Raw genomic sequence first — 111,931 nt, 5'->3', positions numbered from 1 at the left:
CGGGTCGCCAAGGCGCTCGCCACCATCGACCGGATCGGCAAGGGACGGCTCGGCCTGCACATCATCTCCGGCGGCAACGACACGGAGCAGGCCCGCGAGGGCGACTACCTCACCAAGGTCCAGCGGTACGCCCGCTCCGAGGAGTTCATCCAGGTGCTGCGCCAGGTGTGGGCGGCGACCGGGCCGATCAGCCACGCGGGCGAGTACTACCGGTTCGAGGGGTTCGCCACGGACATCAAGCCGTACCAGGACGCCATCCCCATCTCGGTCGGCGGCTCCTCACGGGAGGCGTACGAGGTCGGCGGGCGGCAGGGCGACATCTTCGGGCTGTGGGGCGAGCCGCTCAAGGAGACCGCCGAGCAGATCGCCGCCGTCAACGCCGTGGCCGACGCGGCGGGCCGCCCGCACCCGCGGATCTGGGTCTCGTTCCGCCCGATCGTGGCCGCCACCGACGAACTCGCCTGGGAGAAGGCGCACCGCATCCTCGGACAGGTCAAGGAGACGGTGGCGGCGACCCCGAAGGGCGCGCGCTACCCCGCCCCCGGGGACGGCCGCCCCGCGAACGTCGGCTCGCAGCGGCTGCTCGACGTCGCCGCGCGCGGCGAGCTGCACGACCGCGCGCTGTGGACGCCGCTGGTCACCGCGACCAACGCGGCGGGCAGTTCCACGGCACTGGTCGGCAGCTACGAGACGGTGGCCAAGGCGCTGCTGGACTACGTCGACATCGGGTGCGAGCTGCTGTCGATCCGCGGGTACGACCCGCTCAACGACGCGATCGACTACGCGCGGTACGTCCTGCCCCTGGTCCGCCAGGAACTCGCGCACCGGGGTACGCCCGTCGCCGCGTGAGGGGTGCACCGCAGGAGGAACCGCGCGGCGAGGCAGCCCCGATCGGACGAAGGAGTGACCATGGACAGCCCCGACGGCGGCCGGTCAGACGCGGTGGGCCAGCAGGTCGCGGACCGCGCCGGCGGTGGTCCCGGCCAGCCACGGCGGGGCGTCGGCCCGGGTGCGCAGGTGCAGCAGTTCGGGCGGCACTGGCGGCAGGTCGTCACGCCGCTGGAGCCCTTCCGGGGGCGGCCCGACGTCGGCGAGCAGGCCGACGCCGAGGCCGCCGCGGATCGCGTTCATCACGCCCGCGAGGTAGGCCGCCTCCACGACGACCGCCGACGACAGGTCGTGCTCGGCGAGGGTGTCCAGCGCGCGCCGGCGGATCGTACAGGGGTGGTCGATGACGACCACCGGGATGGGCGTGCCGGCCGCCGGCATCCGCCAGTTCGGGGCGGAGAACCACGACAGCGGAAGCGCGCCGGCCGGGACGCTGTCGCTGCCGCGGGCATCGCCGATGAAGACGGCCACGTCGATGCCGCCGCGGTCCAGGCCGTCGTTGAGCTGGGCGCTGCGGTCCAGCCGGAACCGTACGCCGCGGCTGGGGTAGTGCTCCTTGAGCACGCCGGTGATCGCGGGCAGGATGCGGTCGGCGGCGTGCTCGGTGGAGCCGACCACGAGGGTGCCGGCGCCGTTGCCGCCGCGGCCGAGCCTGACCAGCGCCTCGTCGTGGGCGGCGAGGATCTTCCGCGCCTCGGCGAGCAGGGTCTCACCGGACGGGGTGAACCGCGTGACGCGCCCGGCGCGTTCGACCAGCGGCCGCCCCACCGCCTTCTCCAGCCGCCGCACGTGCTGGCTCACCGCGGACTGGGACATCCCGATCGCCGCGGCCGCGCGGTGGAAGCCGCCGCAGTCGGCTATGGAGGTGAAGGTGCGCAGAGCGGCGATGTCCAGTACGTCGGCCATCTCGCGAGCGTATCAACCTGCGGTTTCAGCAACCTTGCAGCGATATGTCCGCGCTCCGAACGGCGGCCCGACCGACCCGGCCCGACCCGACCTGACCCGGCCCGGCGACCCGACCGGCCCGAATTCCGAGCAACCCGTGACCCTGGGAGAAGCATGACCGCCGAGACCGTTGCCGGCACCGCCTCTGGAACCGCCTCCGACACCGCCCCGGGCACCGCTGACGTGCCCTCGATACCCGAGCAGTTCAGGACCGCCTTCCGTGGCCATCCGGCCGGGGTGGTGGTGGTCACCGTGCCCGGCGCCGGCCGGCCCGCGGGCTTCACCGCGACCTCGGTGGCCTCCCTCTCCCTCGACCCCGCGCTGCTCTCCTTCGGCATCTCGGGCACCGCGTCGAGCTGGCCGCACCTGCGGGACAGCGCGACCGCCGTGGTGCACTTCCTGGCCGCCGAACACGAGCACCTGGCCCGGCGGTTCGCGACCAGCGGCATCGACCGGTTCGCCGCGCCGACCCGGTTCAGCACGCTGCCGGGCGGCGAACCCGTGCTCGACGACGTGTCCAACTGGCTGCTGGTCGACATCGAGGCACGGGTCCCGGCGGGCGACCACCGGCTGGTGATCGGCCGGGTGACCCGCGCCCATGTCGGCGTCCAGCAGCGCCCGCTGCTCTATCACGACGGCCGGTACCACACGCTGTGAGCGGGCGGGCCGAGAGGGTCGGGTGCGCCCGGCTCACTCCGACGGCGTCGCCGGGGGCGTCGGGTGCGCCGGGGGCGTCGGCCAAGCGCCGCCGATGGAGAGGTTGTTGACGTCCCGGGCCTGGATGACCGGACTGTTGTACGCCGTGCCGCTGAACGTGTTGTGCACCACGCTGATCGAACCGCTCCCGGCCGGCGATCCGAACTCGTCCAGCAGCGCGCGCAGTTCGGCCGCCGCGGCGGGGTCGGCACGCAGGACCCGCCGCAGCCGGGCACGCCACTCGTCGGCCACGTCCGCCGCCGTGTCGGCGTCCCCGGCCTGCTGAGCGGCCACCAACTCCGCCCGTGAGGAATCCAGTTGGCCGCCGACCGTACCGCCGTCGCCGCCCCGGGCGAAGAAGGCGGCGAGCCGCCCGCGGACCTGCCCCCACGCGTCGGAGACCATCAGCCCCACCAGCGAGGTCGCACCCGAAGCCGCGAGAGCGGTGAGTTCCGCTTCCACCCGTTCCACCCCGTCCCGTCCGGTCCGCCGCCGTGCCGCCCTTCCACGGTAGGACAACGCCGCCCGGGCCGCCGGGGTTCGCCGGGAGTGCCGCGGGCCCGCCGCCGCGCCGGGTTCGCGATACTGCTCCGACAGGCAGGTACGGCGAGGCTGCGGGCGAAGGGCACGGGATCGATGGCGCGGGACACGGAACCCGAGGAGGCGGGCGGCGCGGGCGGCGAAGGCGGCGCCGGCGGGCTGGCGCGGGTGGCCGCCGAGGCGGGCGTGTCCGTGTCCACGGTGTCGAAGGTGCTGCACGGGCGCTCGGATGTCGCCTCGCGCACCCGGGCGCGGGTGCAGCGGCTGCTGGAGCAGCACGGGTACGGGACCGCGCCGCGCGGGCGGGCCGTACCGACCGCGCTGGCGGCCGGCGGGCTGATCGACTTCGTGATCGGGGAACTGGACGGTCCCTGGGCGGTCCAGCTGGTGCGCGGAGCCGAGGAGGCGCTGCACGCGGTCGGCATGGGCCTGGTGGTGTCGGCGGCGCACGAGAGCGAGAGTGGGCAGGCCCGGAACTGGCTGGAGGCACTGGCCAACCGGCCGACCCGCGGCGCGATCCTCGTCGTGCCCGGGCTGACGGACGCGCAGCGGGTCGAACTGGGGCGGCTGGGGCTGCCGTTCGCGCTGATCGCGCCCGCGGAGGAGCCGCCGCCCGGCGTGCCCTGGGTGGGGGCGACCAACTGGCCCGGCGGGCTCGCGGCCACCCGGCACCTGGTCCGGCTCGGGCACCGCAGGATCGCGGTGATCGGCGGGCCCCCGGACCGGCTCGCCTCGCGCGCCCGCGTCGACGGGTACCGCTCCGCGCTCGACGAGGGCGGGCTGCCCTTCGACCCCGAACTGGTCCGCTACGGCGACTTCTCGCACGGGCCCGCGTACGAGCACGCGCTCGACCTGCTGCGCCTTCCGGACCGCCCCACCGCGATCTTCGCCGGCAGCGACCAGCAGGCACTCAGCACCTACCGCGCCGCCGACCGCCTCGGGCTGCGCGTGCCGGCCGACCTGAGCGTGGTCGGCTTCGACGACCTCGACTTCGCGGACTGGGTCACCCCGCGGCTCACCACCGTGCGCACCCCGCTGCCGGAGATGGCCGCGGTCGCCACCCGCATGGTCCTCCAACTCCTCGCGGGCCAGGTCCCCGAGACCACCCGCGTCGAAGTGGCCAGCGAACTCGTCCTCCGCGACAGCACCGCTCCCCCCAGGGTCCCCTGACCCCCCGGGCCGCCTCGCCGCTCACGGGACCGCCCGCCGCTGGGGTGGCCGCTCGCACCGTTTCCCGCGGCCCGGGGGGACGGCGCACCATCACCCGCGTGGCCGGGCGCACCGTGTCCGGAGCCGCCTCAGGCAAGCGCTGCCGGTGGTCGATGTGCGGGTGTGCGCGTGTGCGCGTGTGCGGGGAGAGTCGGCTCACCGATCTCGCGCCGGCGGATCTGACGGGCTCGCCTCGGACCTCAGGCGGCCGGCGCGGCGTCCCGACCGTGAGGTGCGGCGCGCGCTGGTGGCGGCGCGGGCCGACTGGCTCGCCCATACGGCTCCCCGGACCCCGGGCGCATGCGGCGGCGCGCGGTACGCGTTGATCGCGCGGCCCTCCCCGGAGCTTCGCCGGGGGCGCCGGGGGTCAGGGGTGGGGAGGGAGGACGCGGGTGCGGACTTCGGCGAGGGCGAGGCGGGTGCCGGCCGGGCCGGGGGCGGTCGCGGAGAGGACGACCTCGTCGCCGTCGTGGAGGAAGGACCGCTGGGAGCCGTCGGGGAGGCGCAGCGGCTCCTCCCCGTTCCAGGTGAGCTCGATGAGCGCGCCGCGGGTGTCGCGCTCGGGTCCGCTGACGGTGCCCGACCCGAAGAGGTCCCCGGTCCGCAGGCTCGCCCCGTTCACCGTGAGGTGCGCCACCATCTGCGGGTAGGTCCAGTACATCGTGGCGAACGGCGGCCGCGCGACGAGATGCCCGTTCAGCCGTACCTCGATCGCGATGTCGAGGGCCGACGGCCGCGCGGCGCCGTCGTCGAGGTAGGCCGGCGGGCGGGGGTCGCGCGGCGGCGGCAAGGTGCGGGCGTGCCGCAGCGCGTCGAGCGGCGTCACCCACGCGGAGACGGACGTGGCGAAGGACTTCCCGAGCATGGGGCCGAGCGGGACGTACTCCCACGCCTGGATGTCCCGCGCCGACCAGTCGTTGAGCAGGCACAGCCCGAAGACGTGGTCGTCGGCGTCGGCGAGCGCGACCCGCTCGCCCTGCGCGGAGGGCGCGCCGACCACGAAGCCCACCTCGGCCTCGATGTCCAGCCGCAGCGAGGGCCCGTAGGAGGGCACCTGCTCGCCGGGCTCGCGGCGCTGCCCGCAGGGCCGTACGACGTCGGTGCCGGAGACCACCACGGTGCCCGCCCGGCCGTGGTAGCCGATCGGCATGTACTTCCAGTTCGGCGGCAGCGCGTCGGCGCCCGGGCGGAAGATCCGGCCGACGTTGGAGGCGTGGTGCTCCGAGGCGTAGAAGTCGGCGTAGTCCGCGACCTCGAACGGCAGGTACGGGACCGTGTCCGGGAGCGGGACCAGGCAGGGCGCCACGGCGGCGCGGTGCCGCTGCTCGGTCAGCCACGCGGTGACCTCGGCCCGTACCCGCGTCCAGGCCGGCCGGCCTGCGGCCAGCAGCGGGTTCAGCGACGGCGCGGCCAGCAGCTCGGCGAGGTCGGCGGGCGCACCGGTGGCGCGGGCGGCCGCACCCGCGTCGAGTACGTGCTCCCCGTAGCGGACCCCGAGCCGTCGCCGGGGGTCGCCGGCGGTGCTGAAGACGCCGTACGGCAGGTTGTGCACCCCGAACAGCGCGTCGTGCGGGAGGTCGAACGGGTCGGCGGGGCTCAACGGACCTCCACGGGCGGCCGGCGGTGATCACGTGGCGCGCTCGCGCGACGTGATCATGCAAACGCCCCGAGGATACCGCCGGGCCTCGGGCCTCGGGCTCCGGGCGGGCCCGGCCCGGCTCCGGTGCCGTAGGCGGGCACGGCTCGGCACCCGCGCGGTGCGTGCGCCGAGAACGGGTTTGGAGCTGCCCGCACCGCAAACGTAAAGTTCGCCCCAATGACCGGGCGGGGAACGCGGGGCCCGGCACCCACGGGGATCACACGGAGAGCAGCGGTTTCATGACGGCGACCACACAGGACCTGGACCAGACCCCGGACCCGGACCGGTTCCGGGCCCCGGAGCAGTTCCCGGCCCAGGGCGCGGCCCCGGGTACGGCGCCGGGCACCGACCCCTACGCCGCCGAACCCCCGCAGGCCCCCGGTATCGACCCGGCCCGCCTCGCCCAGTGCCTCGCCGTGCTCGCCGAGCTGGACGACCTCCCCGTCGACCACCCCGACGCCGTCGCCGTACGCCGGGCCACCGCCGGGATCTACCGCACGGTGAAGCAGCGCCGCCGCCAGGAGCGCCGGGCCGCCAAGACCGCCAACGACAAGGCCGTCACCGAGGCCACCGCCACCGGCGCCGCCGACCGGATCGACGACGAGACGCTCGGCATCCAGCTCAGCACCTCCGTGACCACCGAGATCGCCGGCATCCTGGAGCGGCCCCGCTCCTGCTACGTCTGCAAGACCCGCTACGTCGAGGTCGACGCGTTCTACCACCAGCTGTGCCCGCCGTGCGCGGCCGAGAACCGGGCCCGTCGCGACGCCCGCACCGACCTGACCGGGCGGCGCGCCCTGCTCACCGGCGGCCGCGCCAAGATCGGCATGTACATCGCGCTGCGGCTGCTGCGCGACGGCGCCCACACCACCATCACCACCCGCTTCCCGAACGACGCGATCCGCCGCTTCAAGGCGATGCCGGACAGCGCCGACTGGCTGCACCGGCTCAAGGTCGTCGGCATCGACCTGCGCGACCCCGCCCAGGTGGTCGCGCTCGCCGACTCGGTGGCCGCCGCGGGCCCGCTGGACATCCTCATCAACAACGCGGCCCAGACCGTACGCCGCTCCCCGCGTGCCTACAGCGAGCTGGTCGCCGCGGAGTCCGCGCCGCTGCCCGCGGGCGAGCTGCCCGCCGCCGAGGTGTTCGGCGAGTTCGGCTCGGGTGCGCGGACCGCGGCCGCGCTGCCCTCGCCGCGCGGCGAACTGCTCACCCCCGACGAGGTCACCGGCCTCGCCCTGGTCAGCGGGTCCGCCTCGCTCGCCCGGATCGAGGCGGGCACCGCGATCGACGCCGGCGGCCTCGTGCCCGACCTCGACCCCACCAACACCTGGGTGCAGACCGTCGGCGAGGTCGACCCGATCGAGCTGCTCGAAGTCCAACTGTGCAACGTCACCGCGCCGTTCGTGCTGATCAGCCGGCTGCGCCCGGCGATGGCGGCGGCCACCGCCCGGCGCAAGTACGTGGTCAACGTCTCCGCCATGGAAGGGCAGTTCAGCCGCGGCTACAAGGGCCCCGGCCACCCGCACACCAACATGGCCAAGGCCGCGCTCAACATGCTCACCCGCACCAGCGCGCAGGAGATGCTGGACACCGACGGCATCCTCATGACCGCCGTGGACACCGGGTGGATCACCGACGAGCGGCCGCACCCCGACAAGGTCCGGCTCGCCGCCGAGGGCTTCCACGCCCCGCTCGACCTGGTCGACGGCGCCGCCCGCGTCTACGACCCGGTGGTGCGCGGCGAGCAGGGCGAGGACCTGTACGGCTGCTTCCTGAAGGACTACCGCCCGTCGGCGTGGTGAGCCCGCGCCGCGGATGAGGGCGCGGCCTACGCTGGCCGGGTGGCCCTCTTCGTCATCGAGCGCACCAGCGCCCTGCCGCCGGCCGAGGCGTGGCGGCGGCTCACCACGTGGGAACGGCACTCCGCCACGGTGCCGCTGACCCGTATCGAGGTGCTGACCCCGCCGCCGTCGGGGGTCGGCACCGCGTTCGTGGCGCGCACCGCGGTCGGCCGGGCCGGTTTCGCCGACCCGATGCGGGTCGAGGTGTGGCAGCCGCCGGGGGGCGACGGGCACGGGCGGTGCCGGCTGGTGAAGACCGGGCGGGTGGTCGTCGGCTGGGCCGAGATCGAGGTGGGGCCGGCGGCCGGCGCCACCCGCACCGGCTCCCGCGTGTGCTGGCGCGAGGACCTGCGCGTACGCGGGCTGCCGGGCGCCCTCTTCGACCCGGTGACGTCCCTCGCCGGGCGGTTGGTCTTCGGCCGGGTCCTGGACACGCTCCTCGCGGGGCGCCCCTGAGCTTCCGGGGCGGCGGCGCCGAGTTCCCGGGACGGCGGCGCGGAGGGCCTTCCGGAGAGCCTTCGCCGGTCGCGTCGATGAGTTCCGCCGACCGGAGCGGTCTACCCCGGTGTACGGCACCCGGCCGCACGCGCACACCCGCGCCGCACCCTGGAAGCAGGCCCCCATGTCCACCAAGATCTTCGTCAACCTCCCGGTCAAGGACCTCTCCCGGTCGATGGGCTTCTTCACCGGCCTCGGCTTCACCTTCAACCCGGACTTCACCGACGACAAGGCCGCGTGCATGGTCATCAGCGACGACATCTACGCGATGCTGCTGACCGAGCCCTACTTCCGGAAGTTCACCGGCAAGGCCGTCACCGACACCGCGACCTCCAGCGAGGCGATCGTCGCGCTCCTCCTCGACACCCGGCAGGACGTCGACCGGATCGCCGAGGCGGCCCTCGCGGGCGGCGGCCGGACCGCCGAGCAGACCAACGAGAACAGCCCCATGTACACCCGGTCCTTCTTCGATCTCGACGGCCACCACTGGGAGTTCTTCCACGCCGCCGGCGCGTAGACCGAAGGGAGCGGAAAGCGGCGCCGCCGCCCGCCGGCAGGTGGTCCCGCGACCGGCGGAACGCGGCTGCCCGGGAGGGGCGGGCGCGGCGCGCTCGCGCAATACGCTTGTGCCGCGCGCAGGAACGTTCCGCGCGGGGGTGTCCACACACGAGGGGGGATCGGGCCGTGCCCGTTGCAAGAGGAGTGAAGATAGGCATCATCGGCGCCGTCTGCGCCGGGATGTTCGGCGTGGCCGGCTACGGCGCCTACAACATGTACACGGCGCTGGACGGCTCGGGGGGTGGCGGGGGCACGCACACCGTGGCGAACACGGACCCGACGTCGGCCCCGAAGCCGCCGACGGCGCAGCAGGTCGCCGACACGGCCCACACGTTCCTGACCGCGTGGGCCGCCGGCCAGACCGCGAAGGCGGCGGCCGCCACGGACGCGGCGGACGCCGCGATGACCGACCTCACCGACTTCCAGCAGCAGGGCCACGTCACGTCGGTGGCGATCAGCGGCATCGCCCCGACCACCGGTGCGTCCGGGGGAGCGTCGTTCACGGTCACCGCGCGCCTGTCGTACGACGGCATCACGTCCACCTGGACGTACGCCTCGGCGCTCACCGTGGACCGCGACTCCACCGGCGACGTGGCCGTCACGTGGAAGCCCTCCGTGCTCAACCCGGCGCTGGCGGACGGTGACTCGGTGGTCACCGGGACCGCGAAGTCGCCCGGGGTCGATGTCACCGACCGGCACGGCAAGGTGCTCACCGGCAAGAGCTACCCGTCGCTGGCCCGGATCATCGAGGACCTCAAGTCCCGCCACGGCGACCAGGTCAAGGGCGGCACCGCGGGCATCGAGACCTACGTGCAGCACAGCGACGGGTCTGCCGGGAAGGTGCTGAAGGTGCTGCGCAAGGGCAAGAGCAAGAAGCTCCCGACGACGCTGGACGCGGGCGTGCAGGCCGCCGCGGAGAAGGCGGTGAAGGGCAAGAACGGCGCCGGGGTCACCGCGCTCGACATCTACGACGGCACCATCCTGGCGGTCGCCAACAGCGACCCGGGCGGCACCGACATCGCGCTCCAGGGCGCGGACGCCCCCGGCTCCACGATGAAGATCGTCACGTCCGCCGCGCTGCTCGAACGCGGCATGGGGCCCGACTCGCCCGCCCGGTGCAAGAGCACGGACAACGTGGCCAACGGCCGTATGTACAAGAACGACTCGCCGAGCCTGCAGAACGCGAACGCCGATCTGCGCTGGGACTTCGCGAACTCCTGCAACACCGGCTTCATCACGCAGGCGCCCAAGCTCGGCGCCACCGGACTGCGGGACACCGCCGCCCAGTTCGGGCTCACCCAGCCGTGGAACATCGGCACCGCCACTCCGAACGACCAGCCGAGCTTCCCCGACGGCAGCGGGCCCGACGAGCTGACCTCCGAGATGATCGGGCAGGGCAAGGTGGTGGCGAACCCGATGATCATGGCGTCGGTCGCCGCCACCGCGGCCACCGGCAGCTTCCACGAGCCGCGGATCGTGGCCGCGAGCATGATCGACGGCCGGATCTCCGCGGCCGGCGTCGGTTCCCGGGTGTCGGGCGATCTGCGGCAGTTGATGCGCGCGGCCATCACGAACGGCACCGCCACCGGCGTCATGAGCGGCTTCGGCTCCGACTCGGGCGCGAAGACCGGCTCGGCCGAGGTCGACGGCCAGGCCGCCACCAACGGCTGGTTCACCGCGTACGCGGGCGGCGTGGCGGTGGCCGCGGTCGTCCACGACGCCGGGTTCGGCAACACCTCCGCGGGGCCGATCGTGGCGCAGGTGCTGCGGGCGTCCTGACCGGCGAGGCCGTACCGGCGGCGCGACCGGCCTGCGCCGCCCGTACGGTCAGGCCAGCGCGTCGCCGTGCAGGAGGAGCAGCGTGACGGCGGTGACCGCCATCGCCAAGGTGGTGAGGAACGGCAGCCGGCTGTGCGGGCCCGCGCCCGCGGTGCGGACCGTGGCGACCGCCAGCACGCCGGTCACGGCGAGCGCCGCCCACCCGGCGCGACCGGCCGGCCCCGGCGGGCCGAAGACGAGGACCGCGGCCGCGGCCAGCAGCGGCACCGGGGCGAGCAGGCGGCTGCGGCGCCGCCCGATCCGCTGCGGCAGGCCGCGCACGCCCGCGGCCAGGTCCGCGTCGATGTCCGGCAGCACGTTCGTGACGTGGGCGCCGACGCCGAGCAGCGCGCCCGCCGCGACCGCCCAGCCCGGCGGACCCGGGTGCCCGGGCAGGCCCAGCGTCACGAACGCGGGCAGCAGCCCGAACCCGACGGCGTACGGCAGCCACGACAGCGCGGTGCGCTTCACGCCCAGGTTGTACGCCCATGCCGCCGCGACCCCGGTCAGGTGCGCGGCGCCGGCCGCCAACCCGCAGGCCAGCGAGGCCACGACGCACACGGCGAGCGCCCCCGCGGCCGCGGCCGCCGCCATGCCGCGTGTCGGCGCCCCCGCCGCCAGCGGCTTGTCCGTGCGGCCCGCCGCCCGGTCCCGTTCGACGTCCACGACGTCGTTGCACCAGCCCACCGACGCCTGACCGCTCAGCACCGCCGCCGCGACCAGCCCGCAGCCGCCCGCACCCCGCCCCGACGCCCCGGCGAGCGCCGTCACCAGCACCGTCACCGCCACGGTCGGCTCCGGATGGGACGCCTTCACCAGCCCCCACGCCACCCCGCCCGTACCCGCACCCGCGTCGACCGCCACCCCACCACGCTAGGCGGCGGGGCTCCCGTACGCCGTGACGGCTCGCCGTCACCACGGCTCACGCCCTCCGTGGGAGTACCGCGCCCCCGGCCCCGCACCGGCCGCCAGGTTCCGGAACGGCGGAACGGGGCAGCCCGGCGGGTTGATACGGCCACGTTTGGACGGATTTGCCGCCGTCCTTCCTATGCTGAGGCAATGAGCCGAATCGTGGGCGTCCACGCGGTGCTGCCGCCGTACCGGTACCCGCAGCACGAAATCAGGGATGCCCTCGTGGAGATGGGAGCGGTGGGCCCGGAGGGCCGGGGCGTGCTGGACCGTATCCACGCGGCGTCCACGGTGAAGTACAGGTACCTGGCGATGCCGTTGGAGCGGTACCGCACGTTGGGCGGGTTCGGCGAGGCGAACGCCGCTTACGTCAGCGCGGCGACGGAGTTGGCGCAGGAGGCCGTCAGGGGCGCCCTGCACCGCGCGGACATCGCCGCCGCCGACGTGGAGTTGGTGGTGTCGACGTCGGTGACGGGCCTTGCGGTGCCGTCGATCGAGGCGCGGCTGGCCGCCCGGTGGGGGCTGCCCGCGCACGTCAAGCGCGTCCCGATCTTCGGGTTGGGCTGCGTCGCGGGAGCCGCGGGGCTCGCCCGGGTGCACGACTACCTCGAAGGGCACCCGCACGGCGTGGCGGTGCTGCTCTGCGTGGAGTTGTGCTCGCTGACGGTGCAACGCGGCGACCCGTCCGCCGCGAACGTGGTGGCGAGCTCCCTCTTCGGCGACGGCGCGGCCGCGCTGGTGGCGGTCGGCCGGGAGCACCCGGCGGCGCGGGCGCGGGGCCCCGAGCGGGGCCCGGAAACGGTGGCGACCCGCAGCCACCTCTACCCGGACACCGAACGCCTGCTCGGCTGGGACATCGCCGACAGCGGCTTCCGGATCGTCCTGGGCAGCGACCTGCCGGACACGGTGCTGCGCCATCTCGGCCCGGAGGTCAGGGAGTTCCTCACCGACCACGACCTGAAACCGGCGGACGTCACGGGCTGGATCTGCCACCCGGGCGGCCCGAAGGTGCTGGAGGCGGTCCGGGAGACCCTCGATCTGCCCGCGCGCGCCCTGGAGTTGACGTGGCGCTCGCTCGCGGAGGTCGGCAACCTCTCCTCCGCGTCCGTGCTGCACATCCTGCGCGACACCCTGGACCGGCGCCCGCCGCTGCCCGGGACCCCCGGCCTGATGCTCTCGATGGGCCCGGGCTTCAGCTCCGAACTCGTCCTTCTCCGTTGGTAGGCCGCCGATGACCTCGTTCGCCCCGTCCACCGCGTACACCGTGCTGGTGCTGCTGGTCGCCGCCGAGCGGCTGGCCGAACTGGCCACCGCGCGGCGCAACGCGGCGTGGAGCCATGCCCGCGGCGGCGTCGAGCACGGCCGCGGCCACTACCCGGTGATGGTGCTGCTGCACACCGGTCTGCTGGCCGGGTGCCTGGTGGAGACCGGGTGGGGCGGGCGGCCGTTCGTGCCCGCGCTCGGCTGGCCGATGCTCGTACTCGCCCTGGCCGCGCAGGCGTTGCGCTGGTGGTGCATCCGCACGCTCGGGCCGCGCTGGAACACCCGGGTGATCGTGGTGCCGGGGCTGCCGCTGGTGGACGGCGGACCGTACCGGTGGATGAGCCACCCCAACTACCTCGCGGTCGTCGTCGAGGGCGCGGCGCTGCCGCTGGTGCACGGCGCCTGGATCACCGCGATCTGCTTCACGCTGCTCGACGCGCCACTGCTCGCGGTCCGGCTGCGCTGCGAGAACGCGGCGCTGGCGCTCGCCCCCGACGCGGCGCCGGCCGTCGCGGTGGCCGCGCCGTGATCGACCTGCTGGTCGCCGGGGGCGGGCCGGCCGGGCTGGCCACCGCGATCCACGCGGCGCGCGCGGGGCTCGACGTGGTGGTGGCCGAGCCCCGGCCGGGTCCGGTGGACAAGGCGTGCGGCGAGGGGCTGATGCCCGCGGCCGTACACGCGCTGGCCGACCTCGGGGTGGCCGTCGGCGGGCGCCCGCTGCGCGGCATCCGCTACGTCGACGCCCGGTACGAGGCCGAGGCGCACTTCCGGGCCGGGCCCGGGCGGGGGGTGCGGCGCACCGAGCTGCACGCGGCGCTCGCCCACCGGGTCGCCCAACTCGGCGTGCCCGTGCTGCCGTTGCGGATCGACGCGGTACGGCAGGGCCCGGACGGGGTGACCGCGGCCGGACTCGCCGCGCGCTACCTCGCCGCCGCGGACGGGCTGCACTCCCCCATCCGGCGCACCCTGGGGCTGTCCGGACCGCCCGATCCCGCGCCTGCCCGCTACGGCCTGCGCCGGCACTTCGCGGTGCCGCCGTGGACCGACTGCGTCGAGGTGCACTGGTCCGCCCGCGCGGAGGCGTACGTCACGCCCGTCGGGCCCGACCTGGTCGGCGTCGCCCTCCTCACCTGCGACCGCGCGCCCTTCGACCACCACCTCGCCGCCTTCCCCGCGCTCGCGGCCCGCCTGCCGCCCACCGCGGCGACCCCGGTGCGCGGCGCCGGGCCCCTGCGGCAGCCGGTCCGGGCCCGCGCCGCGGGCCGGGTCCTGCTCGTCGGCGACGCCGCCGGCTACGTCGACGCCCTCACCGGCGAGGGCGTCTCCCTCGCGGTGCGCGGCGCCGCGGAACTCGTCCGCTGCGTGCGGTCCGACCGGCCGGAGGCGTACGAACGCGCGTGGCGCGCGATGTCGCGGCGGCACCGCGCCCTCACCACCCTGCTGCTGCGGGCCCGCGGCAACCCGGGGACGGCCCGGCGCATCGTGCCCGCCGCGGCGCGCTTCCCGGCGCTGTTCGCGGCCGTGGTGAACCGGCTCGCGTGAGGCGCCCGGTGCTGCGCCGCCCGCCGACGGCGCGCCCGGGCGGACCGGTCCGGCTCGGTTCGAACCGCTTCAGCCCACGCCGTAGCTCGACGAGGAGAAGCCGGGGACCGAGTAGCCGTTGAGCACCCACAAGGGCGCGGTGTACCACAGGAGCGCGACCCCGACGAGCAGCAGGGAGCCCATGACCGGGAGCAGGAACCCGGGCAGCCGCTTGCTGCGGACCACGATCACCTTCGCCACGAACGCCCCGTAGAAGGCGCACCCCGTGAACGAGTGGATCGCCACGCGCGGGGAGCTGGTCTCGATGCCGTAGGTGACGAGGCAGTGGAACGCGATCGGCAGGGAGAACAGGAAGAGGAAGTAGCCGAGCACGCGGTGTCCGGTGCGTACCGGATGCGGCGCGGCCCGCACCCCGGGGATGCGGCCGAACATCCACAGCGCGAGCCCGTACTGGATGAGGACGAGGCAGAGCAGCGCGCTGCCGAGCCGGGCCTTGAGGTCGACCGCGTCGGTGCCGTGCTGCCCGTAGATCCCGCTGTTGTAGTCGGGGGTGTGTTCCTTGCCGAACGCGTAGATCCCGAAGCCGACCGCGATGGGGACCAGGACACCGAGAGCCAGGAGTGCGGCGCGGGCGCCGGGGCCGCGCCGCTCCTCGTGGGGCTCGCCCGCCATCCGGCTCAGCTCGTGACCTGCTTGCCCTTGGCGTTCACGACGTACCACAGGGCGCCGAACTGGTTGAGGCCCTGCCCGTTGGTCTGGCCGGCCTTGGTGTCGCCGACGTAGTAGTACAGCGGGTGGCCGTTGTAGCTGACCTGCGTGGCGCCGCCGGAGCGCTTGGCCGTGCCGAGCAGCGACTTGTCCGCGCCCTTGCCGGGTTTGGCGGCGCCCTTGGTGGTGAGCAGGGGCGGCCAGGCCGCGGCGCAGGCGCCGGTGCAGGTGGAGACGTTCTTCTGCTTGTCGGCGTCGAACAGGTAGAGCGTGCGGCCCTTGGCGTCGACCAGGATGGCGCCGAGCTTGCCCTCGGTCTTGGTGGCCACGGTGGCCTGCCCCTTCGCGATCGCCGCGCTGGCCGTGGCGGAGGCGCTGGCCGCCTTGGAGGACACCTTGGCGGACGCGCTGGCCGCCTTGGACGACGCGCTGCCCCCGGAGGAACCGCCGCTGGACGCCGAACCGGCGGCTGAGGTGGCACTGCTGCCGGACGAGCAGCCGGTCAGCACGGCGGCAAACAGGGCTGCGGCGGCACAGGTGGCCGCCCTGGCGGTGCGCTTCATCAGGGGCTCCGAGAGGTGAGCTGGGCGATTTGCTCACAGCGTCGCGCCCGGCCGCCGCGCGCCCTGCTCCCGGCGCACGCACGCGCCGCCGAGACCACCCTTCCGGCGGATTCCCGCAGCCGGCGTGCCCTGGATGGAATCGCGCCGGCCCGGCAAGCGTTGACGTCGGTGGACAGTTGTGATGACCACGAGTGGGAGGACCGAGATGGCCGCGCAGACGCAGAGGGCCGTACTGGCCGGCGGGTGCTTCTGGGGGATGCAGGACCTGATCCGCCGGCAGCCGGGCGTGACCGCGACCCGGGTCGGCTACACCGGTGGCGACGTGCCGAACGCCACCTACCGCAACCACGGCACGCACGCGGAGGCGATCGAGGTCCTCTTCGACCCCGAGCGGACCGACTACCGCGCGCTGCTGGAGTTCTTCTTCCAGGTCCACGACCCCAGCACGAAGAACCGCCAGGGCAACGACATCGGCCTCAGCTACCGCTCGGCGATCTACTACGTGGACGACGAGCAGAAGCGGATCGCCGAGGACACCATCGCGGACGTGGACGCCTCCGGTCTGTGGCCGGGCAAGGTGGTCACGGAGGTCGAGCCGGCCGGCCCGTTCTGGGAGGCCGAGCCCGAGCACCAGGACTACCTGGAGCGGTACCCCGACGGGTACACCTGCCACTTCCCGCGGCCGAACTGGAAGCTGCCGGCCCGGGCCAGGGGCTGACCGCGGACACCGCGAGAGGGCGGGGCCGCCAGGCCCCGCCCTCTCCCCGGCGTGCGTGCTCAGGACGCGTACGCCTCCAGTTCCACGATCCGTGAGTACGTCACGCCCTCGTTGCTGGCCAGGGTCACGATGCGCAGGGCGGTCGCGGTCTGCGCGGCGAAGGTCGAGCTGACCTCGCCCGCGGTGTTGCCGCGTACCTGGGCGGCGGTCTGCCAGGCGCCGTCGACCTGGAGTTCCACGTCCCAGGCGGACAGTCCGTAGCCCGCGGCGGGGTACTTCACCGAGTCCAGGGTGTACAGGTCCACCCGGCCGACGGAGACGGGCGTGTCGAAGGTGACCTGGAGCCAGTCGGGGAAGCTGCCCTTGGTGGAGTCGTTCCACCCGGTGGTGGTGCCCCAGTCGGCGGAGTCGCGGTCGCCGTCCACCGCGCCGCAGGCCGGGTAGTGCGGCAGGTTCTCCGAGGACGCGGAGACCGGCATGTAGCGCACCAGGTTGCCGGTGTCGTTCACCGGCGCGGGCTCGACCTGGACCGGCAGCGACAGCTGCTGGTCGCCGGCGTGCACGGTGATCGTGTACGCGCCCGGCGGGGTCGTCCGCGGCGCGCTGACGTCGATCTCGACCTTCAGGGTGTAGCCGGACGGCAGGTAGCTGGAGACCAGCGACCGGGAGACCGTCAGCGGCGCGGGCGCGTCGATGAACGCGTCGGCGTACACCGCGGAGCTGCCCGCGTTGCCGAACCGGAGCTGGAAGCCCTGGACCGCGCAGGGCACCGGGTCGACCAGCACGTGGTCGACGTCGGAGCCGAGGGTGAGCTGCTGGGCGGCCCCGGCCTTGGCGGGCGCGGCGGCCAGCGCGGGCGCCACCGCACCGAGCGTCACGAGCATGACAACAGCGGCGACGACGGCGAGCGCGCGGCGGCGCGCCGACCCGAGGAACGTCTTCGGCATGGTCTCCCCCTACGCCGGGTTCAGGCCGGGGTGCCCGGCCTCGACGGTGAACTTCCTGATGGTGCTGATCGGCGCGCCGACCCGGTCGATGTACGGCACCGCCCGGTAGGACGCGTGCAGTTCGTGCGGGGTCAGCTCGACCACGATGTAGCCGCGCCGCTCGTTGACGAGCTTCAGGTGCGGGTTGTGGTCGAGGAAGTTCTGGCCGTTGGCGGAGACGTCCACGCCGTTGCCGCCGCTGCTGATGGAGGTGCCGACGAGTTCCACGCCGATGGTGGGCGAGTCGGGGTCGTCGAAGTCCCGCTTCATGTCCATGGCGTAGGCGGCGTGCACGTCGCCGGTGACCACCACGGGGTTGCGGGCGCGCAGCCCGGCCAGGCCGTCGAGGATGCGGGTCTGCTCGGCGGTGTAGCCGTCCCACGCGTCCATGTTGAAGGTGGGGGTGCCGGCGGCGTCCAGGTCCATCCGGCTCATCACGACCTGGTTGGCGAGCAGGTTCCAGGTGGCGCGCGAGGCGCGCATCCCGTCGAGCAGCCAGCGCTGCTGCTGAGCGCCGGCGAAGGTGCGGGCGGGGTCGTCACGGCCCGGGTTGTCCGGCTTCCACAGGTCGCCGTCGGCCTGGTCGGAGCGGTACTGCCGGGTGTCGAGCACGTTGATCTCGGCGAGCCGGCCGAAGGTGAAGCGGCGGTAGAGCAGGTAGTCCGGGCCCTGCGGCGCGGGGGTGCGCAGCGGCATGTGCTCCCAGTAGGCGCGGTAGGCGCTGGCCCGGCGGACGGTGAAGTCGTCGATCGGGTCGAGGCTCTTGGAGTACAGGCCCGCGTAGTTGTCCTGCACCTCGTGGTCGTCCCAGGTGCCGATCCACGGCGTGTTCTGGTGGGCGGCCCGCAGGTCGGGGTCGGACTTGTAGAGCGCGTACTGGAGCCGGTAGCGGTCGAGGGTGTCGGCCTCGGTGCGGAACTGGTCGGGCACCGGGTCGGTGGTGTTGCGCAGACCGCCGGCGGCGGAGATGCCGTACTCGTAGATGTAGTCGCCGACGAAGAGCACCGCGTCGACGTCCTCGGCGGCGAGGTGGGCGTGCGCGGTGTAGTAGCCGTCCGGCCAGGACTGGCAGGAGGCGACGGCGAATCTGAGTCGGCCGGGGTGGTCCCAGGGATCGGGGGCGGTTCTGGTCCGGCCGACCGGGCTGAGGTGGCCGTCGACCTTGAACCGGTACCAGTAGTGCCGGCCGGGCTGGAGCCCTCGCACGTCCACGTGCACGCTGTAGCTGTACTCCGGCTGCGCGGTCGCGGTGCCGGAGCGCAGCACGTGCCGGAACCGCTCGTCGGCGGCGAGCTGCCACTGCACGTCGACCGCGTGGTACGGCATGCCGCCCAGCGGTTCGTACGGCTGCGGGGCGAGCCGGGTCCAGATCACCACCGCGTCCGGCAGCGGGTCGCCGGAGGCGACGCCGAGGGTGAACGGGTCGCCGGGCAGCGGGGTGGCGGCGCTCGCCGCTTCCGCGTGCGCGACGTTGACCCCGAAGGCGAGTGCGGTGGCCGCACCCGTCACGGTGAGGAACCGCCGCCGGGTCTGCCGTGCCGCCTGCCGTGGGAATTCGTCGGATGTCACGTGTCGGGCTCCTTCCAACGTCCGGCGGCCGGCCGGAATTCCGGCGGCCGCCTGTTCATTAGCAAGGTGCCATATGGACGCCGAACGACCTCTCATCGAGCGGAAGATGACCGGAAACCGTCCGAACGCCCTTCCGCGGCGCATTGTTTACGCGTCCTCACATGCGGAATTCATTCGGCCGTTTGGCGGAACGAAGGGTGCCGCCGGGTGCGGATCGCACCCGGCGGCACCGGGGAAGGCGGATCAGGGCGCCAACGCCCCGGGTTCCCGGCTCAGGACGGGAAGACCGGGGCCGGCCAGCCGCCGCAGTACGGGGTGCCGTCGATCCCGGAGTTGCCGCCGCCGTCGGTGACCGCGAAGTTGTTCCCCTCGCAGTTGTAGACCGGCGAGGAGGCGCCGATCCCGGTCGCGGTGACACCCGTGAACGTCGCGGCGCCGCCGGTCTGCTCCTGAAGCGCGAACGTCCCGGCCCCGCTGATCGTCACGTTGTTCAGGCTGACCCCGCTGATGGTGCCCTCGACCCACTGCACGGCCTCGTACGGGCTCTGCTTGATCAGCAGGTCGGAGACGTTGATCGGGCCGGTGATGGCGCCCTGGCTGCCGTCGAACCACAGCGCGCCCACGCCGAACTGCCAGTTCGGGTCGAGGCTGCCGTCCCGCACCAGCGTGTTGTCGCTGATCGTGGTGGTGCCGACCGGCGTGGAGGTGAAGCGCTGCCCGACGTGGATGCCGCCGCCCTGCGTCAGCCCGGTGTCCTGGACCAGGTTGCCGCTGACGGTGTTGTCGTGGCCGCCGTAGATCGCGATGCCGTTGGCGAGCATCTGCAACTGGACGGTGTTGTCGGAGATGGTGTCGTTGGCGTCGGCACCCAGCGAGGAGTCCGCCCAGGTGGCGATGCCGTCGTCACCGGTGTTGCGGATGTCGCTGTTGGTGACCGTCGAATTGGTCACCCCGCCGTGGAAGTTGATGCCGTCGGCGGTGGTGTCGCGGATGCGCATCCCGCTGAAGCTCAACTTGTCCATCGGGCCGTCCATCCACGCCCCGACCTTCATGTGGTCGATCCACACGTCCGACACCGACGAGTCGCTCATCGCGCCGCCGATCCCGTTCACCTGCGCGTTGTCGTCGCGCTCCTGGACGTCGCCGAAGATCGCGAAGTCCTTGAGGTGCACGTTGCTGCTGGGCGACGGCGCGGAGTTGCCGTAGAAGCCGGGAGCCGCGCCGGTGACGGTGGAGTACCACATGCCGGCGCCCGCGACAGTGACGTTGTTGACGCTGATGTGGCCCGGGACCTTGAAGGTGCCCGGCGGAATCCACACGGTGCCGCCCGACCCGGCCGCGCTGACGGCGGCGTTGAACGCGTCCGTGGAGTCGGCCGCGCCGGTCGGGTCGGCTCCCTTGTCGACCACCGACACAGACCCCGAGGGCTGGGACTGTGCCGCGGCGACCTGTTCGAAGTCGGCGAGGTCGAGGGTGTAGGAGGACGCGCTGTCGCCCGCGTCGACCTGGAACTTGAAGGTGGTGCCGGCCGGATACGTCGTGTCGAAGAGCCGGTGCGCCTCGTCGTAGAAGTGATGCGGGTTGCTGCCCGGCGAGTTGGTGAACGGGTAGCTGCCGTAGTACCAGGAGTACGCGTTCGTCAGCGTGAAGTCCGGCTGCTTGGTGCCGTCGACGTACAGCGACAGCGGCGCCGTGTACACCGAACCGTCCGCGGAGTCCGGGATGCTGTAGCGGAAGTCGATCGAGTTCGTGGCGACCGGCGTGGTGAACGTGACGTACTTGCCGGAGCCCTGCAGCGTCACCGCCTTGCGGTTCGACGCCTCGTCGGCCAGCTGGCCCTGGGCGTAACTCGGGCCGATCACCGAGCCGTTGGTGGCGGAGTCCTCCGCCTGCACCTCGCTGTAGGGAAGGCTCGCGCCGCTGCCGCCGGTCGCGGCGGCGAACGCCGGAGGGGCGCTCAGCGCGAGCGCGCCCGCCGAGGCGAGCAGCGCGGCGCAGCCGCCGAGGGCGGCCGCCCGCCGGAGACTTCGAAGGGGTTGGGACATGTCTTGCTCCTTTCCGCACACCGCCCCGTCGGCTCCACCGGCGGCACCGCGCCCGCCTCACGACGGCGGACAGGGTGGGACTCAAGGAGCCAGAGGGAGTCGAGGGAGCAGAGTGGCGTGGGTCACGACGCAGAGGACCGTAACCCCTGGGATACAGAGCCGCAATATCCGAATCCATTTTCGTTGATTCCTTGCAGTGGCTTGCAAGAGTGCGCGCACGACGTCGGGGTGAGGGTGTGGTGAGGCCCGCGTGCGGGTCCGTGAGGGGAGTGTGCGGGGTTTGCGCGCGAGCCCGGGCGGGGATGCGGTGGCGGGGTTCCGGCGCGGCGCGAACCGGCAGGTCGGACGGCCGCTCGGGTGGAATCGGGCGACCCGGGCACGGGCCGGCCGTCACGGGGACGGCGAAGTGCGCGACCGCGGTGTTACGTTGCCGCGCATGGTCGAAAGCATCACAGCGAGGCAGTTCCACGAGGCGGCCGGCGTCGATGACTGGCGGGTGCTCTTCGCGGGGGCGAGCGCGCACTTCCGCACCGGGTCGTTCGCGACCGGCGTCAAGCTGGTGGACGCGATCGGCGCCCTGGCCGACGCGGCCAACCACCATCCCGACGTGGACCTGCGCTACCCGGGGGTGACGGTGCGCCTGACGACGCACGAGGTCGACGGGTTGAGCGAGCGCGACGTCGAACTGGCCCGGGCGATCTCGGCGGCCGCGCGGGAACTGGACGTGCCGGCCGACCCGACCGCGCTGAAGTCCGTCCAGGTCGGGATCGACGCCCTCGTCGGCTCCCGGGTGATGCCCTTCTGGCGCGCCCTGCTCGGCTACCGGACGGCGAGCGAGGTGGACCTGGTGGACCCGGGCGGCAGCGAACCGCCGTTCTGGTTCCAGACGATGGACGCACCGCGCACGGAACGCAACCGCCTGCACATCGACGTCTCCGTCCCCCACGACCAGGCCGAGGAGCGGATCGCGGCGGCGATCACCGCCGGCGGCCGGCTGATCTCCGACGCGCACGCGCCCGCCTGGTGGACGCTGGCCGACCCGGAGGGCAACGAGGCGGACGTCGCGACCTGGATGGGCCGCGACTGAATCCTGCCGTCAACCCTGCCCCCGGGCCCTGCCCTCCGGCACGCGCCCGGCACCTGCGAGACACCTGCCGGGCGAAGGGTCCGGCCGACACGTTCCGCCGGACCCTCGTCAGGTCCGTCAAGTCCGGCCGCCGGGCGGGTCGCACGTCAGGTCGGCCGCCGGGCGGGTCGCACGTCAGGTCCGGCGGGGCCGCCGTCGCAGGACGTCGGCGAGCACCGTGGTCACCAGCTTGTCGACGGCGGCCGTGGTCGGCGGGTCGGGGTCGGCGTCGGGCTCGCGGTCGGAGCCGGGGCCGGAGCCGGAGTTACGGTCGAGGTCGAGGTCGCGGTCGGAATCGCGCTCGCGGTCGCGGTCCGCGAACAGGAGATGCCCGCCTCCGACCAGGGAGAGGGTGAGCGAGTCGATGTCGGCGTCGGCCGCGATGCGGCCCAGTTCGCGCTCGTCGGCCAGGTACGCGGAGACCGCGGTCGCGACCTGGGCGAGGATCGCGATGCCGCCGCCGGGCCTGGCCTGCCGCAGCCGCGCGCGCAGCTCGTCCCGGAAGGTGATGAGCGGGATGATCGCCACCGGAACCGGCCCGAACAGGGCGGTCAACGCGCCGGTGAGGTTGCCGGCCACGGTGCCGGTGCCGACGGCCTCGCGCAGCGCACGCGCCTGCGTGTCGAGCTGTGCGGCCCGGTCGAGCACCAGCTCGGTGAGGAAAGCGTCGAAGTCGGCGAAGTGCCGGTGCAGGACGCCCTTGGCGCAGGCCGCCTCGTCGGTGACGGCCCGGCTGGTCAGCCCGTTCGGGCCGTCCCGCAGCAGCACGCGTTCCGCGGCGTCGAACAACTGCTGCCGCGCGTCGCGCAGGTGTACCCCGGTCGGCACGTACCGATCCTCTCGTCCGCCGGTCACCCGGCATCCGTTGGCAGATGGGCGCTTGCCCACTAAAGTGAACGCATGCCCACTCTACCGCGAGAGCAACCGGAACCGGCGCCGCTGTACCAGGCTCGGCAGATGGCCGAGTCCTTCGGCACGGACCCGCGACGGTATGACCAGGCCCGGCCGCCCTACCCCGACGACCTGGTGGCGCGGATCGCCGCCGGGAGCCCGGGGCCCGACGTGCTCGACATCGGCTGCGGCACGGGCATCGCGGCCCGCCAGTTCCAGGCGGCCGGCTGCACCGTGCTCGGGGTCGAGCCGGACGCGCGGATGGCCGGCTTCGCCCGGACCCGCGGCCTGCCGGTCGAGGTGGCGGCCTTCGAAGCCTGGGAGCCGGCCGGCCGGGCGTTCGACGCGTTGATCGCCGCCCAGTCGTGGCACTGGGTGGACCCGACCGCCGGCGCCGCGAAGGCGGCCCAAGTCCTGCGTCCGCAAGGGCTCCTGGCGATCTTCGGGCACGTCTTCGAGCCGCCCGCCGAGGTGGCCGAGCCGTTCGCCGCCGCCTACCGCCGGGTGGCGCCGGACTCCCCGTTCAGCACCCAACCGGCGCGACGCCCGCTGGAGTTGTACCAGGCGGGGTACGCCAAGATCGCCGACACCATCCGCGGGACCGGGCGGTTCGACGACCCGGAACACTGGCGGTTCGACTGGGAGCGGCCCTACACGCGCGACCAGTGGCTGGACCTGCTCCCCACCACCGGCGGCCTCACCCGGCTCCGCCCCGACCAACTGGCCGAGATCCTGGGCGCGGTCGGCCACGCCATCGACGCCCTGGGTGGCGGGTTCACGATGCGCTACACCACTCTGGCGACCACGGCCGTCCGCGCCGGCACCCCGTGACCCGCCGCTGAACGACGGATGCCCGCGACGCGGACCCCGCCTACCGCAGGCCGTCGAGGAACTCGATGACACGCTGGGTGAGCGACTCGGCCGCGGCCTGGTCGTAGGACGGCAGCGAGGAGTCCGCGAACAGGTGCTGCTTGCCGGGGTAGAGGAACAGCTCGGCACGCTCGGTGGCGGCGGTCAGCTCCTTGGCGGCGTCGAGGTCGCCCTCGTCGGCGAAGAACGGGTCACCGTCCATCCCGTGCACCTGGACCGGGACGTCGGCCGGCCATGCCTCGCCGAACTCGGACACCGGGAGGCAAGCACTGATCAGCAGGGCGCCCTTCGCCCCGGCGCGGGTCTGGGCCAGGCGCTGGGCCGGCATGACGCCGAGGGAGAAGCCCGCGTAGACCACCTCGCCGCCGAGCGGCGCGGCAGCGGCGACGCCACGTTCCAAGACGGCGCCGAACCCCGTCCGGCTCGCGTAACCGACGCCCTGTTCCAGGGTGTCGAAGGTATGCCCCTCGTAGAGGTCCGGCACGTGGACGGTGTGGCCTGCCCGGCGGAGTTCGGCCGCGAACGCCTCGACTCCGGGCGTCAGCCCCTGGGCGTGGTGGAACAGCACGACCTCGGCCATGGCTTGCCTGCTTTCGACTGGTGAACGATCCAAATTTCTCGAACGATCGGCGATGCTAGTCTCATCGGACCATGGCGAGCAACACTCCCGACTACGACCTCGACGAGACGATCGAGCTCACCACCGCCGCGCAGGTGCGGGCCATCAGCGACCCCCTGCGCACCACCATCCTCGGCCTGCTGCACGAGCGCGCCGCGACCGTCACCGAGCTCGCCGCCGCGGTCAAGCGACCGAAGAGCACCGTCGCGCATCACGTCGGAGTCCTGGCCAAAGCCGGTCTGCTGCGCGTGGTACGGACCCGCCGGGTCCGGGCGATCGACGAGCGCTACTACGGCCGCACCGCCCGGATGTTCTTCGTCGGCCTCGGCCGGCAGACGGCCGACGGCCCGCTGCCGCCCGACTTCAACGATTTCGAGGTGGCGGCGAAGGAATCGGCCGCGGCCTACGAGCTCGGGCAGTTGCGCGGGTTCATCCGGCGGGCCCGGATCTCGGAGGAGCGGGCGGCCGAGTTCTGGGAGCGGGTCGAGCAGGTGATCCACGAGTTCGACAGGCTGCCGCGTTCCGGTGAGACGGTCCACGGGTTCGCCGTCGGCCTGTATCCGATCCCCGACCACCCGACGCTGCCACCGCCTCCGGGCACGGGCGAACAGGGCTGACGCGTCGGCCCGCCCCTCCGGCCACCCCGGTCCGCGCGCCCTTCCCCTCGGGTCACCGTGAGCCGCCGGCTACGTCGCCGTGGCCGTACGAGCGCGGGGGCGGCTCAAGAGGACTCACCAGACGTCGCACCTTGCGGAAGAGCGGCCACGACGCTTTGCAAAGCGTGCTACTTTGCAAAGCGTTCGGTCGGGCGGGACGTGAAGGGCGTTGGCGACCATGGCAGTTGGGCTCGGGGGCGGCGCATCCGCGCGGGAGCAGGCACGGGAGCAGGCGCGGGCACGCGTACGGGTCCAGGGCCGGCCGGTCGCCTCGTATCCGCGTGTCGCTCCCGAGGTCGAGCGCGGCACAGTGCGTCGTATCACCGTCGTCGGCGAGGAGGTGCTGGCGCGGCCCTGCCGCGAGGTCGTGGAATTCGGCGGCGCGGACCTGGCCCGGCTGGTCGACGACATGTTCGCCACCAACCACGTCGCCGGCGGCGCGGCCATCGCGGCCAACCAAGTCGGCGTGGAGCTGCGGCTGTTCGTCTGGGACATCACCGACGAGTGGGGAGTGCGGCACGTCGGGCACATCCTCAACCCGGTGCTGGACGAGGTGCCGGCCGCGCGCCGCCGGCTCGTGGAGGAGCCGGAGGGCTGCCTGTCGGTACCGGGGCCGTATGTGCCGCTCGCCAGGCCGGACCGCGCGGTGGTGCGCGGGCGCGACAAGGACGGCGCCCCTCTCACGGTCGAGGGGCGCGGCTACTTCGCCCGCTGCCTCCAGCACGAGACCGACCATCTGCACGGCCACCTCTACCTCGACCGGCTCGCCGCGCGCGAACGCAGGTCCGCGCTACGGGAGATGGCCGCGGGCAAGGACGCCGTGCTCGCCCGCCGCGCCGCCAACGCCGCGCGCCTGGGCAAGGAGTATCCGCGGGAGCCGCCGGCGCAGCGGCGTTGACGCGGAGGCCGGCGGGAGGTCGGCGAGCAGCGCTCGGTGGGACGGTCGGCGAGCAGCGCGCGGCAGGAGCGCCACCCGGCACCAGGCACCAGGTGTCAGTGCGCGGCGCGCGGCAGCGCCCCGTCGAGGATGGCCGCGCCGAGCGGCGTGACCGCGTGGATGACGTTGCCGCCCTCGCGGCGGCTGACGACGAGCCCGGCCTCGCGCAGCGCCTTCGCGTGCTTGCTGGCGGAGGCCGCGGAGGTCTCCAGGCGGCAGGCGAGTTCACCGTTGGTCGCGGGGGCCAGCAGCGCGCCGAGGGCCCGGGCGCGGGTGACCCCGAGCAGGCGGGCCAGCGCGTCGGCGTGGTGCGCGCGGCCCACGCCGGGACCGGCGCGCAGGGTGTGCTCGACCGGGTGGACCAGCACCGGCGGCAGGTCGGCGTCGGCCATCGCCACCGGGGTGCGCCAGCAGAACCACGACGGGATCAGGTACAGACCCCGGCCGTGTAAGTGCAGGTCGCGGTCCTCCGGGTAGGTCAGGTGCAGCACGGGCGGCTCCCACCGCCCGACCGGTTTCAGCGCGCGCAGCAACTCGTGCGCCCCGCCGTCGAACACGGCCCGGGCGCGGCCGGCGCGGTCCGCCGCGACGCCCTCCGCCACACCGGTCCAGTCGGGTGCGATCACCGCGTCGTGGACACCGCGGAAGGCGTCCGCGATCTCGTCCAGCCGGTCCTGCTCCCCCAGGGCCAGCCCGCGCAGCCACCCGGCCGCCGCGGCCGGCGGCGGGCAGGTCCGCGCGAGCGCGGCGGTCTCGGCGCGCAGCCGGCCGCGTGGGGTACGGCGCAGCGCGTCGATGCCCTCGGCGAGCCCGTCGGCCGCCTCGACGGGGTTGAGGAAGTCCGGGAAGTAGGGTGCGCCGGGCGGGGCCAGCATCGCCAGCAGCCGGGCCGTCGGCGCGAGCCCGCGCCGGGTGATCTCCGTGCGCGCCCGGGCCCGCCACCGCGCGTAGACCAGAGGAGTGCGGTCCCGCCCGATCAACTGGTGGAGGCCGAGCAGGGTCTCCCACAGCGGGTCGGGGGTCCTGGCCACCCGTAACCGGGCAAGATCGGCAGGACTGAAGTGAATTCGCAACATTGCTCCCCCAAGCAACAGCAAACACATGTGGTTGCGACCTTCAATTACCCCAGGGGACGACAGCATACGCACCGGCGGTTCCCGGGAGATTCCCGGGCGATTCCCCGCGCCGTCACCTACGCGCCGTCACCTACGCACCGCCACCCGCGCATCGCCACCTACGCAGCCGCGGGCAGGCACCTCGGCGCGCATCCACCCGTAAACCGCCACCCGTACACCGCCACCCGCGCACCGTCACATGGCTAGTTCGCCGCGCCGGTACACCGCGTCGAACGCGAATCCCGCGTCCGCCACGTTCCGCGCGCCGCCCTGCTCGCGGTCGAGCACGGCGAGCACGCCGACCACCGTGGCACCGCACTCCGCGACCGTGCGGGCGGAACGGATCGACTCCGCGCCCGTGCTCACCACGTCCTCGACGATCAGCACCCGGTCCGCCGGCGCCAGCCTGCCCTCGATGAGGTGCCCGGTGCCGTAGCCCTTCGAGCGCTTGCGCACGATCACGAACGGCAGCCCGGTGCGCAGCGACAGCGCCGTGGCGAGGGCGACGCCGCCGAGTTCGGGCCCCGCGAGCACATCGACGCCCTCCGGTACCCGCTCGGCCAGGAAGTCGGCGACGCGGCTGAGGAGTTCGGGCCGGGTCTCGAAAAGGTACTTGTCGAAGTAGAAGCCGCTCTTCTCTCCCGAGCTGAGCACGAACTCGCCGCGCAGGAGCGCGACATCGACGATCCGCCGCCCCAACTCCGCTTTCGCCGCTTCGCCCACGTCGTTCGCGGAGTCTCCAGCAGGCCGCACGATTCGTCCACCTCATCCGTCCGGCGAAAAAATTCCCCGCACCCTAACACGGCTCCGCCACGCCCGAATTGGCCCGCGCGCGTCCTCGACCGCGCCCAACCGCCTTTGGCCGGCGGTCATTTCAGGGCGGTGCGGATGGTCTCGCGCAGCCAGCGCTGGGCCGGGTCGGAGTCGAGGCGGGCGTGCCAGAGGAGCCGTACGTCGAGTTCGGGCAGGTCCGCGGGGAGCGGGAACCAGCGGATGCCGAGGGCCCGGCCGTACTGCTCGGCGAGGCGTTGCGGGACGAGTCCGACGTAGCCGCTCGACGCGACGAGCAGCGAGGCGACCGCGAAGGTGGGCACGACGGCGGCCACGTGCCGGCGCAGTCCTGCGGCGTCGAGCGCGTCGTCGAGCGGCCCGCGGGTGCGCCCCCGGCGGGACGCCGAGACGTGGGGATGCCGGCACAACTGCGCGAGCGTAGGACGCCGGTTGCGGCCCAGCGGGCTGTCGGCGCGGACGATGCCGACCAGCCGTTCGCGGTAGAGCACGGCCGCGCGGATGTCGGGGGCCGCCACGTCGCCGACGCCGATGTCCAGGTCGACCGAGCCGTCACGCAGGGCCTCGACGCTCTCGCTGCCCTCGCCGACGAAGCGCAGGATCACGCCCGGGGCGAGCGCGGACGTGGCGTCGACCACCGCGGCCGCGAGGGTCGCGGCCACGCCGTCGTTGATCCGGATCGTGAAGGTGCGTTCGAGTTCGGCGATCGGGACCTCGCGGTCGCCGCTGATCAGCGCCGACGCCTCGTCGAGCAGCGACCGCACCCGCGGCGCGGTACGCAGCGCGAAGGGGGTCGGCGCCATCCCCCGGCCGGCCCGCACCAGGATCGGGTCGTCCATCGCCCGCCGCAGCCGGCCCAGCGCCCGGCTGGTCGCCGGGATGGACAGGTGCAGGCGTTCGGAGGCCGCGGTGACGCTGCCCTCCTGGAGCAGCGCGTCGAACACGCGCAGCAGGTTCAGATCGAGCCGCTCGGACATGGTTTGCATCCTACGCAACATTCTCTTGTGAAAGTTGCGTGGCACGGAGGGCCGCGGCTTCCGTAGCGTCGCCGCCATGCCCAGCAACGAAACGATCCGCCGGCACGCGCCGGCCTCCGGCGACCGGTCGTCCGGTCCCGCCGCGCGGCGCGGCCTGACAGCGGTCATGTGTGCCTGCGTCGTCCTCGTCGTCGGCATGGTCGCCGCGATCAACCTCGCCGTCCCGCCGCTGGCCGCGAGCGGGTTGCACCCGTCCGCGTCGGCGCTGATCTGGATCGTCGACACCTACGTGGTCGTCTTCGCCTGCCTGGTGATCCCCGGTGGGGCCGCGGGCGACTGCTTCGGGCGCAAGGGCGTCCTGCTCGCGGGGCTGGCGCTGTTCGCGGCGGGCGCGCTGGTCTCGGCGGTGGCGCCGGACGTGCCCCTGCTGCTCGCGGGCCGGGCGGTGACGGGGGTCGGCGCCGCCGCCGTGCTGCCCAACACGCTCGCCGTCCTGCTGCACGCGGTGCCCGCCGAGCGCAAGGGGGCGACCATCGCCACCTGGGCGTCGATGACCGGGATCGGCGGGGTCGTCGGCAACGTCGGCGGCGGCGCCGTCCTGTCGGGTGGGTCGTGGCGCTGGCTGTTCGCCGCGGCCGTCCCGATCGCGCTGCTGCTCGCCGCGCTCGCGGCCCGCGCCGCGCCCGTCTCGCCGCGCCACGACCGCCGGCTCGACCCGCTCGGCGCGGCCCTGCTCGTCGCCGCGTCGGTCGCCCTGCTGCTCGGCATCGTGCAGGGGCCGGAGGAGGGCTGGGGCAGCCCGCTCGTCGTCGCCGGATTCGCCTGTTCCGCCGGGCTGTTCACGGTGTGGACGCTCGTCGGACTGAGGGCCGAGCACCCGCTGCTCGACCCGCGGCTGCTACGTGTCCCGGCCCTGCGCAGCGCCTGCCTGGGCATGGTGGCCGTGTTCTTCGGCATGTTCGCGCTGTTCTACGTCAACGCGTCGTTCCTCCAGTACGGCAAGGGGTTCGGCGTGCTGCGGACCGGCCTGGGCATCATCCCGCTGACCGTCCCAATGGTCCTCGCCGCACGGCGGGTCGGTCACCTGGCGCGGCGGATCGGCCTCGACGCCACCCTCGCGCTCGCCTTCGCGTGCGTCGGCGGCGGGTTGCTCGGGCTGTCCACGAGCGATGCGCGCACGCCGTACGCCGCCTATGCCGGCTGGCTCCTGGTGACCGGGGTCGGGGTGACGCTGGCGCTGCCGACGCTCTCCGGCGCGATCGCCGGTGCGCTGCCGCCGGCCCAGGCCGGGGTGGGCGCCGGACTGCAGGCCACCACCCGCGAGTTCGGCAGCGCGCTCGGGGTCGCCGTGATCGGCACGGTGCTCACCGCGCGGTTCAGCGCCGCGCTCCCCGCGGACATCCGCGCCGGCGGGCATCCGCACACCGTGGCGCAGGCGCTCGCCGCCGCACCGCCCGACCGCGCCCACGACGTCGTCACGGCCTTCGTCTCGGGCGCGGACGCGGGGCTGCGGGTGATCGGCGTGAGCGTGCTCGTCCTCGGCGGGCTCGTCGTCCTGCAGTCGCTGCTGTCCGGCCGCGGTGACCGCCGCCCACGCCGCCCGGCGGTGCGGCGCTGAGCCGGGGCCATGCCGTACGCGCCCCGACCGCCGCCGCGTTCGCCCACTCCCCCGTTCCTGCGTCCCCACGTTTCCACGGCGCGTGCCCCGCACGGGCCGCCCGCAGCACCGACCCGCGGCAGCACGCCGCGGACCTACCCGAAGGAAGAACGACATGCGCGTATTCGTCACCGGAGCGACCGGATGGATCGGCACGGCCGTCGTCGGCGAACTGCTCGACGCCGGACACGAGATCACCGGCCTCGCCCGCTCGGACGCCTCCGCCGCCACGCTCGACGCCAGGGGCGTCCGGGTGGTCCGGGGCGACCTCGACGACCTGGACGGCATCCGTGCCGCGGCCACCGCGGCCGAGGCCGTCGTCCACCTCGCCAACAAGCACGACTTCGCCGACCAGGCGGGCACCAACAAGACCGAGCGCGGCACCGTACAGGCCGTGGCCGACGCCCTCGCCGGCACCGGCCGGCCCTTCGTCCTCGCCTCCGGCCTGGCCTTCCTCACCCCGGGCCGGGTCGCGACCGAGCAGGACGGATCGCCGTTCCACGGCGTCGACTCCCTGCGCGGCGGCAGCGAGAACCTCGCGCTGGAGTACGCGGACCGCGGGGTCGGCACGGTCGTCGCCCGGTTCGCCCCCACCGTGCACGGCGCCGGCGACCCCGGCTTCCTGGCCGCGCTCGTGGCCACCGCGCGGGCCAAGGGCGTCTCTGCCTACATCGGCGACGGCACCCACCGCTGGGCGGCGGTCCACCGCGGCGACGCGGCCCGCGTCGTACGGCTCGCCCTCGACCGGCAGGTGCCGGCCGGCACCACCCTGCACGCCGCCGCCGAGACCGGCATCCCGACCCGGCGGATCGCCGAAGCCGTCGGACGGGGCCTGGGCCTGCCCGTCGTCTCCGTCCCGACCGGCGAAGCAGCCGAGCACTTCGGCTGGCTCACCAAGTTCTACGGAACGGACATGGCCGCGGGCAGCGACGCCACCCGGACGCTGCTCGGCTGGACCCCCGACGGCCCCACCCTGATCGAGGACCACGACAGCGGCTGCTACTACCGCTGACCGGCCGTCACATCCGTGACCCCCACCCGCCCGCGGCCTCCTGGCCGCGGGCGGCCGGCGTCCGCCGCCGGGCCGTTCCGGACCCGAACTCCCGCCGGGGCCAAGCGGTTTCACCGCCGAGGTCTGTCACCACTCCGATTGTTGTCATGTTCACGCCATTGCGCCATCCGGTAACAGCCGGGGCCTTCCACGCCACCCGCCCCCGGCGCCAGCATCACTACACCGGCCTGGTCGGCCAGCCTCCCCCACAACCAGACGGGCCACGGACGGCAGGCCGACTCCCCCCACCACCCTCGCAACTCCCACACCTTTGGAGTTCACCGGATGCACAAGTTCCGCACCGCAGCCCCCACCAGGGCCGCCGCCGCCGCGCTGCTCGCCCTGTCCTGCGCCTCCCTCGCCGGACCCGCCAGCGCCGCCGCCCCCAGCGTCGAGTTCGGCGCCCACCACTTCGCCCAGCCGCTGCACGGCTTCTCCGGCGACAGCAACTGGGGCGGCTACATCGCCCAGGGCTCGTTCAGCAGCATCTCCGGCTCGTGGACGATGCCCCAGGTCACCTGCAACTCCTCGAACGACCTGTACGCGCCGTGGATAGGCATCGACGGCTACGGCTCGCAGACCGTCGAGCAGACCGGCGTCCAGGTGGACTGCTCCAGCGGCGGCCCCGAGTACTCGGGCTGGTACGAGATGTACCCGGCCTCGCCGGTGTACTACAACGAACCAGTGGACGCCGGCGACGTGTTCACCGCCAGCGTGGTCGACAACGGCGGCGGCTCCTACAGCCTGAAGCTGGCCGACACCACCAAGGGCTGGTCGAAGACCACGCAGTCCTCGCTCAACGCGTCCGACGCGAGCGCCGAGGCCGTGATCGAGTCGCCCACCGGCAGCTACCCGTCCTTCAACGAGCAGGACTTCAGCGGCATCACCGTCGACGGCCAGTCGTTCGACGCCTACAACCCGCAGGCCATCGACAGCGGCCCGTACACCGAGACCGCCCTCAACGGCGGATCGTTCTCGATCATCCCGGGCTGACGTTCCGTCAGTTCTCCTCGGGGCCGGACGCGTTCGCCCGCGTCCGGCCCCCACGCGTCTGCGCCGGGCGGGATGAGCGCGGGGCGACGTCCAGCGGGGTGTGCACCGCGTCCGGTGTACGCGTCCGTGTACGCGTCCGGCGCGGACAGTGCCCGGACATTCGGCAGGGCGCCGGTGATTGTCGACCAAGGCGTCGCGGCGGCCGAAGGTCATGGCGGGGTGGTGGGCCGCTTGTCGCCGTACCGGCGGGGTCGAACAGGTCCGGGCCCTGGGCCGGCGTGTCCGTCCCTCCGTGGCTCGGCCGCGGGCCGTTGCGCCGCGTCGCGGCCGCGGGCGGTGCGTACGACGGGGTGGCTCTGGGCGGCGAGCGCGCGGGCGACGGCGAAGCCGGGTCCCGCCGGACAGCCGGTTTCCGGTGCGGGCGCCGGGCCTCGGCGCGTCGAGGCCACCGCCGGGCCGATGCCCGACCGCCCGTCCCGCTGACCTGGGACCCTCCGGCTGGTCGGGCGGGTTGTCGCGTTTGGTAGCGTGCGCTTGCCGTGGTGCACGGGAAACCGGTGGAGAAGCCGGTGCGGCCCTCGCCACTGTAGCCGCGGAGTTGCGCGGCCCTCGCCGACCGTGCAGACGGTCGGGGCCACTGGGCGGGACCGAGACGGGTCGCCTGGGAAGGTCGGCCGCGGAGCGTTGACGCGGAAGCCAGGAGACCGGCCACGGCGCGACATCTTCCACGAGGGTTTGGAGAACACGTGCCGACCAGCGCGCTGCACCCGTTCCACCGCATCGATCAGCTCATACGCTGGCGGGCGCGCCCGAGACCCGACCGCGCCCCGCGCCCGCGCCGGGCCCGCGCCGCCCGGCTCGCCGCCTCCGCCACGGCCCTGCTCGCCCTCGGCGCCCTGGGCGCCTGTACGGGAGCACCCGCCGCGAAGGGCCCCGCCACCGCCACCGGGTCCGGCCACCCCGCCGCGGTGACCGTGCGCAGTTGCGGCGCCGCCACGGCCGTGTCCACACCCCCGAAGCGCCTGGTCACCCTCAACGAGGGCGCCACCGAGGTCGCGCTGGCCCTGGGCCTCCAGACGCGGATGGCGGGCACCGCCTACCTCGACGACACGATCCCGGCCCGGTGGAAAGCGGCCTACGACTCCGTGCCGGTGCTGAGCAAGGAGTACCCGACCAAGGAGAAGCTGCTCGCGGCGCACCCCGACTTCCTCTACGCCTCCTACGCCAGCGCCTTCACCGGCAAGGTCGCCGGCACCCGGGCCGAACTGGATGCCGAGCACATCCCCTCCTACCTGTCGCCGTTCGGCTGCGCCGACAGCAAGCAGGTGCCGGCCGCGTCCTTCGCGGCGGTCTGGGGCGAGCTCACGGACGTCGCCAAGGTCTTCGGGGTGACCGCGCGGGCCACCGCCATCGAGCAGCAGCAGAAGAAGACGCTGGCCGGCCTGGCCGCCCAGGGCGCGGGCAGGGGCCTGAACGTGCTCTGGTACGACTCCGACACCAAGACCCCCTTCGTCGGCGCCGGCCACGGCGGACCGCAGCTCATCCTCGACGCCGTCGGCGCGCACAACGTCTTCGGCTCGCTGCCGGGCGGCTGGCAGAGCGTCAGCTGGGAGAAGGTGGCCGCCGCGAACCCGGACGCGATCGTCCTCGCGGACGCCGGTTGGGACACCGCGAAGTCGAAGATCGCCTACCTGGAGCACGACCCCGTGCTGAGCCGGCTGACGGCCGTCCGCAAGCGGGCGTTCGTCGTCGTACCGTTCTCGGAGTCGACGCCGGGCGTGCTCCTGGCCGACGGCGCCGCCCAGGTCTCGGCGGGACTGGCCAAGCTGCACCCCGCGTCGTGACGGCGGCCGACCCGCCCACCGACCGCCCGGCCGACCAGCCGACCGAACCGCTCACCGAGCGCTCGGCGGGATCGGGGCGCGCGGCGGGACCGGGGCGCGCGGCGGTGGCCCTCGCCGTTGCCGCCGCCACGCTGCTGGCGATGTGCCTGCTCGGCCTCGCCGTCGGCTCGGTGCACGAACCGCCGCGGGTGGTGGCCGATGTCGTGCTGCGCCGGCTGGGCATGGGCGACCACCACGTCACGCTGCTGGACGACCAGATCGTCTGGCAGTTGCGGCTGCCGCGCGTGGTCGGCGCCGCCGCCACCGGCGCCGGGCTCGCGGTCTGCGGCGCCGTCCTCCAGACGCTGACCGGCAACGACCTCGCCGACCCGTACCTGCTCGGCATCTCCGACGGTGCCGCGGTCGGCGCGGTCACCGTGCTGGTGCTGGGCGTCGGCGCCTCCGGCGCGGCTGCGGGCCTCGCGCTGCCGGCGGCCGCCTTCGCCGGCGCGCTGCTCGCCGCCGCCGTGGTCATGGCCCTGGCCGGCGCGGGTTCGTGGGCGCTGCCGGGCAGCAGGACCGTCCTGGCCGGCATCGCGGTGGGGCAGATGTGCGCCGCCTACACCTCGTTCGTGGTGCTGGTGCTCGGGGACCGGGACGCCGCCCGGGGCGTCATGGAGTGGACGCTGGGCTCGGTGGCCGGGGTGCGCTGGCACACCGCGCTGTTCCTGGCCGCGGTCGCCGTCGCCGGCACGGCGTTCATGATCGCGGCGGCCCGGGACCTGGACGCGTTCGCCTTCGGGGAGACCGCGGCCCGCTCCTTCGGGGTTCCGGTGGAACGCGTCCGCTGGCTGCTGGTGGGCACCGCCGCGCTGATGACCGCGTGCCTGGTGGCCGAGACCGGGGTCATCGGGTTCGTCGGCCTGGTCGTGCCGCACGTCGTCCGCCTGCTGTGCGGGCCGCGGCACACCGTCCTGGTGCCGGTGTCCGCGCTGCTGGGCGCCACGCTGCTGGTCGGCAGCGACGTCGTGGCGCGGTCGGTGCTCCCCGACCGGGAGATCCCGGTCGGCGTGGTCACCGCCGGGCTCGGCGCGCCGTTCTTCGGGTGGCTGCTGTGGCGGCAAGGGCGCGGCGCCGCGGCGGGAGGACGGGCGTGACCGCGGGCCGGCCGGTCGCGCTGCGCTGCGAGGGAATCGCGGTACGGGCCGGCGCCGCCACCCTGCTGTCGGACGTGGGCCTCGGCTTCTCCCCCGGCCGGCTGACCGGGCTGCTCGGACCCAACGGCGCCGGCAAGACCACGCTGTTGCGGGCCCTGGCGGGCCTGCGCCGGCCCGACGAGGGCCGCGTCCTGCTGGACGGCGGGGACCTGTACGCGCTGCCGGCCCGCCACAGGGCGCGGCGGCTGGCGTTCATGGAGCAGCAGGCCGACACCGGGCTGCCGCTGACGGCCCGTCAGGTGATCGAACTGGGCCGGACCCCGCACCGCGGCCGGTGGCCGGTGCCGCCGGGCGCGGCGGCGGCCCGCGAGCGCGGCGCGGTGGCCGCCGCCGCGACCGCGGCGGCCGTCGGCGGGCTGCTCGACCGGAGCTGGTCGTCCCTGTCCGGCGGCGAGCGCCAGCGGGTCCAGCTCGCGCGGGCCCTGGCGCAGCAGCCCGAGGTGCTGCTCCTGGACGAGCCCACCAACCACCTCGACCTGCGGCACCAGTTGGGCTTCCTCCAGACGGTGCGCGGGCTGGGTGTCACCACGGTCGCGGCACTGCACGACCTCGAACTCGCCGCCGCCTACTGCGACGAGGTCGCCGTCCTGCTCGACGGCCGGCTGGTCGCCCACGGACCGGTGGCCGAGGTGCTGACCGCGGAGCTGATCGGCCGCGTCTACGGGGTGGACGCGACGGTGGAACGGCACCCCCGCCACGACCGGCCGCACGTCCGGTGGAACGGCGTGCTGCGTGAGGAGTCCCCGTCGTGAACGGTGACGGCAGCGCCCTGGTCCTGGTCGGCATGTCCGTGCTGGAGGCCGGCCGCCGGGCCGAACTGCTGGACCGGGCCCGCCGGTCCGGGGCGACGATCGCGTTCCTCCAGCAGGGCGAGCCGTCCTTGTCGGCCGAACTGGCCCGGCTGGCCGACGCGGGGGCCGAAACGGTCGTGCTGGTCGGCGTCCGGTGCGGCGACACCGGCCCCGGCCCGTCCTGGCTGCGCCGGGTCGCCGCCCACTGGTGGCGCGAGCACGGCGGGCGCCGCCCGGACGTCCTGGTCGCCACCCGGCTCGCGGAGGGGCTGGACGCCGTGGACGCCGTCGCGTCCTCGGTCCGGCCGATCACCGGCGAGGAGCCCGGCCTGACCTCCACGGCGTGGGAGGAGGTGACCGGCCACCGGCACCAGGTCCTGGTGTGCCGCGGGCCGCGCTGCACAGCGAAGGGCGCGGACGCGACGCTGCGCGCCCTGGTGGGCGGGCTGGGCGAGCACGGCCTCGGCGACGACGACGTCCTCGTGGTGCAGACCGGCTGCCAGTTCCCGTGCAACCAGGCCCCCGTGCTCAGCGTGCAGCCGGACGACGTCTGGTACGGGCACGTGGACCCGGCCGCGGCCGGGACGATCGTGACCGAGCACCTCCTGGCCGGCCGGCCGGTCGCGGCGCACCGCCTCCCCCGGCGCCGCGCGGCGGCTGCGGAGGCGCCGGAGGACTTGACGGACCCGGGTGACTGACGGACGGGGACCACGGCGACCTGCGGCCGCGGCACCCTCGTCCGGGACGAGGCCCGAACACGGCGCCGCCGCAGGTCAGTTCGCCCCGGCCTCACCGGCGTCGCCCGCGCCGAGCCCACGGAAGGCGTCGAGGAAGGCGCGCGGACCACGGCGGCCCCGAGGTCGCGGCACCCGCGTCCGGGACCGGCCCGAACACCGCGCCGCCGCAGGTCAGTTCGCGCCGGCCTCACCGGCGTCGCCCGCGGCAAGCGCACGGAAGGTGTCGAGGAAGGCGCGCGCGATCACCGCGTGGCCGGGCAGTGCCGGGTGGACGCGGTCGCGGGCCCAGTCGGCGGGCACGGTGTGCGCGAGCACGCGGTCGAAGGCCGCCTGGACGTCGACCAGCGGCAGCCCCCGCTCGCGCGCCACCTCGCCGGTGGCGGCCACGTAACGGTCGGACTCGATCCGCCACGGGTCGGACCTGTCGCCCTCGATGAGGTAGGGAGTGGCGAGCACGACGCGGCAGCCGGTGGCCGCAACAGCCCGGTCCAGCAGCGCGGCGAGCGTCTCCTGGAACTCGCCGACGGGCACGGCCTCTTCGGTCTTGCCCTCCACGCCCCGCCAGCAGTCGTTGATGCCGATCTTCACGCAGAGCCAGTCCGGCCGCTCGTCCAGGACGTCGGCCTGCCAGCGCCCCGCGAGGTCGCGCACCGTGTTGCCGGAGATCCCGCGGTTGCTCCAGCGCAGCCCCAGTTCGGGTGCCTCGGCGGTCACCAGGGCCTGGATCAGGCTCACATAGCCGCCGCCGTACGGCGGCTTGTCCGTCAGGCGGCCGGCATCCGTGATGCTGTCGCCTATGAACAGCACGTGGCTGCCCTTCTCGAAGGGAAGCGTGATGTCAGCGGACATAGTGCTCGGCTCCTGTCAGTGCGCTCGGTTGGTGGTGCTGCCACGCGGTGCGAGGCCGTGCGGAATCCGGCAGCCGCCGGTGTACGCACGGCTCCCGGTCACGTCCACGTCGCGCGGCATCGTCGCCGCAACCAGACCGTAGCGTGCGAACGTCCCGTCGTGGCAGCCGCACCAGGACGATACGAGGAGGTCACCGCCCTCGTACCGCGGCCGTCGCACCGCGAGTGAGCGCGCCGTCGCCGGCCGTGAGGACACCGCGGCGCGATTGCCGGGCGGTACGGGCGGGCGCATGCTGGAGGCATGGCGTTCGAGGCCGCCCGCACGGGGGACCTGAGCGGTTGGGCGGTGAGCGAACCGGGCCCGATCGCTTCGGGGCCGCTGCGCCCGGTCCGACGGGAAGTCCCGTCACCCGGGCCCGGCGAGGTGCAGGTGCGGATCGAGGCGTGCGGGGTGTGCCGTACGGACCTCCACCTGGCGGAGGGCGACCTGCGGCCGCACCGGCCACTGACCGTCCCCGGCCACGAGATCGTCGGCCGGGTGAGCGCGACGGGTGACGGGGCGAGCCGGTTCTCCGTCGGGGACCGGGTGGGCGGTGCGTGGCTGCGCGGTACCTGCGGGGTCTGCCGCTACTGCCGGGCCGGGCACGAGAACCTCTGCCCGTCCTCCGTCTACACCGGCTGGGACGCCGACGGCGGCTTCGCCGAGATGACGGTGCTGCCCGAGGCGTTCGCCTACCCGCTCCCCGGCGACGCCGACCCCGCGCAACTGGCGCCGCTGCTGTGCGCGGGCATCATCGGCTTCCGCGCGCTGCGGCGCAGCGCGCTCCCGCCCGGCGGCCGGCTGGGCCTGTACGGCTTCGGGGCCTCCGCGCACCTCGCCGCGCAGGTCGCCCTCGCCGACGGTGCGACCGTACACGTGCTGACCCGCTCCGCCGCGGCCCGCGAACTCGCCCTGGAACTCGGCGCGTCGTCCGCCCGCGACGCCTACGACGCGCCACCCGAATCGCTGGACTCGGCGATCCTCTTCGCCCCGGTCGGCGACCTGGTGCCGGTCGGACTCGCCGCCCTCGACCGCGGCGGCACCCTCGCCATCGCCGGCATCCACCTCTCCGACATCCCCGTGCTCACCTACGAGCAACACCTGTTCCAGGAGCGCGACCTGCGCAGCGTCACCTCCAACACCCGTGAGGACGGCCGGGACTTCCTCGCCACCGCCCAACGCGTCGGCATCCACGCCACCGTCACCCGCTACCCCCTCGACCACGCCGACCAGGCCCTCGCCGACCTCGCCGCAGACCGCGTCAACGGCGCCGCCGTCCTCATCCCACCCACCCCCACCTGAACCGCGCGCCGGTCCGCGTGAAGTGCCGTTCGGCGCGCGGGGGTGCTACGCGAAGTCGTACGTGGTGAAGTCGGCGAGGGGGCGGAAGCCGATGCGGCGGTAGAGGCGGTTGCTGGTGGGGTTGGCCGCGTCCGCGAACAGGACGACGTCGGTCGCGCCCGCGGACAGTGCGGCGCGGCTGACCGCGACCGTCACGGCGGCCGCGTAGCCGTGGCCGCGCAGGCGGAGGGGGGTGTAGACGGGGTCCACGCGGATCTGGCCGGCGACCAGGGGCGTCCGGCCGGCCATGGCGACGGGGGCACCGTCCGGGGTCTCCCAGAAGGTGTACCGCTTGCCGGCGAAACGTGTGGCGGCCCAACCGGCGGCGTCCACGGTGGTCGCCTCACCGACGGCGTCGACGAACTCGCCGCACCAGCGCACGACGTGCTCGTGGTCCCGGTCACCCGCCTCTCAGGCCCGGCCCGCGGGGAGCGGGTGCGGAGGGGTGAGCGAGGCGAGGCGGTACAGGTGGAGCCGGCTGAGGGGTGTCGGTGTCGCACCGGTGTGCCGCCGCCAGGCTTCGGTGAAGGCGGTGGCGGTGTCGTGGTCCGCGCTGACGCCGGTGAGGACCCGGCCGGTTCCGGCCAGGTGGGCGGCGAGGGCGTCGGCTTGCTCGGGGGTGAGCGGGGTGAGGTTCAGCCGGCGGAGGAGGTGGAAGACCGCACGGCCCTCGCCCGCGCGCTCCAGCCACCCGAAGGCGGGTGCCTCGCCACCGAAGGCGGCCGCTCCGCGGGTTCGCAGCGTCTCCATGACGGTCAGCGGAATCGTGTGCAGGGCGGGGCGCGAGCGCAGGAAGTCCCCTGCGTGGCGGAGGAGTTCGTCGATGTCGTCGGTGAGGTGCCACTCGTCCGGACCCATGGTCCAGGGTCCCCCGTGGACGGTTTCGCGTGCAAGGTCCCGCCCGCACGGCCCCCGATGCACGGCCGCGCGTTCGGTGGTGGGCGCCCGCGCTGGGGCGGGCGCCCGGGGGGAGGGGGTCAGGCGGGCGGGGTGGACGCGCGGCCGAGGTGGCGCACGAAGAAGCGGACCGCGCTGTCGGCCTCGAACCGCGGCAGCTCCTTGTGCCTGCCGGAGTTGACGTGCAGCGTCTTGTGCTGCGAGCCGAAGGCATCGAACAACGCGAGGGCGGACGCGCGCGGGATGTGCTCGTCGTCCCACTGCATCGCGAACTCGATCGGTACGGTGATCCGCCGCGCCGGGTCGGCCAGGGCGTCGGGCCAGTGCAGCCCGAAGACCGCGGCGGTGATCCTGGGGTCGGTGGCCGTGAGGGGCACGCCGATCGCGGTGCCCATGTTCAGGCCGAAGTAGCCGACCGGCCCTTCCTCCCCGATCTCGGGAAGCGTCTGGAGCGCGTCCAGGGTCGCCCGCCATTCGGGCACGGCGCGTTCGGCCAGGTGGGCGTTGTAGCGGACGACGATCGGGCCCTCGGGCTCACCGGCCGCCCTCGCCCGGTACAGCTCGGCGATCTCCCGCTCGTCGTGCGCCGTACGCGGCCGGTCGCCGTGACCGGGCGCGTCGATGACGGCGACGTGGAAGCCGCCCTCCGCCACGAGGCGCAGCGCACGCCCCGACATCGCCGGTGACTTCTTGTGGTTGCCGCCGCCGTGCCCCATCAGGACCAGCGGCGCGCGTCCGGCGCCGGATGGCGGCGACCAGAGCACGCCGGGCACCCCGCCCACGGCGAAGTCCCGCTCCACCATGCCGTTCGACGACGACTCGGCGGTGAACTGCATTGCATACATAGGGTGTTGCCCTTCGAGAGTGCCTTGGGTTCGAGGCGCTCCCGGCGACACCTACGTCAATCGCCCGACCGTGACGAGCGGAGGGAGCACCCACGCGGATACAGCGTTCACGGGTCTCACCTCCTCGGCCGATGTCACGGTGCCCGGACGCTAACAGCCCTCGCGCGGCCTCGGCCACTCTGTTTCCGGGCCCGCGGAGCCGGGCGTCACCACAAGGTGGGGTCCTGTCGCGGGCCGGGGCCGCCGGGGAGGCCGGGGGGCACCGCGACGGCGACCAGGGCGGGCCAGGTCGGGTAGCGCCCGGCGAGCGCGAGGAGCAACCGGGCCGCCGCGTAGGCGTCGTAGGTCGCGCGGTGGCGCTGCGCGGGGGCGGCCGTAAGGTCGAGGTGGAGATGGTCGATCAGGTGGTCGAGGGTGTACGACGGCAGGCCGGGCAGGGTGGTCCGGGCCAGCCGCAGCGTGTCGATGACGCCGTCGGGCGTCCAGCCGGGCAGGTGCGCGGACAGGGCGCGGTGGTCGACGTGGGCGTTGTGCGCGGCGATCCAGGCCGTGCCGAGCCGGCCCCGTACCTCTTCGGCGGCCCGGTCCCAGGCGGGGTGGCCGGCGAGGACGTCGTCGGTCAGGCCGTGCACCCGGGCGGCGCGCGGGGTCACGGGCCGGGGCGGGCGGATCAGCCACGCGCCGGCCGTGGCCGGGTCCGGCCGGCCGTCGCGGATCGGGAGGGCGGCGACCTCGACGAGGTCCGGCGGGGTGCGGCCGTTGCTCTCGACGTCGACGACGAGCAGCGGGGGCCAGGCGGTGAAGTCCATGCCGTGATCGTTCCACTACGGCGGGTCGCCGTCGGCCGGAGCCGCGCGCGTCACCGGAAGGGGGTGGGGGCCAACGGGCCAGCCGAGGTCAACCGGTCAACGGGTCAACCGGGTTCCCCGCAGCGGTCGTTGCTTCAACCGCTCCACCGGACTCCGCCGGGCTCCCGCGCCTCGGCCTCCAGCGGCCTCGCCGAACCCACCTCACAAGTCGAGCAGTTCCTCGTAGAACCCCCCGAACCCGCGCTCGCGGTCGACGAGATGGATCTCCAGAATCCAGTGCAGCAGCCGGCCCGCGTCGTCCGTGCGGCGCAGCGGCTTGCCGTTGGCGGGCACGATGTGGGAGTCGACGTCCGCGAAGTCGTCGTGTTCGGGCGGGAACGCTCCGACCAGGTGGCCGACGTGCCAGCCGCCGAGCTGCCACCCCGCGTCGGCCGCCAGCCGTTCGACGTCGGCGTAGAGCTGCCTGCCGGTGATCTCGGGGTCCGCCTCGAAGGCGTGCCGGCCCGCGGCGAACACCAGCGGCAGGTCGTCGCACAGGCGGCGCTTGACGGGGTCGTCGCCGAGGACGTAGGTCCGCCCGAAGTCGGCCTCGAACTCCTCGAAGATCGGCCCGAAGTCGGCGAACGCGATGTCGTCCGCGCCGATGATCCGGTCCGGCGGGTTCTCGCGGTACGGCAGGAGGGTGTTGGGCCCGGACCGTACGATCCGCTTGTGCCAGTAGTGCGTGGTGCCGAACATCTCGTTCGCCAGGTCGCGCACCCGGTCGCTGACCTCGCGTTCGCCCAGGCCGGGGGCGACCAGGTTGCGGGTCTCGATCTCGGCGAACAGCAGTGCCGCCTTGGCCTGCGCGTCCAACAGCCGCGCCGCGCGCGTGGATTCGACCGTCACGCCGCCCACCGTAGGAGCGCCGCCGGCGCCCCGGCAACCGGATTGGCCCGCGCAGGTGGTCCAGCCGTCGTGCGTCCTACCTCGGTGCCGGGTCGATCCCGAGCACGGAAGCGGATCAGGCCGTCGTCCACTCGATCGTCAGGCCACGGCCCTGGGCGCGGCCCGCCGCCGCTGCCGGCCCGCGCGTGGACGGGTCCAGCGGGTTCTCGCCGATCGCCGCGTGCGACGCCTCGTCCGGCTCGACGACCGCGACCTCGGCGCCGCCCGCGCGCAACTCGTCGACGGCCTGCGCCAGCGGCTTCTCGCTCGGCAGCAACTGGACGCTGCCCAGCGGGGAGAGCACCAGCACGCGGGAGGAACCGGCGGCGTAGTCGGCGTTGTCGTTGGAGCGGACCCCGCCGTCGACGTACCCGCGCCCGTCGATCGTCACGGGCGGCCACACGCCGGGCACGGCGCAGCTCGCCGCGACAGCGTCGACGAGGTCCACGCCCGACGTCCTGTCGAACACCCGCGGCTCCCCGCTCTCCGCGTCCACCGCGACGATCTTCATCGCGCGGGCGGGCCAGTCGTACGACGGCAGGCGGGACTCGATCACCGCGCGCCGCTCCGCCTCCGGCACGGTGGTGGCGCCCCGGGCGAACGCGCCCACCGCGCGCCGGATCTGCTGCGCGGTCGTGGCTTCCCGCAGCACGGCCTCGATCTGCGCACCGAAGCCCGCCAGGTCCACCTCGACCATGATCTCGGCGGCCTGCAACCGCGGCTCGACCTGCCGGGCGTACAGCTCCGCCAGGCTCAGCCCGCTCCCGAGCTGCGCCGCGACGGTCGAGCCCGCGGAGGTCCCCACGATCAGGTCGGCCGCCGTGGCGTCCTGACCCGCCTCGGCCAGCCCCGCCAGCAAACCGGTCATCCACGCCACCCCGGCGACGCCTCCGCCGCCCAGCACCAACGCCTCAGCCACAGCCATCCCCAGCCATCCCCTCGTCGGTCCGATCGCTCCCCCGCACCCTAAGGCGCCGCGGTGACCTCTCCGTTGCCGGCCTCTCCGTTGCCCGCGCGTTCGCGGCCGGCGCGTACCTGACCGGCGCACGCGCCCGCGGTGTGTGGGGCCGGGCCGCCACGGTCGGGTGATGTTTCGGCGCGGCGGTCCGGACACGGAGTGTTACCGCCCAACTGCGCATGGCGATCGCTACGTTGGGTGCATCGGGTCCTCCGGCCGCCTCCCTGACAGGTGCGGCCGGAGGGGCCGGCCTGGTGCGCGACCGGTCGTCTGCCGGCTCGACGAAGCACCGTTCCGCCATGGCGCGACGTCGCCGACACGGCCGGCAGGTGCGCCGGCCCTCGCAGGTAAGGAGAAAACCGTGATCTCGAAAGTCAAGAAGGTGGCGCGGTCCCTGGCTCTCGCGCTCGCCGCGGCCGCCACGCTCACCCTGGGCGTGCCCAGCGGCAACGCCTTCGCCATCAACCATGTCGAGTGCGTCGGCGGGGAGAACTTCCTGAAGATCTACTCGCACCTCAACGGGCAGCAGAGCGTGGACTGCTACGCGAACGCCGGGCGGACCAACTTCGGCGGGTGGTGGGTCGACCGGATCGTCACGGGCAACAACGACCTGATCTACTACGACGCCAACGGCGACTCGGTGAGGATCGATCGCTGGCACGACATCACGTTCCCGAACAACCCCCCGAAGGTCGCCTCCATCCAGATCCTCTGACGCGATCCTCCGACGCGACGATCTCCCCCGCGGTCCGACACGTCGGCGTCGGACCGCGGAACTGCCGTCCACGCGGGCACCTCTCATCCGCGGTCCGATCCCCGCTCGGGTTCCCGGCTCGGCTTCCCGGATCGGGTCCCCCGGTCGATTTCCGGCCAGGTTGATGACGTCTTTACCCGGTGATGACCATTCACATCACTTCCCACTAGGGTCACTTCAGTTCCACAGCCCGGTGCCGCACGGTCGTCGTGCGGCGCTTCATCGACCCGTCGATTGGACTGGTGTGAAGTGACCCTCAAGTATCGCCATCTGCTCGGCCGTTCCCTGGCGACGGCACTCCGGAGCCGGCTCGCCGCCGCGGTGGGGGTGGTCGCGCTGCTGGCGGCCGTCCTCACCGGCACCGCCGCCGGCACGGCCAGTGCGGCGCCCCGGACGCCCCAGGCGGCACCGGTCGCCGCCGCCCCCTCCGCCTCGACCCCCGAAGCCGCCACTCCGACGGACGTCACTCCGGCGGACGCCGGATGGGTCTGCCCCGGCACGCCCATACCGGATGGCTACGTGATCACCAGCCGCGCGGCCAACGGGTGCAACGGCGCCGGCGCCTGGTACATCCAGCCGGTGCAGAACGGCATCTGGATCTGCGCCACTTCACCGATCCCCACCGGCTACGTCCTGACCATGCACACCGCCAACGGCTGCAACGCCAACATCGACACCTGGTTCCTGGAGCTGGCCCGCGACGGCCAGTACGTCTGCGCGGGCTCGCCGATCCCGACCGGCTACGTGCTCACCGGCCACATCAGCACCGGCTGCGGCAACATCGGCATCTGGTACCAGCAACTCGCCCGCGTCGGCGAGTACATCTGCCCCGGCGTACCCGTACCGCCCGGCTTCCGCACCGACGTCTTCAACGCGAGCATGTGCAGCGGCCTCGGGGGCTGGCTCCTCCTGAGCGCCTGACCCACCGAGCCCCACCGGAAGGCACCGCGCGCCCCCCGCGGTGCCTTCCTGCGTACGTACCCCGGGATGCGCCCCGCCTTCCCGGTGAACGCCCCCGCACGGGCCGGCGCGGACGTCAGCCGAGCCAGGCGTCGACGCCCTCGGTGGCCGCCGCGATCAACTCGGGCGGCGCGTCGCTGGTTTCGAGCGAGGCGCGGGCGATCGCGGCGAGCTGGTGGTCCGTGAGCCCGAGTGCCGTGCGGGCGGTCCGGTACTCGTCGGTGAGCGACGCCCCGAACATCAACGGGTCGTCCGTCCCCAGCGAGCACCGGACACCCGCTGCCAGCAGCCGGGGCAGCGGGTGCCGGGCCAGGTCGGGGACCAGACCCAGCACCCGGTTGGAGGTCAGGCAGACGTCCAGCGAGACGCCCCGCGCGGCCAGGAGTTCCAGCAGGGCGGGGTCCTCCACGGCGCGGATGCCGTGCGCGACGCGGGTCGCGCCGAGGCGGTCGACCGCCGCGCGGACGCTGTCGGGTCCGCGGAGTTCCCCGGCATGCGGTGCCGACGTCAGTCCTGCGGTACGGGCGATGGCGAACGCCTCCGCGAACTCCCCTGTGCCGCGGGCCCCTTCGTGACCGGTCAGCCCCAACGCGTGGACGCCGCGCCCCGCGTACCACGCGGCGAAGCGCGCAAGCCGCACGGCGGCCGCGGGGGTCGCGTGGCGGGACACCGCCAGGGTCAGCCCGAACCCGACGCCGCAGCGCGCGCCCGCCTGCCGGCCCGCGTCGAGGACCAGGTCCAGGACGTCCTCCGGCGCTCCGAAGTGCGCGTAGGAACGCGGGTCGAAGTGCGGCTGGACCCAGACGCCGCCGTCGGCCGCGGTGTCCTCCACCAGTTCGGTCACCACCCGCCGCAGGTTGGCGGGGCGGTCCGACGTCGCGTCGAAGGCCGCCGCCTAGACCTGCTGGAACCCCTCGAAGTCGGCGAACCCCCGCGGGTCGGGGGCCGCACGTCCGGCATCCGACGCGAGCTCCGCCAGCGTGGCCGGGCGCATGGCCGCCAGCAGGTGAAGGTGCAGTTCCGCCTTGGGCAGCGCCCTCGGGTCACGCCCCGACGCGACCATCCCGGCCCCGGTTCCGGTTCGGGTCCAAGTCCCGTCTCCGGGCTGCTCGTTCGCCACGGCGCGACGCCGCCTGTCCTGATGCATCGGCCATCCCCTCCTGACGGGAGGACAGTAGGGCCGTCGGGGCTCGTCAGGCCAGGTCACCGCCATGGTCGGGATCGCCTGGGAGCGTTCCTGCACCGCTCGGAGCGGAGCCGGCACCGGTCCCCACCGGCCGCACCGCGAACCGTTGCCCACACCCGCTCCACCGGCTGCCAAGGGCCCTTCCCGGCCGGCGCCCGGCCACCTTTGAGATCCGCGCGCCGCCAGAGCGTGCGATCGCCCGCGGTGGACGCCGGCGGACGTCAGCCCAGTACGCCGGCGAGGGTGCGGGCGAGGACGGTGTCGAAGCGGTCGCGGGGTTTGCCGTGGGGCGGGGAAGCCGCGAGCAGGGCGGTGATGCGGGGGTGGTCGCCCGCGGCGGCGACGTGGTGGAGGTAGGCGGCCTGGCGTGCGGCGCCGGTGTCCGCGGCAGCCATCTCGTTCTGTACGAACAACGCGGTCAGACCGCTGAGCAGGGCGAACGCCTCGAACTTGCGCGCGGGGCCGGCCGGGTGGTCGGCGAGTACGTCGAGCACGTGCTCCAGGAGGTCGATCCCGTGGGGGCCGAGCGTGGGACGGCTCATGACCATGGCGGGCAGCCACGGGTGGCGGCGCATGATCTGCCGGGCCTGGTGGCCGATGGCGAGCAGATCGGCCTTCCAGTCGCCGCTGGCCGCGGGCAGGTCGTACTCGCTCGCGGTGCTGTCGGTCATCAGGTCGAGCAGGTCGTCGCGGGTGGCCACGTAGCGGTAGAGCGAGGCGGCGCCGGTGCCCAGAACCGACGCGACGCGGCGCATGGAGACGGCGTCCAGGCCCTCGCGGTCGGCCAGTTCCACCGCGGCGGCGGTGATCTCGGCGCGGCTGCGCTCGGCCGGGCGTCCGACCGCCGCCTGCTCCGGCCGCATCCAGATCACCGGCTCGTTCCGCCCTGCCACCGTCATCGCCACCTCCCGCGTTGCCGCCAGCCTATCTATCGCATACGCTGTTCGCGAACGACGTTTGCGAATGGGAGGGACGCGATGACGCGCTATGCGCACAACGGCGAGATCCGGATCGCCTTCGAGGACCTGGGCGGTGCGGGCGGCGACCCGCTCCTGCTGGTCATGGGGCTGGGAACCTCACGGTTCTGGTGGCCGGACGGGCTGGTGGACGAACTGCTCGGCCGCGGCTTCCACGTCGTGGCCTACGACCAGCGCGACGCGGGCGAGTCCACCCACCTGCCGGACCGGCGCGCCGGCTCGCCGTTCAAGGCCCTGCTGCGCCGCGACGCCCCCGCCTACGGCGCCGAGGACCTCGCCGACGACGCGGTCGCCGTCCTCGACGCCCTCGGCTGGCAGAGCGCCCACCTCTTCGGCCACTCGATGGGCGGACTCGTGGCGCAGCGCACCGCGATCCGCCACCCGAAGCGCGTGCTGAGCCTGATCACGTCCTCGGCCGTCCCCAGCGACGCGAAGGGCCTGAACGTCCTGCGCTACGTGCGCCTGTCGCTCCTGCCCCGGTTCTCCCGGCTCCACCACCCCGACACCCCTCAGGGCAACCTGGACCTGGCCGTCGCCGTCGCCCGCCTGCTCGCCGCGCCCGACCGGCACATCGACGAGCACGACGTGCGCGAGTTCGTGGACAAGGAGGCGGCGCACCAGGTCACCAGCTTCCGCGACGCGAAGGCGCAGAGCCGCCAGATCGGCGCGAAGTGGCACGGCGGGCCGCTGGCCGGGATCACCGCGCCGACGCTGGTGCTGCACGGCGAACGCGACCCGCTGCTGCGTACGTCGGCCGCGCGCGCCATCGCCGCCGCGGTTCCCACCGCACGCCTGCGCGTCGTACCCGGCGTCGGCCACTTCCTCTTCCGCGCCGACTGGAGCACCTACGCCGACGAGCTGCGCACGCACGCCGATCTGGCCCCCGCGCAACCGCAGTTCACCGGCCCGGTGGAACCCTGACACCGCGGCCGGACATCCCTCAGCTACTGCTTCCGGGCCCAGGACGATCCCCCGCCGCGACCGGTTCCGGCACGACCTTGATGCCGGGGACGGGCGACGGCAGCAGCAACAAGCTGCCCGCCGCGCCGCAGACACCCGCGATCAGCAACGTCGGCCGCATGCCGATCCCCGTGGCCAGCCAGCCGCCGACCAGCGCGCCGAGCGGCCGGGAGCCGTAATTGATCGAGCTGTAGGCGCCGGCGATCCGGCTGCGCAGATGGTCGGGGGTCACGGCGGCCCTGAGCGAGTTGTTGCCGATGTCGAAGAACATCACGCCCAGTCCCGACAGGAACTCCGTCGCGCCGAGCAGCAGGAAGCTCTTCCCGTGCGCGCCGCCCGCCAGGACGAGCAGCACCAGCGGGCTCGGGTACAGCGCGGCTCCCAGCATGATCGTCCGGCCGAGGCCGAGGACCCCGATGGCCCTGCGCGCCAGGACCGCGCCGGCCAGGCCGCCGACCGCGCCCGCCCCGAGGGCGAGTCCGATCATGCCCGCCGGCAGGCCCAGCACGCGGTTGGCGAACAGGATGACGATCGCCTGCGCGGCGTACATGAAGAAGTTCATCGTGGTCGAGCAGGCGAGGCTTGCGCGCAGCACCGGGTGCCGGAAGATGAACCGGGCGCCGGCGGCCATCCGCGTGCGCAACGGCAGGTGGGAGTCCGAGGCGGGCGGCAGCCCCTTCGTCCTGATCCGGCCGATCATGGTCGCGGAGAACAGGAAGGAGACCGCGTCCACGGCCGCCGCGGCGGGCGCGGTGATCGCCTGGACGAGCGCGCCGCCCACCGCGGGCCCGACCACGTACGACAGCGAACGGCTCATGTTCAGCCTGCTGTTGGCCACCACGTAGCCGGTCCGCGGTATCAGCGTCACGAAGAACGCCGGGTACGCGACGTCGAACACCGTCTGCCCCACCCCGGTCACCGCGCCGACGACGTACAGCTGCCCGAGCCCGAGCGCGTGCGCCCCGTAGGCGATCGGCAGGCTCAACAGGGCGGCGGCGCGCGTCACATCGGCCGCGATCATCATCAGCCGCTTGTGGGGGCGCGAGTCGATCCAGGCGCCGACGACCGGCGCGACGGTGTTCGGCAGCCAGATCAGCGCCGTCAGCAGCGCGGCCTGCCGGGCGTTCGCGTGCAGCAGTGCCACCGCGATGAGCGGCAGCGCCAGCTCGCTGATCCGGTCGCCGAACTGCGAAACGGTCTGGCCCGACCAGAAGATGGCGAACCGGCGGTCGGTCCGCGCGCCCGCCCCGGCGGTGCCCGGTGCCGCCGGCGCTACCTGATGCACGGGGACCGCCCCGGATCGGCAGCCGCGCGGGCCGCCGACTGCCGTACGAGCGGCGGCCGGTGGTCCTTCATCGCTCCTCCTCCGCGGGGACGGGCGGCGAGACCGTGACGATCCGGGTGAACTGCACGTGCCGGCTGCCGGGCGGGCGGGTCGACTTGTCGTCGATGGGACGCTCGTCGACGTACCGCTGGAGCAGGTCCGCCATCCGCCCGGCCACGTCGGCGAGTTCGTCGGCGGTGAGGTAGACCCCGGTGTGGTCGATGCCGGTGTGCTCCCGCCAGTTCGGCTCCTCCGCGGGCCGCTGCCGCTGCCACGTGGCGAGCTGGTCGAGGGCGCGTTCGGCGAGGAGTTGTTCGAGGACGCTCACCGCGGCATCGCCCTCCGGCGTGAGTTCCGCACCGCGCCACGACTGCGAGGTCGACACCAGCCGCCACGGCCGCTCGCGGTTGTCCTTGCTCGGCGCGGGCTCCACGAAGTCGTACTTGGCCAGTTGACGGAGGTGGTGCGAGGTCAGGGCCTGGCTGATCCCGAGCCGACGCGCGGCCTCGGCCGCGGTCATCGGTCCCTCCCTGCCGAGCAGGGCTCGCAGTTCCAGCCGGACGGGGTGCGCCATCGCCCGGATCGCCAGCGGGTCGTCCAGGAACCGTGCGCGCCGCGGATCTCTCTCCAAGGACATGCTTGGAATATGGGCCGCGCCACCGGCAATGTCAAGCATGTGCTTGGAATGCGCTCGGCCCCACTCCCCCGAGCGGCAACGCCGATGTCCGCACGCCGCGCCCCGCGAGGGCCGGCCGCAGCCGCCGCGCACCGCTCAGAACGTCGTGAACGCGACCTTTCGCCCCGAGGCGTCCAGGGGCTGGGGGTCCACCGACCTGGCGCCCTTTCCGGGCCACGACGCCGGCTGGTACACGACCCAGTACCGGCCGTCCGGCAGGCCGTGCCCCTTCGGGAGCGGGTGGGTGGGGACGACCTCTTCGGTGGACACCCGCACTCCTACGGCCGCGTCGGGAACGGGTCCGTAGGAAGCGAAGGCGTTGCGCCCCGGCGCCTGGCCGCCGCCGTAGTACCCGCCGGAGTCCGAACCGTCGAAGCCGCACGCACCGTTCGCCCACGGCAACGTCGCGGAGTGGTCCGGCCCCCGGGAATCGTCAAGGCTCATACAGAAGCTGCCGTCCTGATCGGCGTCGATGTAGGCGTCCAGCTGCCAGTGCACACCGCCGGTGACGTACCTCTGCAGCACCGTGTAGTGATCGCCCACGCGATACGGCGAGTTCGGGTCGTGCCGCTGCCCGTCGCAGGCAGTGGCCATGACCATCGCCATGACGGCCACCGCCACCGTTGTTCGCGCCGAACGAGCCGACATGCGCAAGCCCCCCCAGGGCGTCGAGAAACCCCCGCGATCTTCACAGCTCTCTCACAGGGGCTACAAGGCGGCGCCGGTAAAGGTTGGGAAAACCCCGCCGGGCGGCGTCACCCCTGCGGGATCGGCTGGGTGAGGTTCACCGGGTTGCCGTCGGGGTCCCGGATGTGGGCGACGCGCTGTCCCCACGGCATGTCGTTGGGGCCGCCGCTGACCGAGCCGCCCAGCGCCACCACCCGGCCGAGCGTCTCGTCGACGTCGTCGACAGCGATGCTGAGCAGAATCCGCGGCGCCGCCCCGGTCTCCGCGTCGTCCTTGGCCACCAGCCCGAGGTCGGTGTCGCCGATGCGCAGGCCGAGGTAGAAGGCGGGGCCTTCCGCCGGCACCCGGAAGACCTCCTCGGCGCCGAACAACCGCGTGTAGAAGCCGAGCAGAACGTCCTGGGCGGCGGTCAGGATCACCGGCTGGATGGTGGACATGGCACTCCTGTCGAGAACGGTCGAGTCGTCGGGTGGACCGTCCGAGGACGGCGAACTCATCGGCAGGACCGGACCGCCGCTCGGCTGCTGCACGAAGGCGCGGCTCCACCCGCGACAGCGTCGTACGGCCCGGCGCTCAACTGAGCATCGCCCCGGGCGCGGACCGCCTGACCAGGAGGTCGGTGACCAGGGCGAGGGCGGGCCAGTCCAGGCGGCCGTGGCGCGCGACGGCGTACGCGCGCAGTTCGACGTCGGGAGCGGCGAGCGGGACGAGCCGCACCGCGGGGAGCGTGACCGTCCCGACGGGGAGCAGGCCCACACCGAGCCCGGCGGTGATCATGGCGCGCACGAGGTCGAGGCTGTCGGCCTGGTGGGTGATGCGCGGGGTGAAGCCCGCCATGGAGGCGAGGGTGCGGATGACGGTCTCGTCCGCGGTGTTGCGCGAGTTGACGATCCAGTCCTGCCCGGCGAACCGGGCGAAGACCTCCGCTGCCGTCCCTTCTCGGACGTCGGCGTGCGCGGGGACGCCCAGACCCCAGCGCGCGGTCCACAGGGCAGTGGCGCGCAGCACGGGGTCCTCGGCCGCGGGCGCCAGGTTGTAGTCGTAGGTCAGGGCCAGATCCGTCGCGTCCTCGGCCAGGAGCCGCAGCGCCTCGGCGGGTTCGTGTTCGCGGACCAGGACACGGAGGCGGGGATGGCTCGTGGCCAGGGCCGTGACGATGGGCAGCAGGTGGGCGCGGATGGCGGTGGCGAAACCCGCGACGCGCAGGGTGCCGGTGGGCTCCGCTCCCGGCGCGAGGTCGTGGTGCGCCGCCTCGACGGCGGAGAGGATCGTCACCGCGTGCTCGGCCAGCCGGCGTCCCGCGGGCGTCAACCGGACCAGGCGCCCGTGCGGTTCGGTCAGCGCGGTGCCCATGTCGTCGGCGAGGGCGGCGATCTGCTGCGAGACGGTCGAGGTGGTCGTGCCCAGGACGTCGGCCACCGCGCGCATGGACCCCAGCCGGGACAGCTCCACCAGCATCCGCAGTCGTCGTGTCTCCATCCCTGGATTGTCGCGGATCGGCGAACGGTTCATTCACGATCGGCACGTGGACACGAACGGTCCGGCCATCATGTACTCGGGTGCATGAGCCTGCCGAACCACCGCGCCACCGGTCCGCGGCTGTCCGCGTCCGCGACCGGGGCCCTGATGGCCGTGACCTCCATGTCCGCCGTCCAGCTCGGGCTCGCGCTGTCGGTTCCGCTGGTCGACCGGCTCGGCGCCCTGGGCACGACAGGGCTGCGTATGGCGTGGGCCGGTGTGCTCCTTCTGGTGCTGGTGCGGCCCCGCCCGCGCGACTTCACCGGCCGCGACCTGCGGGCGTGCACCGCGCTGGGCGCGGTCAGCGCGGGCATGATGATCTGCTTCATGCTCGCCGTGGCGCGGCTGCCGCTCGGCACGGCCAGCGCGCTGGAGTTCCTCGGCCCGCTGGCCGTGTCCCTCTACGGCTCCCTCCACGGCTCCCCCCAGGGTCCGAGCCGTGGCCGTATCCGCTGGGCGGCCATGGCGGCCCTCGGTGTCGTCGCCCTGACCGAACCCTGGCACGGGGGGATCGACGCGGCCGGCGCGGGTTTCGCCGTGGCCGCCGCGTCCTGCTGGGCGGCCTACATCCTGCTGACCCAGCGGGTGGGCGACTCCGTGACCGGCCTCGGCGGACTGGCCGTCTCCATGCCCGTCGCCGGCCTCGTCGGCCTCCTCGCCGCGGCGCCCTCCGACCTGGCACACGTCACGTGGAGGCTGCTCGCCGCGATGCTGGGGCTGGCCGCCCTGAGCGCCGCGTTGCCCTTCGCCCTCGAGTTCCTCGCCCTGCGCCGCCTCACGACCTCCGCCTTCGGCACCCTGATGAGCCTGGAGCCGGCCGTCGCGCTCCTCGCCGGGCTGCTGGTGCTCGGCCAGGTCCCCGCGCTCGCCTCCGCGGCGGGCGTCGCCCTCGTCGTGACCGCCGGCATCGGCGCCACCCGCACCGGCGTCCGCTCCTCCCCCGCGCCTCCCGAACCGCACCACGCCCTGACGCCCACCACAACCAGCTCGCCTTCGGGCTGAACCCCACCCCGTCGGCGCGGGGCGGTCAGCCTCCCGCGGTGAGGGACAGGTCGTCGCAGCTGGACCGGCCGGCCGAGGGCAGGTAGCAGAAGACGGTGGCGCTGGTGTCCCCCGCTCCCGTGGTGAACGGCGCGGACAGCCGGGTCCACCCGGTCGCGGTGGTGGACGCCGACACCTGGGCGCCGCCGTGGTTCTTGACGCCCAGCCAGGTGGGGGCGCCTGTGGTGCGTACCCAGCCGGTGTACCGGTAGGCGGTGTTCGGCTGGAGACCGGTGACGGTGTACTCGGCGGTCGCGGCGCCGCCGGAGGGGGCGTTCAGGGACAGGTCGTAGGCGCCGCCGTGCGCCGCCGGGTCCTGCGCGGCGGTGGCGCCGCGGGTGCTCCAGCCGTTGAGGTTGCCGGCTTCGAGGCCGCCGTCGGGCAGCAGGTTCGGCGCGCCGGCCGAGGGAGCCGCGGCGGAGGCGCCGATGTTGGGGGCGGCGGTGGGCGACACCGCGACCCCGAAGTAGTCCCGGCCGCCGTTGCCGCGGACGGCCGCGCCGATGCCGGCCACCGGGGAGCCGGCGCACAGCCGGTAGCCGGTGGCGCCGCGGATGCCGCCGGCGTCGCCGGGGTCGCAGAAGGCCGGATCGGCGGTGGTTCCGCCCGGGTCGGACGGGAGGCCGCCCAGGTTCACGAAGTCGTTGTGGTGGAAGGTGTAGCCGCCGGACCGCAGGTTGAACGAGGCGCTTCCGCTGCCTGACTTGACCACGATGTTGTTGCTGAAGGAGACCTCGCGCGGGGTGGTGTTGTTCTCGTTGACCACGGTCTGGCTGACTCCGGGGCCGATGTAGAGGGTGTTGTTGTACACCTGCATGCCGGACACCGCGCCCGAGCAGTTCTCGAAGCCGCGGTAGGAGTCGTCCTGGCTGATGTTGTAGCGGACGACGGCGTCGGACGTGCTTCCGTCGGCGTTGCAGAACAGCATGAAGCCGCCGTCGTTGTCGTGGCTGTAGTTGTACTGGTAGACCGTTCCCGCCGTCCCCTGGTCGACGTCGAAGGCCATGCCGTCGTTGGTGCTGGCCCCGCCGGACACGTCGTTGTACTGGAAGACGGTGCCGTCGGCGTCCCACGGCCAGATCCCGGCGTCGTATCCGGTGGGCTCCAGGTGGAAGCCGGCCAGGGTGTTGTACTGCACCAGGGAGTTGTCGGCGTCGATGACCACGATGCCGTCCCCGCCGATCCGGTGCAGGGTGTTGCCCTGGATCACCAGGCCCCTGGTCGGGTGGCGCGGCTCGGGCATGTCGGTCGGGTCGTTGACCGCGGCGTCGTTGCCCCAGGTGGACCATTCGGTGATGCCGCTGCGGTCGACGTCGTCGACGGTGTCGTCCTGGATCACCACGCCGTCGAACCAGGTGGGCGTGGTGGTCCCGTGCACCTCGAAGTCGATGCCGGCCGAACCGTCGGTGCCCTTGGTGGTGTCACCGCGTATGTCGTGGACGTACAGGTGGGACAGCAGGTAGTTCCGGGCCGCGCCGATGTCCTGGGCCACCACCTCGACGCCGCGCCGGTTGGTGCCCGGGGCGGCCTGGTCGGTGATCTCCAGGTTGGTGAGCTGGATGAACTGCTCGTTGTACAGGTAGACCGCGTTGGGGGCGCCGTCACCGTCGACAACGGCCCGCGCGGAGGACGTTCCGTAGTCGGAGATGGTGAACGGAACCGCGGCGCTGCCGGAGCCCTTCGGGGACAGGGTCCCGGTGCAGGTGGTGCCGCGCATGAGCCGCAGCGCCTCGCCGGCGTGGTAGGTGTGCGCGTTGGCATCGGTGAGCGAGTTCCACGGTCTGCTCAACGTGCCGTTCCCGTCCGTGGTCGCCGCGCAGTCGACGTAGTACGACCTACGGGTCGGGGCGATCACCGGGCGCAGTGCGGCGCCCGCGTGGGAGGAGCCGACCGGCAGCGCGGCCGCGGGAGGGTGAGGCGTGGTCGGCACAGTGGCGGCCGACGCTTGTGATGCCAGGACGATTGGGGTCGCCAGGGCGACGGTCAGGGCGCCGAGAATCGCCGCTGCTGCGCGTGCGGACATGCGCGTTCCTCCGATGGGGGGAGAACTCCCCCGGCGCTGGTGCGCCGGGGGCCTTGCCGGTTGAGAGGCCCTGCCGAGCGCCTGCTCCTCCCGCGGATCTACTCGATGGTCCACTGCTGCAACGCCGAACCCGTGTCGGGTTGTTGGGTCACCGGCGCACCGTTCGCGGTCGAGGCGGTGGTCAGCAGCAGGCCGCTGTTGACGCTGGTGAGGGTGTAGGCGCCGGAGAGGAGTTCGGTCACCCGCCAGTCCAGGTTGACGCTGCTGGGGCAGGGCCACTGGATCACGGTGGTGCCCGGCGTGGTGAAGCCCCCGTTGTCCGCGGCACATTGGCCCGAGGAGCCGTTGGTGAGGGTGTACGAGCCGTCGGGCAGCCGGGTGAAGGTCCAGCTCTGGTTCTGCCCTCCGGTCAGCGCCGAGGTGTCCAGCTGCGTCCCTTCGGCCTGCGAGGAGTCCGGGTCCTCCAGCGCCTGGCCGGACAGGCTGACGGTGTGGGTTCCGCTCAGGTCCGCGGCCCGCGGGTTGACGGTCCAGGCGAACCTGGTCGAGCCGCCGGCCCGGCCGGAGGAGGCGGTCACCGTGGCGGTGTAGGTGCCGGCGGTGGTCGGCGTGCCGGTGATCAGCCCGGTGGAGCTGATCGTCAGTCCGGCCGGCAGGCCGGACGCCGCGTACCTGAGCTTCCGGCCCGCCGAGTCGGTCGCTGCGACCTGCACCGAGGTGGCGGTGCCGACCGTGGCGGTCTGCGCGCCGGGGGTGTAGACGCTGACCTGCTCCGGACCCGGAACCGGCCCGGCTTCGGTCAGCGACAGGGTCTGCTCGGCGGCGGACCGGCTGCCGCCGACAGCGTCACCGGTGCGGTCGGTCCAACTGCGGGTCGGGGTGGTCTCGGCGAGCCGGCCGGGCTGCGCGGACATGCCCAGCACCAGCTCGCTGTACCGGTTGACCAGCCGGTAGGTCCCGGTGGGCTTGCCGGTGCGGGGGTCGGTGCCGGCCACGACGAACCACTCCTGGCCGACGGTGGGACCGCTCCTGCCGACCGTGGTGACGGTGGGCCCGGTGCCCCAGGCCCGGCTCGCGGTCGAGCGGGAGTCGACGCCCAGCGCCTGGCGGGTGGCGGCGTTCACGATCTGGTACGAGCCGTCGCCGTTGCTGACGAAGGACCAGTCCGCCCGCTCGGAACGGCGTCCCGCGGTCAGCGAGGTGGTGGCCGAACCGCCGGAGACCTGCGCGAGCACCCGGCCGGTGCCGCTGCTGATGCGGTAGCTCTCGGCCGGGTCGACCGGAGGGGCGGCGGGAGCGCTGGAGTCGATCGTCTCGTTGGCGTACTCACCGTCGGAGTGGGAGCAGGCGATGGCGCAGTACGACCGGAAGGACTTGCCGACGATGGTGGAACTGGTGTTGTTGGCGCTGTCGAGGAACCAGCGGTACCAGGAGCCGGACGTGTAACCGCCGGAGTCGCCGATCAGGTGCCACTTCTGCGTGGCCAGGTTGTCGGTCGCGTAGTACTTCTGCGGCTGGGTCGTTCCGGCGGCCACCGCGGGCTCGCCGATGTACAGGCCGAGGTAGGCGTCGTAGGTGATGTTCATGATGAACAGCGGTGACTGGTCGGGCAGTTCGCCGGCCGCTATCTGCTGGTCCACGGTCCCGGTGTTCTTCGGGTCGTAGTCGTCCGCCACCGGGGTGTAGCCGGTCGGGTCGGCCGCGGTGACCGGCTCCAGGTTGCTCTCCCTGCCCCCGACGCCGGGCTGCGACCAGGAGCCGTCGAACCACTTCTCCCAGCTGCCGGTCGCCATCTTGCCGGAGATGGGTGCGCGCGCGACGTTCTCCAGGCCGCCCATGCTCCCGCCGACGCCGCCCTTGGGCACGATGCGCGAGCCGTAGTAGACGTAGAAGTAGCCCGACGCGGTGTCCACGTAGAACCGCTGGTCGCCGTCGCCGTAGTCGTAGGTCTGCTGGGGGAACGTGGCGGTGTCACCGCGGGTGGTGCGGTAAGGGGACGTGATGGCGTGGCCCTTGATGCTCCACACCTTCCCCTGGTCGGTGGAGACGGCGTAGTCGATGGAGTCGTAGTGCAGTCCGTCGCCGAAGGGCTGCGGGGTGAACTCGTTGTGCACCAGGCCGTACCAGTCGCCGGTGTCCGGGTCGACCCAGACCCCGAGCAGGTCGCAGTAGTTGGCCTGGGAGTAGCCGGAGCCGGTGGGAGCCGGCGTCGCTTCCCGGCCGGTGGGGCTGTTGTTGCAGCGCCAGGTCGTGTCGTTGTTGGCGTCCTTGGCGTCGGCCGGGTTCACCGCGGTGTCGAGCGTGTTGTCCGGGGTCGCGCTGTCGAAGTCGGTCCCGGTGTAGAAGCCCCATTCACGGGGGTCGGTCGCGCCGTACAGCGAGTGGGACGACTGGAAGTAGAACGTGCCGTTCTTGTCGATGTAGCCACTGGCAGGCGTGTCGTCCGCGTAGGCGTACGGCTTGGTCGAGCCGATGCTGACGGTGTACGAGGCGGCGGCCGGCGCCGGTGACGCCACGGCCGGCAGCACGGTGCCGACGGTGAGGAGCGAGGCGGTCGCGGCGACGGCCGCGAGCGCCCTTCGGAGGCGTGGCAAGGGTGGTCCCTTCTCTGGGGCCCCGCCCCGGCACCGGCAGGTGACCAAGCGGGCAGCCAGGGCGGGCAGGTTCGCTGCGTGCGGTACATGGGCAACCGGACACCGCGGCAGGAACGCTGCGAGCAGAGCCCTGGATGATCGGAACTGCTTGGACAATGGCAGTTCCGCGCAGGGCCGCTCACGCAGGGACAGCTTGGAGTCGGGTGCGGCGCCTGTCAAGACAGCCGTCAGGAGCGCGCCGGCCCCACGCGCGGCCAGGGCCAGGTGCGCGCCGGTCCCGGCCGTCCGCTCAACAGCGCCGCTGCTGCCTGCGGAAGACCGACGGCGCGACTCCCACCTGCCGGGTGAACACCCGGGTGAAGTAGGCGGGATCGGGATACCCGACCTCACGGGCGATGCGGGAGACCGGACTGTCGGTATCGGCCAGCAGCGCCTTCGCCCGGTCGATCCGACGCCGCATCAGGTAGACCGTCGGGGTGGAGCCGGTGGCCTCGCGGACCGCCACCGCGAGGCTGTCCCGGGAGACCGCCAGCTCCCTGGCGATCGAGCCGATCCGCACCGGCCCCTCGGCGTTGTCCAGCAGGCGCAGGGCGCGCAGGCCGAGGTCGCGCCGGAAGCGGCCCGGCTCGGCGGACTTCCGCCGGCCGGTGCCCACGGCGTTGATCAGCGCATGGAGCGAACTCGTGGCGGCCACATGGCCGCTGAGGGACTCCGGCCGGGCGAGCAGGTCCAGCAGCCGGACGCACTGGGCGAAGGTCTCCGCGGCGTCCGCCGGTTCGACGACCGGGCAGGCCGCGCCGAGATATCCCAGCTCGGCGTAGCTCCTGGCCGCCGGCCCCTCGAACAGAATCCAGTACTCGTTCCAGCCGCTCGCCGACGGGCCGTAGCGGTGGCGCACGCCGGCGGGCAGCCAGAGGAACGATCCGGGCCGCACCCGGTAGCGCCCGGGGTGGCCGTGCAGTTCGAGGGAGCCCGACCCCTGGTACACCAGGACCCCGGCGTGGCAGTTCAGGGCGCGTTCGACCCGGGAAGGGGGGTGGTCCAGAATCCGGCCGGCGCCGGTCACGGCGATTCCCAGCGCCCGCACCTCCTCCGGCGGCGTGCGGTAGTGCGCGACGGAATCCACCCGACCACTCCTGTCGACAATCGTCCAAGTCCTTGCCGCATCCGTGCATTCCCGCGAGGCAGGGTGCGCGTGGAGCATGTCGGCATGAGCACCGGACGCCTCGCCAGGGTCCGTTCGACCGCCCCACCTCCCACGGTCACCGTCCGGACAGCGGAGACCGTGGGCCCGGCCGGCCGGCACCCGCCCCTTCAAACCGACCGCGCCGCCCGTCCAGCCGGGGGTTCCCACAGGACAGCCGGGGGTTCCCACGGGCGGAATCCGACCCGCGAGCGAACAACGCCTCCTCCACATCCGGCCGGTGAGCTGTGGCTCCCTCCGAGCCGCCCTTGACAACTTAGCAGCCAAGCAACACGATCCCTGGGCAAGATCGGCTCGGCCGAGCCGGTGGTGACAGGACCGCGGCGTGGCCTCCCGCCCGGTTGCGGAGTGGAGGTGAGCCGGATGGGGACGCGGTACGTCCTGCGGGTCCAGGCGGACCCGGCCGACGAGCCGGCGGCGGTCGCCGCGCGGATGGTCGCGCTGGCCGAGCGGACCGGCGCCGACGAGCTCTGCGTCTTCCTGTTCGGCATGGAGTTCAACGACGGCAACGAGCCGCTCGACCGGATCGGCCACTGGCTCGACCGCACCCGGCCGTGGCGCGAGTCCCTGCGATCCGCCGGCATCGCGGTGAGCCTGAACCCCGGCCATACCCTCGGGCACTGCGACTGGGGGCGCCCGCGCCGCGACGACTGGCAGCCCATGGTCGACCAGCGCGGGACCGCCGCCGACGTGGTGGTCTGCCCGCTGGACCCGGGGTGGCGTGCCTACTTCGCCGAGACCCTGCGCCGCTACGTCTCCGAGGACCTCGACGCGGTCTGGATCGAGGACGACATCCGGCTGCACAACCACGAACCGCTGGACTGGGGCGGCTGCTTCTGCCCGCTGCACCTGGCCGAGTTCGCCCGGTCCTGCGGCACGCGGGCGACCCGCGACGAGGTGGTCGCGGCATGCACCGCACCCGGCCCGCCCCACCCGTGGCGCGAGCTGTGGCTGGACATGTGGGACCGCACCCAGCTCGAACTGGTCGGCACCTGGCGGAAGATCGCCGCCGATCACGGGGTCCGCCTCGGACTGATGTCCTCCACCCCCGAGGCGCACGCGGCCGAAGGACGGCGCCGGCCGGACTGGCTGCCCGGATTCGACCTGCACCGGCCGCACTTCTGGGGCTACTCCGACGCCGGCGCCGAGGCGCTGCCCACGTACGCGGCGCTGCTGGACGCCCAGCGCGCACAGCAACCGCCCGGCCTGGTCAGCTATCCGGAGATCGAGTGCTGGCCGTACGGGCAGTGGAACAAGTCCTACCGGCAGACCTTCGCCCAGATGGCCACCGCGCACATCCTCGGCTGCGACGGGCTGGCGATCAGCCTCTACGACTTCCTGACCAACCACCCCGACGACGACCCCGGGCGCGCCGCCTTCCTCTCCGAGGTCCGCCCGGCACTGGACTGGCTGGCCGACACCTTCGACACGTCGCTGCGCACCGTCGGGATCGGTGTGCCCTGGTCGCAGGAGACCGGCCGGGCCGCGCGAACCGGCGACGGCACGCACCACGACGGCGCGAAGGGCGACGGTACGAAGGGCAGCGGTGCGAAGGGCGACTGGCGCGCGCTGGCCGTACCGCACCGCGAATGGGCCGGCTGGCTCGGCGCGATCGGCCACGCCGTCACCCTGAGGGGCGACGCGCCGGTCAACGCGGTCGCGGGCGAGTCCGCGTGGGCGTACGACGACGCCACCGTGCGGGGCTGGCTCGCCGGCGGTCTGCTGCTCGACGGCACCGCGGCGCGCGTCCTCGCCGAACGCGGCTACGGGGAGCTGATCGGGCTGAACGGCGTGCGCCGGCTGGGCCCGACGGACCCGCTGCCGGTGCGCGAGGTGTGCGAGGACCCCGACTTCTCGCTGCGGGTGGGCGCGATGATCTCGGTCGACCCGCACATCAACGGCCACCCGCCGGTCGTGACCGGTGAACCCGTACCCGGCGCCCGGGTCGCGAGCCGGATCGTGGACGGCGCGGGCCGCCCGGTCGGCCCCGGTCTGGTGCTGCACCGCAACACGCTGGGCGGACGGGTCGCGGTCTGCCCCTGGCCTGCCACCACCGCGGTGCGGATGACCCCGCAGCGCGCGGCGCAACTGTCCGCCGCCGTCGACTGGCTCGGCGCGGGAACCCACGCCCGGGTGTCCGGCGGTCCCTGGCTCACGCCGCAGGTCCTCACCGACGGCACGCGCTGGCGGCTGGTGGTGTGGAACTCCGGGCCCGACGAGGTCGACGCCGTCACCGTACGGCTGCCGGCCGGCATGCCCGCACCGGCCGGCGGCGTACAGATCGACGCTCACGGCCGGCGCCGTCCGATCGGGTACGCCGCCGGCGCCCTCGACCTGCGCCGTCCGCTGGGCCAGTGGGAGTTCGCGGTCCTCACCGCGGAACGCCCCTGATCCGCGCCCCTGCCAGAACGCGCCGCACAGATCGTCCACGGTGGCAGCGGCGCGGCCGCTACGGCTACGGCCACGGCTACGGCTACGGCTACGGCTACAGCTACAGCTACAGCTACAGCTACAGCTACAGCTACAGCTACGGCTACGGCTACAGCTACAGCTACAGCTACAGCTACAGCTACGGCACGATCAATTCGCGGTGGGCCCGGCCCACGGTCCCATGTCCTGGAAATACGCGGATTCACCGGTGAACTTCGAAGAATCCCTGCACCGCCCCGTCTACGCGCATATCTTGGGGCTTGGGCGCCCACGTACCCGCCCCTCCGGGCCGGACGCGCCGTCATGTCCCTTGCAGGTGAAGGAGAACCACGGTGTCGCGCCCTTCGGAGGCCACGCAGCCTCACTCCATACGTACGCGTGCCGACGTCACGGCGGCGAAATCCCGGCTCCGGCTACGCAGGAGCGTCGTGCCGATCGGAGTGGCCGGCGCCGTCGTGCTGGCCGGTATCGCGGTGCACTCGGCGTCCGCCACGCCGTCCTCCGACGCCGTGATCGCCGAAGTGTACGGAGGCGGCGGCAACTCCGGCGCCACGTACACCAACGACTTCATCGAGCTGGCCAACGCCGGTGCGTCGACGCTGGATCTGAGTGGCTACAGCGTGCAGTACCTGCGCGGAACGCCGACCGCGACCTCCACATGGCGCGCCACACCGCTGACCGGCACGCTCGTCGGGGGCGCCCGGTACCTGGTGCAGGAGTGGGCCAACACCGGCGGCTCCCTTCCGCTCCCGACCCCCGACGCCGCCGGCACCATCAACCTGTCCGCCACGGACGGGACCGTCGCGCTGGTCTCGGGCACCTCTCCGCTCACCTGCCTGACGGCCGCCGCCTGTGCCGCCGACCCGCGGGTCAAGGACCTGGTGGGCTACGGCAACGCTGTCGTGCACGAGGGCAGCGGCCCGGCCGTCGGGGCGAGCACCACCACATCCGTGGCCCGCGGCGTCCTGCTCGGCGACACCGATGACAACGCGGCCGACTTCACCCCGGCCCTCCCCACTCCCGAGAGCTCCACGGGCAACGGTGGCGGCACCGACGGTGGAACCGGTGGCGGCGACGACGGCGGGACCGTCGGCGTCACCGGCGGCGCCGACGACGGCGGCTCGGTGGGCGTCACCAGCGGCGGCAACGACGGCGGCGGCAACGCAGGTGTGACCGTCGGCGTGGACGAGGGCGCGATCAACGGCGCCACCTCCGGAGACGACGGCGGCACGGGCGGCATCACCAGCGGCGGAGACAACGGCGGAACCGTGGGCGTCACCGGCGGCGCCGACGACGGCGGAACCGTAGGCGTCACCGGCGGCGGCGCCGACGACGGCGGCTCGGTGGGCGTCACCAGCGGCGGCAACGACGGCGGCGGCAACGCAGGTGTGACCGTCGGCGTGGACGAGGGCGCGATCAACGGCGCCACCTCCGGAGACGACGGCGACACGGGAGGCAGCACCGGTGGCGCCGACGACGGCGGAACCGTGGGCGTCATCGGCGGCGCGGACGGCGGCGGCACCGGGGGCGCAACCGGCTGACGGGGCCGGACCCCCGTCGCTCTCCGCCCGCTGTCGCCCGGCTCGGCGCATGCTCCGCGAGCATCGACAGGGTGCGCCGCGCCATGGGAGGGCTGGTCACACGCCGTCTTCGACGCACTCCCCGGCGGGAGCGTCACCGGACGGACCCGGAGGTCGCCCTCTCCCGCCGGGGCGACCTCAAGGGTTGTCCGCCCGGTTCCAGGGCCGCCCCCGTGCCTGGGCCGCCGGTCTTCCGGCGGCGGTAACGGGCGACCCTTCGTACCCTCGACAAAGGCCCGCAGATCCTCGGTACGTACGTACATACATACGGAATGCGGATTCCCCTTTGGAGGGGTGATGGCGGTTCGGCACCGACTGATTGAGCGCTCCCCGTGGCAGGTGTGGGCCCCGAGACTCCGGTCAGGGGCCCTTGCCTCGCCTCGTCGACCGCCCACCCGGGCGACGGGGTCCACGGCGCCGCTCCCGGTGCCAACGCCTCCCGCGCCGCTCCGCGGGCCCCACCACCCGAATCATGAGCGGCGCCGCCCCACGCGTACTGCGACCGGCCCGCTCCTCCCCGCAATGAACCAGGGCCGGCCCGCCGGCTCAGCACTCGCGCCGGGCAGGCCGGCGCCGCCTTCGTCGTAGCCTAGTCAGGAACGGCGCTGTCCTAGCCTCCCGCGAAGGGGGAAACCGTGGACACGGACCGAGAAGCCGGTGGGCGGGCCATGCTCGCCGACCTGCTGGACGCCAGCCACCTCATGCCGCTCGACGCGGTCGCGGACAAGGCGAGCGAGTTCGCCCGGGCCGCCGGCTTCACCGACGTGCTCATCTACGTGGCTGACGTCACCCGATATCAGCTGCACCTGCTGGCCGGAAAGGACGGTGCCCCGCCGGGGAGCGACACGGACATCCGGATCGAGGGCACCGCTGCCGGCCGGGCGTACCAGTACGGGCGCTCGATGTCCGCCGTCCCGCACGAAGCGGCACAGACGGAATGGTGGCTCCCACTGGTGGACGGCACCGAACGCCTGGGGGCGCTGCGCGTGCGTTCCGCCTACGACGACGACCGGGCCCGTGAGGACGCCGACCGTCTCGCGGCACTGCTCGCCCTGCTGATCGTCGCCAAGCGCACCTCCAGCGACACCCTGGCCCGGCTGACCCGGACGGAGCCGATGACCATCGCGGCGGAGATGGCGTGGAACCTGATGCCGCCGAGCACGTACGCCGACGGACGCGTCGTGATCTCCGCGGCGCTGGAGCCGGCCTACCGGATCAGCGGAGACGTGTACGAGTACGCGCTCGACGGTCCCCTGGTGCATCTGACCCTCTTCGACGCGATGGGGCACGACACGGCCGCAGGGCTGTGCGGGGCGCTGGCGCTGGGCGCCTGCCGCAACTCCCGCCGCCAGGGGGCCGGGCTCGTCGCCAAGGGCGAGGCGGTGGAAGCCGCGCTCGTCGATCAGTACGAGCACCGTCGGTACGTGACCGGAATCCTCGCCACCCTCGACACCCGGACCGGTGTGCTGAGCTGGATCAACCGCGGCCACCATCCGCCGATCCTCATCCGGGGCAGCCGCTGGAGCAGCCATCTGCAGTGTCCCCCCGGGCATCCCATGGGCACCGAACTGGGACTGCCCACCACCGTCTGCCGCGAGCAACTGCAGGCGGGCGACCGGATCGTGCTCTACACCGACGGCATCACCGACGCCCACCGGCCCGGGGAGAGCGAGTTCGGCGTCGAACGCTTCACCGACTTCCTCATCCGCCGGCACGCCGACCAACTGCCGGTCCCGGAAACCCTGCGCCGCCTCATCCAGGCCGTCATGGACTACCACGACGGAGACCTCCAGGACGACGCCACCGTGTTCATGTGCGAGTGGCTCGGCCCCAGCGTGGACGACACCGCACCGGCGGCAGCCCTGACCGGCCTGTCGCTCACCGAGCAGCCGCCGGCCCGCCCGCCTGACGGGCGCGGCCGATCCGAGGTCTGAGAGCGTCCGATCTCCGGTCCCCCGCCCCGCTCCCGCCCCCGCCCCCGCCCATCAGCATGACAAGGACCATTCCGAGCCTGGCGAGCCCAAGCCCGTCGGCGGACGCGAGTCGACCCCCGACCCGCTCGACAGGGAGGCGCCGGGCGGGTCGGGAGCGTCACGGAAACAACAGGTCAGCGCTCACGCCCGCGCGCCTTCAGGGGAGTTGGCGGGAGGTCCGGGGAGAGCAGGCGGTCCCCGTCGTAGCCGTGGACCTCGCCGAAGCGGTCACCGGTGTGCCAGTCCTCGCGGGCCTGCGCGATATCCTCGGTGGTGCGCCCGACGAAGTTCCAGAACATGACGATCTTCTCGGCGAAGGGCTCGCCGCCCAGGAGCATGAGGGACGCGGAGGTGTCGGCGAGGAGGGGGAGGTCCCGGCGGCCGGCGCCCAGGTAGAGGAGCGACCCGGGGGTGAGGCGGACCCCGTCGACGTCGGCCTGGCCGGACATCGCGAGGGCGGCGTACTCGAAGTCGGGCTGGAGCGGCAGGCGCGCGGCGGTGCCCTCGGCGAGGGTGAGATCGGCGCCGACCAGCGGGCTGTGGATGGTGCCGGGCGAGGCCGCGCCGTCGAGTTCGCCGAGGATGACGGTGGCGTGCAGGCCGTGCGCGGTGACCTCGGGGAGTTCGGTGTGGTGCTCGAAGGCGGGCGCGATGTGCCGGCGGGAGTCGGGGAGCGCGACCCACAGTTGGGCGCCGTGCAGGTAGCGGGCGTGGTCGCGGGGGGATTCCTCGGAGTGCGAGATGCCCCGCCCCGAGGTCATCAGACCCAACTCCCTGGGCCGTACGGTCTGCTTGCTGCCGAGGCTGTCGCGGTGCAGCACCTCCCCGTCGTGCAGCCAGCTCACGGTCTGGAGCCCCATGTGCGGGTGCGGCGGCACTTGCATTCCCGGTTCGCGGGCGATGTCGTCGGGACCGTAGTGGTCGACGAAGCACCAGGCGCCGATCATCCGGCGGCCGAGGTTGGGCAGCAACCGGCGTACCTGCGTGCTCTCGCCGAGCGGCACGGTGCGGCCGGTGAGCAGTTCGTGGACCGGAGCGGCGGAGACGTCCTCACGGCCGCCGCAGACGCTGGCGGACGGTTTCACATCGAGATTGCTCATGGCCCGATCATGCCCCCGGACGTGCCCGCGGCGGCCGAGGCGGCTCCACCAGCCGCTCCGGTATGTCCGCCAAGCGGCCGCGCAGCCGCTCGCCGAGCGCCTTCGCCTGGGGGTCGGCGCGGGTGGACGCCGCCACGCCGTCGCCGAGCAGGTCGTGCACGACGAAGTTCAGGGCCCGCAGGTGGGGCAGTTCGTAGCGGCTGACCGGCAGCCGGGCGGCCTCGGGCAGCAGCGCGCGCAGCCGGGGCACGTCGAGGTACGCGCGCAGCCAGGCGTACGCGTCGTCGTCGCGGGCCCACAGTCCGACGTTGGCGTCCCCGCCCTTGTCCCCCGACCGCGCCCCGATGAGCGTGCCGAGCGGCAGCCGTACGGTCCTGCCGTGCGCCGCGCCGGGCCGTCCGCCGTACGGTTCCGCGCGCTCGGGCCGCTGCGGGCCCGCGACCGGCGACGGCGGCGGGGGGACGGCGTCGGGGCGCAGACCGGGCGAGACGCGGCCCGCGGAGACGCCGCCGGGCGTACCCGGCGTGCCCTCATCCGTACGGCCCCCGGACGGGTCCCCGCGCAGCGGTGCCGCCGGCACGGGCAGCCGGGTGCCGTCGGCGAGCACCGTGACCGCCCGCACCTCCCGCGCCGGGATCAGCGCGGGCCAGTACACGCCGTACTCGGTGGGCCGGGCGGTGGCGTGCTCCAGGTACAGGCCGGGGTAGCCGGCCAGCGCGGTGCCGGCCACAGCCGAGAAGAAGCCGCGGCCGACCTTGCCGGGGTCGGGGTCCTTGACCGTGAGGGTGAGCCGGTCGACCTCGTGGCCGTGCTCGCGTCGCAGGTCGTACCCGGCGAACGCGGCCGGGCCACCGGTGGCGTCGCGCAGCGCGGCCTCGGCGAAGTCGGCCTTGGCGTCGAGGTCGAGGCCGGTGAGCACGAAGACCGCGGAGTTGCGGTGGCCGCCGACGTGGTTGACGCAGACCTTGAGGGTGTCGGGCGCGGGCTCCCCGGTCACCGGGCCGACCGCGACCCGGTCGGTGCCCTGCTGGGTGAGCCGTACGGTGTCGAAGCGGGCCACCACGTCGGCGTTGAGGTAGGCGGGATGGCCTGTCTCGTACAGGAGTTGGGCGGTGACGGTGCCCACGGTGACGGCGCCGCCGGTGCCGGGGTGCTTGGTGATGACGCTGGAGCCGTCCGGGTGGACCTCGGCGATCGGGAAGCCGGGGTGGACCGGGTCGGGGATCTCGGTGAAGAAGGAGTAGTTGCCGCCGGTGGCCTGGGTGCCGCACTCGATGATGTGGCCCGCGGTGACCGCGCCGGCCAGCGCGTCCCAGTCGTCGGCGGCCCAGTCGAACGCCCACGCGGCGGGCCCGACCACGAGGGAGGCGTCGGTGACGCGACCGCAGACCACCACGTCGGCGCCGGAGCGCAGCGCCTGGGTGATGCCCCAGCCGCCGAGGTAGGCGTTGGCGGTGACCGGCTCGACACCGGCGGAGGCCAGCGGGCGGCCGGTGGCGAGGTGGGCGAACTCGTGGCCCCGGGACTGGAGTTCGGGCAGCCGGCCGAGCAGGTCGTCGCCCTCGACATGGGCGACGGCGGGCCGCAGCCCCGCGGCCGCGGCCAGTTCGCGGAGTTTGGCGGCGAGCCCGGCGGGGTTGAGGCCGCCGGCGTTGACCACGACCTTGATGCCGCGCTCCAGGCAGGTGCCCAGCACGTCGCGCATCTGGGCGAGGAAGGAGACCGCGTAGCCGCCGTCGGGGTCGCGCTGCCGGGCCTTCCACAGCAGCAGCATGGTGAGTTCGGCGAGGTAGTCGCCGGTCAGTACGTCGATCGGGCCGCCTTCGACCATCTCACGGGCGGCGGCGAGCCGATCGCCGTAGTAGCCGGAGCAGTTGGCGATCCGCAGCGGCGCGGTCCGGCCGCGGCCGCCCGTCGACCCCTCACCCGGAGCGGTCGTGCCCACCGGACCGTTCGCCGCACTGGTCACCGTACTCTCCCGTCACTTCGCTTCCGGGTCACCGACCTGGACGATCATCTTGCCGGTGTTGGCGCCGCGCAAGACCCCGATGAAGGCGTCCACGGTGCCGCGGACGCCCTCGACGACGGTGTCGTCCGGCACGACGGCGCCCGAACGCAGGTGCGGCACCAGGAATTCCTCCAACTCGCCCTGGAGCGCGCGGTGGTGCCGGACGAGGAACCCTTCGAGCCGGACCGCCTTGTGCACGAGGTCGTACAGGTTGCGGGGAGCGGCGGGCGGGCGGTCGGGGTGGTTGTACTGGGCGATGCTGCCGCACCACGCGATCCGGCCGTGCTCGCGCATGTTGGCGATGAGCCCCTCCAACTGGGAGCCGCCGACGTTCTCGAAGCCGACGTCGATTCCCTCGGGCGCGATCCGCGCCAACTGCTCGGCGAACGGGCCGTCGTGGTAGTCGAAGGCACCGTCGAAGCCCAGGTTCCGGACCAGGTGCTCGACCTTCGCGGCGGAGCCGGCGCTGCCGTAGACGGCCGAGGCGCCCATCAACCGGGCGAACCGGCCGACCGCGGTGCCCACTCCCCCGGCCGCCGCCGACACGAACACCCGCTCCCCGGGCTGGAGTCGGGCAGCACGGGTCAGGCCGGTGTACGCGGTCAGGCCGGTTCCGCCGAGCACGCTCAACCAGGCACGCGGCGGCACCCCGTCGACCCGCGGCAGCACCCGCACCTCGTCGGCGGTGAGCACGGCGTGGGTCCGCCAGCCGGCCCGGTGGAAGACGAGATCGCCCGGGGCGAGGCCGGGCGTGCGGGAGTGCAGCACCCGGCCGACGGAGCGGCCTTCGAGCGGCGCCCCGAGCTGCCATCCGCCCTCCTCCATCGACTCGCGCATGTACGGGTCGACGGACAGGAGGATGTTCTCGACCAGTGCGGTGCCGGGCTCGGCGGTCGGCACGGGGTGCTCGACGTACGCGAAGTCGGCGGGCGTCGGCATCCCGGTGGGGCGGGCGACCTGGTGGACGGTGGTGGCGAGGCGGGCGGAGGAGGCGGGGGCCGGGGCGGCGGGGGCCGTGGTCGTACGGCTGGGGCCGGTCTGCGGTGCGGTCATGCGGGTGACGCTAGGCGGGCGCGGCAGGCACCGGCAGACGGCGCCGTCGATGGATGGCGGGCTTCCATGAGCGGTGTTCATGGAAGGCGGGTGCCCGACGTACGCTGCCGGGTGTGACCGTGTCCGCCGTATCCGCCGCGTCCCCCTCGCCCGACCCGCGCCTGCTCGCCGTCCCCGAACTGCGCGTCCTGGTGGCGGTGGCGCGCGACGGCAGCTTCACCGCCGCCGCCCGCCACCTGGACATGACCCAGTCGGCGGTGTCGCACGCCGTCCGGTCGTGCGAGCGGAAGACCGGCGTGGTGCTCTTCGACCGCGGCCGGCACGGCGCCCGTCCGACCGCGGCGGGAGAGGCGGCCGCGGCGCAGGCCCGCCGTATCCTGCGGCTGCTGGAGTCGCTGGGCGACGAGGCGCGGGGCGCGGAAACGGGTGAGGTGACCGGCCCGTTGCGGATCGCCGCGTTCCGCAGCGCCGCCGTACAGGTGCTGCCCGCGGCGCTCGCGCGGCTCACGGCCCGCCATCCCGGCCTCGTCCCCAAGGTGCGGATCGTGCCGGATCTCGGCCGCGGCACCGTGGGAGAGGTCGCCGACGGGCGGGCCGACCTCGCCATCGCGACGCTGGACGCGGCCGCCACCGACACCACCGGGCTGGTCGCGGCCGCGCTGTTCGACGAGCCGTACGCGCTGGTGCACCCGGTGGGCGCCGCGGACCCGCGCGGGCTGCCGCTGATCGACTGGGCGGAGAACTGCTCCTCCTACACCCGCCGTTGGTGGTCGGAGCAGGACTGGATACCGCGGGCGACGGTGGACGCGGGCGACGACAGCGTGGTGCTCTCGATGGTGGCCCGCGGCCTGGGCATGGCGGTCATGCCCGCGCTGGCCCTGGTCGGCGCGCCGGACACCGTGGCGGTCACCGACCTCGGACCGCGCCGCCCGACCCGCCAGGTCGGCTACGCCACCACCCCGGAGCTGGCCCGCACCCTCCCGGTACGCGCCCTGATCCGCGAACTGCGCTCCACGGCGCCCACGGTGCCGACCGGAGCGGCCCGGCCGGCCGGTGGTTCAATCACGGCATGAGCCAACCGCCCGCGAACCCCGCCCCCGGCAGCCCCTCCGGTCCCGACGACGACGGCGGCCCGCTGTCGGTGCACGAGGTCATCGACATCGTCGACGAGGACGACAACGTCGTCGGCACCTCCCCGCGCGGCGAGGCGTACGCCCGCGGGCTGCGGCACCGCTGCGCGTTCATCCTGGCCCGCGACCCGCGGGGCCGGATCTTCGTGCACCGCCGCACCGCCCGCAAGCTCGTCTTCCCGTCCCTGTACGACATGTTCGTCGGCGGCGTGGTCGGCGCGGGCGAGTCCTACGACGCGACGGCGCTGCGCGAGGCCGAGGAGGAACTGGGCGTGTCCGGGCTGCCGCAGCCCACCCGCCTCTTCAAGTTCCTCTACACGCGGGACTCCGGCCGCGGCAGCTGGTGGTCCACGGTCTACGAGGTACAGGTCGACGGCCCGGTGCGCCCGCAGCCCGAAGAGGTCGCCTGGCACGACTTCATTCCCGAGGAGGAGCTCCAACGGCGGCTCGCCGAATGGGAGTTCGTCCCCGACGGCCTGGAGGCGTACCGGCGGCTGCTGCGCCGGCGCACCTGAGGACGGCGCCCCGCAGGACGGGCGGCTCGCCGCGTGCTCGCGCCGGAGTCACGCCCCCAAGGCGCCCCGGAGGGTCCGCTCAGCCGACCGCCGCCGCCAGAAGGGACTCCGCCACCGCCGTCCGCATGTACAGCACCGACCGCCCCGAGCGGTGCGCCGAGACGATGCCCGCGTCCCGCAGCGCCGTCAGGTGCTGGTTGACCCCGCCCGCGGACAGCCCGGTCCGCCCGGCGAGGTCGCTGGTCGACGCGGGCACCGCGAGTTCCGCGAGCAGCAGCGCCCGGGTCCGGCCGAGCACCGCCGCGACCGCCTCGGGCACCGCGGGCCGCTCCGCCGACCAGACCGAGCCCCACCCGCGGCTGGGGTAGAAGAGCTGCTTGGCGGCCGGCGACCCGGCCGACGTGGTGACCCCCGACCGGGTGAACACCGACGGCACCAGCACCAGGCCCTGCCCCTCCAGGTCCAGACCCGCGCCACAGGCCATCTCGGAGATGGTCAGGGTGCCCGCGGACCACCGCACGTGCGGGTGCAGGTCGCCGAGCACGGCCCCGGCCCCGTCCGCGGCCAGCCTGCGCGCCTGGTGGAAGACGTCGGCCTCCAGCACCGCCCGCACCTGCGGCCAGCACGGCGCGAGCGCCGCCGTCCAGTACGCGTCGAGCTCCGCGACGAGCCGGGCGATCCCGGCGGCCGGGTCGGCGTACATCGCCTCGATCCGCTCGGTCCGCAGCCCGAACGCCCGCAGCTCGCGGTGGATCTCGGCGACCGGTGTGGCCGCGACCATCCGCAGTTCGGCGGCGAGGTCGGCGCCGGCGGCGGGCGGTGGCGGGGTGATGAAGTCGGGGGTGTAGCCGGTGGCCGGCACCAGGTCGAAGAGCAGCCCGCGGTCCAGCCCGGCCGCCGCGACCTTCGGCACCGCGGCCTCCAGCCAGCGCCGGTGCACCGATCGGCGGCCCGCCACGCTGCCGACGGCCGACCGGCCGCCCGCCAGTTGGTAGGTGCGCACGCTCGCCACGACCTCCCACAGCGGGGACAGCGCGAACCGGGTCCGCGCGACATCGCTCGCGGAGAAGGCGAACCGGACCGCTCCCGCCATGACTTTCCCCCTTGCGGCGGTGCCCCACCGCTCGCCTCGCGCGCCCGCCGCCGGCGCGCTCCGCCGGCCCGGATTCAGCCCTGCCTGAATCAATGCCGTCAACCCGCCCGGCCACCGCACCATTCCCGCATGACCGCTCCGCCACGGCAAGCCCCCGGCCCGCCGACGCCCTCCACGCGACAGCCGGCCCGGGCGCCCTGTGTGGTCGGTCGGGGCGTTCGGCGTCGCGAGGGCCGTCGGCACTCTGGCGCTACGGCCGGGACCGTCCCGGGCCGAGCAGCGCAACACAGCTTCCGCGTAAGGCCGTTGGCGACGCGGGAAGGGAACGGGGCAGCCGGCACGGCGCCTCGACCGGCGGTCCGGCACACACGGGGGTGCCGGACCGCCGCACCACACGCCCCGCCGCCGCCCGTTCGCACCTCAACTGGCCGCACCGGCAGGCCCGTTCACGCCGGCTCCGCCCGTTCCCGCTCGTTCACGTCAGCAGCAGCATCCCCGCGATCACCGACGCCGCGTTCGCCGCGACCGACGCCGCGTACGGCACCGGTCCGCGCAGCCGCAACCACCACGCCGCCAACGCGCCCTCGACCAGGCACACCACGCCCTCCGCGACGGTGAACGCCGGCCAGTAGCCGCCCGCCGGCACCCGGGACAGGAACCACCACAGCACCGGGTGCGTCACAAGGTTGACCATGACGGCGACGGCCGCCGTACGGCCGTACCGCGCGGGGGACGCCGTGGTGATCGCGGCCACGTACACCGGCACCTCGACCGCCATGGTCAGCGCGAGAGCCGACGGGTAGGACACGACCGGATCGTGTCACGGGGAGGGGACCGATGGCGAGCGGATCGGTGGCGGGCGCCGACGCCGCGACGGGTACGGGGATCGGGCTCGGCGCGGGCGGCCTGAGCGGCGGCACCGGCGCCGGCGCCGGCGGCGGCGTTCTCCGTGGCGGCGGGCTGCCCGTCGTCGGGTTCGGCGGACGCCTCGGCCAGGCCGGCCGGTTGCGGCCGATCGCCGGCTTCGCGGTACTGATCTGCGTGACGCTCGCCCTGGCGCTGCGGCTGCCGGCCGGCACCGCCGTGGTGGGCCTCGCGACCTTCGGCATCCTGCACAACGTCCTCGAACTCCGTTACATGGCAGGCCGGTTCGACGGTCTGCTGCACGGGCCGTTCCTGCGGCTGCTCGGCGCGCTGATCACCGGCATCGTGCTGGTCCGGCTGCTGCCGCCGTCCACCGCGAGCCGGGCCGCGGAGATCCTGCTCGCCTACGTGCTGCTCGCCGTGGCCTGCTGGTACGCGCTGCGCTCGCGCCCCCTGCGGCTGGCCGCCGCCCTGCCGGTGATCGTGGGCGCCGCCGCGACCTCGCTCGCCTTCCCCGCCTACCACTTCGTGGTGCTGACCCACCTGCACAACGTGGTGCCGCTGGTCTTCCTGTGGGAGTGGTCGCGCGACATGCCGCGCGGCCGGACGCTGTTCCGCGCGGTGCAGTGCGGCTGGATCGTGGTGATCCCCGCGCTGGTGCTGTCAGGCGCCTTCGACGGCCTGATGGGCGCGGGTTCGGGGTGGACCGCGCGGCTGTCGTCGTCGTACACCCCGCCGGCCTGGCAGCACACCGAGGCCGGACAGCGGTTCGTGACGGTCTTCGCGTTCATGGCGCTGATGCACTACCTGGTGTGGGTGTGGTTCATGCCCCGCTACGCCCCCGACGCGACCGCCGCCTTCGAGCGGCGGGCCCCGGTGGTCACCGGGCGCTGGGCCTGGGCGCTGGGCATCGGCGGCACAGCCGCGCTCGCCGTCCTCTTCGTCAGCGACTACGACCAGGGCACCTCGCTCTACTCCGCGATCGCCAGTTACCACGCGTATCTGGAATTCCCGGTGCTGCTCATGCTCATCCTGGGGCTCGCGCCCCGGAACCCGGAGGGGGAGAAGTGATCTCGATCAACCTGGCCGACGTGGCGCCGCGGGAGAGCGGGGGCGGGGGCGGCGGGCACGTGGTGGTGCTCGTCGTGGTGGCCGTGATCCTGGTGGTCGCGATCACGGCGCTGATCTTCGCGGCCCGCCGCCGCAAGTAGGTCTCCACCGCGGGCAGCCCGCCCACCGACCGCGCGCACGCCCGCCCGCACGCCCGCACGCCGATATGACGACGATCTCACCGGTGCCGGCAACCCCGCACTTGAATACGCACCCCGCATACGTGTTCAGTGGGGCCCATGACAGCCCGACCTGCCGCAACGCTCCCGCTCATCGTGGTCATGGGGGTGTCCGGGTCGGGCAAGACGACGATCGGCGGGATGCTGGCCGCACGGCTGGGCGTGCCGTACGCCGAGGCGGACGACTTCCACCCGGCGGCGAACATCGCGAAGATGGCGGCGGGCCGGCCCCTGGACGACGCCGACCGCGCGCCCTGGCTGGACACGATCGCGCGGTGGCTCGCCGACCGCGGGCCGCGCGGCGGCGTGGTGAGCTGTTCCGCGCTGCGGCGGCGCTACCGGGACCGGCTGCGGGCGGCGGCGCCCGGGCTGCTCTTCGCGCACCTGGACGGGGCGCCGGAACTCGTCGCGGCCCGACTGGGCGCCCGCACGGGCCACTTCATGCCGGCCGGGCTGCTGGAGTCCCAGTTCGAGGCGCTGGAGCCGCTGGAGTCCGGCGAGGCCGGCGCGGTCGTATCGATCGACGGGGACGCGGAGTCGACGGTGCGCCAGATCCTGGAGTCGCTCGCCCGCTGAGCGGGTCCGGCCGGAGCGGTCCGGTCAGGCGGCGCGATCAGGCAGCCCGATCAGGCGGCCCGGTCAGGCGGCGCGATCCCGTGCGGCGCGCCACCGTATCGCGGGCTGCCGCGCGGCGCGTTGCCGTACCGCCGGCTGCCGTACCGCTGACTACCAGCGCGGCACCGACGGCGTGCGCCACTCCGGGTCGGCCTTGCGCATCGCGGCGGCGTCGTCCCGGTCGCGCATCGTGCCGTCGTCGTCCAGCCAGCGCTGGTGCAGCGCCGCGAGTGCGGCGCGGTCGAGTTCGACGCCCAGCCCCGGGCGGTCGCAGACCGTGAGCCGGCCGCCGGTGAAGACGTGCCGCTCGGTGATGACGTCCTCGACCTGCCACGGGTAGTGCGAGTCGCAGGCGTAGTCGAGGTTGGGCACGGTCGCGGCCACGTGGGTCATCGCGGCGAGGCTGATGCCCAGGTGGGTGTTGGAGTGCATGGACAGGCCCACCCCGAAGGCGCGGCAGATCGCCGCCAGGTGCTGGGTGTTGCGCAGCCCGCCCCAGTAGTGGTGGTCGGAGAGCACGACCTGGACGGCGCCGCGGGTGAACGCCTCCTGGATCTCCGGGAAGGTCGTGACGCACATGTTGGTCGCCAGCGGTACGGACGTGCCCGCGGCGACCCGCGCCATCCCGTCGGTGCCGCTCGCCGGGTCCTCCAGGTACTCCAGCACGTCGCCGAGTTCGCGGGCGACCTCCAGCGAGGTCTCCACCGACCAGGCGCCGTTGGGGTCGAGCCGCAGCGGCTTGCCGGGGAACGCCTCGGCGAGCGCGCGGACGGCGGCGATCTCCTGCTCGGGCGGGAAGACGCCGCCCTTGAGCTTGAAGGAGCCGAAGCCGTAGGTGTCGGCGAAGCGGCGGGCCTGGGCGACCACGCCGGCCGGGTCGAGGGCGGCGCCCCAGTCGTCGGGCTCGCCGGCGCCCTGCGGGTGCTCGGCGAGCCGGTAGAAGAGGTAGGCACTGTAGTCGACGGTGTCGCGGACCTTGCCGCCGAGCAGCGCGTGCACCGGCAGGCCGAGGGACTTGCCGAGCGCGTCCAGGCAGGCCACCTCGAAGCCGGAGATCACCGACAGCCGGAGCTTGTCCGCGGTCTGCACCCCGCGCAGCCCGCCGCTGCTGACGGAGTCGGAGACCTGCTCGGGGTCGCCGCACACCCGCTCGGCGAGCGTGAACAGCCCGTTCAGGTCGCTGAGCCGGTGGCCGGGCAGCGCCTTGGCCAGCGGCGCGGCCAGGTCCAGGTAGCGGGTGTCGCCGTACGTCTCGCCGACGCCGGTGGTGCCGTCGGCGGTGACCACCTCGATGACGAGACGCGGGGTGTAGGGCTGGTGGACGCCCTGGGTGTTGAGCAGCGGCGGATCGGCGATCAGGATGGGAGTCAACCGCACTTCGGCGATGGTCGCCGAGTGGGCCGTGGCTGCCGCGTCCACCGAACCGGCCGTCTGCATATATGAATCGCGTTCACCCATGGAACCGAGAGTAGGCGGGCGGACCGGAGACCGTCAATGCGGCCGGGCGACCGGCAGGGCGGACCGCGGCGACCGTCGAAGAACTGGACTACATACCGACCAGTCGGTATGATCTCGGCATGAGTGCATCCGCCAACCCCCCGGGCCTGGACCTCGACCGCCTGCGCCGCCACCTGGACCGGGAGCACCCGGGCCTGGCCCGGGGCGAGCTGCGGGCCGAGCTGCTGGAGGGCGGCCGCTCCAACCTCACCTACCGCGTCACCGACGGCACCGGCACCTGGGTGGTGCGCAGGCCGCCGCTGGGCCATGTGCTGGCCACCGCGCACGACATGGGCCGCGAGCACCGCGTGATCAGCGCGCTCGCCGACACCCCGGTGCCGGTGCCGCGCACCCTGCTGCGGTGCGACGACCCGGAGGTCATCGGCGCGCCCTTCTACCTGATGGAGTTCGTGCCCGGCACCCCGTACCGCAGCGAGGAGCAGTTGCGGGAGATCGGTCCCGAGCGCACCCGGGCGGCCGTGCACACCCTGGTCGACACCCTGGTGGACCTGCACGCGGTGGACCCGGCGGCGGTCGGCCTGGCCGACTTCGGCCGGCCCGAGGGCTTCCTCGACCGGCAGTTGCGCCGCTGGGGCAAGCAGCTCGACGCCTCCCGCAGCCGCGAACTGGCGGGCGTGGACGAGCTGCACGCCGCGCTCGGCCGGGCGATGCCCGACTCCCCCGCGCCCGCGATCGTGCACGGCGACTACCGCCTGGACAACGTGCTGATCGACACCGACGGCCGGCTCACCGCCGTACTGGACTGGGAGATGTCCACCCTCGGCGACCCGCTCACCGACCTCGGGCTGCTGGTGATGTACACCGAGCAGCGCAGCAGCGACCTGCTCTCCGCGCCCACCACCGGCGGCGCCCCCGGCCACCCCGACTCCCGCGAGATCGTCGCGCGCTACGCCGAGCGGTCCGGCCGCGACGTGACGGCGGTCGACTGGTACACCGCCTTCGCCTTCTTCAAGCTCGCCGTGATCCTGGAGGGCATCCACTACCGCTGGACCCTCGGCCAGACCGTCGGCGCCGGGTTCGACCGGATCGGCGGCGTCGTCCCGGTCTTCATCGACCGCGGCCTGAGCACCCTGCGCCGGTCCACCACCGTGCGGCACCCCACCACCCGAGACGAGGACTGAGCGCCCATGGACTTCGGCTACGACACCAGGACCGAGGAGCTGCGCACCCGGCTCTCGGCGTTCCTCGACGCGCACGTCTACCCGGCCGAGCCGGTCTTCGCCGAGCAGCGCGAGCAGGCCGTCGGCGACGACCGCTGGACCGCGCCCCCGATCGTGGAGCGGCTCAAGGCCGAGGCCAGGTCGCAGGGCCTGTGGAACCTCTTCCTGCCCGGCGAGCACGGCGCCGGACTGACCAACCTCCAGTACGCGCCGCTGGCCGAACTCACCGGCCGCAGCCCGCACCTGGCCCCGCCCGCGCTCAACTGCGCGGCGCCCGACACCGGGAACATGGAGGTGCTCGCCGAGTTCGGCACCCCGGCGCAGCGCAAGGAGTGGCTGGAGCCGCTGCTGGCCGGCGAGATCCGCTCGGCGTTCGCGATGACCGAGCCCGACGTCGCGTCCTCCGACGCCACCAACATCGAGACCCGGATCGAGCGCGACGGGGACTCGTACGTCATCAACGGCCGCAAGTGGTACATCTCCGGGGCGATGAACCCCAAGTGCGCCGTCCTCATCGTGATGGGCAAGACCGACCCGGCCGCGGACCGGCACCGCCAGCAGAGCCAGGTGCTCGTCCCCCGCGACACCCCGGGCGTCGAAGTCCGGCGCGGCATGCGGGTGTTCGGGTACGACGACGGCGACCACGGCGGGCACGCCGAGATCGTCTTCCACGACGTGCGGGTGCCGGTCGGCAACCTCATCGGCGAGGAGGGCGGCGGATTCGCCATCGCCCAGGCCCGGTTGGGGCCGGGCCGGATTCACCACTGCATGCGGCTGATCGGCATGGCCGAGCGCGCGCTGGAGTTGATGTGCCGGCGCGCCAACGCCCGTACCGCCTTCGGGAAGCCGCTCGCCGCGCAGGGCGTGGTCCAGGAGTGGATCGCCGAAGCCCGGGTGGAGATCGAGCAGTTGCGGTTGCTCGTGCTCAAGACGGCCTGGCTGATGGACACCGTCGGCAACCAGGGCGCCCACACCGAGATCCAGGCGATCAAGATCGCCACGCCGGCGGCGGTGCAGCGGATCGTGGACCGCGCGATCCAACTGCACGGCGCCGGCGGGGTCTCCCAGGACTTCCCGCTGGCGGAGCTGTGGGCCGCGACCAGGACGCTGCGGTTGGCCGACGGCCCGGACGAGGTGCACAAGCGGTCGCTCGCCCGGCGCGAGCTCCGGCGGTACGCCTGACCCTCCGGAGTGGTGCGTTCTGCCGGTTCAGGGGCCACCTGCCGGTGGATGGCTGGTCGCGCAGTTCCTCCCCCGGAGCTTCGCCTGGGAGGTACCCCCAGCGCCCCTGGGTAGGTGACGCTCGTTCCGCGGAGAAAGCCGCACCTACCAAGGGGAACTGCGCGACCGGCCACAAGGGACCGCAAGGTCCGGCAACCCACAGGACGGGGCAGCCGGGACGGCACCTTACGGAATGACGACGACCCGGCCCACCGTCGTGCCGTCGCTGACCCTCTGGACCGCGTCGGCGGCAGCGGCGAGCGGAAGGCGTTCACTGACGAGGGGCTTGACAGCACCCGCGGCGGCGAGGTCGGTGAGGTCGTCGTGGGCACGGCGGACGGCCGCCGGGTCGTGGGTGTTGTAGAGCCCCCAGTGCAACCCCAGAATCGTGTAGTTCTTCACGAGCGCGTGGTTGAGCCCGGGCGCGGGAACCGTCCCGCTGGTGAAGCCGACCACCACGATCCGCCCCTCGAAGGCGATGCACTTGGTGGACCGGGTGTAGGCGTCCCCGCCGACCGGGTCGTAGACGACGTCGGCGCCGCGCCCGCCGGTGGCCTCCTTGACGACGGCCACGAAGTCCTCGGCGCGCCGGTCCACGACCACGTCGGCGCCCAACTCCCGTGCGGCCTCGGCCTTCTCCGGCCCGCCGACCACGCCGATCACGGTGGCGCCCGCGGCCTTGCCGAGTTGTACGGCCGCGCTGCCGACCCCGCCGGCCGCCGCGTGCACCAGCAGCGTCTCGCCGGGGCGCAGCGCGGCCCGGCGGTGCAGGCCGAACCAGCCGGTCTGGTAGCCGATATGCAGGGCGGCGGCCTCGGCGTCGTCCAGCGCCTCGGGCGCAGGCAGCACCCCGGCCGCGGGCACCACCGCGTACTCGGCGAACGCCCCGGCGGGCAGCGCGGCCGGGGTGATGACGCGGTCGCCGGGGGCGAGTCCGGTCACGCCCTCCCCGGTCTCCGCGACCTCGCCGCACATCTCGACGCCGGGGGTGAAGGGCAGCGGCGGCCGGATCTGGTACTGGCCGCGGCACAGCAGCGCGTCGGGGAAGTTCACGTTGGCGGCGCGCACCCGCAGCAGCACCTCGCCCGGGCCGGGCCGCGGGGTGGGGACGTCGTCGAGGCGCATCGCCTCGCGCGGTTCGCCGGTCTCGTGGACGCGCCATGCCTTCACAGGGGGTCTCCCAGGGGTCAGGGCCGCCGCACCGAGTGCAGCAGCAGGTCGGAGAACTCCGCGGCGACCTGCTCCGCGGTGAGCGGGCCGTCCGCGTGGTACCAGGTGCCGAGGTGGTGCACGGAGCCGAAGAAGTAGTCCACCACCAGGTCGGGCCGCAGCTCGGGCCGGAAGTGGCCGTCGCGCTGCCCCTCCTCGATCAGCGAGCGGAACGTCTCGTGGTAGCGGCGGCGCTCGGCGCGTACCGCCTTCTGCTTCTCCGGGCTGAGCTGGTGCATCGAGCGGAAGAAGATCTTGGTGTCGTCGAGGTTCTGGATGCTGGTGACGACGACGTCGGCGGCGGCCTCGGCGATCCGCTCGGCGACGGGGGTCGGCCGGGCCGCGATCGCGTCGAGCCGCTCGGTCTGCAACCGCAGCACCCGGCCGTAGATCTCGTGCAGCAGGTCGTCCTTGGAGCCGAAGTAGTGGTAGAGGGCGCCCTTGGTGACGCCGGCGGCCTCCACGATCTCCTGGACGGAGGTGCGGTCGTAGCCGCGTTCGGCGAACAGCCGGGTGGCCTCGGCGAGCAGCCGCTCAGGCACGGCGCCCGTGGGTCCCGCACCCGTCGTGGCACTCGGTCCCGTACCGCCGTCGCCGGCGCTGCCGCCGCTCGTCGCCCTGCGTGCCATGGCTGCTGCCCTCTCCTCGTGCCCTGTGGTCGGCCGGCCGGCATTCCGACCGGTATGGACCCTATCCGGCCGCCGTTTTCAGTTCCCGGCGCAGGATCTTCCCGGTGGCGGTCTTGGGCAGTTCGGCGAGCACCTCGACCTGCCGCGGGTACTTGAACGCCGCCAGCCGCTCCTTGCAGTACGCGACCAGTTCGGCCGGGTCGGCGGCGGCGCCGGGCCGCAGGCTGACGTACGCCTTGACGCTCTCGCCGCGGTAGGCGTCGGGCACCCCGACGACCGCGGCCTCGCGCACGGCGGGGTGGGTGTAGAGCACGTCCTCGACCTCGCGCGGCCAGACCTTGAAGCCGGACGCGCTGATCATGTCCTTCTTGCGGTCGACGACGTAGAGCCAGCCGTCCTCGTCCATGAACCCGATGTCGCCGGTGAGCAACTCCCCGCCGGGCAGGGCCGCCGCGGACTCCTCGGGCTTGTTCCAGTACCCCGGTACGACCATCGGCCCGGTGACCGCGATCTCGCCGGACTGGCCGATCGGCACCTCGGCGCCGGCGTCGTCGAGGATGCGGACCACGGTGCCGGGACCGGGCACGCCGACCGCGAGGGTGCCGGACTCCGGGTCGACGGGGGCCTCCAGGCCCGGCGGGACACTCGCGCACGGCGCGGTGCACTCCGTCAGGCCGTAGCCGTTGGCGAGGTAGCGGCCGCCGGAGCGGGCCCGGAAGGACTCCACGACGGCGGGCGGCAGCGGGGCGCCGCCGGAGGAGATCAGCTGGAAGGAGGCGAAGTCGTCGGGCACGGCGTCGGGCCGGGCGAGCAGCGCCATGAACGCGGTCGAAGGGCCGACGGTGTAGGCCGGGCGGTACTCGCGGAACGCGTCGAGCACCACGCCGGGCTCGAAGCGGTAGGTGAGCGCCACGGTGTGCCCGCCGGCCAGGGCCGCGGCGAGCTGGCAGACCATGCCGGTGATGTGGAACAGCGGCGCCAGCGCGAACACCACGGCGCCGTCGGGGAGTTGCTGGATACGGACCTGGCGGTGGGCGTTGAAGGAGATGTTGCCGTGGGTGTTGAGGGCGCCCTTGGGGCGGCCGCTGGTGCCGGAGGTGTAGCTGACCAGCGCGATGTCGCCGGCGGCGGGCAGGTCGGCGAGAGGCAGGTCCGTGGCGGGCAGGTCCGTGGCGGGGGGCCGGTCCGTGGCGGATCGTACGGGACCGGCCCCGGCCCCGGCGCGGGCGACGGCCAGGACGTCCCGCGCGGGGTCGTCGGGCCGGGCGCCGTCGGCGGCGGGCACGGGCGGCCGCCGTTCACCGAGCACCCGGGCGTCGTCCCGGCTCTGGAAGTCGTGCTCGTCGGCGGTCAGCGCGATCCGGACCGGCGAGTCGGCGGCGGTGTCCCGGACGTACGCCTCCCAGGCGGTGTTCGCGCACAGGATCGCCGCGGCGTCCGCGTCGCGGAGGATGTGGGCCAACTCCTGCCGCTTGTACATCGGGTTGACCGGGATCACCGCGCCACCGGCCTTCCACGCGGCGAGCAGGCCGATCACGAACTGCGGCACGTTCTGGAGCATGATCGCGAGCCGGTCGCCGGGGGCGAAGCCGTGCGCGGTCAGGTGGCGGGCGAGGCCGTCGGAGAGGGTGTCGAGTTCTCCGTAGGACAGCGTGCCGTCGAAGTAGCGCAGCGCGGGGTGGCCGGGCGCGCGCTCGGCGAACGCGAGGAAGGTGTGCAGCACGGACGGCGGGTGCTCGGTCCCGGCGCGCTGCTCCTCGGTGAAGTGCTTCAGCCAGGGCTGGTCGGCGTAGGTCGTCATGCCCGCTCGCCTCCCTCGGCGGCGGCGAGTTGCCCCTCGTACTGCCGCTGGAGCTTGTTCATGCCGCCGAGCCAGCGTTCGGGTTCCTCGGCCCGGGTCGCGTAGTACCCGGCGACCTCGGGGTGCGGGAGGATCAGGAAGCGGTCGGCCGCGATGCCGTCGAGCACCGCGTCGGCGACGTCCTCGGGCTCGATCGCGGTCGGCGCGAGCACCAGGTCCCCGGCGGGGCCGGTGGAGGCGAGCATCGCGGTGCGCACCCCCTGCGGGCAGACCGCGTGCACATGGATGCCGCGGTGCCGGTAGGTGAGCGACATCCACTCGGCGAACGCGAGCGCGCCGTGCTTGGTCACGGAGTACGGCGCCGCGCCGATCATCGTCAGCAGCCCGGCGGCGGACACGGTGGACACGAAGCGGCCCGACCCGCGCTCCAGCCAGCCGGGGAGCAGCGCGCGGGCGGCGCGGACATGGCTCATCACGTTGACGTCCCAGGCCAGTTCCCAGGCGGCGTCATCCGCTTCGGGGCCGCCGCCGGTGCCGACTCCGGCATTGGCGCAGAACACGTCGATGGTGCCGCCGAGCGCGGTCCGGGCGGCGGGCACCACGTCGGAGGCGTCGCCGGGCACGACCGCGGCGCCGATCTCGGCGGCGGTCTCGCGGGCGGCTTCGGCGTCGAGGTCGTTGACGGCCACCCGGGCGCCCTCGGCCGCGAATCGGCGGGCCAGCGCGGCGCCGATGCCGCCTCCGGCCCCGGTGACGACCACCCGGGCGTCGCGCAGCGCTTCCACGACCACGACGTGTCTCCTTCGACTCGAGGTTTCGACCCTTCGCCTGCCCTTCGCATACTAAGCGGTCGGTCATCGCTGCGGAAGGGGCGTACGAAAGGGCCGGGTGAGGCGTGCGAAAGGGCCGGGCCCCTGCTCGGGACCCGGCCCTTCCTGCCGTACGGCTCCGCGCCGCCCGACGATTCCGGCAGCCCGGGTGGTGCCGGTGTGGCTCCGGAGTGCTCAGCGGAGCCGCTCCGGTGTGCTCAGCGGTGCGAGGGGAACTCCACCACCTGCTGGTAGGTCGGCCGGTTCTGCCAGCTGATCCGGTCGTCCGTGATGCCGCCGAGCGGCCGCTGCACGATCGAGTCGGCGCACCACTGGTCGCCGGCCGAGCAGCCGCCGTCGTCGCCCGGGTAGACGGTGGTCGCCGGGGTGGCGGCCGCCTGCTTCAGGGTGGACAGCAGCATGTCCCGGCAGGCCGCGAGCTGGCCGCCGCCGCAGTACGTGTGCGCCAGCGGGCCCTGCACGCTCTGGCCGAGCACCTTGCGCAGGTCCTTGTCGGCGTACGACCACCAGCCGTACTGGAACGAGCTGCCCGCGTGCGAGCCGGTCGGACCGTGCCCGGCCGAGGGCGACTCGTCGATGGTCAGGTTCGTCGCCAGCGCGTTGTACAGGTCGGTGCCGAGCCCGGGCTCGAACTCGCCCTGGATCAGCAGCGGCCACCACGCGTCCATGATCCGCACCGCGTCCGCGTTGGCGTACGTGTGCGAACCGGCCGAGGTCTCCGTGCGCTTGGTGCCCGCCGCACCCCACGCGGTCAACTGCTGTACGGCGGTGGCCTCCTGGCTGTCGGTCACCGGCGAGCTGTTGATCACCTGGAGCAGGTCGGGCAGCACGTCCTCACCGCGCAGGTCGGTCAGCGACGCGTCCGACATCGCCTTGACGAGCGAGGCCCTGGTCACGCCGCCGGCCTGCACCAGCGCCTTGACCCGGTCGTTGAGCAGGTCGGCCCGGTGCACCGAGCCGTTGCCGAAGGTCGCCGAGGTGTAGCCGGGGGCCTGCTTGTTGTTCCAACTGACGTAGTAGTCCTGGTCGATGGACTGCGGATGCTGCGAAGGCGGCGTGTAGTCCGCGGTGTTGTGGGTCGGGTCCCAGCCCTGCCAGTCGTACGGGCCGGTCCCCCACACCGGGAAGGACGCGTCCACGCCGGCCGCCCGCACCGGGTTGGTGCCGCTGTTGTAGTACGCGGTCTGCCGGGAGTCCGCGTAGAACCAGTTGAAGGTGTAGTTGATGTCCTGCGCCGCCTTCTGGAACGACGCCGCGTCATGCACGAACCCTGGATCGTTCAGCTCCTGGAACCCGATGATCGAGTCGGCCTCGTGCATGTACGAACTGCGCAACTGCGTGTACGCGACGGGTTTCCCGTCGATCGTGGCCCGGTAGATCACCGGCCCGTACGCCGTTCGCCACACCTGCATCCGGTACGAACCGGCGGGCGTGGAGTCCGCCAGCGTGGGCGTCCAGGAGTTGGTGCGCTCCAGCTTCTCCATGGCCACGCAACTCCCGTGCAGGATGTAGTGCGTGTCGTCCTGGCACAGCTGCACCGCGTAGGTGTCGGTCACGTCCTGCGACGCGGAGGTGGCGCTCCACGCGTAGTCCTGGCCGCGGCCCAGCTCCACGTACATGCCGAGCCCCGCGAACGACGCGCCGCGCGCGCTGATCCCCGGTCCCTGGAGTTCCTGGAGCATCAGCAGCTGCGGCGCGAAGTAGCCGGTCTGCGGGCCGAACACGGCCACCGGATGGCCGCTCGCGGTGTGCGCGCCGCTCACCACCAGCGCGTTGGACATGCCCTTGCGCGGGTCCGAGAAGAGGTTCGAGGGCAGCACCCCCGGGCTCTTGGTGGTGGTCTGGGTCGCCCCGCCGGTCGCGTCGTAGACCAGGGGCTCCGGCTTCACGGAACCCGGGTCGGGCAGCGCCTCGCCCTGCGGATTGGCCGGCTTGCCCGCGTACGGGAACGACGTGCCGTCGTGCACGGTCGAGGTCGCCTCGGGGTCGTCCCGTTCGCGGAACGACTCCCACACGTTCGTGCCGTCCTGCACGCCGTACTTCTGCTGCGCGGCCATCAGCGACAGCGCCGACTGCACCTCTCCGCCGCCGCCGGTACCGAACAGCGCGCCCACCACCGAGGCGAGCGCGATCAGGTCGGTCAGCTTGAACGGCTCGATGTCACCCTCGTTCGTGATCGCGTTGACGTGCCCGGTCAGGTCGTACTCGCCGGGGAAGTACCGTCCGTTCTTCGACGCGGTGATGTAGGAGTTGATGCCGTCGATGTAGTCCTGCGCGTCGGCCAGCGCCTGCTTCCCGCGCGCCCCGCTGTTGTTGCTCAGCCAGTCGACCTGCGCCTGCAGGTCGTCCTCGGTGTACGGGGCCTGCTGCCAGAACTCCTGCTCCAGGCCGCGGTTGGCGGCCGCGCCGCCCGCGAACGACGACAACTCCCCCCGACCGACGTGCCGGAACAGGTCCATCAGCCACAACCGGTCCTGCGCGGCGGCGTATCCCGCGCCGAACTCGGTGCCGTCCCTCGTCGTGCCCTTGATGTGCGGCACCCCGGTCGCCTTGTCCCGGGTGATCGTGACGTCGGAGCGCGGGCTGATCACCGAGGCCACCTGGTCCGAAGGCACCCCGAAGGAGGAGGAGTTGAAGAAGTTGCTCAACGTCGCGTCCGTCAGGCCCTGGTACCCGGTCGCGAGCGAGGAGTACGGCCCGAGCTGGTCCATCGTGTGCGCGGGGCGCGTGCCCAGCGCCTTGTTGGCGAGGATGTCGGCGAGCGTGGCGTTGCCGTTCTCGCCGGGCGGCAGGATGTCCGAGCACTGGCCTCCGCAGTAGTCGGTGGTGGGGTCCGCGGCGTGCGCTGCCATGGCGCCGGGCGCCATCAGTGTGGCGCCGAGGGCCAGCAGCGCGGCGGCGGCCGCCGTTCTCAAGGTGCCGACCCGCCTGCCGATGCGCGTGCCGATCCGTCGTGGGGTCCGTAGCGGCATATCTTCTCCTTCCGGGTACCGGTGCGCGGAGGTTACCGCCGGTACGCAGCTCCCCGGAAGATGAACATACGTCAGCTTTTCATTTTCTCCGGCGCCCCACATGCCGCGAACGTGACGATAGCCCCGCACATCACCCGCGCCCCGCCGCTCACTTCCCCGGCGCCGCCGCCCTGTCCCGGCTCGTGCCGCCCGCCGACCTCCTCTCCCCGCTCACTTCACCGGCGCCGCCTCCCGCAGCACGAACACGCCCCACCCCAGATACCGGCGCTGGTACTCCAGATGCGTACGGCGGCCGTGCGCCAGGAACTCCCGCATGTCCGCGGCGTCCTGATGGTCCGCCGGCACCGCCCGCAGCCAGTCCGAGATCGCGAACCACTGCTCCGCGACATAGCGGTCCCAGCTGTCCCCGTCCGCCAGCACCATCTCCACCAGTTCCATGCCGGCCGCCTCGAACCGGTCCAGCGTGCCGACCAGCGAGGTGAACTCCTCCGGGTCGAACCCCATCGCCTCGAACGCCTCCTCGGGCGCGGGCTCGGTCAGATACGGCTCCCCGATCAGCATCAACCCGCCCGGGCGCAGCGCCCGCCGCAGCAACTCGATGGTCCCGCCGACCCCGTCGCCGATCCAGGTCGCCCCGATGCACGACACGACGTCGAACGCCCCCGGCTCGGCCTGGTACGCCCCCGCGTCCCCGCGCTCGAAACCGACCCGCTCGGCCACCCCCAGCTCCGCCGCCCGCAGCCGGGCCGCCGTCAGGAACACCTCGCTCAGGTCGACCCCGACGCCCCCGACGCCGTACCGCTCGGCCCACCGGGTGAGCATCTCCCCCTTCCCGCAGGCCAGATCGAGCAGCCGCTGCCCCTCCTCCAGCCGGCAGACCTCACCCAGGAGCATCAGCTTCTCCTCGGTGATCGGGTTCAGGATGCGGTGCCCGGACTCGGCGATCTCGTGATGGCGCAGGCTCATGCGACTCCTCGGCCGTACAGGCCCCCGACGGGGGCGGAACCCGCGCATCGTGCCTGATCCGGGGCCTGGGTGCCACCCAATATCCCCTGGACCGTCCTCTGGCCGCCGCGCCCCGTCACCCCGCGTCCCCCAGCGGCCGCACCTGCTCCCGGCCGCACCTACTCCCGGCCGAGCCGCAGCAGGCTCTCCGCCGTCGCCAGCACCGCCTCCTCGTTCGACCTGGGCGACCAGCCGAGCAGCCGGCGGGCCTTCGCGCTGCTCGTGCGCCGAATCGTGCCGAGGTGCGGGACCGTGCCCGAGGCGGCCGAGCTGACCCGGCCCGCCGCCCGCACCGACCAGTCGGGCAGTTCCCTCGTCGGCACCCGCGCCGCGTCCGCGCCCAGCCGCTCCTTCAGCAGCACCGCGATCTCGCGCATGGAGGTCACGTCGCCGGCCGCCGCCACGAACCGCTCCCCCGCCGCGGCCGGGCTGGTCATGGCCAGCAGGTGCAGGTCGGCGACGTCGCGCACGTCCACCACCGCGAAGTACATCCGCGGCACTCCCGGCATCCCTCCGTCGAGCAGTCGCCGGACGAGCGCGATCGAGGCGGAGTAGTCGGGCCCGAGCACGGGACCGAAGACGCCGACCGGGTTGACCACGACCAGTTCCGTGCCGCGGCCCTCCCGCGCGGCGAACTCCCAGGCGGCGCGCTCCGCGAGGGTCTTGGACTTCACGTACGCGCTGACCCCGGGACCCTCGACGTCGGTCCAGGTCTCCTCGGTGAAGGGCTCGTCGGTCTGCGGGTGGCCGTAGCCGACCGCGCCGAAGGAGGAGGTGAGCACCACGCGCTCGACTCCCGCGTCGCGGGCGGCGCGCAGGACGCGCAGCGCGCCGTCGCGGGCCGGCACGATCAGGTCGTCCTCGTGCTCGGGCTCGCCGGGCGGGAAGGGCGAGGCGACATGCAGGACGTACGCGCACCCGGCGACGGCCTCCGCCCAGCCGTCGTCCGCGCCCAGGTCGGCGACGGCGAAGTCCAGCGCGTCACCGCCGTCCGCCGTGCCCGCGCCGGGGTCTGCCGTGCCCGCGCCACCATCCGCTGTGCCCGCGCCGCCGTCCGCCGTGCCCGCGCCGCGCGCCGCCTGTGCCCGGCCCGCGCTCACCATGGCGCGCACGTCCTTCTCGCGCGCCAGGGAACGGACCGTGGTCCGTACCCGGTAGCCCTCGTCCAGCAGGCGCACGATGCAGTGCGCCCCGATGAAGCCCGAGCCACCCGTGACCAGTACTCGTTCGCCGCTCATGTCCTTCGCTCCTGTCCTCGGCCCGGCCGGCCCGACTGCCGACGGGTGCGGGATGCGTCGACATCCGCCGACGCTGTCGAGCATGCGTCCGACCGTCACGGACAGTAAGACCCTGCTGACACTGGTAGCCGCAGGGACAGGCTGAGCCGCGCACACCCCCGTACGCCCGCCGTACGCTGGGACGCATGGCTACGGTGAGTGAGCTGGGCGACTACCTCCGGGTGCGCCGCGAGCGGCTGCGGCCCGAGGACGTGGGGCTGCCCGCGGGGACCAGGCGCCGGGTGCCCGGGCTGCGGCGCGAGGAGGTCGCGCTGCTGGCGGGGATCAGCGTGGAGTACTACCTGCGGCTGGAGCAGGGCCGCGACCAGCACCCTTCCGACCAGGTGCTCGACTCCCTGGCCCGCGCGCTGCACCTGGACGCCGACGCCGAGACGTATCTGCGTACGCTCGCCCGGCCGCGGCGCCCGGCGGCCCGGCGCAGGCCCGTACGGCAGGAGCGGGTCAGCCCGGGCGTGCAGTCGCTGATCGACAACTGGACCACCACTCCCGCGATGGTGGCCGGCCGCTATCTGACGACGCTGGCCGCGAACCCGCTCGCCGTCGCGCTCAACCCGTGTTTCGCCCCGGGGGTCAGCACGCTGCGTGCCGCGTTCCTCGACCCGGAGATGCGCGAGTTCTACCGCGACTGGGACGCGATGACCGCGAAGACCGTCGCCTACCTGAGATCCATGGTCGCGGGGGTGGACGACCCCCGACTGATGGAGCTGATCGGCGAGTTGAGCGTGCGCAGTGAGCGGTTCCGCACGCTGTGGGCCCGGCAGGACGTACGGCTCAAGACCAGCGGCGTCACGCTGCTCCGGCACCCGCAGGTCGGCGATCTCGACCTGCACTACGAGAAGTTGGCGCTGCCGGGGGCGCCCGGGCAGATGCTGATCACGTACCACGCGCAACCGGGGACGGCCTCGTACGAACGGCTCCAGCTCCTGGCGCATCTCGCGGAGCGCCCGGAGCCGGCGGAAGCTGCCGGCTCCGCCGAGGCTGTGGAACCCGGGGAACGCGTGGAGTCCGGGGAGCCCGCCGAACTCGCCGAGCCGGTGGAGCCGGTGGAGCCGGTGGAGCCGGTGGAGCCGGTGGAGCCCGCACCGCGGACTAGCGCACCGGTGCGGCCCGCGCCGCCCCTTCGGTGAGCGCCTGGGCGGTGGCCCGGTCGGCGGGCAGGAACGCCTCCAGCTTCAGCTCCGCGATCGTCACGTCCGCGGCCGTCGCGAAGACCGCGACCGTGGTCATCAGGCGCAGCAGGCCGCGGCTCGCCGTCTCCAGCTCCATCGGCACCGCGAAGCCCAGCAGTTGGGCGTCCCCGGGCGCGGACTCGGTGACGTAGGGCGCCAGTTCGGCGTGGAGCGCGGCCAGGCGGGCGTCGGGGTTGCGGCGCTGCTCGTCCCGGAGTGCCTCGATGACGTGCCGGGCCCACTGCGGGAAGTTGCGGATGCGCGGGGCGAGTCCGCCCGGATGCAGGGCCAGCCGCAGGATGTTGGCGCGCGGGCCGAGCAGCGCCGGGTCGACGCCCTCCGTCATCACGTCGAACGCGCTGTTCGCGCGGACCAGCGTGCCGTGCCGGTCCACGACGATCGCCGGGTAGGGCAGGTGCCCGGCGAGCACGTGGCCGAGCGCTTCGAGCGCGGGGGCGAGCGCCGGGTCGTCGAGGTCGTGTTCGGGGTGGACGGGTGCGTAACCGGCGGCGAGCAGCAGCCCGTTGCGCTCGCGCAGCGGGAGCGCGAGGGAGTCGGCGAGCCGTGCCACCAGGGCCCGGCCGGGCGCCGAGCGGCCGTTCTCGATGAAACTGATGTGGCGCTGGGTGGTGCCCGCGCGGGAGGCGAGTTCGAGCTGGCTGAGGTGGCGCCGGTTGCGGCTGGCGCGCAGCGCCTCGGGGAAGTCCACGCCCCCGTTGTAACGGGTGCGGCCGCCCATCTGCCATTCCCTGCCGGGAATTGAGGGCATGCCCTCGATCGCGGACGCTCGGCCGTATGACGAACACGTTCACTTCTCCGGCCGACGGTTCCCCGGCCGGCTCCCCGACCGGCTCCCCGACCGGCTCTGCGACCGGGCCGGGCTCCGGTTCGAGCTCGGGCTCCCGCTCAGGCTCCGCCTCCGGCTCCCGTCCCGTGGATCACGACGCGCTGCGGCTCGGCGTCTTCGTGCCCACCACCCTGGCGCAGTGGGCGCCGCACGACGGCCCGCGGGACGTGCTGCGCTTCGGGGTCCACGCCGAACGCGCCGGCTTCGACTCCCTGTGGGTCACCGACTCGCTGCTGACGCCGAGGATCGAGGCGCTGACGGCGCTGACCGCCCTCGCGTCGGCCACCGAACGAGTGACGCTGGGCACCGGCACCCTGCTGCCGGCCCTGCGCCCACCGGTCACCGCCGCCCAGACCATCGCCTCGGTGGACCAGTTGTCCGGCGGCCGCCTGGTCCTCGCGGTCGGCGCGGGCTTCCCCGGCCGCTTCGGCGCACCCGTCTACGCGATGGCCGGCACCCCCTGGCCGAAGCGCTTCGCCCGCCTGGACGAGACCGTCGCCCTGTGGCGCCGGCTGTGGACCGGAGAGGGGCCGATCTCCTTCCATGAGGAGGTGCTGCACGTCGACGACCTCGCGCCCGGCACGCCCGCCTTCCGCCCGCAGGGCCCGCCGATCTGGCTCGGCGGCGCCACCCCCGCCGCCCAGGCCCGCGCCGGCCGCCACTACGACGGCTGGTTCCCCTACCCGCCCGACCCGGCCGACTACGGTACGGGGCTGGCCGCGATCCGCGCCTCGGCCGCCGCCTCGGGACGTTCCGACGCCGCGTTCACCCCCGCCCTGTTCGTGAACGTCCTGCTCACGGGCGCGGCGGACGGCGGCCGTGCCGCACTCGACGCGTACGCCCGGGCCACCTACGGGCGCCCGGTCGAGGAGATGGAGCAGATCCAGGCGAACGCCGCGGGGACACCCGGCGCGGTCGTCGACAAGCTCGGCCGGTACGTGGCCGCGGGCGCCCGACACCTGGTGTTCCGGATCGCCGCGCTGGACATCGCGGGGCAGGCGGCGCAGCTCGACGGGTTGGCGGAGCTGCGGGGGCGGCTCGACGCGCTGGTGGGGGCGGCAGTGTGACCGGTCGGCCTGGACGGGCGGGGCGACCGCGACGAGGTGGACGACCGCGACGGGTGGGGGCCGCGGCACGTTGACACGCCCGGGTGGGCCGAACCATGCTGAGCAAGCGCTTGGAAACCAGCTACCCAGGAGGCCACCGCCATGCCGCAGCCCCGCGTCTTCGCGTCGCTCGACGAACTCCGTGCCGCCGTCGGCGAGCAGCTCGGCTGGACCGACTGGGTGGAGATCGAACAGAAGCGGATCGACCAGTTCGCCGAGGCGACCGGTGACCACCAGTGGATTCACGTCGACCCCGAGCGGGCGGCGCAGGGCCCGTTCGGCACCACCATCGCGCACGGTTTCCTGACGCTCTCCCTGATCCCGTCGCTGACCCCGCGGCTGTTCAGCGTCGAAGGCGTCCGGATGGGCGTCAACTACGGCGTCAACAAGGTCCGTTTCCCCGCCCCCGTGCCGGTCGGCTCGCGGCTGCGGGCCACCGCGAAGATCGCCGAGGTGTCGGAGGCGGGCGGCGGCGTCCAGCTCGTCACCCAGGTCACGATCGAGCGCGAGGGCGGCGAGAAGCCGGTGTGCGTCGCGGAGACGGTGGCGCGGTTCTACCTCTGAACGGGCCTCGGCTCTACGAGGCGTTCATCGGCCGGACCGCCGGGGGCCGGGGGCCGGGCCGATCATCGGATCAGCCGATCCGGCGGACCATCCTCAGCACGAGGTCGGCGTAGAGCGCGCCGACCTCGTCGGGCGTACGGCTGCCACCCGGACTGAACCAGCGGGCCACGTCGATGCACAGCGACAGCACCGCGAGCGTGGTCCCGGAGACGTCGGGCACGTCGAACTCGCCGGTCGCCACACCGTCCTTGATGACCGTCCGGATCGCGTCCTCGCTCCGCCGGCGCAGCACGACGATCTCGCGGTAGTGCTCGGGGGCGAGCGCGCCGAGTTCGTACTGCACGATGCGGCCGGTGGTGTGGTGCTCGGCGTGCCAGCGGACGAAGACGCGGACCGCCGCCGCGAGGCGTTCCGCCGGAGTGCCCTCGGCGTCGCGGGCCTCTTCCAGCATGGCCAGCGACCGGTGGTGGCCGACCTTGCTGATCTGGTAGAGCAGTTCTTCCTTGGTCTTGTAGTGGATGTAGAGCGCGGCGGGGCTCATCCCGGCCCGGCCGGCGATGTCCCGGGTGGTGGTGGCGTGGTAGCCGCGCTCCGCGAACGCCTCGACCGCGGCGATCACCAGCCGCCTCGCGGCGTCGGGGGTGATGTCACCCCACGCCTCGCCGGTTGCCGCCTCCGCAGTCATCGCACGCTCCTCACGCCTGTCACACCCACTTGGTCGACAGGGCCACACCCTACCGCCATGGGTGAGCAAGCGCTTAGGCCGTGTTTTGGAAGTCCCGCCTGGCCCGTGGCGCCTGGCACGCACGCTCGCTTCGTTGTCGGGCTTGTCCGAGTAGGCCCACTACGAGGACAACCCTCCGCCTTGCGATCGCACGCACCAGACGCCACGGGCCCCGCCCTTTGGGCGGACGGCGCTACTTCCAAAACACGGCCTAGGCGAAGGAGCCGGCGACCGCACCGAGGCGAGGGCATGCCAGGCGGGCCGGCCAGGGCAGCCGGAGCCTGACCCAGAGCCGATACGACCCACGCCGATCCCGCCGGAACCGCTGCGGCGCTAGAACGCGGAGATGCCGGTCAGCGCCCGCCCGATCAGCAGCTTGTGTATCTGGCTCGTGCCTTCGTACAGCGTCATCACCCGGGCGTCGCGCAGCAGCTTGCCCGCCGGGAATTCGTCGATATAGCCATACCCGCCGAAGACCTGGAGCGCGTTGTTGGCGCAGCGCACCGCGGCCTCGCTGGCGTAGAGCTTGGCGACCGACGACTCGGTGGCGAAGGGCTGCCCGCGGTCGATGAGGTCGGCGACCCGCCAGGTGAGCAGCCGCGCGGCGTCCACGTCGACGGCGATGTCGGCGAGCATCTCCTGGACGAGCTGATGCCGGGCGATGGGCACCCCGAACTGCTCGCGCTGACCGGCGTACCCGGTGGCCGCCTCCAGGCACGCCTGCGCGATGCCGACACAGCCCGCGGCGACCGACATCCGGCCCTTGGCGAGCGCGGACATGGCAACGGAGAAGCCCTTCCCCTCGGGCCCGAGCATCGCGTCCGCCGGAACCCGTACCGCGTCCAGCACCAACTCGGCTGTCGCCTGGCCGCGCAGGCCCAGCTTGCCGTGCACCTCGCGGCGGGTCAGCCCGGGGGCGTCGGCCGGCACCAGGAAGGCGCTCACGCCCCGGTGGCCCTCGCCGCCGGTGCGCGCGAAGAGCAGCACGACATCGGCCCAGGTGCCGTTGGTGATGAACATCTTGCTGCCGCTGATCTCGTACGCGTCACCGTCCCGCACCGCGCGGGTGGTGAGGTTGGCGGCATCCGATCCGGTCCCGGGTTCGGTGAGGCCGAAGCAGCCGATCGCGTCGCCGGCCGTCAACCGCGGCAGCCACGCGCGCTTCTGGGCGTCGCTGCCCCAGTGCGCTATCGACTTGGCGACAAGGCCGAGCGAGACCGACACGATGCCGCGCACCGCGGAGTCACCGCGCCCCAACTCCTCGGTGACCAGGCAGTACGCGAGATGGTCGCCGCCCGAGCCGCCGTACTCCTCGCCGATGGTCAGGCCGAGGAAGCCCAGCGATCCCAGCTTCTTCACGATGCCGCGATCCACGCTCTCCGCCCGGTCCCACTCGACGGCGTGCGGAGCGATCTCCCGGTCGGCGAACTCCCTGGCCAGCGCCTTGACGGCGGCCTGCTCCTCGGACAGCTCAAGGTCCACTGCGGTCACCCGGCCCTTCTGGACTTACCTAAACTACCGGCGCTAGTTTTCCGGCGGCAGCCTCTACTATGTGCCGCATGGCCCGCCCCCGCAAGCCCCTCCTCAGCCGCGACCGCATCGTGACGGCGGCGCTCGCCGTCATCGACGAGGAGGGGCTGAACGCGCTGTCCACCCGGCGCCTCGCCGCCAAGCTCGGGGTCAGCGGGCCGTCCCTCTACAACCACTTCGCCACCAAGGAGGCCATCCTCGACGCCGCCGCCGACACGGTCATCGCCCAGGTCGACCTGTCGATGTTCGCGCCCGCGCCGGACGGCCGGCCCGACTGGCGCGCCGCCCTCCTCGCCTGGGGCCGCTCCTACCGCGCCGCCCTCACCGAACACCCCCACATCGTGCCCTTCCTCGCCACCGGCCCCGGACTGCGGCCCGCCGGGCTGCGGATGGCCGACGCCGTCTTCGGCGCCATGGTCGAGGCGGGATGGCCCGCCGCCCAGGCGACCCGGATCGGCGCACTGATGCGCTACTTCGTCACCGGCTCGGCGCTCGGCTCCTTCGCGGGCGGCTTCGTCGGCGACCCCCAGGCGTACGACCCGGCCGACTACCCCCACCTCGGCCAGGCCCACCTGCTGGCCGGCCATCGCGAGCAGGTCGACGAGGGGGCGTTCGAAACCGGCCTGCGTGCCCTCATCGACGGGCTGGCCCTCCAGTTCCGCTGAGTCCGCCGCGCCTGCGGTGACAGGATGACGCGCATGCCCGCTTTCGACGACATCCCCGCCGACGCCCACGTCCAGGTCAACTACACCAAGTACGACGGCTCCCTGCACTGGAACCTTCGGATGCGCAGGCTCGGTGAGGACGCACACGGAACCTGGCTCGGCCTCCCCGCAGGCAGCACCATACGCAAGGGTCACAGCCGGACCCTGGACCTGCCCGAAGCCCACGTCATCCTCTTCCCGCGCGACGCCTGGTGGACCGCCACCTTCAACGCGGCCCCGCGCAAGACCGCGATCTACTGCGACATCACCACCCCACCGCAGTGGCCCTCCGCAGCCGAGGTCACCATGGTCGACCTCGACCTCGACGTCCTGCGCCACCGCGACGCCCCGCTCCCGGTCCTCGTCGACGAGGACGAGTTCGCCGAGCACCAGGTGCACTACGGCTACCCCACTGACGTCATCCGCGCCGCCACCCAGGCCGCGTCCTGGCTGACGCACGCGATCACCGAGCACTCGGGCCCCTTCGACGGCGCGCACGAACCGTGGCTGGCGCAGGTCGCCTAGCTCCGCGACCGGCCATGCGGTCCGTCCGGCGACCCCGGCCCGCGGCGGCCGGTCAGAACACCACCAGGGCCCGGCCGCCGCGCCCGGCGGTCATCGCCTCGAAGGCATCCGGTATGCCGTCGAGGCCGATGCGGTCGGTGACCAGGGCGGAGAGGTCCAGCCGCCCTTCGCGTGCGTGCCCGGCGAGGACGGGGAGATCCTTCGCCGGGTCGCAGTTGCCGTACACGCAACCGGACAACGTACGGCCGAAGTAGAAGAGTTCCAGCGCCGTGAAAGCAACCTGCTGGTCCTGTCCGCCGATACCGACGACCGCGGTCCGCCCGCCGCGCCGGGTGGACGACCACGCGGTACGGATCGTGTCGGCGCGGCCCACGCACTCGACGGCCGCGTCGGCACCGTAGCCGCCCGTGAGTTTGCGGACCCGCTTGGCGGTGTCCTCACCCGCCACCACGAAGTCCGTGGCACCCGCCGCCCTGGCCAACTCCTCTTTGCCCGGCGCCACATCGACCGCGATGATCCGGTCCGCCCCGGCGATCCTGGCCGACTGCAGAACGGCCAGGCCCACCCCGCCGACTCCGTACACGGCGACCGACTCCCCCGGCCGCACCCCCGCCACATGGTGCACCGCGCCGTAACCGGTCAGCACCGCGCAACCGAGCAGCGCCGCATCGCCCAGCGGCACTCCCTCCGGCAGCGGCAGCACCGCGCTCGCCGCCACCACCGTCTCCTCCGCGAACACCGCGGTACCCAGACCCGGGTACAGCTCGCTCCCGTCGACGGCCAGCGTCGCGTACGGTGCTGCCGCCGCCGCGCCCGCGTTCGCGCACAGCCACGGCTCGGCCAGCCCGCAGAAGTGGCAGGACCCGCAGGCCGGCGCCCAGTTGAGCACCACCCGGTCGCCGACCGCCACGTGCGCGACGCCCTCCCCCACCTCCACGACCGTGCCCGCCCCTTCGTGACCGAGTACCGCGGGCACGGGCTGCCGCAGGGTGCCGTTGGACAGCGACAGATCCGAGTGGCACACCCCGGCCGCCGCCAGCTTCACCCGCACCTGGCCGGGCCCGGGCTGCGGCAACTCGATGTCAGTGACCACCAGCGGGGCGTTCACTTCGGGCAGTACGGCGGCGCGGACCACGGTGTCTCCTGGGCTGCTTGCGGAGGTTGTCGAGTTGTCGGCTTTTCCGGGCACCAGGACCCGGGGGCGGGGACCCGGGTCGGCGGGACCCCGGGGCGGAACCTGGCTGGCGGAACCTGGCTGGCGGGAGCCAGGGGCGGGACCCGGCCGGCGGCAGCCGGGGAGGGCAGCACCCCAGGGCGCGGGACCCGGAGGATCAGAACTGCAGCGACTTGGTCTGGAGGTACTCGGACAGCCCGTGCGGGCCCAACTCCCGCCCGACTCCCGACTGCTTGTAGCCCCCGAAGGGCGCCGCCGGATTGAACCGCCCGCCGTTGATGTCGACCTGCCCGGTGTCCATCCGCCGGGCGAACGCGACCGCCTCCGCCTCGTCCGCGCCCCACACCGCCCCGGCCAGTCCGTAGACAGTGCCGTTGGCGATCCGCAGCGCGTCCTCCTCATCCTCGTACCGTATGAGCGCCACCACCGGGCCGAAAATCTCCTCCTGGGCGATCGTCATATCGGGGGCGACGTCCGCGAAGACGGTGGGGCGCACGTAGTACCCCGTGGTCAGGTCGTCGGGGGCGTCGCTGCCGCCGGCCGCTATCCTGGCGCCTTCCTGGACACCCTTCGTTATGTAGCCGCGGACCCGGTCGCGCTGCTTCGCGTTGACCACCGGGCCGAGCCGCTCGCCGGGCACGTATTTCGCGGCGGCCTTCGTGGCCAGTTCGACCGCCTCGTCGTAGCGGGCCGCGTCCACCAGCATCCGAGTCCAGGCGCTGCACGTCTGCCCGGAGTTGGCGAAGACGTTCGCCACACCGACATTGACCGCGCGGGCCAGGTCCGCGCCCGGCAGGATCACGTTCGCCGACTTGCCGCCGAGTTCGAGCGCGACCCGCTTGACCGCGCCGCCGGCCGCCGCACCTATCCGCCTGCCCACCGCGGTGGACCCGGTGAACGACACGAGATCGACGTCCGGGTGCTCCGCGAGCGCCTGGCCCGCGACCGGGCCGAGGCCGGTGACCAGGTTGAACGCCCCGGCGGGCAGGCCCGCCGCGTCCAGTATCTCCGCCACCAGTTGGGCCACGAGCGGAGTGTCCTCAGCCGGTTTGAGAACCACGGTGCACCCCGCGGCGAGCGCAGGCGCCACCTTGGCCACGACCTGGTGCAGCGGGTAGTTCCACGGCGTGATGGCCCCGACCACACCCACGGGTTCGTGCAGCACCCGGGAGTTGCCGATGCGTTCCTCGAAGGAGTGCTCGGCGGCAAGTTTGGCGAACAGCCCCATCACCGCGGTCGGCATGTCCGTATGCACCGCGGTCGCGAACGCGGGCGGCGCGCCCAGTTCGGCGGCGATCGTCGCGGCGATCTCGTCGCGGCGCTCGGCCATCAGCTCCGCCGCTGCGGCCAGCACCGCCGCACGTTTCCCGGGTGCGGTCGCCGCCCATCCGGGCAGCGCCTGCCGAGCCGCCCGCACCGCCGCGTCCACGTCCCGGGCGTCGCCGGCCGGCACCTGGGCGATGACCTGCTCGGTCACCGGGTTGACGACGTCGATCCGCCCGTCGGCGGCCGCCGCCCGCCAGCGCCCGTCGATGTAGAGCTCGTCGCGCCCCTGGTGGACCTGCTCGCCACCGCCTGCCGTATCCGTCCTGCCGTCCACGCTGCCCTCCGAGATCGCTGCTCTGCGCCCAGTGCCCAAACTAGCGCCGATAGTTTTTAATGACCAGTGCTTGCCCGGCAGCCCCGGGTTCGCGTAGGTGATGGATGGCCACGTGCGCCCTTCGCCGGCCCTCGTCAATCACGCCCGACGGGTGCCGAGTGGCTCCGACAACGACCTACCCGGCGGTAAGCACCGCCACCCGTCGAAAATTGGTTCGTTATTCGAGCACGGTACCGAGATAGGCCCTGACCAGCACTTTCGCCTCGGCGATCACGCGCAAATCACCTGTTTGGGTGGTCCGGAACGCGAGTTGCATCGCGGCGTCGGCGGCCTCGACGGCAACGGTGAGCGCCAGTCGCAAGCGCGGGTCGGCCGGGTCGACGGTGAGCCGGTCGGCGAGCAGCGCCGGCAGCCGATCGGCGAGGTCCTGGTTGGTCTCGCCCGGCACGCCGAAGTCCACCAGCGCGAATCCGGGCGCGGTCCGCTTCATCGCGGTGTACTCCTCGACCAGCACGTCGACGGCGGCACGCCAGTCCGTCCCGGCGTCCGGCTCGGCCAGCCGCGCCGCCGTGCGGTCGAGGAACTCGTCGAGATTGCGATGGGCCAACGCGTCGGTCATGGCCCGCTTGTCGGAGAAGAAGCGGTAGACGGAGCCGATGGGCACTCCCGCACGCGCGGCCACCGCGCGCGTGCTGAGCCGTTCGTAGCCGCCTTCGTCGAGTTCTCGGGCGCACGCGTCGAGGATGCGGGCGAGGCGTTCGGTGCTGCGGCGCTGGACGGGAGCGCGGCGCAGTGCGCCGCGGGCGTTTTCCGGCCCGGGCACGGCGGGTTCAGCCCCTTGCTATGGCGTCGAAGAGCCTGCGCAGGCCGTCCAGGGTCTCCGCGAGCGCGGCCTGCGGGTCGTCGGCGCGGGCGACCGCCATCGCGCTCTCGCTGAGACCGCCGTAGAGCATCGAGGTGAGGGGGTCGGCCGGGCGGTCCGGGATCGCCCCTTTCCTGATCGCCCGAGCCACCCCCCGCAGGGTCAACTCGCGGCAGTCGACGCCGAGTGTGCGCATCGTCTCCCAGCCGAGCGCACCGGGCGCGTCGAAGAGCGTGATGCGCTGGACTTCGGGATCGAGCGAGGCTTCGAGATAGGCGCGGCTGCCGGCGAAGACCGCTTCCCACGGGTCGTCGGCGACCTTGAGGTACGCGGCGGAGATGGCGGCCGCGAGTCCTTCCTGTTCGCGCGCGTAGACGGCGCCGAACAACTCTCGCTTGCCGGCGAAGTGGTGGTAGAGCGCGCCTTTGGTGACACCGGCCCGCTCGCAGACGGCGTCCAGCGAGGTCGCCCCGTACCCGTCGGCGGCGAACAGGGTTCGGGCCGCGGTCACCAGGTCGTCGACAGTGGCGTCGGAGCGCTCGCGCTGGCGCTGGCGCGGTGCCGTAGAGACGGTGTCGCCGTCGACGCCACGCGCCTGCCCGGTGGCGCGCCGCGCGCTTCCGCCTGCGTTGGGTCCCGCCACGGCCTGCCTCCCACTCTTGCCCGCCGATCGAACCGGCTGCCTTGCCCGCTTCCACCCTAGCCAAGGGCATCGCTTGACACATACATACCTTCGGTATGTATGTTCCGTACCGACAGTATGTATCTGCCCTGCAAGGCTAAGGACGGCTATGTCCTCACCCGCCTCGTCCACCCCGTCTGCTTCACCCGTCTCTCCCCAGCCCCCTCCCCGCCCCGACACGCCGGCCGACCCGCCGCACGGCGCACCGGCCGGCGGCTTCCGGCCCGGGCTCGTCCTGCTGTTGAGCGCGGGCGCCACCTTCATCGCGTTCCTCGACACCACTGTGGTCAACGTCGCCTTCCCGGACCTGGCCACCTCGTTTCCGTCCGAGCGGATCTCCGACCTGTCCTGGGTGGTGAGCAGTTACGCGGTGCTCTTCGCCGCCCTGCTCACCCCGATGGGCCGGATCGCCGATGTCCTGGGCCGTAAGCGGGTGTTCCTGCTCTCGCTGACCGCGTTCACCGTCGCGTCCGCGCTGTGCGCGGCCGCGCCCGACCTGCCGTTCCTGATCGCCGCCCGCGCCCTACAGGGAGCAGCCGCGGCGGGCATGATCCCGGCGGCGTTGGGGCTGCTGCTGGCCACCACCCCGCCTGCCGGCCTCGCCGCGGCGATCGGCGCCTGGGGCGCGGCGGGGTCGATGGCCTCCGCGGCCGGACCGGCCCTGGGCGGTGTCCTGGTCGACGTCTTCGGATGGCGCTCCGTCTTCTTCATCAACATCCCCGTCGGCATCGCGCTCGTGGCGGCCGGCATACGCGGCCTGCCGGAACGCGCCGACGTAGGGCAGAAGCCGCCCGACCCGCTCGGCACCGCCGCCTTCACCGCCGGCATCGCCCTGCTCGTCCTGGGACTCACCAAGGGCAGCGACTGGGGTTGGGGTTCTGCTGCGACCATCGGCACCACGACCGGCGGCGCCGTCCTGGGCGCGCTCGCGCTGGGGCGTTCCGCGCACCACCCCGCCCCGGCGGTGGAGACCGGCCTCTTCGGCAACCGCACGTTCGCGGTGGCGTCGGCGGCGTCCGCGTTCACCGGCGCGGCGCTCTTCGCCTGGCTGCTGAGCGGTCCGCTCTTCCTCACCACCGTCTGGCACTACTCGGTGCTCAGGGCCGGCTTCGCGGTGACGCCCGGCGCGCTGACCTCCGCGCTGGCAGCCGTCGTCGTCGGCAAGCGGGCGAAGCCGCATCAGCTTCCGTTCGTCATCGGCGCGGCGATGGCCGCGTTCGCGGCGGTGAGCGTGTGGACCTGGCAGCAACTCGGTTCGGACCCAAGCTTCCTGACCCTCTGGCTGCCGATGGGGCTGATCGGCGGTGCGGCGTTCGGCGCGACGCTGACCGCCCTGTCCACCGCGGCCGCCACCTCCGTACCGCCGTCGCGGTTCGCCTCAGGCATCGGAATGAGCACCACGGCACGCCAGTTGGGCGGCGCGCTCGGTGCCGCTGCCACCGGCGCGATCCTCGCGGCCCACCGGCTCGGCGGCCCGCAGGCGTTCCGCGACGTCTACCTGGCCTGCGTGCTGCTGGCCGGCGCCTCCGCCGTGGTCGGCCTCGCCATGTCCCGCACCATGTCCACCCGCAAGGAGTCCTGACATGACCTCCGAACCGCTCCCGCCCTTCGACACCGCACATCCCGTGGACGGCGCCCAGGACTTCGAGCGCGAAGCCACCGACCCGCACTGCATGAGCGACACCGAGAGCGACGCCGTCCTGCACGGCGCGCCCTGGAGGCGCCTGGCGGTCGTCGGGGACAGCCTCGCGGAGGGCCTGGGCGATCCGGTGCCCGGCTACCGCACCGCGTGCTGGGCCGATCGCCTCGCCCGAGCGCTGCGCCGGTCCGTGCCCGACCTGGCCTACCTCAACCTGGGCAGGCGCGGGCTCACCGCCGCGCAGGTCCGCGCCGAACAGGCCGAACCCGCGGCCGCCTTCGCCCCCGACCTGCTGGGCGTCGTCTGCGGCGGCAACGACCTGCTGCTGCCCGGCTTCGACCCGCGCGCCCTGGCGTCGGAACTCGACCGGCTCTTCGACGCGCTGGGCGCGCCCGGCACCACACTCTTCGTCTACGCCCTCGCCAACGTCGTCGACGCCATACCCGAACTGCGCGGCGGACCGCTGGAGAAGGGCGTGGAGGTGCTCAACGAGGTGACCCGCGAGGTCGCCGACCGGCACGGAGCCCTGGTCGTGCAGATGCACGGGCACCCGGCGTCCGCCGACCGCGACCTGTTCAGCGCCGACCGGGTGCACGCCTCCGCGCGCGGCCACGCCGTGATCGCCGCGACGACGATACGCGCACTGGCCTCGCGCATCCCTGCCGCGGAGTTTTCCACAGGCGAGCGGTGAGGCTTGCCGTCGTGATTCCTATGGTTCAGCATAGGAATCACGACGGCAAAGCGGGGAGTGGAGCATGGAGCTGCAAGGCACCAGGCACAGCGACGACGACAAGGACCTCGACTACCAGCCGGGGTTCGGCAACGAACACAGCACGGAGGCGGTGCCGGGTGCCCTCCCCGTGGGGCGCAACGCCCCGCAGCGGGCCCCTTTGGGGTTGTACGCCGAGCAGCTCAGCGGCACCGCCTTCACCGAGCCCCGGTCGCACAACCACCGCAGCTGGCTCTACCGCATCCGCCCGTCCGCCGCCCACCCCCCGTTCCGCCGCATGCCGAACGGGGCACTGCGCAGCGCCCCGTTCCACGACGTGGAGCCCGACCCCAACCGGCTGCGCTGGGGCCCGCTCCCGCTCCCCGGCGAACCCACGGACTTCGTCCAGGGCCTGGTCACCGTGGGGGGCAACGGCGACGTGCTGCGCCGCGAGGGCATCGGCATCCACTGGTACGCGGCGAACACCTCGATGGACCGCCGCGTCTTCTCCTCGGCCGACGGCGAGTTCCTGATCGTCCCCCAGGAAGGCGCCCTGCGCTTGCGTACGGAACTCGGCGTGCTGCGGGCCGAACCCGGTCACGTCGCGCTCATCCCGCGCGGCGTCCGCTTCCGGGTGGAACTCCTCGATCCGACCGCCCGCGGTTACGTGTGCGAGAACTACGGCCGCCCCTTCCAGCTCCCCGACCTCGGCCCTATCGGTGCCAACGGCCTGGCGAACGCCCGGGACTTCCTCGCCCCGGTCGCGGCCTACGAGGACCGCGAGGAGGACACCGAGGTGGTCAACAAGTTCGGCGGCAACCTGTGGGCGGCCGTCTACGACCACTCCCCGCTCGACGTGGTCGCCTGGCACGGCAACCACGTGCCCTACCTCTACGACCTGCACCGCTTCAACGTCCTGGGATCGATCAGCTACGACCACCCCGACCCGTCCATCTTCACCGTCCTCACCTCCCCGTCGGACACCCCGGGGCTCGCGGGCGCCGACTTCGTGGTGTTCGCACCTCGATGGCTGGTCGGCGAGGACACCTTCCGCCCTCCGTACTTCCACCGGAACGTGATGTCGGAGTTCATGGGCCTGGTCGAGGGGGCGTACGACGCGAAGGCCGAGGGCTTCGTCCCCGGCGGCGCCTCGCTGCACAACATGATGTCCGCGCACGGCCCGGACCGCACGACGTTCGACCGGGCGAGCACCGCGGAACTGCGCCCGCAGAAGATCGACGACGGACTGGCCTTCATGTTCGAGACGCGCTGGCCGGTGGTGCCGACCGAGTTCGCCCTGGGCGCGGGGCACCGGCAGGAGGGATACGACGCGGTCTGGGAGGGCCTTGAGAGAAACTTCCGACCGTGAACGCCTTCGCCCCCGACTCGCTGGTCCTCAACCGCAGGCTGCCGCTGTGGTACCAGGTCTCGCAGTCCCTGCGCGCCTCGATTCTGGGCCGACGGCAGGACGCCCCGCTGCGCCTTCCCACCGAGGAGGATCTCGCCGAGCACTACGGAGTGAGCGTGCTCACCATGCGCCAGGCACTGAAGGAACTGGAGACCGAGGGCCTGATATCCCGGCACCGCAGGCGCGGCACCTTCATCGAACCGGCGGCGCTGCGTGGAGCGCCGGTGAAACTGCTCGGCTCGGTGGACGCCATCGTCGCCCAGCAGTCCGGGGAGCGCACCACGATCCTGGCGCACGGCCCCGCCGCCCTGCCTCCGGAAGCGGCCGAGCACTTCCCCGACCTCACCGAGGCGGTCTTCTTCCGGCGGCTGCGCCATGACGAGTCCGGCGAACCCACCAACTGGGCCGAGAACCACGTCCGTCCCGAACTCGCCGCCCGTATCGACCTCGCCGACCTGGAGCGCTGGCCGATGACGAAGGTCCTGCGCGACGTGCTGGGAGTGCGGATCAGCCGGATCACCGACACCGTCGAGGCCAGGCTGGCCGCCCCGGACACCGCCCGCCTGCTGCAAGTGCCGCTGCTCAGCCCGATACTGCACTACACCGGTGTGACCTACGACGAGGCCGGCCGCGCCGTCGACGTGGTGCGCATTCACTACCGCGGTGACCGGTTCTCCTTCACCGTGACGATGGAGGCACCCTGAGGGCCGTCAGTAGCATGCATGCGGTGAGCGATGACGCGCCTTTGCTGCACGACCTGATGCCATGGTCGGTACGCCCGCTGCGCATCGGCCGCGGCTGGCCGATGGCACCCGAGCCCGCCTGCCTGCGAGCACGCTGGACACTCCTCACCACCGCGCCGGACGACGCCACCAGAACCGCCCTGCTGCACCCGACCCGTGCCCGCGGCCCGCACACCCCGGTCGCCCAACTCCCCGGCCACCACACTCCCACCACCGCGATCGCCCGCGAGGACGGCCGCTGCCCGGAGCCGGTACGCATCCAGCACGGGCCCTTCGACCAGCAGTGGCTGATACCCGACCACCGGTTGATCGACGTCGCCCGGCCCGAACTGTGGCGGATCGCCGACGACCGGCAGGTCTTCGCGATCGAGCAGAGCCCCCTGCCGGACACCGAGGAAGCCGCGGTGACCTTCTGCGCCCTGCTGCCCGACGGACGCTCCCCGGCCGGCAAACCCGCCCTGATCCGGCCGTTGTACCGGCGTCCCGGCGGCCGCGACCCGAACCTCGCACCGGGCCTGTCCCCTTGGCTCGCCTCCCGTCTGGGCACCGATGTCACCGCCGAGGACATGCTCGCCTGGATCGCCGCCGTGGCCCGCCCCGGCCACCGCGGCTGCGCCGTACCGCTCCCCCGCACTCCGGAGCAGTGGCACGAAGGAACCGCGTTGGGCCGCAAGTCCCTGTGGCTGCACACCCGAGGCACCCGCTACGCCGATCCCGCGCAGGGCCGCGATACCGGCCTGCTGCGACCGCCCGGCGGCAGCCGGCCCTACGTCAGGGCGCCGCTGCCCGCTCGTCCGCAGCCGGACGATCTGAGGTACGACCCCCAGGAGCGCGCCTTGTGGATCGGCAGCGGCCAGGTGGCTCCTGTGGCGCCCGAAGCCTGGGAGGCCACCGCAGGCGGAGTACGGGTGCTGGAGGCGTGGTACGGGCGGCGGGTCGCTCCCGGGGAGCCGGGGTCGCTGGAGGCCCTGCGCCCGGCCGCCTGGACCCGGGCCACGACCTCGGAACTGCTGGAGCTGATCAGCGTGCTGACACTACTGGCCCAGCTTCGCGAAGAGCTGCGGGACTTCGCCGCGCGGTTGGCGGCTGCGGGCGTCGACAGGACGGGGACAGCGGGCGCGGTGACGCTGCGGTCGGCCGGAATCCTTCCGGTGCCTGCGGCCAGGCGGAGGCCGGCCTCGGTACTGGAACACCACGAAGAAGGCCCGGACGGGCAGTTCGCCCTGCTGTGACTGCGAGTGCAGTGGGTCTGCTGCGGCCGCTGGGGAGGACGGCCGCACGCACCCCACCATAAGGACAGCAGGACGGACGCGAACTGCTCGTGATTCAGCGACGGTTGCCGAAGAGCGACCTCCGCAGTCGGCGCAACGGCGCGAAGAGGGACACCCGGGCACCCCTGTTGGTCTTGGTGTGCACGGTGTCGCGTGAGGTCAACTCCCGCAACAGCACGGTGGCTTCCTCGGTCTCGCGCTGTGGCACGGCAGGGCCGGCCAGTATCGAGAGATGCCGGTCCAGGCGCGCACTGGACGCCGTAGTACCGCAGTTGATGGCAGGCACTCTGGGCCTGCCGTGCATCGCTATCTGTTCCATGACTCTCCCCACCCTGTCGAGGGTACCCAGCACGGGCAGGCTAACCCTATCGCCCCGTCACGTCACGTGCGCATCCCCCGCCCACCTCCGTCGCCCGATTCACCTTCCGTTCAAGGGCGTTGGCACGGGAACGGGCGTGCGGGGGACAGTGCCGCAACGTGCCCGTGCACGGAAATCCCGCAGATAACCGTCCGACCGCCCGCCGCGGCCGGGTGGCAGGTCACACCTGTCGGAAGCGTCACGCTCTTCGGCCAGGGCGACACCGGAGACACGGTTCGTGACCGGCGAAGACGCTCTGCACGTCGGCGAACATGGAGCCGCCGCCCGACCCCCTGTCGACCTCACTGGATTCATCCCCGGACAATTGTGCGGCAAATCAACCCTTTCGAGGGGTTTGGACATCTGTACGGAAGTCCGACTCGGACCGAAAAGCGCTGGGCGATTGCCCCGCCGTGCCGGATCATGGGCCGCATGTCCGCCACATCCCGCCCACCGAGGAGGCACGTGCCGCCCACCTCCCCCGCCACGGACGGGAAGGCCGCCACGACGGCCGATCCGTTCCAGTCCCTGCCCGTCCATCTGCGGCTGGACGACAGCGACTCGCCGTCCGACGTCGTCGACGCCTTGTTCCTGGGGCGTTTCACCTCCGGGCAGCAGCCGTTCGCCCGCAGCAGCTCGCTGGAGAGCGTCAAGCCGGGGCTCACCCTGCTGCCGCCGGACGCGTCCGTGCTGCGGCAGGCTCGCGACAAGGACCGCAGCGCCCTCCTGGCCGAGGGAGACGGCTGGACGGTCCTGGTCTCACGCTGGAACCGGGGCGCAGACGTCACGGTGACGGCGATCTCCGACGAACTCGCCGAGCGGGTGCTGAAGTCGGCGGTCGACGACGCGGAGGACGAACCGGAGCCGCAGTCGAACAACATCACCATGGGCTTCTGGTACGTCTCCCCCCGGCGGGGCCCGCACCGCACCACCCGGAACATCTCCGCCGGCACCTGGGACGAGCTGCGCGGCAACTACTCGGCGCCGGTCGCCGACGCCATGGACGGCCTCATGAAGATGACCGCCGACGACGTCACCGGGCGGCTGCTCCTGCTCCACGGGCCGCCCGGCACCGGCAAGACGTCCGCCCTGCGCACCCTGGCACGCTCATGGCGCGACTGGTGCCAGGTGGACTGCGTCCTGGACCCCGAGCGGCTCTTCACCGACGTGGGCTACCTGATGGACATCGCCATCGGCGAGGACGACAGCGAGGGCGGCCGCTGGCGACTGCTCCTGCTGGAGGACTGCGACGAGTTGATCCGCGGCCAGGCCAAGCACGAGACCGGCCAGGCACTGTCGCGACTGCTCAATCTCACCGACGGGCTGCTCGGCCAGGGCCGCAACGTCCTGGTCGGCATCACCACCAACGAGGACCTGGAGCGCCTGCACCCGGCGGTCGTGCGGCCGGGCCGCTGCCTTGCCCGCATCGAGGTCGGCCCGCTGAACCGGGACGAGGCGGTGCGGTGGCTCGGCACCAGCGAGGGCATCGGCCGCGAGGGGGCCAGCCTCGCCGAGTTGTACGCCCTGCGCCGCGGCGCCTCGCCGACCCTCACCGTGCCACCCCAGGTGGAAGGCGGCCTCTACCTCTGACGACGGCCTACTCGCCGTACTCCGCGCGCAGCGCCTCCTCCATCGCGGCGCGGGCGGCGTCGCGGTCCAGGCCGAGGCGGCGGACCCGTTGCGCGTAAGTGGTCGCGGCGTCCGCCACCTCGCGGGTCCTGGCGTCGCCCGCCGCGATGTACGTGCCGTGGCGGCCCCGGGTCTCGATCACCCCGTCCGCTTCCAGCGCGCGGTACGCCTTCGCGACGGTGTTCGCCGCAAGCCCCAACTGCTCGGCCAGCCCCCGCACGGTGGGCAGCTTGTAGTTGACCGGGAGGACCCCCGCACGGGCCTCCTCGGCGATCTGACCGCGCACCTGCTCGTACGGGGCGGTGGTCGCGTCCGGATCGATCGTGATCTTCAGGCTCATACGCCGGATACTGGCACAGCGGCGGTTGGCAGCGGCACCGCCCGGGCCGGGCCGTCGGGGGCGTAGGCGATGGTGTCCCCGCTCTCGTGCAGGTGGAGCAGGAAGCGGTGTCCGGCTCGATAACCGTCGATCGCCGCGCGGCAGTAGGCGACCATGTCGTCGGGCAGCGCGTCCAGCGGATACCAGCCGAGCTCCGAGCACTTGTCCGGTTCGCGGTTGACCGGCTCGGGGTCGCCGGTCGTGTGGTGCGCGACGAAGAACCAGCCGATCCTGGCCCGTCCGTCAGGCGCCCGGTGCTGCATCACCATCGCGACGTCCAGTTCGCCGGCGGCCAACTCGAGCCCGATCTCCTCGCGGGCCTCACGGATCATCCCGGCCCTGACGTCCTCGCCGTCCTCGAGGTGCCCGGACGGCGCGTGCAGCAGGCCGTCCGCGTAGCCGGTGCCGTCCCGGCGGGCGAGCAGCACGTCCTCGCCGCGCAGCAGGAGCAGATGGACGTCGACGACCTCGGTGTGCCGGCGGGAGGCTCGGGGCGCGGGCCGGACCACCGCCACGTACCGCTCGTCGCAGACCTCCTGCCCCCACAGCGCCGTGTCGTGTCCGAGCTGCTCGACCTGGGTCGATCCGCCGAGCGGCGCGGCGAGTTCGGCAAGGATGCCGGCGGAGATACCGGCCGGGGGCCTCCCCCACCGGCCCTCGACGAGGACCAGCCGCCCGCCGGGTCGCAGCAGGTCGGCCCACCGCCGCAGGACGGCGCCCGGGTCCGGCAGGGCCCACAGCACATGGCGGACGAGGACGACGTCGAAGCCACCGCCCCCTACCGGCGGGTGGCTCGCATCACCGACGACCACCCGCGCGTCCGTGCCGGAGAGTTTCGCGCGGGCGAGCGCGACCATCCGCTCCGACCGGTCCACCGCGGTGACCCGGTGCCCGTCAGCGGCCGCGAGTCGCGCGAGGCTTCCGGTGCCGCAGCCGAGGTCGAGCACGTCGGACGGCGTCGCGGGGAGCCAGGACCGCAGCCGCGTCGCCCATGCCGAGCGGACATCCGGGTCGCGCAGGCCGTGGTCGGGCTCGTCGTCGAAGTGGTCGGCGGCAGCGTCCCAGTACTGTCGCGCGTCTGCATCGATGCTCATGGGAAGAGCCTCCCACCCACCACCGACATCTCCGGCGGCTGCGCCGAACGGGCATCACCACGTGGGGCGGATCGGTCCGGTGGGAGCGAGGCGTACCAGTTCGTCCCGCAGTGTGAGCAGCCGACGTTCGCCGAGGAGCTCTTCCCAGGGCAACACGGCTTCGGCGGCGGCCGCTTCGGCGGCCTCGGTGCAGCGCCGGCCGCGGGCGGTGAGCAGGACGAGACGGGCACGGGCGTCGTCCGGGTGCGGACGCCGTTCCACGTACCCCTTCTGCTCCAGCTCGTCCACGATCTGACTGGCGGCCTGACGGGTGAACCCGAGGTGCTCGGCGACCTCGGTGACGGTCGCACCGGCCGGGGCGAGCCGGGCGAAGACGAAGCCGTGGGTCGGGCGCAGGTCGGTGAAACCTCTCGCCACCACGCCGTTGTGCATGTCCTGGACGAGCGACCCCGCGGCGACGAGCAGCGCGGCGGTCAGGCTCATTGCATCGGAGTCCTTCACGAAATCACCTTGACACAGAACGCAAGCTCCTTGAGCATATAGGCAAGGAGATTGCGCAAGCTCCTTGCTCATCCAGCGACGCCGGGCCTGCGCCCGGAGGAGGTTCGTCATGTCTTTCATCCCTGCCGCAGACGCCGCGGTCCACGAGTTGCACGGTGCCCGCTTCGTCTCGTACGCGTCGCCCGCCCGCGGCAGCGAGGAGTTGTGCGCTTGGCGCTGCGAGCTGCCGGCCGCTTCCTCCGCACCGGCGCACCGGATCTCACGCGAGGAGGTCTTCCTCGTCCTGTCCGGTTCTCTGCAACTGACCATCGACGGGGAGACCCGGACCCTCACGGCCGGCGACGCCGCCGTCGCCCCGCCCGGCTCCTCGTTGGGGATCGCCAATCCCGCGGAGGAGCCGGCCGCTCTGTGGGTGACCACGAGCATCGGATTGCAGGCTTCACTGGCCGACGGCTCGCGGATATCCCCACCCTGGGCTAACTGAACGCCGACAGGCAGGTCGTCGGGGTCGCGTGCGCGGGATCGAGCGCGTTCGCCGCCTCGTGGAACGCGATGCGGTCGGTCAGACCGATGGCGACATGCTCGGAGACGTCGACCGGACAGAGGTTCTGAAGCACCACGTTGCGGACGTTCGGACCGGACAGCGCCTGCGTCGTGTACGGCGTGACGACCTCGTCGTAGATGGTGGAGATCACGGTGTAGTGCACGCCAGGCACGGTGTCGCCGCCGGCGTTCAGTGTGCGCTGGAAGTCCGATCCGGCCACCTGGTCGGCAAGACCAGGGAGATCGGCCTGGAGAAAGTCAGCCGCACCGGGGAAGTACGGAAGCAGCGCGGTCAGCCCGTCAAGCGTGGTCCCGTGGTTGTCGGGAGCCAGGCCGACCAGGGCGTTCACCTTGGCCGCGCCGCCGAGGAACTTCAGGTAGTAGCGCGGCATCATGCCGCCCTGCGAGTGGCCGACGATGTCGACCTTGGCGGCGTGGGTGGCCGACAGCACCCGATCGGTGAAGTCGGAGAGCTGCTGCGCCGAGTCGGCGATCGGACCCAGCCCGCCGATCAGGTTCTCACCGGGGAGCATGCCGTAGTCGAAGGAGAAGACGCAGTAGCCGCGCGCCACCAGATAGGGGGCGAAGACCAGCCAGTTGTCCGTGCCGTTGGCAAAGGTGCCGTGCACCAGGACGACGGGGCGGGGATGCTGGGCGGAAGGTCGGCAGGAGTAGTTGTTCCAACCGCTGGTCGGCGCGGAGCCGGCGGACGCGGAGGCGACAGCGGTGGGCGCGACCGCCATCACGGTCGTCAGCGCGAACACGGCCAGAAGCCGTCTCCAGGGCAGCCTCATGTGATCTCCTCACAGGTCAGGGAAGGTGGGCACGACAACGACACCCAACAGCGTGTGATCCGGATCACTTTGCTGGACTCGTGACAAGTTACGCATGAGTAGAAAGCCGCTGACTAGCTACGCGTGAGTAAAAAATGCCGCGCCGATCAGACTCGGCCGCCACCCAGCAAGCACCCATGGCGACGAAGGAGTCGAGAAGGTCCTGACCATAGGGCCGTGCGAACCGTCTGTGCGTTCGGTTCTCAGGGGAATGCCGACCCTCTCCGTAGGCGGCGTACCGGCGAGCCCGGCCGGCAGGCGGCCCCTGCTCGTACCACCCGCACTTCG

General features: G+C 73.3%; 105 protein-coding genes, 1 pseudogene and 1 riboswitch (1 of these 107 running past the window's edge). Of the genes and pseudogenes, 50 read left to right on the top strand and 56 right to left on the bottom strand.

What is annotated here, in order from left to right; translation table 11 throughout:
- Positions 1-849, top strand: partial view of an LLM class flavin-dependent oxidoreductase gene (locus tag ACIPAE_RS30770; protein ID WP_329371020.1) — the 3' portion only. 255 nt of this gene lie to the left of the window's left edge; only the last 849 of its 1,104 coding nucleotides appear in the window; the start codon falls outside the window, past its left edge; the stop codon is at positions 847-849.
- A gap of 84 nt (positions 850-933) precedes the next feature.
- On the opposite strand, the gene ACIPAE_RS30765 is transcribed toward ACIPAE_RS30770, so the two are convergent.
- Entirely contained in the window at positions 934-1,794 is an 861-nt protein-coding gene (locus tag ACIPAE_RS30765) for a LysR family transcriptional regulator (RefSeq protein WP_329371018.1), read from the bottom strand.
- Between the two features lie 153 nt (positions 1,795-1,947).
- Here ACIPAE_RS30765 and ACIPAE_RS30760 point away from each other — a divergent pair, with 153 nt between their 5' ends.
- Positions 1,948-2,490 carry a flavin reductase family protein gene (locus tag ACIPAE_RS30760; RefSeq protein WP_329371016.1) on the top strand — a complete coding sequence of 181 codons (543 nt, stop codon included), beginning with the start codon at positions 1,948-1,950 and terminating at the stop codon, positions 2,488-2,490.
- A 33-nt stretch (positions 2,491-2,523) separates the two neighbouring features.
- Here ACIPAE_RS30760 and ACIPAE_RS30755 read toward each other — a convergent pair whose 3' ends face one another.
- On the bottom strand, positions 2,524-2,991 hold the full coding sequence (locus ACIPAE_RS30755) for a hypothetical protein (RefSeq protein WP_402449653.1): 468 nt from the start codon (positions 2,989-2,991) through the stop codon (positions 2,524-2,526).
- Positions 2,992-3,165: 174 nt separating this feature from the next.
- On the opposite strand from ACIPAE_RS30755, the gene ACIPAE_RS30750 reads away from it, so the two are divergent.
- On the top strand, positions 3,166-4,239 hold the full coding sequence (locus tag ACIPAE_RS30750; protein ID WP_329371012.1) for a LacI family DNA-binding transcriptional regulator: 1,074 nt from the start codon (positions 3,166-3,168) through the stop codon (positions 4,237-4,239).
- Between the two features lie 406 nt (positions 4,240-4,645).
- On the opposite strand, the gene fahA is transcribed toward ACIPAE_RS30750, so the two are convergent.
- A complete protein-coding gene (fahA, locus tag ACIPAE_RS30745; protein WP_402449650.1) occupies positions 4,646-5,878 on the bottom strand; it encodes a fumarylacetoacetase in 1,233 nt (410 codons plus the stop codon).
- A gap of 278 nt (positions 5,879-6,156) precedes the next feature.
- Here fahA and ACIPAE_RS30740 point away from each other — a divergent pair, with 278 nt between their 5' ends.
- The 4 genes from ACIPAE_RS30740 (at position 6,157) to ACIPAE_RS30725 (ending at position 10,596) form a co-directional block, all read left to right on the top strand.
- Positions 6,157-7,722, top strand: coding sequence for an SDR family NAD(P)-dependent oxidoreductase (locus tag ACIPAE_RS30740; RefSeq protein WP_402449648.1), 1,566 nt, complete (start codon positions 6,157-6,159; stop codon positions 7,720-7,722).
- A gap of 39 nt (positions 7,723-7,761) precedes the next feature.
- The gene (locus tag ACIPAE_RS30735; RefSeq protein ID WP_329371005.1) at positions 7,762-8,217 is read left to right on the top strand and encodes an SRPBCC family protein; all 456 of its coding nucleotides are present in this window, start codon (positions 7,762-7,764) and stop codon (positions 8,215-8,217) included.
- Between the two features lie 166 nt (positions 8,218-8,383).
- Complete coding sequence (locus tag ACIPAE_RS30730) at positions 8,384-8,776, top strand: VOC family protein (protein ID WP_329371003.1); 393 nt, start codon at positions 8,384-8,386, stop codon at positions 8,774-8,776.
- Between the two features lie 185 nt (positions 8,777-8,961).
- Complete coding sequence (locus tag ACIPAE_RS30725; protein ID WP_329371001.1) at positions 8,962-10,596, top strand: penicillin-binding transpeptidase domain-containing protein; 1,635 nt, start codon at positions 8,962-8,964, stop codon at positions 10,594-10,596.
- 48 nt (positions 10,597-10,644) lie between these two features.
- Here the strand turns inward: ACIPAE_RS30725 and ACIPAE_RS30720 are convergent, their stop codons facing one another.
- On the bottom strand, positions 10,645-11,499 hold the full coding sequence (locus ACIPAE_RS30720; protein ID WP_366410603.1) for a UbiA family prenyltransferase: 855 nt from the start codon (positions 11,497-11,499) through the stop codon (positions 10,645-10,647).
- A gap of 195 nt (positions 11,500-11,694) precedes the next feature.
- On the opposite strand from ACIPAE_RS30720, the gene ACIPAE_RS30715 reads away from it, so the two are divergent.
- The 3 genes from ACIPAE_RS30715 to ACIPAE_RS30705 are packed head-to-tail and all read left to right on the top strand — an operon-like array spanning position 11,695 to position 14,349.
- Entirely contained in the window at positions 11,695-12,768 is a 1,074-nt protein-coding gene (locus ACIPAE_RS30715; protein ID WP_402449643.1) for a type III polyketide synthase, read from the top strand.
- Between the two features lie 7 nt (positions 12,769-12,775).
- Positions 12,776-13,336 (top strand): isoprenylcysteine carboxylmethyltransferase family protein, encoded by a 561-nt coding sequence (locus ACIPAE_RS30710; protein ID WP_329370994.1) that lies wholly within the window; start codon positions 12,776-12,778, stop codon positions 13,334-13,336.
- Positions 13,333-14,349 (top strand): NAD(P)/FAD-dependent oxidoreductase, encoded by a 1,017-nt coding sequence (locus ACIPAE_RS30705; protein ID WP_402449641.1) that lies wholly within the window; start codon positions 13,333-13,335, stop codon positions 14,347-14,349. Before ACIPAE_RS30710 ends, ACIPAE_RS30705 begins: the two co-directional genes overlap by 4 nt.
- Positions 14,350-14,418: 69 nt before the next feature.
- Here the strand turns inward: ACIPAE_RS30705 and ACIPAE_RS30700 are convergent, their stop codons facing one another.
- Both ACIPAE_RS30700 and ACIPAE_RS30695 read right to left on the bottom strand, forming a co-directional pair.
- On the bottom strand, positions 14,419-15,021 hold the full coding sequence (locus tag ACIPAE_RS30700) for a DUF6529 family protein (protein ID WP_366410600.1): 603 nt from the start codon (positions 15,019-15,021) through the stop codon (positions 14,419-14,421).
- A 5-nt stretch (positions 15,022-15,026) separates the two neighbouring features.
- Positions 15,027-15,386 (bottom strand): hypothetical protein, encoded by a 360-nt coding sequence (locus tag ACIPAE_RS30695; protein ID WP_402449638.1) that lies wholly within the window; start codon positions 15,384-15,386, stop codon positions 15,027-15,029.
- Here ACIPAE_RS30695 and ACIPAE_RS30690 point away from each other — a divergent pair.
- Entirely contained in the window at positions 15,364-15,639 is a 276-nt protein-coding gene (locus ACIPAE_RS30690; RefSeq protein WP_402449636.1) for a hypothetical protein, read from the top strand. The genes ACIPAE_RS30695 and ACIPAE_RS30690 overlap by 23 nt on opposite strands.
- Positions 15,640-15,825: 186 nt before the next feature.
- Positions 15,826-16,338 (top strand): peptide-methionine (S)-S-oxide reductase MsrA, encoded by a 513-nt coding sequence (msrA, locus tag ACIPAE_RS30685; RefSeq protein ID WP_329370987.1) that lies wholly within the window; start codon positions 15,826-15,828, stop codon positions 16,336-16,338.
- 59 nt (positions 16,339-16,397) lie between these two features.
- Here the strand turns inward: msrA and ACIPAE_RS30680 are convergent, their stop codons facing one another.
- The 3 genes from ACIPAE_RS30680 to ACIPAE_RS30670 all read right to left on the bottom strand — a co-directional run bounded on the left by ACIPAE_RS30680 (position 16,398) and on the right by ACIPAE_RS30670 (position 20,938).
- On the bottom strand, positions 16,398-17,285 hold the full coding sequence (locus ACIPAE_RS30680; RefSeq protein ID WP_402449634.1) for a discoidin domain-containing protein: 888 nt from the start codon (positions 17,283-17,285) through the stop codon (positions 16,398-16,400).
- A 9-nt stretch (positions 17,286-17,294) separates the two neighbouring features.
- Complete coding sequence (locus tag ACIPAE_RS30675; RefSeq protein ID WP_402449632.1) at positions 17,295-18,893, bottom strand: alkaline phosphatase D family protein; 1,599 nt, start codon at positions 18,891-18,893, stop codon at positions 17,295-17,297.
- A 272-nt stretch (positions 18,894-19,165) separates the two neighbouring features.
- On the bottom strand, positions 19,166-20,938 hold the full coding sequence (locus tag ACIPAE_RS30670; protein WP_366410598.1) for a glycosyl hydrolase family 28-related protein: 1,773 nt from the start codon (positions 20,936-20,938) through the stop codon (positions 19,166-19,168).
- A gap of 436 nt (positions 20,939-21,374) precedes the next feature.
- Here ACIPAE_RS30670 and ACIPAE_RS30665 point away from each other — a divergent pair, with 436 nt between their 5' ends.
- Entirely contained in the window at positions 21,375-22,025 is a 651-nt protein-coding gene (locus ACIPAE_RS30665) for a VOC family protein (RefSeq protein WP_402449630.1), read from the top strand.
- Positions 22,026-22,199: 174 nt separating this feature from the next.
- Here ACIPAE_RS30665 and ACIPAE_RS30660 read toward each other — a convergent pair whose 3' ends face one another.
- Positions 22,200-22,892, bottom strand: a complete 693-nt coding sequence (locus ACIPAE_RS30660) for a TetR/AcrR family transcriptional regulator (protein WP_402449628.1) — start codon at positions 22,890-22,892, stop codon at positions 22,200-22,202.
- Positions 22,893-22,964: 72 nt separating this feature from the next.
- On the opposite strand from ACIPAE_RS30660, the gene ACIPAE_RS30655 reads away from it, so the two are divergent.
- Positions 22,965-23,786, top strand: coding sequence for a class I SAM-dependent methyltransferase (locus tag ACIPAE_RS30655; RefSeq protein WP_402449626.1), 822 nt, complete (start codon positions 22,965-22,967; stop codon positions 23,784-23,786).
- Positions 23,787-23,826: 40 nt separating this feature from the next.
- Here ACIPAE_RS30655 and ACIPAE_RS30650 read toward each other — a convergent pair whose 3' ends face one another.
- Positions 23,827-24,405, bottom strand: a complete 579-nt coding sequence (locus tag ACIPAE_RS30650) for a dienelactone hydrolase family protein (RefSeq protein WP_366410595.1) — start codon at positions 24,403-24,405, stop codon at positions 23,827-23,829.
- A 71-nt stretch (positions 24,406-24,476) separates the two neighbouring features.
- Between ACIPAE_RS30650 and ACIPAE_RS30645 the strand changes: the two genes are divergently transcribed.
- Positions 24,477-25,061 carry an ArsR/SmtB family transcription factor gene (locus tag ACIPAE_RS30645; protein WP_402449623.1) on the top strand — a complete coding sequence of 195 codons (585 nt, stop codon included), beginning with the start codon at positions 24,477-24,479 and terminating at the stop codon, positions 25,059-25,061.
- Positions 25,062-25,278: 217 nt separating this feature from the next.
- Positions 25,279-25,998 (top strand): peptide deformylase, encoded by a 720-nt coding sequence (locus tag ACIPAE_RS30640; RefSeq protein WP_402449621.1) that lies wholly within the window; start codon positions 25,279-25,281, stop codon positions 25,996-25,998.
- Positions 25,999-26,093: 95 nt separating this feature from the next.
- Here the strand turns inward: ACIPAE_RS30640 and ACIPAE_RS30635 are convergent, their stop codons facing one another.
- The 3 genes from ACIPAE_RS30635 to ACIPAE_RS30625 all read right to left on the bottom strand — a co-directional run bounded on the left by ACIPAE_RS30635 (position 26,094) and on the right by ACIPAE_RS30625 (position 28,918).
- Positions 26,094-27,113 carry a transcriptional regulator gene (locus ACIPAE_RS30635; RefSeq protein ID WP_329370968.1) on the bottom strand — a complete coding sequence of 340 codons (1,020 nt, stop codon included), beginning with the start codon at positions 27,111-27,113 and terminating at the stop codon, positions 26,094-26,096.
- Between the two features lie 234 nt (positions 27,114-27,347).
- Complete coding sequence (gene pyrE / locus ACIPAE_RS30630) at positions 27,348-27,905, bottom strand: orotate phosphoribosyltransferase (protein ID WP_402449619.1); 558 nt, start codon at positions 27,903-27,905, stop codon at positions 27,348-27,350.
- Positions 27,906-28,021: 116 nt separating this feature from the next.
- Positions 28,022-28,918, bottom strand: coding sequence for a LysR family transcriptional regulator (locus ACIPAE_RS30625; RefSeq protein ID WP_402449616.1), 897 nt, complete (start codon positions 28,916-28,918; stop codon positions 28,022-28,024).
- Between the two features lie 76 nt (positions 28,919-28,994).
- On the opposite strand from ACIPAE_RS30625, the gene ACIPAE_RS30620 reads away from it, so the two are divergent.
- From ACIPAE_RS30620 to ACIPAE_RS30590, 7 genes are all read left to right on the top strand, one after another.
- The gene (locus tag ACIPAE_RS30620; RefSeq protein WP_402449614.1) at positions 28,995-30,536 is read left to right on the top strand and encodes an MFS transporter; all 1,542 of its coding nucleotides are present in this window, start codon (positions 28,995-28,997) and stop codon (positions 30,534-30,536) included.
- 154 nt (positions 30,537-30,690) lie between these two features.
- Positions 30,691-31,587: an SDR family oxidoreductase gene (locus tag ACIPAE_RS30615; RefSeq protein WP_402449612.1), complete on the top strand. Its 897-nt coding sequence runs from the start codon at positions 30,691-30,693 to the stop codon at positions 31,585-31,587.
- Between the two features lie 324 nt (positions 31,588-31,911).
- On the top strand, positions 31,912-32,619 hold the full coding sequence (locus ACIPAE_RS30610; protein WP_329370954.1) for a G1 family glutamic endopeptidase: 708 nt from the start codon (positions 31,912-31,914) through the stop codon (positions 32,617-32,619).
- A 507-nt stretch (positions 32,620-33,126) separates the two neighbouring features.
- A riboswitch (cobalamin riboswitch) is annotated at positions 33,127-33,347 on the top strand.
- Positions 33,348-33,365: 18 nt separating this feature from the next.
- Entirely contained in the window at positions 33,366-34,463 is a 1,098-nt protein-coding gene (locus tag ACIPAE_RS30605; protein WP_402449609.1) for an ABC transporter substrate-binding protein, read from the top strand.
- Positions 34,460-35,599: a FecCD family ABC transporter permease gene (locus tag ACIPAE_RS30600; RefSeq protein ID WP_402449607.1), complete on the top strand. Its 1,140-nt coding sequence runs from the start codon at positions 34,460-34,462 to the stop codon at positions 35,597-35,599. The genes ACIPAE_RS30605 and ACIPAE_RS30600 overlap by 4 nt, the downstream gene beginning before the upstream one ends.
- Entirely contained in the window at positions 35,596-36,411 is an 816-nt protein-coding gene (locus ACIPAE_RS30595) for an ABC transporter ATP-binding protein (RefSeq protein WP_402449605.1), read from the top strand. Before ACIPAE_RS30600 ends, ACIPAE_RS30595 begins: the two co-directional genes overlap by 4 nt.
- A complete protein-coding gene (locus ACIPAE_RS30590) occupies positions 36,408-37,148 on the top strand; it encodes a (2Fe-2S) ferredoxin domain-containing protein (protein WP_402449603.1) in 741 nt (246 codons plus the stop codon). The genes ACIPAE_RS30595 and ACIPAE_RS30590 overlap by 4 nt, the downstream gene beginning before the upstream one ends.
- A gap of 210 nt (positions 37,149-37,358) precedes the next feature.
- On the opposite strand, the gene ACIPAE_RS30585 is transcribed toward ACIPAE_RS30590, so the two are convergent.
- Positions 37,359-38,036, bottom strand: coding sequence for an SGNH/GDSL hydrolase family protein (locus ACIPAE_RS30585; RefSeq protein WP_402449601.1), 678 nt, complete (start codon positions 38,034-38,036; stop codon positions 37,359-37,361).
- Positions 38,037-38,336: 300 nt separating this feature from the next.
- Here ACIPAE_RS30585 and ACIPAE_RS30580 point away from each other — a divergent pair, with 300 nt between their 5' ends.
- Complete coding sequence (locus tag ACIPAE_RS30580; protein ID WP_402449599.1) at positions 38,337-39,377, top strand: zinc-binding alcohol dehydrogenase family protein; 1,041 nt, start codon at positions 38,337-38,339, stop codon at positions 39,375-39,377.
- Positions 39,378-39,422: 45 nt separating this feature from the next.
- On the opposite strand, the pseudogene ACIPAE_RS30575 reads toward ACIPAE_RS30580, so the two are convergent.
- The 5 genes and pseudogenes from ACIPAE_RS30575 to ACIPAE_RS30555 all read right to left on the bottom strand — a co-directional run bounded on the left by ACIPAE_RS30575 (position 39,423) and on the right by ACIPAE_RS30555 (position 43,819).
- Positions 39,423-40,274 (bottom strand): annotated as a pseudogene (locus ACIPAE_RS30575) (GNAT family N-acetyltransferase).
- Between the two features lie 119 nt (positions 40,275-40,393).
- Positions 40,394-41,158, bottom strand: coding sequence for an alpha/beta hydrolase (locus ACIPAE_RS30570; RefSeq protein ID WP_402449596.1), 765 nt, complete (start codon positions 41,156-41,158; stop codon positions 40,394-40,396).
- 206 nt (positions 41,159-41,364) lie between these two features.
- Entirely contained in the window at positions 41,365-41,967 is a 603-nt protein-coding gene (locus tag ACIPAE_RS30565) for an exonuclease domain-containing protein (protein ID WP_402449594.1), read from the bottom strand.
- 201 nt (positions 41,968-42,168) lie between these two features.
- The gene (locus ACIPAE_RS30560) at positions 42,169-42,855 is read right to left on the bottom strand and encodes a M24 family metallopeptidase (protein ID WP_402449592.1); all 687 of its coding nucleotides are present in this window, start codon (positions 42,853-42,855) and stop codon (positions 42,169-42,171) included.
- Between the two features lie 115 nt (positions 42,856-42,970).
- The gene (locus tag ACIPAE_RS30555; RefSeq protein ID WP_402449589.1) at positions 42,971-43,819 is read right to left on the bottom strand and encodes a patatin-like phospholipase family protein; all 849 of its coding nucleotides are present in this window, start codon (positions 43,817-43,819) and stop codon (positions 42,971-42,973) included.
- Positions 43,820-44,213: 394 nt separating this feature from the next.
- Between ACIPAE_RS30555 and ACIPAE_RS30550 the strand changes: the two genes are divergently transcribed.
- The gene (locus ACIPAE_RS30550) at positions 44,214-44,567 is read left to right on the top strand and encodes a beta/gamma crystallin domain-containing protein (RefSeq protein ID WP_329370932.1); all 354 of its coding nucleotides are present in this window, start codon (positions 44,214-44,216) and stop codon (positions 44,565-44,567) included.
- A 288-nt stretch (positions 44,568-44,855) separates the two neighbouring features.
- Positions 44,856-45,527, top strand: a complete 672-nt coding sequence (locus ACIPAE_RS30545) for a hypothetical protein (RefSeq protein ID WP_366410577.1) — start codon at positions 44,856-44,858, stop codon at positions 45,525-45,527.
- Between the two features lie 115 nt (positions 45,528-45,642).
- Here ACIPAE_RS30545 and ACIPAE_RS30540 read toward each other — a convergent pair whose 3' ends face one another.
- The 3 genes from ACIPAE_RS30540 to ACIPAE_RS30530 form a co-directional block, all read right to left on the bottom strand.
- The gene (locus tag ACIPAE_RS30540) at positions 45,643-46,422 is read right to left on the bottom strand and encodes an adenosine deaminase (RefSeq protein ID WP_402449740.1); all 780 of its coding nucleotides are present in this window, start codon (positions 46,420-46,422) and stop codon (positions 45,643-45,645) included.
- Between the two features lie 39 nt (positions 46,423-46,461).
- Positions 46,462-46,713, bottom strand: a complete 252-nt coding sequence (locus ACIPAE_RS30535) for a hypothetical protein (protein WP_402449585.1) — start codon at positions 46,711-46,713, stop codon at positions 46,462-46,464.
- A 260-nt stretch (positions 46,714-46,973) separates the two neighbouring features.
- Positions 46,974-47,651 carry a TetR/AcrR family transcriptional regulator gene (locus ACIPAE_RS30530; RefSeq protein ID WP_402449583.1) on the bottom strand — a complete coding sequence of 226 codons (678 nt, stop codon included), beginning with the start codon at positions 47,649-47,651 and terminating at the stop codon, positions 46,974-46,976.
- 78 nt (positions 47,652-47,729) lie between these two features.
- On the opposite strand from ACIPAE_RS30530, the gene ACIPAE_RS30525 reads away from it, so the two are divergent.
- Positions 47,730-48,650, top strand: coding sequence for an alpha/beta fold hydrolase (locus ACIPAE_RS30525; protein ID WP_402449580.1), 921 nt, complete (start codon positions 47,730-47,732; stop codon positions 48,648-48,650).
- Positions 48,651-48,669: 19 nt separating this feature from the next.
- On the opposite strand, the gene ACIPAE_RS30520 is transcribed toward ACIPAE_RS30525, so the two are convergent.
- The 5 genes from ACIPAE_RS30520 to ACIPAE_RS30500 all read right to left on the bottom strand — a co-directional run bounded on the left by ACIPAE_RS30520 (position 48,670) and on the right by ACIPAE_RS30500 (position 52,855).
- Positions 48,670-49,974 (bottom strand): MFS transporter, encoded by a 1,305-nt coding sequence (locus tag ACIPAE_RS30520; protein WP_402449578.1) that lies wholly within the window; start codon positions 49,972-49,974, stop codon positions 48,670-48,672.
- A gap of 67 nt (positions 49,975-50,041) precedes the next feature.
- The gene (locus ACIPAE_RS30515) at positions 50,042-50,650 is read right to left on the bottom strand and encodes an ArsR/SmtB family transcription factor (RefSeq protein ID WP_402449576.1); all 609 of its coding nucleotides are present in this window, start codon (positions 50,648-50,650) and stop codon (positions 50,042-50,044) included.
- A 135-nt stretch (positions 50,651-50,785) separates the two neighbouring features.
- A complete protein-coding gene (locus ACIPAE_RS30510; protein WP_329370919.1) occupies positions 50,786-51,337 on the bottom strand; it encodes a hypothetical protein in 552 nt (183 codons plus the stop codon).
- Positions 51,338-51,444: 107 nt separating this feature from the next.
- Positions 51,445-51,813: a VOC family protein gene (locus ACIPAE_RS30505; RefSeq protein WP_329370916.1), complete on the bottom strand. Its 369-nt coding sequence runs from the start codon at positions 51,811-51,813 to the stop codon at positions 51,445-51,447.
- 136 nt (positions 51,814-51,949) lie between these two features.
- The gene (locus ACIPAE_RS30500; RefSeq protein ID WP_402449573.1) at positions 51,950-52,855 is read right to left on the bottom strand and encodes a LysR family transcriptional regulator; all 906 of its coding nucleotides are present in this window, start codon (positions 52,853-52,855) and stop codon (positions 51,950-51,952) included.
- A gap of 84 nt (positions 52,856-52,939) precedes the next feature.
- On the opposite strand from ACIPAE_RS30500, the gene ACIPAE_RS30495 reads away from it, so the two are divergent.
- The gene (locus ACIPAE_RS30495) at positions 52,940-53,896 is read left to right on the top strand and encodes an EamA family transporter (RefSeq protein ID WP_402449570.1); all 957 of its coding nucleotides are present in this window, start codon (positions 52,940-52,942) and stop codon (positions 53,894-53,896) included.
- Between the two features lie 25 nt (positions 53,897-53,921).
- Here ACIPAE_RS30495 and ACIPAE_RS30490 read toward each other — a convergent pair whose 3' ends face one another.
- From ACIPAE_RS30490 to ACIPAE_RS30480, 3 genes are all read right to left on the bottom strand, one after another.
- Positions 53,922-55,958, bottom strand: coding sequence for a carbohydrate binding domain-containing protein (locus ACIPAE_RS30490; protein ID WP_402449568.1), 2,037 nt, complete (start codon positions 55,956-55,958; stop codon positions 53,922-53,924).
- A 98-nt stretch (positions 55,959-56,056) separates the two neighbouring features.
- Entirely contained in the window at positions 56,057-58,552 is a 2,496-nt protein-coding gene (locus tag ACIPAE_RS30485; protein WP_402449566.1) for an RICIN domain-containing protein, read from the bottom strand.
- Positions 58,553-58,841: 289 nt separating this feature from the next.
- Positions 58,842-59,678, bottom strand: a complete 837-nt coding sequence (locus tag ACIPAE_RS30480) for an AraC family transcriptional regulator (protein ID WP_329370906.1) — start codon at positions 59,676-59,678, stop codon at positions 58,842-58,844.
- A gap of 441 nt (positions 59,679-60,119) precedes the next feature.
- Here ACIPAE_RS30480 and ACIPAE_RS30475 point away from each other — a divergent pair, with 441 nt between their 5' ends.
- The 3 genes from ACIPAE_RS30475 to ACIPAE_RS30465 all read left to right on the top strand — a co-directional run bounded on the left by ACIPAE_RS30475 (position 60,120) and on the right by ACIPAE_RS30465 (position 65,700).
- Complete coding sequence (locus ACIPAE_RS30475) at positions 60,120-62,147, top strand: hypothetical protein (protein WP_402449563.1); 2,028 nt, start codon at positions 60,120-60,122, stop codon at positions 62,145-62,147.
- A gap of 467 nt (positions 62,148-62,614) precedes the next feature.
- A complete protein-coding gene (locus tag ACIPAE_RS30470; protein ID WP_402449561.1) occupies positions 62,615-63,727 on the top strand; it encodes a lamin tail domain-containing protein in 1,113 nt (370 codons plus the stop codon).
- Between the two features lie 707 nt (positions 63,728-64,434).
- Positions 64,435-65,700: a PP2C family protein-serine/threonine phosphatase gene (locus tag ACIPAE_RS30465; protein WP_402449738.1), complete on the top strand. Its 1,266-nt coding sequence runs from the start codon at positions 64,435-64,437 to the stop codon at positions 65,698-65,700.
- Positions 65,701-65,873: 173 nt separating this feature from the next.
- Here the strand turns inward: ACIPAE_RS30465 and ACIPAE_RS30460 are convergent, their stop codons facing one another.
- Genes ACIPAE_RS30460 through ACIPAE_RS30450 form a run of 3 tightly spaced genes read right to left on the bottom strand, consistent with a single transcriptional unit; the run spans position 65,874 to position 69,900 of the window.
- Positions 65,874-66,839, bottom strand: a complete 966-nt coding sequence (locus ACIPAE_RS30460; RefSeq protein ID WP_366413711.1) for a pirin family protein — start codon at positions 66,837-66,839, stop codon at positions 65,874-65,876.
- Between the two features lie 7 nt (positions 66,840-66,846).
- Positions 66,847-68,784 carry an acyclic terpene utilization AtuA family protein gene (locus ACIPAE_RS30455; RefSeq protein WP_329374402.1) on the bottom strand — a complete coding sequence of 646 codons (1,938 nt, stop codon included), beginning with the start codon at positions 68,782-68,784 and terminating at the stop codon, positions 66,847-66,849.
- A 36-nt stretch (positions 68,785-68,820) separates the two neighbouring features.
- The gene (locus tag ACIPAE_RS30450) at positions 68,821-69,900 is read right to left on the bottom strand and encodes an NADP-dependent oxidoreductase (RefSeq protein WP_402449557.1); all 1,080 of its coding nucleotides are present in this window, start codon (positions 69,898-69,900) and stop codon (positions 68,821-68,823) included.
- Between the two features lie 113 nt (positions 69,901-70,013).
- Between ACIPAE_RS30450 and ACIPAE_RS30445 the strand changes: the two genes are divergently transcribed.
- A complete protein-coding gene (locus ACIPAE_RS30445) occupies positions 70,014-70,973 on the top strand; it encodes a LysR family transcriptional regulator (RefSeq protein ID WP_402449554.1) in 960 nt (319 codons plus the stop codon).
- On the top strand, positions 70,970-71,545 hold the full coding sequence (locus ACIPAE_RS30440; RefSeq protein ID WP_402449552.1) for an NUDIX hydrolase: 576 nt from the start codon (positions 70,970-70,972) through the stop codon (positions 71,543-71,545). The genes ACIPAE_RS30445 and ACIPAE_RS30440 overlap by 4 nt, the downstream gene beginning before the upstream one ends.
- Positions 71,546-71,624: 79 nt before the next feature.
- On the opposite strand, the gene ACIPAE_RS30435 is transcribed toward ACIPAE_RS30440, so the two are convergent.
- The gene (locus ACIPAE_RS30435) at positions 71,625-72,638 is read right to left on the bottom strand and encodes an ArsR family transcriptional regulator (protein ID WP_329370888.1); all 1,014 of its coding nucleotides are present in this window, start codon (positions 72,636-72,638) and stop codon (positions 71,625-71,627) included.
- 475 nt (positions 72,639-73,113) lie between these two features.
- Positions 73,114-73,446 (bottom strand): hypothetical protein, encoded by a 333-nt coding sequence (locus tag ACIPAE_RS30430; RefSeq protein ID WP_328462388.1) that lies wholly within the window; start codon positions 73,444-73,446, stop codon positions 73,114-73,116.
- Between the two features lie 29 nt (positions 73,447-73,475).
- On the opposite strand from ACIPAE_RS30430, the gene ACIPAE_RS30425 reads away from it, so the two are divergent.
- From ACIPAE_RS30425 to ACIPAE_RS30415, 3 genes are all read left to right on the top strand, one after another.
- Positions 73,476-74,573, top strand: a complete 1,098-nt coding sequence (locus ACIPAE_RS30425; protein ID WP_402449550.1) for a hypothetical protein — start codon at positions 73,476-73,478, stop codon at positions 74,571-74,573.
- A complete protein-coding gene (locus ACIPAE_RS30420) occupies positions 74,570-74,713 on the top strand; it encodes a hypothetical protein (protein ID WP_329370884.1) in 144 nt (47 codons plus the stop codon). Before ACIPAE_RS30425 ends, ACIPAE_RS30420 begins: the two co-directional genes overlap by 4 nt.
- 138 nt (positions 74,714-74,851) lie before the next feature.
- Positions 74,852-75,367: a gluconokinase gene (locus tag ACIPAE_RS30415; RefSeq protein WP_402449547.1), complete on the top strand. Its 516-nt coding sequence runs from the start codon at positions 74,852-74,854 to the stop codon at positions 75,365-75,367.
- 150 nt (positions 75,368-75,517) lie between these two features.
- Here ACIPAE_RS30415 and ACIPAE_RS30410 read toward each other — a convergent pair whose 3' ends face one another.
- The gene (locus ACIPAE_RS30410; RefSeq protein WP_329374400.1) at positions 75,518-76,843 is read right to left on the bottom strand and encodes a glucarate dehydratase family protein; all 1,326 of its coding nucleotides are present in this window, start codon (positions 76,841-76,843) and stop codon (positions 75,518-75,520) included.
- 140 nt (positions 76,844-76,983) lie between these two features.
- Between ACIPAE_RS30410 and ACIPAE_RS30405 the strand changes: the two genes are divergently transcribed.
- Positions 76,984-78,045 (top strand): phosphotransferase family protein, encoded by a 1,062-nt coding sequence (locus tag ACIPAE_RS30405; RefSeq protein ID WP_329370882.1) that lies wholly within the window; start codon positions 76,984-76,986, stop codon positions 78,043-78,045.
- Positions 78,046-78,051: 6 nt separating this feature from the next.
- Positions 78,052-79,266, top strand: a complete 1,215-nt coding sequence (locus ACIPAE_RS30400; protein ID WP_402449544.1) for an acyl-CoA dehydrogenase family protein — start codon at positions 78,052-78,054, stop codon at positions 79,264-79,266.
- Positions 79,267-79,491: 225 nt separating this feature from the next.
- Here ACIPAE_RS30400 and ACIPAE_RS30395 read toward each other — a convergent pair whose 3' ends face one another.
- The 7 genes from ACIPAE_RS30395 to ACIPAE_RS30365 all read right to left on the bottom strand — a co-directional run bounded on the left by ACIPAE_RS30395 (position 79,492) and on the right by ACIPAE_RS30365 (position 88,989).
- Entirely contained in the window at positions 79,492-80,475 is a 984-nt protein-coding gene (locus tag ACIPAE_RS30395) for an NADPH:quinone oxidoreductase family protein (RefSeq protein ID WP_402449542.1), read from the bottom strand.
- Positions 80,476-80,492: 17 nt separating this feature from the next.
- The gene (locus tag ACIPAE_RS30390) at positions 80,493-81,143 is read right to left on the bottom strand and encodes a TetR/AcrR family transcriptional regulator (protein ID WP_402449540.1); all 651 of its coding nucleotides are present in this window, start codon (positions 81,141-81,143) and stop codon (positions 80,493-80,495) included.
- Between the two features lie 61 nt (positions 81,144-81,204).
- Positions 81,205-82,944, bottom strand: a complete 1,740-nt coding sequence (locus ACIPAE_RS30385; RefSeq protein WP_402449537.1) for an AMP-binding protein — start codon at positions 82,942-82,944, stop codon at positions 81,205-81,207.
- Positions 82,941-83,729 carry an SDR family oxidoreductase gene (locus ACIPAE_RS30380; RefSeq protein ID WP_366413732.1) on the bottom strand — a complete coding sequence of 263 codons (789 nt, stop codon included), beginning with the start codon at positions 83,727-83,729 and terminating at the stop codon, positions 82,941-82,943. Before ACIPAE_RS30380 ends, ACIPAE_RS30385 begins: the two co-directional genes overlap by 4 nt.
- Positions 83,730-83,971: 242 nt before the next feature.
- Positions 83,972-86,746, bottom strand: a complete 2,775-nt coding sequence (locus tag ACIPAE_RS30375; RefSeq protein ID WP_329370874.1) for a penicillin acylase family protein — start codon at positions 86,744-86,746, stop codon at positions 83,972-83,974.
- A 210-nt stretch (positions 86,747-86,956) separates the two neighbouring features.
- Positions 86,957-87,712 carry a class I SAM-dependent methyltransferase gene (locus ACIPAE_RS30370; RefSeq protein ID WP_366413721.1) on the bottom strand — a complete coding sequence of 252 codons (756 nt, stop codon included), beginning with the start codon at positions 87,710-87,712 and terminating at the stop codon, positions 86,957-86,959.
- Between the two features lie 158 nt (positions 87,713-87,870).
- Positions 87,871-88,989, bottom strand: a complete 1,119-nt coding sequence (locus ACIPAE_RS30365) for an SDR family oxidoreductase (RefSeq protein WP_402449534.1) — start codon at positions 88,987-88,989, stop codon at positions 87,871-87,873.
- Positions 88,990-89,174: 185 nt separating this feature from the next.
- On the opposite strand from ACIPAE_RS30365, the gene ACIPAE_RS30360 reads away from it, so the two are divergent.
- A complete protein-coding gene (locus ACIPAE_RS30360; RefSeq protein ID WP_402449532.1) occupies positions 89,175-90,176 on the top strand; it encodes a helix-turn-helix domain-containing protein in 1,002 nt (333 codons plus the stop codon).
- Here the strand turns inward: ACIPAE_RS30360 and ACIPAE_RS30355 are convergent.
- Positions 90,139-90,987, bottom strand: coding sequence for a helix-turn-helix domain-containing protein (locus ACIPAE_RS30355; RefSeq protein WP_402449530.1), 849 nt, complete (start codon positions 90,985-90,987; stop codon positions 90,139-90,141). The two genes, ACIPAE_RS30360 and ACIPAE_RS30355, sit on opposite strands and share 38 nt — an antisense overlap.
- 26 nt (positions 90,988-91,013) lie before the next feature.
- On the opposite strand from ACIPAE_RS30355, the gene ACIPAE_RS30350 reads away from it, so the two are divergent.
- A complete protein-coding gene (locus ACIPAE_RS30350; RefSeq protein WP_402449528.1) occupies positions 91,014-92,132 on the top strand; it encodes an LLM class flavin-dependent oxidoreductase in 1,119 nt (372 codons plus the stop codon).
- 141 nt (positions 92,133-92,273) lie between these two features.
- Positions 92,274-92,735 carry a MaoC family dehydratase gene (locus tag ACIPAE_RS30345; protein WP_366413725.1) on the top strand — a complete coding sequence of 154 codons (462 nt, stop codon included), beginning with the start codon at positions 92,274-92,276 and terminating at the stop codon, positions 92,733-92,735.
- A 70-nt stretch (positions 92,736-92,805) separates the two neighbouring features.
- Here ACIPAE_RS30345 and ACIPAE_RS30340 read toward each other — a convergent pair whose 3' ends face one another.
- Both ACIPAE_RS30340 and ACIPAE_RS30335 read right to left on the bottom strand, forming a co-directional pair.
- Positions 92,806-93,420: a TetR family transcriptional regulator gene (locus ACIPAE_RS30340; RefSeq protein WP_402449524.1), complete on the bottom strand. Its 615-nt coding sequence runs from the start codon at positions 93,418-93,420 to the stop codon at positions 92,806-92,808.
- Between the two features lie 372 nt (positions 93,421-93,792).
- Complete coding sequence (locus tag ACIPAE_RS30335; RefSeq protein ID WP_402449734.1) at positions 93,793-94,941, bottom strand: acyl-CoA dehydrogenase family protein; 1,149 nt, start codon at positions 94,939-94,941, stop codon at positions 93,793-93,795.
- A 77-nt stretch (positions 94,942-95,018) separates the two neighbouring features.
- Here ACIPAE_RS30335 and ACIPAE_RS30330 point away from each other — a divergent pair, with 77 nt between their 5' ends.
- Both ACIPAE_RS30330 and ACIPAE_RS30325 read left to right on the top strand, forming a co-directional pair.
- Positions 95,019-95,654, top strand: coding sequence for a TetR/AcrR family transcriptional regulator (locus tag ACIPAE_RS30330; protein ID WP_366414596.1), 636 nt, complete (start codon positions 95,019-95,021; stop codon positions 95,652-95,654).
- A gap of 33 nt (positions 95,655-95,687) precedes the next feature.
- A complete protein-coding gene (locus tag ACIPAE_RS30325; protein WP_329370864.1) occupies positions 95,688-96,218 on the top strand; it encodes a DUF402 domain-containing protein in 531 nt (176 codons plus the stop codon).
- Between the two features lie 52 nt (positions 96,219-96,270).
- Here the strand turns inward: ACIPAE_RS30325 and ACIPAE_RS30320 are convergent, their stop codons facing one another.
- The 4 genes from ACIPAE_RS30320 to ACIPAE_RS30305 form a co-directional block, all read right to left on the bottom strand.
- Positions 96,271-97,353, bottom strand: coding sequence for a zinc-binding dehydrogenase (locus ACIPAE_RS30320; protein ID WP_402449522.1), 1,083 nt, complete (start codon positions 97,351-97,353; stop codon positions 96,271-96,273).
- Between the two features lie 196 nt (positions 97,354-97,549).
- Positions 97,550-98,992, bottom strand: a complete 1,443-nt coding sequence (locus ACIPAE_RS30315; RefSeq protein ID WP_402449519.1) for an aldehyde dehydrogenase family protein — start codon at positions 98,990-98,992, stop codon at positions 97,550-97,552.
- A 217-nt stretch (positions 98,993-99,209) separates the two neighbouring features.
- Positions 99,210-99,815 (bottom strand): TetR/AcrR family transcriptional regulator, encoded by a 606-nt coding sequence (locus ACIPAE_RS30310; protein ID WP_329370858.1) that lies wholly within the window; start codon positions 99,813-99,815, stop codon positions 99,210-99,212.
- Positions 99,816-99,822: 7 nt separating this feature from the next.
- A complete protein-coding gene (locus tag ACIPAE_RS30305; protein ID WP_402449516.1) occupies positions 99,823-100,497 on the bottom strand; it encodes a TetR/AcrR family transcriptional regulator in 675 nt (224 codons plus the stop codon).
- Positions 100,498-100,645: 148 nt separating this feature from the next.
- Between ACIPAE_RS30305 and ACIPAE_RS30300 the strand changes: the two genes are divergently transcribed.
- The 5 genes from ACIPAE_RS30300 (at position 100,646) to ACIPAE_RS30280 (ending at position 106,267) form a co-directional block, all read left to right on the top strand.
- A complete protein-coding gene (locus tag ACIPAE_RS30300; RefSeq protein WP_402449514.1) occupies positions 100,646-102,118 on the top strand; it encodes an MFS transporter in 1,473 nt (490 codons plus the stop codon).
- Position 102,119: 1 nt separating this feature from the next.
- Positions 102,120-102,866, top strand: a complete 747-nt coding sequence (locus ACIPAE_RS30295) for an SGNH/GDSL hydrolase family protein (RefSeq protein WP_402449512.1) — start codon at positions 102,120-102,122, stop codon at positions 102,864-102,866.
- 64 nt (positions 102,867-102,930) lie between these two features.
- The gene (gene hmgA, locus ACIPAE_RS30290) at positions 102,931-104,253 is read left to right on the top strand and encodes a homogentisate 1,2-dioxygenase (RefSeq protein ID WP_402449509.1); all 1,323 of its coding nucleotides are present in this window, start codon (positions 102,931-102,933) and stop codon (positions 104,251-104,253) included.
- Positions 104,250-104,996 (top strand): GntR family transcriptional regulator, encoded by a 747-nt coding sequence (locus ACIPAE_RS30285; RefSeq protein ID WP_402449507.1) that lies wholly within the window; start codon positions 104,250-104,252, stop codon positions 104,994-104,996. The genes hmgA and ACIPAE_RS30285 overlap by 4 nt, the downstream gene beginning before the upstream one ends.
- Before the next feature lie 14 nt (positions 104,997-105,010).
- Positions 105,011-106,267 (top strand): type ISP restriction/modification enzyme, encoded by a 1,257-nt coding sequence (locus tag ACIPAE_RS30280; protein ID WP_402449504.1) that lies wholly within the window; start codon positions 105,011-105,013, stop codon positions 106,265-106,267.
- Positions 106,268-106,361: 94 nt separating this feature from the next.
- Here the strand turns inward: ACIPAE_RS30280 and ACIPAE_RS30275 are convergent, their stop codons facing one another.
- Positions 106,362-106,625: a hypothetical protein gene (locus ACIPAE_RS30275; protein WP_328462442.1), complete on the bottom strand. Its 264-nt coding sequence runs from the start codon at positions 106,623-106,625 to the stop codon at positions 106,362-106,364.
- Between the two features lie 462 nt (positions 106,626-107,087).
- Between ACIPAE_RS30275 and ACIPAE_RS30270 the strand changes: the two genes are divergently transcribed.
- The gene (locus tag ACIPAE_RS30270; RefSeq protein WP_402449502.1) at positions 107,088-108,254 is read left to right on the top strand and encodes a DUF5925 domain-containing protein; all 1,167 of its coding nucleotides are present in this window, start codon (positions 107,088-107,090) and stop codon (positions 108,252-108,254) included.
- A gap of 7 nt (positions 108,255-108,261) precedes the next feature.
- Here the strand turns inward: ACIPAE_RS30270 and ACIPAE_RS30265 are convergent, their stop codons facing one another.
- From ACIPAE_RS30265 to ACIPAE_RS30255, 3 genes are read right to left on the bottom strand one after another with little or no spacing between them, the layout of a single operon-like run.
- Complete coding sequence (locus tag ACIPAE_RS30265) at positions 108,262-108,633, bottom strand: GntR family transcriptional regulator (protein ID WP_402449499.1); 372 nt, start codon at positions 108,631-108,633, stop codon at positions 108,262-108,264.
- The gene (locus ACIPAE_RS30260; RefSeq protein ID WP_402449497.1) at positions 108,630-109,766 is read right to left on the bottom strand and encodes a methyltransferase domain-containing protein; all 1,137 of its coding nucleotides are present in this window, start codon (positions 109,764-109,766) and stop codon (positions 108,630-108,632) included. Before ACIPAE_RS30260 ends, ACIPAE_RS30265 begins: the two co-directional genes overlap by 4 nt.
- A gap of 54 nt (positions 109,767-109,820) precedes the next feature.
- A complete protein-coding gene (locus tag ACIPAE_RS30255; RefSeq protein WP_329370843.1) occupies positions 109,821-110,267 on the bottom strand; it encodes a MarR family transcriptional regulator in 447 nt (148 codons plus the stop codon).
- Positions 110,268-110,376: 109 nt separating this feature from the next.
- Between ACIPAE_RS30255 and ACIPAE_RS30250 the strand changes: the two genes are divergently transcribed.
- Entirely contained in the window at positions 110,377-110,751 is a 375-nt protein-coding gene (locus ACIPAE_RS30250; RefSeq protein WP_328462449.1) for a cupin domain-containing protein, read from the top strand.
- On the opposite strand, the gene ACIPAE_RS30245 is transcribed toward ACIPAE_RS30250, so the two are convergent.
- On the bottom strand, positions 110,744-111,604 hold the full coding sequence (locus tag ACIPAE_RS30245) for an esterase/lipase family protein (RefSeq protein WP_402449493.1): 861 nt from the start codon (positions 111,602-111,604) through the stop codon (positions 110,744-110,746). The two genes, ACIPAE_RS30250 and ACIPAE_RS30245, sit on opposite strands and share 8 nt — an antisense overlap.
- Between the last annotated feature and the right edge of the window lie 327 nt (positions 111,605-111,931).

Origin of the sequence: Streptomyces sp. NPDC087270 (assembly GCF_044744625.1) — a bacterium.
GTDB lineage: Bacteria > Actinomycetota > Actinomycetes > Streptomycetales > Streptomycetaceae > Actinacidiphila.
Note: the sequence above shows the minus strand (reverse complement) of the source record. Positions and strands in the feature narration are given on the sequence as shown.

What these genes read in the sequence shown, in the direction of transcription:
- ACIPAE_RS30645 (WP_402449623.1), top strand. Translation starts at nt 24,477, where the DNA reads ATGGCGAGCAACACTCCCGACTACGACCTCGACGAGACGATCGAGCTC.
- ACIPAE_RS30535 (WP_402449585.1), bottom strand. Translation starts at nt 46,713, where the DNA reads ATGCATCAGGACAGGCGGCGTCGCGCCGTGGCGAACGAGCAGCCCGGA.
- ACIPAE_RS30730 (WP_329371003.1), top strand. Translation starts at nt 8,384, where the DNA reads ATGTCCACCAAGATCTTCGTCAACCTCCCGGTCAAGGACCTCTCCCGG.
- ACIPAE_RS30340 (WP_402449524.1), bottom strand. Translation starts at nt 93,420, where the DNA reads ATGACTGCGGAGGCGGCAACCGGCGAGGCGTGGGGTGACATCACCCCC.
- ACIPAE_RS30665 (WP_402449630.1), top strand. Translation starts at nt 21,375, where the DNA reads ATGGTCGAAAGCATCACAGCGAGGCAGTTCCACGAGGCGGCCGGCGTC.
- ACIPAE_RS30640 (WP_402449621.1), top strand. Translation starts at nt 25,279, where the DNA reads ATGGCAGTTGGGCTCGGGGGCGGCGCATCCGCGCGGGAGCAGGCACGG.
- ACIPAE_RS30620 (WP_402449614.1), top strand. Translation starts at nt 28,995, where the DNA reads ATGCCCAGCAACGAAACGATCCGCCGGCACGCGCCGGCCTCCGGCGAC.
- ACIPAE_RS30635 (WP_329370968.1), bottom strand. Translation starts at nt 27,113, where the DNA reads ATGTTGCGAATTCACTTCAGTCCTGCCGATCTTGCCCGGTTACGGGTG.
- ACIPAE_RS30475 (WP_402449563.1), top strand. Translation starts at nt 60,120, where the DNA reads ATGGGGACGCGGTACGTCCTGCGGGTCCAGGCGGACCCGGCCGACGAG.
- ACIPAE_RS30350 (WP_402449528.1), top strand. Translation starts at nt 91,014, where the DNA reads ATGACGAACACGTTCACTTCTCCGGCCGACGGTTCCCCGGCCGGCTCC.
- ACIPAE_RS30245 (WP_402449493.1), bottom strand. Translation starts at nt 111,604, where the DNA reads ATGAGGCTGCCCTGGAGACGGCTTCTGGCCGTGTTCGCGCTGACGACC.
- ACIPAE_RS30410 (WP_329374400.1), bottom strand. Translation starts at nt 76,843, where the DNA reads ATGCAGACGGCCGGTTCGGTGGACGCGGCAGCCACGGCCCACTCGGCG.
- ACIPAE_RS30530 (WP_402449583.1), bottom strand. Translation starts at nt 47,651, where the DNA reads ATGACGGTGGCAGGGCGGAACGAGCCGGTGATCTGGATGCGGCCGGAG.
- ACIPAE_RS30670 (WP_366410598.1), bottom strand. Translation starts at nt 20,938, where the DNA reads ATGTCCCAACCCCTTCGAAGTCTCCGGCGGGCGGCCGCCCTCGGCGGC.
- ACIPAE_RS30250 (WP_328462449.1), top strand. Translation starts at nt 110,377, where the DNA reads ATGTCTTTCATCCCTGCCGCAGACGCCGCGGTCCACGAGTTGCACGGT.
- ACIPAE_RS30525 (WP_402449580.1), top strand. Translation starts at nt 47,730, where the DNA reads ATGACGCGCTATGCGCACAACGGCGAGATCCGGATCGCCTTCGAGGAC.
- ACIPAE_RS30345 (WP_366413725.1), top strand. Translation starts at nt 92,274, where the DNA reads ATGCCGCAGCCCCGCGTCTTCGCGTCGCTCGACGAACTCCGTGCCGCC.
- ACIPAE_RS30385 (WP_402449537.1), bottom strand. Translation starts at nt 82,944, where the DNA reads ATGACGACCTACGCCGACCAGCCCTGGCTGAAGCACTTCACCGAGGAG.
- ACIPAE_RS30505 (WP_329370916.1), bottom strand. Translation starts at nt 51,813, where the DNA reads ATGTCCACCATCCAGCCGGTGATCCTGACCGCCGCCCAGGACGTTCTG.
- ACIPAE_RS30270 (WP_402449502.1), top strand. Translation starts at nt 107,088, where the DNA reads ATGGGCCGCATGTCCGCCACATCCCGCCCACCGAGGAGGCACGTGCCG.
- ACIPAE_RS30425 (WP_402449550.1), top strand. Translation starts at nt 73,476, where the DNA reads ATGGCGAGCGGATCGGTGGCGGGCGCCGACGCCGCGACGGGTACGGGG.
- ACIPAE_RS30610 (WP_329370954.1), top strand. Translation starts at nt 31,912, where the DNA reads ATGCACAAGTTCCGCACCGCAGCCCCCACCAGGGCCGCCGCCGCCGCG.
- ACIPAE_RS30440 (WP_402449552.1), top strand. Translation starts at nt 70,970, where the DNA reads ATGAGCCAACCGCCCGCGAACCCCGCCCCCGGCAGCCCCTCCGGTCCC.
- ACIPAE_RS30700 (WP_366410600.1), bottom strand. Translation starts at nt 15,021, where the DNA reads ATGGCGGGCGAGCCCCACGAGGAGCGGCGCGGCCCCGGCGCCCGCGCC.
- ACIPAE_RS30500 (WP_402449573.1), bottom strand. Translation starts at nt 52,855, where the DNA reads ATGGAGACACGACGACTGCGGATGCTGGTGGAGCTGTCCCGGCTGGGG.
- ACIPAE_RS30570 (WP_402449596.1), bottom strand. Translation starts at nt 41,158, where the DNA reads ATGTATGCAATGCAGTTCACCGCCGAGTCGTCGTCGAACGGCATGGTG.
- ACIPAE_RS30490 (WP_402449568.1), bottom strand. Translation starts at nt 55,958, where the DNA reads ATGTCCGCACGCGCAGCAGCGGCGATTCTCGGCGCCCTGACCGTCGCC.
- ACIPAE_RS30390 (WP_402449540.1), bottom strand. Translation starts at nt 81,143, where the DNA reads ATGGCACGCAGGGCGACGAGCGGCGGCAGCGCCGGCGACGGCGGTACG.
- ACIPAE_RS30625 (WP_402449616.1), bottom strand. Translation starts at nt 28,918, where the DNA reads ATGTCCGAGCGGCTCGATCTGAACCTGCTGCGCGTGTTCGACGCGCTG.
- ACIPAE_RS30415 (WP_402449547.1), top strand. Translation starts at nt 74,852, where the DNA reads ATGACAGCCCGACCTGCCGCAACGCTCCCGCTCATCGTGGTCATGGGG.
- ACIPAE_RS30370 (WP_366413721.1), bottom strand. Translation starts at nt 87,712, where the DNA reads ATGAGCCTGCGCCATCACGAGATCGCCGAGTCCGGGCACCGCATCCTG.
- msrA (WP_329370987.1), top strand. Translation starts at nt 15,826, where the DNA reads ATGGCCGCGCAGACGCAGAGGGCCGTACTGGCCGGCGGGTGCTTCTGG.
- ACIPAE_RS30260 (WP_402449497.1), bottom strand. Translation starts at nt 109,766, where the DNA reads ATGAGCATCGATGCAGACGCGCGACAGTACTGGGACGCTGCCGCCGAC.
- ACIPAE_RS30655 (WP_402449626.1), top strand. Translation starts at nt 22,965, where the DNA reads ATGCCCACTCTACCGCGAGAGCAACCGGAACCGGCGCCGCTGTACCAG.
- ACIPAE_RS30555 (WP_402449589.1), bottom strand. Translation starts at nt 43,819, where the DNA reads ATGGCTGTGGCTGAGGCGTTGGTGCTGGGCGGCGGAGGCGTCGCCGGG.
- ACIPAE_RS30510 (WP_329370919.1), bottom strand. Translation starts at nt 51,337, where the DNA reads ATGTCGGCTCGTTCGGCGCGAACAACGGTGGCGGTGGCCGTCATGGCG.
- ACIPAE_RS30325 (WP_329370864.1), top strand. Translation starts at nt 95,688, where the DNA reads ATGCCCGCTTTCGACGACATCCCCGCCGACGCCCACGTCCAGGTCAAC.
- ACIPAE_RS30715 (WP_402449643.1), top strand. Translation starts at nt 11,695, where the DNA reads ATGAGCCGAATCGTGGGCGTCCACGCGGTGCTGCCGCCGTACCGGTAC.
- ACIPAE_RS30435 (WP_329370888.1), bottom strand. Translation starts at nt 72,638, where the DNA reads ATGGCGGGAGCGGTCCGGTTCGCCTTCTCCGCGAGCGATGTCGCGCGG.
- ACIPAE_RS30760 (WP_329371016.1), top strand. Translation starts at nt 1,948, where the DNA reads ATGACCGCCGAGACCGTTGCCGGCACCGCCTCTGGAACCGCCTCCGAC.
- ACIPAE_RS30400 (WP_402449544.1), top strand. Translation starts at nt 78,052, where the DNA reads ATGGACTTCGGCTACGACACCAGGACCGAGGAGCTGCGCACCCGGCTC.
- ACIPAE_RS30710 (WP_329370994.1), top strand. Translation starts at nt 12,776, where the DNA reads ATGACCTCGTTCGCCCCGTCCACCGCGTACACCGTGCTGGTGCTGCTG.
- ACIPAE_RS30375 (WP_329370874.1), bottom strand. Translation starts at nt 86,746, where the DNA reads ATGCCGCTACGGACCCCACGACGGATCGGCACGCGCATCGGCAGGCGG.
- ACIPAE_RS30565 (WP_402449594.1), bottom strand. Translation starts at nt 41,967, where the DNA reads ATGGACTTCACCGCCTGGCCCCCGCTGCTCGTCGTCGACGTCGAGAGC.
- ACIPAE_RS30275 (WP_328462442.1), bottom strand. Translation starts at nt 106,625, where the DNA reads ATGGAACAGATAGCGATGCACGGCAGGCCCAGAGTGCCTGCCATCAAC.
- ACIPAE_RS30450 (WP_402449557.1), bottom strand. Translation starts at nt 69,900, where the DNA reads ATGACCGCACCGCAGACCGGCCCCAGCCGTACGACCACGGCCCCCGCC.
- ACIPAE_RS30650 (WP_366410595.1), bottom strand. Translation starts at nt 24,405, where the DNA reads ATGGCCGAGGTCGTGCTGTTCCACCACGCCCAGGGGCTGACGCCCGGA.
- ACIPAE_RS30515 (WP_402449576.1), bottom strand. Translation starts at nt 50,650, where the DNA reads ATGTCCTTGGAGAGAGATCCGCGGCGCGCACGGTTCCTGGACGACCCG.
- ACIPAE_RS30265 (WP_402449499.1), bottom strand. Translation starts at nt 108,633, where the DNA reads ATGAGCCTGAAGATCACGATCGATCCGGACGCGACCACCGCCCCGTAC.
- ACIPAE_RS30585 (WP_402449601.1), bottom strand. Translation starts at nt 38,036, where the DNA reads ATGTCCGCTGACATCACGCTTCCCTTCGAGAAGGGCAGCCACGTGCTG.
- ACIPAE_RS30365 (WP_402449534.1), bottom strand. Translation starts at nt 88,989, where the DNA reads ATGAGCGGCGAACGAGTACTGGTCACGGGTGGCTCGGGCTTCATCGGG.
- ACIPAE_RS30355 (WP_402449530.1), bottom strand. Translation starts at nt 90,987, where the DNA reads ATGCCCTCAATTCCCGGCAGGGAATGGCAGATGGGCGGCCGCACCCGT.
- ACIPAE_RS30300 (WP_402449514.1), top strand. Translation starts at nt 100,646, where the DNA reads ATGTCCTCACCCGCCTCGTCCACCCCGTCTGCTTCACCCGTCTCTCCC.
- ACIPAE_RS30405 (WP_329370882.1), top strand. Translation starts at nt 76,984, where the DNA reads ATGAGTGCATCCGCCAACCCCCCGGGCCTGGACCTCGACCGCCTGCGC.
- ACIPAE_RS30750 (WP_329371012.1), top strand. Translation starts at nt 3,166, where the DNA reads ATGGCGCGGGACACGGAACCCGAGGAGGCGGGCGGCGCGGGCGGCGAA.
- ACIPAE_RS30495 (WP_402449570.1), top strand. Translation starts at nt 52,940, where the DNA reads ATGAGCCTGCCGAACCACCGCGCCACCGGTCCGCGGCTGTCCGCGTCC.
- ACIPAE_RS30360 (WP_402449532.1), top strand. Translation starts at nt 89,175, where the DNA reads ATGGCTACGGTGAGTGAGCTGGGCGACTACCTCCGGGTGCGCCGCGAG.
- ACIPAE_RS30465 (WP_402449738.1), top strand. Translation starts at nt 64,435, where the DNA reads ATGCTCGCCGACCTGCTGGACGCCAGCCACCTCATGCCGCTCGACGCG.
- ACIPAE_RS30580 (WP_402449599.1), top strand. Translation starts at nt 38,337, where the DNA reads ATGGCGTTCGAGGCCGCCCGCACGGGGGACCTGAGCGGTTGGGCGGTG.
- hmgA (WP_402449509.1), top strand. Translation starts at nt 102,931, where the DNA reads ATGGAGCTGCAAGGCACCAGGCACAGCGACGACGACAAGGACCTCGAC.
- ACIPAE_RS30615 (WP_402449612.1), top strand. Translation starts at nt 30,691, where the DNA reads ATGCGCGTATTCGTCACCGGAGCGACCGGATGGATCGGCACGGCCGTC.
- ACIPAE_RS30765 (WP_329371018.1), bottom strand. Translation starts at nt 1,794, where the DNA reads ATGGCCGACGTACTGGACATCGCCGCTCTGCGCACCTTCACCTCCATA.
- ACIPAE_RS30295 (WP_402449512.1), top strand. Translation starts at nt 102,120, where the DNA reads ATGACCTCCGAACCGCTCCCGCCCTTCGACACCGCACATCCCGTGGAC.
- ACIPAE_RS30330 (WP_366414596.1), top strand. Translation starts at nt 95,019, where the DNA reads ATGGCCCGCCCCCGCAAGCCCCTCCTCAGCCGCGACCGCATCGTGACG.
- ACIPAE_RS30460 (WP_366413711.1), bottom strand. Translation starts at nt 66,839, where the DNA reads ATGAGCAATCTCGATGTGAAACCGTCCGCCAGCGTCTGCGGCGGCCGT.
- ACIPAE_RS30680 (WP_402449634.1), bottom strand. Translation starts at nt 17,285, where the DNA reads ATGCCGAAGACGTTCCTCGGGTCGGCGCGCCGCCGCGCGCTCGCCGTC.
- ACIPAE_RS30280 (WP_402449504.1), top strand. Translation starts at nt 105,011, where the DNA reads ATGCATGCGGTGAGCGATGACGCGCCTTTGCTGCACGACCTGATGCCA.
- ACIPAE_RS30740 (WP_402449648.1), top strand. Translation starts at nt 6,157, where the DNA reads ATGACGGCGACCACACAGGACCTGGACCAGACCCCGGACCCGGACCGG.